The following is a 112212-nucleotide window of genomic DNA, read 5'->3' as shown; positions in this document are numbered from 1 at the left end:
GCATAGGCCCGCCCGCCGGGGTCGGCCGGTTTGTCGCTGTCGCCGTAGCCGCGCAGGTCGGGGCAGATCACCGTGTGGTCGGCGGCCAGGTCGGCCGCGACGTGCCGCCACATCAGGTGGGTCTGGGGGAAGCCGTGCAGCAGCACGACCGGGCTGCCCGAGCCGCCCACCGCGACGTTGAGCGCGACGCCGTCGGCGACGGTGACGCGCCGCTGGGCGAACGCGCTGATCTTCGATTCCATGGTTGTGCTCCTGCGGGTCCGTTCGACTCGTACACGGCGACTCTGCGGGCCGCCGATCAGCTCCCGGTCAGCGCCGGCTCAGCCGGGCCCGAGCGGGCGGCTAGGTTGTCCGGTGATGGTCGGTTTCCGCGTGCTGGGCCCGCTGGTGGCCGAGAACGAGCACGGCCCGGTCGGTCTCAAGGGCCTGCGGCATCGGGCCGTCCTGGCCCGGCTGCTGGTCGCCAGGGGCCGCGTGGTGCCGGTCACGTGGCTCATCGACGACCTCTGGGACGACCCGCCGGAGGGCGCCCTCGGCGCCGTGCAGACCTTCGTCGGCGAGCTGCGGAAAGTCCTCGAACCCCGGCGCCGGCCCCGTACACCCGCCCGGCTGCTGGTTACGACGCCGCCCGGCTACGCGTTGCGCGCCGAGCCGGAGGAGGTCGACGCGTGGCGCTTCGATGCGGCGGTGGCCACCGCCGCGGAGCTCCTCGGCGACGACGAGGCCGGGCGGGCCCTCGCGCTGCTGGACGAGGTGCTCGCACTGTGGCGGGGACCCGCGTACGCGGAGTTCGCCGAGCAGGACTGGGCGCGCGGTGAGGCGGCCCGGCTGACCGAGCTGCGCTCGCTGGCCGTGGAACGCCGTGCCGAAGCGGCGCTGGCACTGCGGCGGGCGGCCGAGGCAGTGCCTGACCTGCGGGCCCACGTCGCGGCGCATCCGCTGCGCGAGGACGGCTGGCGGCTGCTGGCACTGGCGCTCTATCGAACGCAGCGGCAGGGCGAGGCGATGACCACGCTGCGCCGCGCGCGCGAGATTCTGCGAACCGAGCTCGGGGTGGACCCCGGCGAGGGCCTGCGCAGGCTGGAGGTGGACATCCTCGCCCAGGCGCCCCACCTCACCGCGCACCCCGTCCGGCAGCCGCGGGCCCGTACGGAGGTTCCGGTGGACCGGCCCCTGCCGGTCGAGCGCCCGTTCGTCGGCCGTACCGGCGAGCTGGCCGAGCTCACCGAAGCCGCGGCGGCCGTCGCGTCGGCGGCCCGGCCGCGACTGGCCCTGCTGTCCGGAGCGGCCGGGGCGGGCAAGACCGCGCTGGCCGGTGCGCTGGCCGAACGTCTGCGAGCCACCGGCTGGACCACCGCGTGGGGTGCCTGCCCTGAGCTTCCCGGCGCGCCCGCGGACTGGCCGTGGACACAGCTGCGGGCGGGCCTCGCGGCGGCCGGGCACGAACAGGCGTTCCCGGACACGGAGCCCGGCGACGGCAAGGACGACGACTCGATCGCGGCGAGATTCCGCCGGCATCGGACGATCGGTTCCGGCCTGGCCACGGTCACCGGACAGGGCCCGGTCCTGCTCGTCCTCGACGACCTGCACTGGGCCGATGAGGACACGCTCGCACTGTTGACCTCGATGGCCGCCGATCCGGCCGCCGGAGCCGTGTTGATCGTCGGCACCTACCGGTCGACGGAGGTCTCCACCGGGCTGGCCGGGGCGCTGGGCCGGGCCGCCCGTGTGGAACCGGTCCGGATCCGCCTCGGGGGACTGACCGAGCCGCAGGTGGCGGAGATGGTCCGGGCAGGCGGCTACGGCGAGCCGACCGGCGCCGACATCCGGGCCATCCACGCGCGCAGTGCGGGGAACCCCTTCTTCGTGCGGGAGCTCACCCGGCTCTGGGGGGCCGGGGGTGGCGCGGCCCTGCACACCGTGCCGGCCGGTGTCCGGGACGTCATCCGGCATCGCCTGGCCGGGCTCACCGATACGGCGCGAACCCACCTGCGCCAGGCCGCGGTGCTCGGCGACGAGGTCGATCTCGATGTGCTGATCCGGCTCGCCGGGGACGAGGAGGAGGTCCTGGACTCCGTCGAGTCCGCAGTGCTCGCGGGCTTCCTGGTCGAGCCGGCCGCCGAGCGCTTGCGGTTCGCGCACGTGCTGGTGCGGGAGACGCTCTACGAGGACAGCACACGCGCCCGCCGTGCCCGGTGGCACGCCGCGGCCGCCGGGATCATCGAGGTGGTCCGGCCCGGTGACGTGGAGACGGTCGCCCACCACCTCCTTCGAGCGGGAGACCGGGCCACCGCTGCGCGAACGGCGCACTACGCGCGCGCCGCCGCCGAACGAGCGGAGCGCCGGTCCGCGCCGCACGAAGCCGCACGCCTGTGGCGGGAGACGATCGCCGCCCTGGATCGCTCGGGCACCGACGCCGAGGGCCGCCTGGATGCGCTCATGGGCATGGTCCGGGCACTGGCGGTGACCGGTGAGCTCGGGCGGGCGCGGCGGCACCGGGCCGAGGCGGTCACCGCCGCGGAGGCGCTCGGTGATCCGGTGCTGACCGCCAGGGTGATCGGCTCCTTCGACGTGCCCGCGATCTGGACGACCAACGACGACGAGGCCCTTTCCGCCCGCGTGGTGGCGGCGGCCGAACGCGCCCTGCCGCTGCTGCCCGCCGACCGCGAGGCCGAACGCGCACGGCTGCTGGCGACCATCGCGATGGAGCGGCGCGCCGACACCGGGCGGCGCGGTTACCTGGCGGCGCGGGAGGCCGAGATGATTGCCCGTCGGCTGGGGGACGCCGGGCTGCTGGCCTCCGCACTCAACGGCCGTTTCCTGCAGAGCTTCCACCGCGCCGGGCTCGCACCCCAACGGGCCCGCATCGGCGAGGAACTGCTCGGCCTGGCCGGCCACCACGGCCTGGTGACCTTCGAGGTGCTCGGGCACCTGATTCTCGTCCAGGCTCGCGCTGCGCTCGCCGACCTCGCAGCCGCCGACCGGCACGCCGCCGCGGCCGACCAGCTCGCCGAACGCCACGAACTCCCGCTCGTCGGCGTGTTCACCGAGTGGTACGCGGCGCTCCGGCTCGCGGTGGGCGGCCGGACGGACGAGGCGCGAACGGCCTACCGCGCGGCCGCCGACCGGCTGGCCGGCACCGGGATGACCGGCCTGGCCGAAGGGATCCTTCCGCTCGCGCTGCTCAGCCTCGACGCCCCTGGCGCCGCGTCCGGCGAGCAGGCGGGCGCCGACTGGGGGCCGCACGAGGGCTGGGCCCGCCCGCTGGTGCTGCTCGCGCAGGGCGAGCACGAACAGGCGCTCGCCGCCGCGCGCGCCATTCCCGACTCGCCGCGTGACCTGCTCTTCGAGGTCAGGACGTGCCTGCACGCGGTGTCGGCCGTCCAGGCCGGAGACCGGGAGACGATGCGACGCCTGCACGCTCGGCTGCTCCCGGCGGCGGGCGAACTCGCCGGGGCGGGAAGCGGCCTGCTCTCCGTCGGCCCCGCCGCGCACTACCTCGGCGACCTCGCCGCCGCGCTCGGGTGGCACGACGAAGCCGTGGAGCACTACCGGTGGGCAGAGGTGATCGCGGAGCGTGCGCGGGCACCGCACTGGGCCGCCGCGGCCCGCACGGCACTGCACCGGCTGAGCGAACCTTGTCCGGCCGAGGACTGGCTCTCCCGCGACATGCAAGTCCACAGCGGACAGTTCGGGCCGCTATCGGCACGGCACGCGCACCCGGCGGCGAACCCGCCGGGTGGGTGAGGGCGACCGGGCGGGTATGCCTGTTTCGACCCGGCGAGAGAGGCTAACCGTAACGATGATCGGGCACGGATTGACGGTAGGCGTCGAGGAGGAGTTCCTGCTCGTCCGGCAGGACGGGCGGCTCGCCCGGTTCGGTCCGGAGGTCGTGGGCGCAGCCGAGGAGCCGGATGGCGAGCTGCAGGAGGAGATCACCCGGAGCCAGGTCGAGCTGGCGACCCCCGTCTGCGCGAGCGGCGACCAGCTGCTCGCGCAGCTGAAGCAGCTCCGGTCGGAGCTCGCCGCCAAGGCCGCGGCCAGGGGGTTGCGGGTGCTGCCGAGCGGCACCCCGCTGCTCGCGGAAACCGAGTCGGCCGGCATCACCCCGCGTGCCCGTTACGAGCGGATAGCGGCCTTCTTCGGCGCGATCGCCAACGCCGCCACGAACTGCGGCGCTCACGTGCACGTGAGCATCCCCGACCGCGCCACCGGGATCGAGATCAGCAACCGGCTGCGGCCGTGGCTGCCGGTGCTGCTGGCGCTGACGGCGAACTCCCCTTACGTCGACGGCGTGGACAGCGGCTACAGCAGCTGGCGCTACGTGCGGTGGGCACTGTGGCCCTCGGCGGGGCCGCCGCCGATGTTCGAGTCGCTGGCGCACTACGAGGACAGCGTGGCGGCGATGTTGCGCGCCGGGGCGATGGTGGACCGGGGCATGGTCTACTGGGACATCCGGCCCTCGGACACGCAGCCCACGCTGGAGTTCCGCATCGGCGACGTCGCCGTCACGGCCGAGCAGTCCGCCCTGCTCGGGATCGGCGTGGCAGGGCTCGTCGCGCGGGCCATGGACGACATCGAGCGGGGAAGGCCCGCGTCGCCGTTGCGCCAGGAGGTCCTGCGGGCCTTCCTGTGGCGTGCGGCCAGGGACGGCCTGGCCGGGTGGTGCCCCAGCCCGCTGACCGGTGAGCTGATGCCGGGCCGGGACGTCCCGGGGCTGCTCGCCGAGAAGCTCCGCCCGGTGCTGCGGGGCCCGGATCTCGACCTCGCCAGGTTCGTGCTGCGCAAGCTGGCCGTCGAGGGCTGCGGCGCTCAGCGGCAGCGGGCCGCGTACGCGCGGAACAACAGGCTCACCGACGTCGTGGACGAGCTGGTGTGGCGGCCGGCCTGAGTCCCGCGTCCGCTCAGCAGTGGGCCAGGAAGTGTCCCAGTGTCCGCGCGCCGAAGCGAAGTCCCTCCACCGGCACCCGCTCGTCGACGCCGTGCGCCATCGCCGCGTAGGGAAAGCCCTTGGGCAGCCACAGCGGGTCGAACCCGTAGCACTCGATGCCCAGCGGCGTGAAGACCTTGGCATCGGTGCCACCGCCCATGCAGTAAGGGACCACCACGGCCTCCGGGTCCTCGGACCGCAGCGCCTGCGCCATGGCGGTGAACCACGGCGAGTCCAGTGAAGCCTGGACAGGCGCCTGCCTGGCCACGAACTGCCGCTCGATGTGGGGCCCGAGCAGGTCGTCGACCTCGGTCAGCAGGTCCGCCTCCGTGCCGGGCAGCACGCGCGTGTCGACGTGCGCGGTCGCCTCGCTGGGGATGACGTTGACCTTGTAACCCGCGTCGAGCATGGTCGGCGTGGTGCTGTTGCGAACGGTCGTCTCGGCCAGCTTGGCGGCGGGCCCCAGCCTGGCCAGCGTCCCGTCGACGTCGGAAAGGTCGACATCGACACCCAGCGCGTCGCCGGTGCGAGCGAGGAACGCCCGCACGATGGGGGACAGCGTGACCGGCCACTCCTGTGCGGCCAGCCGGTCCAGCGCGCCGATCAGCCGGACGACGGCGTTCTCGTCGTTGCGCCGGGAACCGTGACCGGCCCGGCCCCTGGCGGTCAGCTTCAGGTGCGCGGTTCCGCGCTCGGCCGTGCCCACCGGGTACAGCCGCACGTCGCGCCCCTCCACGTCCGGTGTGTGGAAGGTGTATCCGCCCGTCTCACCGATCGCCGCCGCGCAACCCTCGAACAGCCGGCGGTGCTCCCTCGTGAGCCACTGTGCGCCGAGCTCGCTGCGGTCCTCCTCGTCGGCGACGAACGCCAGCACCACATCGCGGCGGGGCCGGGTGCCGGTGGCGGCGAACCACCGCACCACCGACAGCGCCATCGCGCAGAAGCACTTCATGTCCACGGCACCCCGGCCCCAGAGCTGCCCGTCGCGCACCTCGCCCGCGAACGGCGGCACGGTCCAGTCCGCCGACTCCGCGGGCACCACGTCGAGATGCCCGTGCAGCAGCAGCGCCGGTAACGAGGAGTCGGTTCCCGGCAGCCGCGCGACGAGGTTCGCGCGTCCCGGCGCGGACTCGTAGATCGCCGGCTCGACGCCCGCTTCGCCGAGCACCTCGGCGGTGAACTCGGCCGCGGCCCGCTCGCCCTCCGCGTCGCCGTTACCCCGGTTGGTGGTGTCGAAGCGGAGCAGTCGCGCGCACAGCTCAACCACGTCGGCGTCGGCGGTACCCTTGCTTCGAACATCCATCGTCATCCACCGTAGGCGCCGCTTCCGACGTCGGCGAGTGAGCGCGGTCGCCCAGCATCCCGCGCCCTGCCGGTACCGCGCGCCCTACGTGCCCCCGCCCTGCAGGACGTGCGGCATACCGTCCCGCCCGGAGACGACCTTCCCGCGCCACGCGCCGGTCTCGCTGCCGCGGCGCTCGATGTACTCTTTGAACGCCGCGAGGCCGTCCTCGACGAACCTGTCGACCGAGTCCGGGGTTCCCTCCGGCACGACGGCCTCGACATCGATCCGGCAGCGCTCGTCGTCGGTCCGGTGGAACGTGACCGTGCCGCTGTGCTCCGGTCCCTGCGCCGAGCGCCACGAGATCCGCTCGTCCGGTACCTGGTCGGTGATGTCGATGTCGAACGTGTGCCGTCCCTCGACGTCGGCCCGCCCGTGCAACTGGGTGTCCGTGCGCTGGAGCAGCTTCTCGACACCGTCCACGAAACGTGGAAACGTCTCGAACTGGGTCCACTGGTTGTATGCGGTGCGCGCAGGCACGCGCACGTCGATCGAGTGCTGGATGATCATGATGGTGCTCCTCGACATGGTCATCCGGGGACTACCCGGTGAGCGCCGTCCCACACCGGTCGCACCGGGCGCGGGCGTCAGCTCCACCGGAACAGCCTGGCCGCGGCACCCCCGGCGAGCACGGTCGTCGCGGCGAGCGCGGCGAGTTGCCCGCCCGCGGGACCGGCCCCGGTCCAGCAGGCGCTGAGCACGTCCAGTCCCGCGCCGTACGGCAGATAGGCGCCGGCGGTGGCGAGCCAGTCCGGCAGGTTCTGCCTGCCCCCGAAGCCGCCACCCAGCGCGAAGAGCGCGAAGAACGCGACCAGGCCGATGGCCACGGAGGCGTTGGTGGTCGGCGAGACGGCCGCCACGAGCATGCCGATCGCGTACATGGCGGCCGCCATGAGCAGGAACACCCCGACGGCGCCGAGCAGCTGGCGGGGCGGTGAGACATCGAAGGCGAGCCGGGCCAGCCCCAGCGCCAGGGCCACGCCGAGCAGCGACTGGGCGAGGCTGACGAGCACCTGCGCCACGAGCACCATCACCGGGTGCGCCGGGGTGACCGAGAGCCTGCGCAGCACCCCGGTCGTGCGGTAGGCGGCGAGGAAGGACGGCATGTTCACCACGCCGATGAGCGCGACGACCATCGCGATGGTCAGCGGCACCACGTAGGCGTCCAGCGCGGGCAGGCCACCGAACTCCGGGATGCCCGCGCGGTCCGCGCCCAGCCCGTTCATCACCATGATGAGCATCGGCAGGCCCAGCGGGATGATCAACCCGGCCGTATCCCTCGCGACGAGCTTGCCCTCGGTCAGGGTGAGCAGCGCCCAGGCGCCCGGGCCGGGACGGACGGCGTGCCTGCGGTCGGTCATCGCTCGGCCTCCTCGTCGTTCCGTTCGGGCATGCGGCCGGTGATGGCGAGGAACGCATCGTCCAGAGTGGGCTGTTCGTGCCGGGTCCCGGTCGCGTCCACCCCTTGCCGCGCGAGCTCGGAGGTCACGGCGTGCAGGAGGTTCCCCGTGCCGCTCACCACCGTCTCGCCCCGCCGGGTCGTGACCTCGGTGACTTCGGTGAGCCGCGTCAGCGCCGCCCGGTCGTAGGGCTCGGTGGCGCGGAACCGCACCCGCTGCCCCGTTCCCGCCCTCGCGATCAGGCCGCCCGGCGTGTCCAGGGCCACCAGCCTGCCGTCGTCGACGATCGCGATCCGGTCGCAGAGCCGCTCCGCCTCGTCCATGAAGTGGGTGACCAGCAGCACCGTCACGCCGGAGTCGCGGATCTGCTCGATGAGGTCCCAGATGTTCCTCCGCGCCTGCGGGTCGAGACCGGTGGTGAGCTCGTCGAGCACCGCGATCCTCGGGTTTCCGACGAGGGCGAGCGCGATGGAGAGCCGCTGGGCCTGGCCGCCGGAGAGGCTGTCGAAAGCCGTCCGTCGCTTGGCGGTCAGGCCGAGATCGGTGAGCAGGCGTTCGGGATCGACGCCGTCGCGGTAGAAGGAGCGGTACAGCCGCAGTGCCTCGCCGACGCGGAGCTTGTCGGGCAGCATCCCGTGCTGTAGCTGCACCCCGAGCACCTGGCGCAGCTGCGCCCGGTCCCGTAGCGGGTCGAGGCCGAGCACCTCGACCCGGCCGGCGTCGGGTCTGCGAACACCCTCGATGCATTCGACGATGGTCGTCTTGCCCGCGCCGTTGGGTCCGATGAGGCCGAATATCTCACCTCGCTCGACGCCGAAGCCGACGTCGTCCACGGCGACGGTGTCGCCGTAGCGCTTGCGCAGGCCATCGACCTCGATCACGGCCATGGGCACCTCCGGTACGTGTTTCCTGGGGCACCGACGCTAGGAGCCGGACCCGTCGCCGTCGGGTGCCGGAGGTCATGATCGGTGCCCGTGACTTCCGGCACGGGCACGGCGGCGGCGAGCTTTGTAGTCTGGCCGGATGAGCGAGTCGCGGCTCGAGACGTGGGGTGCGGCGAGCCTGGTCGTGGTGTGCCTGCTGGTCGGGGCACCGGTGCTGGTGAGTGAGCTGACCGGTGGTGACCTGACCACCGGCCCCGGCTGGCTGTGGTCGGCCTGCTACGTCGGCTACCTCGTGCTGCTCGGGCTCATCTTCACCGACTCGGCGTTCGCCCGGCTGCATCCGGTGCGGCTGCTCGTCGCGCTCACGCTGTGCGGCGCGGGTGCCGTGCTGCTGGCTCCCCGTGCCGGATGGACGCCGATCCTGCTGGTGTTCGTCACCGCGTTCGCGGCCCACATCGCCTCCCGGCGCGTCACCCTCGTGCTGCTCGTCGCGAACAGCGGGCTGGTCGCGCTCGTCGCCACGATCAACGGCGGCGGGCCGGCCGACGCGGTACTGGGGGCGCTCATCTACGCGATGCTCCAGGCCTGTTCGGTGTGGGCGGTGTGGAGCCAGCTACGGGAGGCCGCCGCCAGCGAACGGCTCGCCGTTGCCAACACCGAGCTGAGGGCCGCGACGGCCCTGCTCGCGGAGTCGAGCCGCTCGACCGAACGGCTGCGCATCGCGCGCGAGCTGCACGATCTCGTCGGTCACCAGCTCACCGCGCTAGTGCTCGAGCTGGAGGTCGCCGCCCACCGCGAAGGGCGCGACGCCGCCGAGCACGTCTTGCGTGCCAGGGGGCTGGCCAAGGACCTGCTCGGCGATGTGCGGACCGCCGTCGGCGAGCTGCGCGCGCGGCCGCCCGAGCTGCGCGAGGCGTTGCGGGAGATCGTCGCGGACCTGCCGCGCCCCCGGGTGCACCTCACCGTCGACGAGGACGTCGAACCGGACGAGGCGTGCGCCGCCACGCTGATCCGTTGCACGCAGGAGGTCGTCACCAACGCCATCCGGCATGCGGAGGCGGAGAACCTCTGGATCCACGTCGGTCACTCCGGCAGTGGCGGGATCACGCTCAGCGCGCGCGACGACGGCCGGGGTGTGGTGCTGCTGCGGGCCGGGAACGGGCTGACCGGCGTGCGCGAACGGGTGGAACAGCTCGGCGGTGCGGTGTCCTTCGACGGCCGGTCCGGCTTCCGGCTCGACGCCACGGTGCCCGCACCATGATCCGCGTGTGCGTCGTCGACGACCAGACCATCGTCCGCCAGGGCATCCGCAGCCTGCTGGAACTGTCGTCCGAGGTGACGGTCGCCGGGGAGGCCGCCGACGGCGACGAGGCGCTGGCGATCCTCGCCACCGATCCACCCGATGTGCTGCTGCTCGACCTCCGGATGCCGGGCCGCGACGGCATCGCCACGCTCACCGCCATGCGGGCGCGCGGCGTCGAGCTGCCCACGCTGGTGCTGACCACCTTCGACGACGACGAGCTGGTGCTGCGTGCACTGCGCGCCGGCGCGCACGGATACCTCCTCAAGGACGTCACCCTCGACCAGCTCATCGGTGCCATCCGCACGCTCGCGGCCGGGGAAACGCTCGTGCAGCCGGCGCTCACCGAACGGCTCGTCCGCTCCGCCGGGCAGCTGCCGAGGCAGGAGGAGATCGACGACCTGCCGCCGCTGCAGCCGCTCACCCGGCGCGAGCAGGAGATCCTGCGGCTGCTCGCGGGCGGTTACGTCAACCGGGAGATCGCCTCGGCGCTGCACCTGGCCGAAGGCACGGTGAAGAACCACGTGTCCAGCCTGCTCACGAAGCTGGGTGTCCGGGACCGCACCAGAGCGGTGCTGCGCGCCCTGCAGCACGGGCTGCTCACCCCCGGCGGCGGGATGCCGGCCGATCGATGAGTTTCGGGTCGTGCGGAGGTCAAAACCTGCAGGACCGCCGGCGGACTGACGCGTTCGTACCCGAAGGAGACACATGGCAAAGCTCATCTACTCGATGATCACCTCGCTCGACGGCTACGCCGAGGCGGCGGAGGGGGACCTCGGCACCGGGGCCGACGACCAGGAGGTGCACACCTTCATCAACGACCTCTTCCGCCCCGTCGGCACGTACCTCTACGGCCGCCGGATCTACGAGACGATGGTCTACTGGGAGACCGCGCACACCGAGCCCGACCAGCCGCCGCACATCCTGCAGTACGCCCGCGACTGGCAGGCCGCGGAGAAGATCGTGTACTCCACGACGCTCGAGTCGGTGTCCAGCGCGAAGACCAGGATCGAGCGGACCTTCGACCCGGACGCGGTGCGCAAGCTCAAGGCCGAGGCTGATCACGACCTCACTGTCGACGGCCCGAACCTCGCGGCCCAGGCGATCGCGGCTGGCCTGGTGGACGAGTACCACCTGTTCATCACCACGAGCGTGGTCGGCGGCGGCAAGCGGTTCTTCCCCGACGGCGTGCGCCTCGATCTCGAGCTGGTCGAGGAGCGTGCCTTCGACAGCGGACTGATCTACGCGCGCTACCGGACCCGCTGACGCTGCCGGCGGCCGATCCTTGATGTGCTCACCGTCCGTGTCTGCCGCTTTCACCGGAAAGGTACCCGAACAGGCGTTCGGCTCTGCGTAGGGTGAGGGCTGCGCGTCGGCGTGAGGCGGAAGGCCGGTACAGGGCCGCGATGCGCCGGAACACCTCGAAGCGCACGCGCTCGGGGTCGGCCACGACCATCGGCAACGAACTGGCAAGCAGCCACCGACGGCTACCGTCACCAACGCCGTCCGTGTCAGTCGCGTGCCTCCAAAATGGTCATGAGCGGGTTCAGGACTGCGGACACTCGTTCATCGCACGCGGACGCGCCGGAGTCCCGCACGAGCCTGGATCGCGGCCGTGGCCGCGTCGAGCTCGCCCTCGTCGGCGAGCGTGACGTTGTCCTCGTAGGTGACGCCCGCGGGCACGGCGTCACTGCCCAACGGGTCGGCGTCCCAGAAGTTGCCCCGGTAGACGACGTGCTCCAGCGGCGGGCTGACCTGCAGGACGGCGGTGTTGTCCGCACGGGCGACCACGTTTCCCTCGACCGTCACCCACGAAGCCCCGTAGTCGGTGTAGAGGGCGAAGTTGTACGGCGTGCGCGTGTCCCTGATGACGTTGCCACTGACCACCGCGCCGTTCTCCTGCGAGTCGCCTTGCGGGCCGCCGACGTAGATGCCGCCACCGTCTGCCAGCACTCCCATGGTCGCGGTGGTGAGGTTGCGCAGGATGCGGGTGCCTTTTCCGGGACCCGCGATGATGCCGCAGTGCGGGACGTCGGAAACGTGGTTGCCGACGACGGCACAGTCCACTGTGTTCATGAGCGCGATGCCGGGGGAGCCGGAGTAGTCCAGGCCGATGCGCCGGATCAGGTTGTCCTCGATCAGTGCGTTGCCGCTGCCGGTGACCGAGGCGGCGGAGGCGGCGAGGGTGTCGAAGTCGCAGCCGCGCACCGTGAGGTCCGCGCCACCGGTCGCGCCGAGGCCCGTGGCACCCAGCCGGGTGAAGCGGCAGCCCTCGAACCGCGTGGCGGTGGTGCCGTCGAGGCTCACGCAGGCGGGGATCGTCTCCGACTCCGTCGGGACCGTCACCCACGCCTCTCCCTCCACCACGACCACCCGGTCGATGCCGCCGCCGTCGTAGTAGGCGTTCCCGTGGTAGTGCAGAAAGCCCCGGTCGCTGCTGGGGCGTAGCCAGGTGGCGTCGGCGAAGGTCAGTCCCCTGAACGAGACGTCGCGGGTGCCGGTGGCGCGCAGCAGCGTCTCCAGGGCGGGGGCCACCACCTGGGTGCGTGCCAGGTGCTCGCCGGGACGGGGGAGGTAGTGCAGGACGTGCCGGCCGGGGCGGGAGCGGTCCAGTGCGAACGTGCCGGGCTCGGTGAGGAAGGCCAGATCGTTCTCCACCCGCGTCGGCAGGTCGGGGCCCACCAGCACGTGGCCCTCCCAGGCGGAGTTGTAGAGGTCCACGGCCCGGGAGAAGGCGGGTTGCGACATGGTGACCGTGGCGGAGTCGCCGTCGCGGGCGACGGCCGCGACACCGCAGCGGGCCTCGGTCCAGGGATAGATGCCCCGGTAGACGAACTCGACCCCGGCCGGGTCCTGCCAGTCCAGCGGAGCCGAGCTATCCGTGACGTAACCGGTCCCGGTCCTGCTCGCGGTGCCGGGAAGTCCGTCGATACCGGCTCGTTCGGCCCTGCGACCGTCCACATAGAGCTGACGTGTTTCCAGGTCGCCGACCTCGGCCAGCCACCTGCCATCCCGCTCCTGCCAGCCGGTGATCACCCGGCCACCGCTGACGACGGCCTGCTCCTGGTCGCCGGTGCCGTATCCGTATGCCTGGTAGGTGATCCGGTGGCCGTCCCGGCCGGAGTCGTCCTCGGTGAGCTCGAGGGGCCCGGCGAGAACGTGCGTGCCCGTTCGCAGGTGCACCACGACCTCTCCGCTCGCCTCCCTTGCCGCGCGTTGTGCGCGGTGCAGCGTGCCGAACGGACGCTCCGGAGTGCCCGGGGCGGAGTCGTCCCCGGCCGGGGAGACGTGGAACTCGGTCATGATCGACCACCCTTCTTGTTTATGGCGTACACCGATATATACCATAAACAAGGAGGTGCATGATGAGGCGAAACCGGGCGGACGATCCCGATCACGGGGTCGAGTTGCTGTGGCGGGAACGCGATGACGGGTCGAGGCCGGCACTGACCCTCGACCGCATCGTGCGTGCCGCGGTCGAGGTGGCCGACGCCGAGGGGCTGGCGGGGCTGTCGATGCGCAAGGTCGCCGAGCGGCTCGGCTTCACCACCATGTCGCTCTACCGTCACGTGCCCGGTCGCGAGCACCTCGTCGACCTCATGCGCGACGCCGCGCTGGGGGAGCCGCCACCCGAGCCGGCGGCGAAGGGTGGATGGCGACCGCGGCTGGAGACGTGCGTGCGGCAGGGGTGGGAGGTGCGCAGACGGCATCCCTGGCTGGGAGAGATACGGGGCACACGCCACCTGCCGGGGCCCAACTCGGTGGCTCACTACGAGCGCATGCTGAGCATCGTCGCCGGCACCGGCCTCGCCCCCGCCGAGGTGATCGCGGCCATCGAACTGGTCGGTCGCTTCGTCGACGCCGAGGCGCAGGTCCTGGTGGAGGTCGCGCGGGCCGAGCGGAGCAGTGGCGTGAGCGAACAGGAGTGGTGGGGCGCCCGCGACTCGCTCTACGCGCGGCTCGGCTCCTATCCGACGATCACCTACCTCTGGGAGGCGGGGGGCTTCGACGAGCCGGAGGACCCGTTCGAGTTCGGCCTGGCGCGCGTGCTCGACGGCATCGAACTCCTCGTCCGGCGACGTGATGAGACGCGTGACGAAAGTCTGGCGTGTCAGCTGTGTGGCAACCCCGTCGAGCAGTCTGCGTCGGGACGGCCGCGCGCGTACTGCTCGCGCGCCTGCCAGCAGCGCGCATATCGGAAACGCAGGTCCGGGTGAGACCTTTCTCCGGGGGCCGGGAAGGTCAGTCCTGTCGTCCGGCCGGTACCGTGGACGGGCATGTGGGCCCATCGCGCCACAGTGAGTCGGCTGACCCGGCGGCGAGGTGCTCGGCGTACAGCGCGACCTTTCCCTTGATGACGTCCAAGGCCTCCTGCAGATCGGCCATCTGCCGCGTCACCTTCGCCTCGTGCCGCCGCAGGATCTCGAACCGCTCGGCCTCGGTGCCCTGGCCCTCTCGCGCGAGCTCCGCGTAGCGGCGGATGTCCGGCAGCGACATGCCGGACGAGCGCAGCTTCGCGCAGACCCGCAGCCAGCCCACCTCCTGCTCGGTGAACAACCGCCGTCCGGCGGAGTTGCGCCGCACCGCCTCCACGAACAACCCCTCCTGCTCGTAGAACCGGAGTGTGTGCGCCGAGAGGCCGGTCAGCTCGCTGACCTCGCCGATGCTCAATGTCGTCTCCTGTGTGGTTGCCATGACAGCGAGTCTACGAGTTTGACCTCGAGTCGGCTCTAACTCGTAGCTTCGTGCGGTGACAGCGATGGAAGGAAACGCAATGACCAGAACATGGTTCGTCACCGGCACGTCCTCGGGTTTCGGCCGGATCCTCACCGAGCGGCTACTGGAGCGAGGCGATCGCGTGGCCGCGACCCTGCGCAGGCCGGAGGTCCTCGACGGGCTACGCGCCGCCCACGGCGACCGGCTGTGGGTGGGACGGCTCGACGTCACCGATCCCGAGCAGGTTCGGCACGTGGTGGCCGAGGCGTTCGCGGCCCTCGGCACGATCGACGTCGTCGTGAACAACGCCGGGTACGCGGTGTTCGCCGCCGTCGAGGAGGCCACCGACGAGCAGATCCGGCAGGTGATCGATACGAACCTGTTCGGGTCGATCTCCGTGGTGCGCGCCGCGCTGCCGCACCTTCGGGAGCAGGGACACGGACGCATCCTGCAGATCTCGACCGCGGGCGGGCAGACCACGTATCCGAACTTCGCCTACTACCACGCGTCGAAATGGGGTGTCGAAGGGTTCTGCGAGACCGTGGCCCTTGAGATCGAACCGTTCGGTATAGGCATGACCATCGTCGAGCCCGGTGCGGCGCCGACCGGGTTCGGTGCCGCACTCGCGACCGCGCCGATCATGCCCGAATACGACGCGGGACCCGCGGGCGACACGCGCCGGGCCATCGCCGACGGCTCGTTTGAGCTGGTCAACGATCCGGAGAAGATCGCCCGCGCGATTGTCGACGTCGTCGACGCCGGGAAAGTGCCGCTGCGGTTGCCGCTCGGGCCCGACACGTACCGCGATGTGCGGGCGTCCCTCGTCGCACGTCTCGCAGAGCACGACGCGCATCGGGAGACCGCGCTGGCCGTGGCCCGCGACGATCTCGGGGTGCCCGCGGAAACGGCCTGACCTACGGCGCCCGAGCATAGGAGTAGCGCGGCCACCTTTCGCGGTGCCGTACGCGTCCTTCCGAGTCTACGGTGGACATCATGGACAGGGAGAAGCCGCTCGGCGAGTTTCTGCGGGCGCGCCGTGAGCTGGTGCGGCCGGAGGACGTGGGTATGCCGGCCGCCGGTCGGCGCCGGGTGCCGGGTCTGCGCCGGGAGGAGGTCGCGATGCTGGCGGGGGTCAGCACCGACTACTACGTGCGGTTGGAGCAGGGCCGGGAGCGGCATCCTTCGGTGCAGGTGGTCGACGCGCTGGCCAGGGCACTGGGATTGCCGGAGGAGGCGGTTTCCCACCTGCATCAGCTCGCACGTCCGGTGCCCGGCCGGCGCCGTCCGGTCTCACGACGCGAGCGGGTGAGCCCGAACCTGCTGCGGATGATGGACAGCTGGACGCGGACTCCGGCGGTGATTCTGGGGCGGCGCCTGAACGTCCTGGCGCACAACGCCCTTGGCGGGGCGCTGTTCGACGGCCACACCTACAGCAGGGACCTGGTCCGGTTGGTGTTCCTCGATCCGGACGCGCGGGACTTCTATCCGGACTGGGAGCGCGTCGCGGTCAACACCGTCGGTGGACTGCGGGCGGCGGCCGGGATCGACCACGACGATCCGCGGCTGGTCGAGACGGTGGGGGAGCTGTCGCTGAGGAGTGAGGCGTTCCGCCGGCTGTGGGCCCGTCACGACATCCGGCAGAAGACCCACGAGACCAAACGGTTCCGGCACCGCCAGGTCGGGGAGCTGACGCTGAGCTACGAGGCCTTGACGGTGAACAGCGCCCCCGGCCAGCAACTGGTCGTCTACCAGGCCGAGCCGGGAAGCCCGTCCGAGCAGGCACTGTCCCTGCTGGGCAGCCTCACCGCAGGCGGCTCGCACCGTTCCGAGGATCACAACAGCCTCTACGGGTAACTCCCGCCATCCCTTTTTCCTGCCGCCGGGCGCCGTTTCGCCGTGCGACTGCTCGACCGCGCCTCGAAGAGGCGTGTCTCGCATGACTGTCAACGCAGGGCCGACTCCGGAAGGAAACTGCATGGCTCCCAACGAGGGATCGAAGATCGTCCTGATCACCGGCGCGAGCAGCGGCATCGGGCAGGCCACCGCGCTGCGACTCGCCCGCGAGGGACACCACGTCGTCATCGGCGCGCGCCGCGAAGACCGCCTCGCCTCGGTCGCCGCGGCGATCAAGGACGCGGGCGGCAGCGTCGACACGCGCCGTCTCGACGTCACCGACCGCGAGGACGTCGCCAGTTTCGTCGACACCACCGTGCGGGAACACGGGCGGATCGACGTGATCGTCAACAATGCCGGCGTCATGCCTCTGTCCCGAATGGACTCACTGCTGGTCGAGGAGTGGAACCGGATGATCGACGTCAACGTCCGCGGCCTGCTGCACGGTATCGCCGCGGCGCTCGGGCACTTTCAACGCCAGGGCAGGGGGCATTTCGTCACCGTCGCGTCCGTCGGAGCTCACGAGGTGGTTCCGACCGCGGCGGTCTACTGCGCGACGAAGCACGCCGCGTGGGCGATCACCGAGGGCCTCCGCCTCGAGGTCGACCCGAGCATCCGGGTCACGACGATCTCCCCCGGAGTCGTCGAGTCGGAGCTCGCCGATTCCATCACCGAACCGGGCGCGAAGGAGATGATGCGGACCTACCGGGCGGCGGCTCTCCCGGCCGACACCATCGCCGAGGGCATCTCCTACGCGATCGGGCAGCCGGCCGGGGTCGACGTCAATGAACTCGTCCTCCGGCCGGCCGGGCAGCGATGACAACGGCGGTGACTTTCCCGTGGTCGCATGCCAGGATCGGTGTGCTGTTGTCGACGGCCGGGGAGGTCGAATGGTCCGCCGCGTCGCTGTCGTCGCCGTGCTGGCGCTGGTCGCCGTGCTGTTGCCCGGCACCGTTTCCGCCGCGACCCCGGTGAGGGTGTTGCAGCTCAACATCTGTCACAGCGGGGCGGCCGGCTGCTTCACCGGGGACGAGGTGATGGCCAGGGCCAGGTCGGTGATCGGGCAGGTGAAACCGCAGGTGCTGTCGGTCAACGAGGCCTGTTCGGGTGACGTGGAGCCACTGCGCCAGGCGATGGGTGCGGCGCGCACGAAGTTCGTTGCGGCGCAGCGGCCGGACGGTTCACCGGTGAAGTGCGCCAACGGGCAGGACTACGGCAACGCCATCATGGTGGCGGAGCCGCTCGCCGGAGGTGCGGGAGCCGGTGGCCGTTATCGCAGCCAGGACAGCGGCAACGAGAAGCGGGTGTGGGCGTGCCTGCCCGCCGGGCGGCTGAGCGCGTGCAGCACCCATCTGTCGGCCAGGGACGCCGGTGTCGCTTTCCGGCAGTGCACGGAGCTGATGAGCCGGGCCGTGGAGTATGCGGCGCGCGCGCCGGTGGTGGTGTCGGGCGACATGAACCTGCGCTACGGCGGCAGCCCGGATGTGCAGGACTGCAACCGCAGCGGGTTCTACCGCAAGGGCGACGACGCCGTGCAGCACGTCTTCGCCACGAAGAACCTCACGTTCGTGCGCGGCCAGAAGATCGACATGGCGGGCACAACCGACCACCCCGCCTGGCTGGTCACGGTCGACATGGCCTGACGTCTCGTCGCAGGCTTGCCGTGGAGCCGGCCGCCCATCCAGTCGACGAAGTCGGCATCGTCGGTGAACGTGGCCGCCCATGCGGTGCCGTCCCCGTTCGCCCATGCCTGGTCCCTTCCTCTTGAAGTGGGGTTACCCGGCCCGCGGCGTTGTCGGCTGCCACTTCTTTCCTTGCCATCGCCCGGAAGTCCGACGAAGTGGACGGCGGCGTGTTCGGTTTGGTCAGGTCGAATGGGACGTGATGCCTCGCACGAGGGTGTCGAGCGACTCGCGCAGCGCGGCACGGTCGTGTCCGCCGAGGTACGGCCGGGCCAGCGCGTCGTAGAGCAGTCCGTCCATGTGGGCGACCAGCATCCGGGCAGCCTGGTCGGAGTTGGTCAGCCCGGTGAGCCGGATGCCCTCGGCCGCACGATCGACGAACCGCCGGTTGGCCGCTTGCAGTTCCGGCAGCAGCTCCGCCCGCCGGGTGGCGTCCACGTAGAGCTCCATGCGTGCGCGAGTGCGAGACCGCGCAGGCCCCAGCCAGTAGACGAGCAGATCGGTCAGCATGTCGACGATCGCGGCCCGCTGTTCGGGAGTGTCCGTGCTCCAGCCTGTGTCGGGGACCGCCGTCACCACGGCTTCGTCGAGTTCGGCCAGCCGGTCCAGGACGGCCGCGAGCAACGCGAGCCGGGTTCGGAAGCAGCTGCTGGTGCTGCCCGGCGGCAGGCCCGCCCTCGCATCGACGGCACGATGCGTCAACCCGCGCAGACCGTCGGAAGCGATCACCTCGATCGCCGCGTCCGCCGCCCGTTGCTTGCGGTTCTGTCCGCTGCCGCCGTCGGCTGTCGGTGCCATGCAACCTCTCCCAGTCCGCTACAGATGTAGCGCAGGGTGGCAGCGCGGTCAAGCCCGGCACACGGGAGCTGGGGTTGGATGCACGGCCTGCCGTCCGGCCTCGCCCGGCGGCATGGGAGGCACTCGCCGAGCGGCGCGGTCACCGGGGTGGCCGCGCCGCTGCTGCCGGCTCAGGGTTTCCACTCACCGGCCACCTGGCGGGTGGCCACGTTGAGCCGGTTCCACACGTTCACCGCGGAGACCGCGATGAGGAGGGCGGCCAGCCCCTGCTCGTCGTAGTGCCGGCCGGCCTCGGCCCAGATCTCGTCGGACACCGCGTCCGGGCGGTCGGCGATCCGGGTGACCGCCTCGGTGAGCGCCAGCGCGGCCCGCTCCGCGTCCGTGAAGTAGGGTGCGTCCTGCCAGGCGGCCACCGCGAAGATCCGCTCGTCGGTCTCGCCCGCCTTCTTGAGGTCGGTCGAATGCATCTCCACGCACACACTGCAGCCGTTGATCTGGCTCGCCCGCAGGTGAACCATGGCCAACGTGGTGGCCGGCACGCCGAGCGTCTCCGCGGAGGTGCTGTAGGCGTGGAGGCCCTTCATCGCCGCGGGGACGAGAACGGCCGGGTTGGTCATCCGTGCCTGCATGAGCGGTCTCCCTGTCATATCGGTCGAATCCGGTTCGTCACCGCTATGACGGATGACGACGGAGGAACCTGACAGTGGATGAGCACGACTTCCTTGCCGAGCGGTTCGAGGCGCATCGCGATCACCTGCGTGCGGTGTCCTACCGGATGCTGGGTTCGCTGACCGAGGCGGATGACGCCGTGCAGGAGGCGTGGTTGCGGCTGGCCCGCTCCGACACCAGCGAGGTGGCGAACCTGGGCGGCTGGCTGACCACGGTGGTCAGCCGGGTCTGCCTGGACATGCTGCGCTCCCGCAGGTCCCGGCGCGAGGAGCCGCTCGACACCTACGTGCCGGACCCGGTCGTGGCGTCCGCGGACCCGGACCCGGCGGAGGAGGCGGTGCTCGCCGACTCGGTGGGGCTGGCGCTACTCGTCGTGCTGGAGGCCCTGAGCCCGGCCGAGCGGCTGGCGTTCGTGCTGCACGACATGTTCGGCGTGCCCTTCGATGAGATCGCCCCCATCGTCGGGCGCTCTCCGGCCGCCGCCACCCAGCTGGCCAGCCGGGCGCGTCGCCGGGTGCGCGGTGCCGCGCAGCCGGACGCCGACCTGCCCGCCCAGCGCGAGGTGATCGAGGCATTCATGACGGCGGCGCATGCCGGCGACTTCGACGCCCTGGTGGCCGTGCTCGACCCGGACGTCGTGCTCAGGGTGGATTCCGGCGGCGCGGGGCCGTCGAGGCTGCTGCGGGGCGCGGCGGCGGTGGCCGGCCAGGCGCTGCTGTTCTCCCGGGGCGGCTCGTTCGCCCGGCCCGTTGTCATCAACGGCGTGGCCGGGCTGGTCTCGATGCCAGGTGGGCGGGCGGTCACGGTGTTCGGCCCCACCGTCCGCGGAGGCAAGATCGTCGAGATCAACATCCTCGCCGACCCCGAGCGCATCGCCCGGCTCGACCTGTCCGGGCTCGCGTGAGGCCCTCGTCCCCGGCTGGTCCGCGTCGCCGTGGCCCTGACCGCCCTGACCGAGGCCGGCAAGGGGGGTACCATCCGCCACCTACGGTGTCGGGGTATCCGGCGGTGATTCGGCGGCTTCAGTGTCCTGCCGACACATTGCGCTGTTGTCACCGTCGCGCTGGGAGGGGACTTGAGCATCGAGTTTCTGATGACCACGTTGATCGTGGTCATCACGCCAGGCACTGGTGTGCTGTACACCATGGCCGCCGGGCTGTCGCGCGGCACGCGGGCGAGTTTCGTCGCCGCCGTCGGCTGCACGCTCGGCATCGTTCCGCATATGGCGGCGGCGATCACCGGTCTCGCGACCCTGTTGCGGGCGAGTCCGGTCGCGTTCCAGATCCTGAAGTACCTCGGCGTGCTGTACCTGCTGTATATGGCTTGGTCAGCGATCCGGGACAAGAACGCGCTCACCGTCGAGGGGGAGTCCGAGTCGCGTTCGGTGTCGAGGGTGATCCTCTCGGGGATACTGATCAACATTCTGAACCCGAAGCTGACCATCTTCTTCTTCGCGTTCCTGCCGCAGTTCATCGACAAGGCCGACTCGGGTGCGTTCCTGCGCATGGTCGCGCTCAGCGGTGTCTTCATGCTCGTGACGCTGGTCGTGTTCACGGGATACGGGCAGTTCGCCGTAATGATCCGTAAACACGTCATCACCCGGCCCAAGGTCCTGGCCTGGACCCGGCGGGTGTTCGGCGTCGCATTCGTCGGCCTGGCAGCGCGGCTCGCGTTCGAGTGACGCCCCCGCTCCGTTCGCACCGGCGAAGACGGCATCCCGAGCAGTGAGGAAAGCATGTACGTCGAGCATTCTTCCGAGATATGGGCCGAATTCCCCGAACTGGTGGCCTGCGCGCTGCTGGCCCACGGCGTCGACGCGTCCGCGTCCGTCGCGGACCGTGTCGCGCCCTACTACGACACCGCCGCGTCCAGGCTCAGGTCCGCTTCGGAGGGCGAGCTGCCGGAGATCCAAGCCTGGCGGAGGGCGTTCTCGCACATGGGCCTCAAGCCGACCCAGTACCGGTGCGCCGCCGAATCGCTACTGCGGCGATTCCGCAAGGAGCGGTCCCTGCCGAAGATCCATCCCGTGATCGACATCTGCAACGCGATCTCGATGTCGTTCGCGATACCGATCGCCGTGTTCGACGTCGCCGAGGTCGTCGAGCACATCGAGGTCAGGCACGCCAGGGGCGATGAGACCTACCTCGCGTTCTCCGGTGAGGTGGAGCACCCGGAACCGCGCGAGGTCGTCTTCGCCGACGCCTCGAACCAGGCGCACGCCCGCCGGTGGACCAACCGGCAGGCGCTGACCTCGGCGGTGCGGCCGAGCACACGCTCGGTGCTGGTCGTCGCCGAGGCAATGCACTCGTCGGCCCCATCGGACGTGCCCCGGCTGCTCAAGGCCGTCGATGACGAGCTGGCTGCCGTTGGGGGTGCCTGCGAGAAGTCCGCGGTGTTGAGCGCGTCATCGCCAAGGGTCGAGTTCTGAGAGGCTGTCCCCGAACCTGTTTTCGCTGGTCACCGGTCGTGAGTGAGGAGCCGCGTTCTAACTCGGCTGAACACTCACGAGAGGTGACCAGGCACAACGCCGCGCCTCCGTGGGTTCGGTTCACCGGCAGGTCAGGTCAGTCCCTGGGCCTGCGAGCCTGCTTCACCTCGCGGGCGATCGCCCAGGCGTCGGCAACGGGACCGACATGCCCGAGCTTGTCGGGGTTCAGCACCGAGCGGATCGTCTGGATCCGCCCGCCGAGCACGTCGAGCGTCAACGTGCCGACCACCTTGCCGTCCCGGTCGCGAAGGATCGCGCCCGGCTGGCCGTTCACCTCACGTGACTCCACTCTCGCGTCGATCCGGGAGAGCACGGGGAAGTTCGAGGCGAGCACGCGGGCCACGTTGTCGGGGCCGAACACGCTCCTGGCGAACGCGGGCGCCTTGCCTCCCCCATCGCCGACCATCTGGACGTCGGCGGCGAGCAACTCCCTCAGACCGTCGATGTTGCCATCGAGGAGCGCATCGAAGAACCGCGCCGCCAGCTCCTCCCGTTCCCGGCGGTCCGCCTCGAACCGAGGGCGTCCAACGTCCATGTGGCGTCGCGCCCGCGCCGCGAGCTGGCGGCACGCCGCCTCCGAACGTCCGACGGCGGCCGCGACCTCCGGAAAGCCGAACCCGAACACCTCCCGCAGCACGAAGACCGCCCGTTCGAGCGGGCTCAGCCGCTCGAGCAGCAACAGGGCCGCCATCGACACCGAGTCCGCCAGCTCCGCCGACCGCTCCGGGTCCTCGTAGGGGTCGGTGAGCAATGGCTCGGGGAACCATGGGCCGACGTACTCCTCCCGTCGCACGCGCGCCGAACGCAGCACGTCGATCGAGACCCGCGTGACCACGGCCGAGAGGAAGGCCTTGGTCGACGTGGGCTGTGTCGGGGAGGACCCGTAGCGCAGCCAGGTCTCCTGGACCGCGTCCTCCGCCTCGGCCACGCTGCCAAGGATGCGGTAGGCGATCGCGAAAAGGAGCGGCCGCAGCTCCTCGAACTCCTCGCCGCGGGTCATGCGAGCTCTGCCCGGAAACCCTGCCGCCACGACGGGTAGCGCGGCTCCCAGCCGAGCTCCCGCTTGGCCTTGGCGTTGGAGAAACCACGACCCTCGGTCAGCATGCCCACCACCATCTCGCCGGCCAGCAGCCGGGCCAGCCACGCGGGGACCCGCCGCGGCGGCTTGGCCCCGGCACACTCCGCGAGGTAGGGCAGCCACTCGCTGACCGGTGCCGGCTCGTCGTCGACGATGTTGAACACGCCCTTCGCCTTCTGCTCCACCGCGAGGACGGTAGCGCTCGCCGCGTCGTCGACATGTATCCACGAGAAATGGCCGGTGCCAGCCCCGACGAGCGGGAACAGTCTCTTCCGCACGAGGTTGACCTGATCGTCGTTGGCGCCCGGCCCGTAGAACCCGCCGTAGCGCAGGACAGCACCTCCTGCCCTGACCACCACGTCCTCGAGGTGGTTGATCGCCTTCGTCCCCTCCACCACCTCCAGCGGGTCGTCCTCGGTCTTGACCCATCCGCCCCTGCGAACTCCGTTCATGCTGGCGTGGCCCTGCGCGACGACGTGGGAGACACCGGTCGCCTCGGCCGCGGCCAGCAGATGGTCGATCCCCTCGCTGCGGAGGCGGTTGGTGGTGGCGAAGAAGCGGCCGGCATTCCTCAGGTTGGGCTTGCCGGCGTGCGCCACCGAAAGGGCCGTCATCTGGTTCACGATCGCGTCCGGCCGGGCCGCTGCCACCGCCTCGCCCACCGACGCCGCATCCAGCCCGTCCATCACGACGGCCTCGGCGCCCAACTGCTCCAGGAGCTCCAGTTTGCTCGCGCTCGTCGTCGTCGCCGTCACCTGATGACCGCGGGCCACCAGCTGCGGCACCAGACGACGCCCGAGGACTCCGCTCCCGCCTGCCACGAAAACTCGCATAACGTCACGCTCCCGATCCGGTACTTGCTCTCGCCACCAAGACGAGACAGCCCGGCGTCCTGTGACATGGAGGTTCTCCGCAAGGAGCAAGGTATTTGACAATCGTAGAAGTTCGACAGAGTCCCGACGGGAAATGCCTGGTCCTACTGCCCGCCGGTCGGTCTACTGAGTGGGACGGGTCGGCGGGAAGCAGGGCGTGATCGCAGGGATATGCCGGTTTCTGCCTGAGTCGGACGCGGGAGAGCCGTGGGATGTTGCGTCGCTACGTACTTGAACCTCAACTCACCGACGAGGCCAGGACATTCCTGTTGAACGCCGGTCCTCCGCCGTGGCGTCACCCTGCGCGCCGCAGCTGCTTCGAGATATACCTGAGTTGGCGATTCATCCGCGCGAACTTCCCGGCATCCGTGCTTGTCACCCTGATCACGGTGGTGAGCGCCTGGCACATCGCCGAGTCTTCGTGGCGAGAGCTGCCACTCGTCCTGACCGTGGCCGCGATCCACGGTTGGCTGTTCATTTACGTGCACGAACTACCGAACCAGGCTTTGGGGGCCGACGAGGACAGGATGAACAAGCCGCACCGTCCGATCCCGAGCGGTCGGTGCACGGTTGCAGGTGCACAACAACGCGCGATCGTCGTCGCCTGCCTGTTCGTGGTGTTCTCGGCTTTTATCGAGGTTCTGCACTGGGCTGCCCTTTGGCTGATCACCATCCTGCTGTACCACTTCGCCGGCGGCCACCGGTCGTGGCCGACCAAGACCCTCATGCCGATGATCGGGGCCGCGGCATTGATCGCCAGCGCATGGATCATCGGAGCGGGGCGTGTCGACTCGATCGGCTGGACGTGGATCGCCGCCAGCTTTCTCTACTGGGCCGGTGTTGGCACCCTTCAGGATCAACGAGACATCGCCGGGGACAAACTCCTTGGTCGGCGTACACTTCCCATGGTCATCGGGGACCGAGCCAACCGGATCGCCGGAGCGGCGTTCTTGACCGCACTTCCGGTCACACTCGTTGTCCCCTTGGGACTGTGGGCGCAACAGACTGCGGCGGTCGTCGCGGTTCAGGCGACATTCACCGCCATGTGCTGGGGTCTGGGAGCACGGCTGTTGTGGCGTCGCAGCAAGGCCGACAACGACCTCACCTACAAGCTCTACGCGGCGTCGTATTGTTTTCTCGCCGCAGGCCCTCTGCTCTTGTGATCGGAGGAAGGGGAGGTCCCGTCTCCAGTACCTGCGTCCGCGGGTGCCTGCGCACCGGTCGCGCGGGCCTTGAGCAGGTCCGTCACGTCGGCGAGGGCCATCTCGATGCGCCCGTGGACGCGGGGGTTGAGCAACGTGACGCCGTCGAAGTCCCCCGCGGACGCGAAGATCGCCACAGGCACGGTCAACGCCTGGAAGAAGGCGAAGAGCGGTCGCAGGGCATGTTCCAGGACGAGCGCATGGTGGTCCCCTCCGCCCGTCGCAGCCAGGAGGACGAGCTTGTTGGCGAGTGCATACTGGTCGATGAGATCGAAGAAGTGCTTGAACATACCGGGGTAGGAACCCCGGTACACCGGCGTCGCAGCGATCAGCAGGTCGGCGTTCTCGGCGAGCCGGAGCATGCCCTCGATCTCAGGCGTGACGTCGTCGCGTTCGGTGGCTCCGGTGAAGCCTTGGCCCAAGCGGTACACGTCGACCTGCGAAGCTTCGACGGGGAGCATCGTTCTCAAGGCGTCGAGGACGACCTCCACGAGGCCCATGGTCTTGGACTTTTGGCTCGGGCTGCCGTTGACCACGACCACGCGCAGTGCGGCGCCGGCCGTGTGTGCACCTCGTTCCGCATCGATGACGGTCGGAGCGCCGGTCATGCTGCCTCCCTCTGACGTGCGGCGACCTCGAGGCGAACGACGGGTGCCACCTCGGTTCCGAGCCGTTCGATCGCCTCCAGGTGCTCCTTCTGCGGCATCCCGCCGAAACCCGTCTGGATGATGGCCCGGTTGATGCCGTACAGCTCGTGGTAGGCGAGCAGCTTGTCGATGATCTCCTGCGAGCTGCCCACCAGGAGCCCGGATCCGGGCGACGCCTGTGCGTCGAAGGCTGCCCGCGGAAGACGGAGCCCCCGGCCCCGCTGGTGGTTGTTCTCCGCCATGCCCTTCGCGAAGTACGGATACATCACGTCCCTCGCCTGCCGGCTGGTACGGCCCACGTATCCGTGCGTGTTGATGCTGACCGGCAGGGCGTCCGCCTCGTGCCCCGCCTTCTGGGCGGCTGCGCGGTAAAGCTCGATGGTCTGCTCGTGGAAGGTCAACGGCCCCAGCAGGAGGGCCATCGCCATCGGCAGGCCGAGGCGCCCGGTGCTGATCGCGGACGCCGCCGATCCGCCGACCCCCACCCAGATGGGAATGGTGTCACCGTCGGCGCGCGGCGCGATGTCGGCGTCGACCAGCGGAGCACGGAAGCGTCCTGACCAGGTGAGCGGGTTCTGTTCGCGGATTCTGAGCAGCAGATCGAGCTTCTCCCGGAAGAGGTCGGCGTAGTCCTGCAGGTCGTAGCCGAACAACGGGAAGGACTCGGTGTAGGAGCCGCGGCCCGCGATTATCTCGGCCCGGCCGGACGAGAGCAGATCGATCGTCGCGAACTGCTCCCAGACGCGCACCGGATCCTCGGAGCCGAGTACGGTGACCGAACTCGTCAGGCGGATGCGCTCGGTCGCCTCGGCCGCGGCGGCCAGCAGGATCGCCGGCGCCGAACCGACGAAATCGGAACGGTGGTGTTCACCGACGCCGAACACGTCGAGGCCCGCCTCGTCGGCGATCTTCGCCTGCTCGATCGTCTCGCGCACGCGCTGCCGCGGTGACGGCGGTCGCCCGGTGGTGGGGTCCTCCGTCACCTCGCCGAAGGTCATGATCCCAATCTCGAAAGCCATCTCGGTATCCCTTCCTGTCGTCGGCGCCAGGCGAGCGCCTACGCCCCCTATCAAGTTATCTGCACAGGCAGATATTCCCCGGCATACTTCGAGGTGGCCGGGATACACTGCTGTCATGGCGACCGAAAAGCTGCGGGACCTGGAGGACGAGGCATGGAGGGGGTTCCTGGTCACTCACGACAGGCTGTGGCGTTCGCTGGAGGCGGGGCTCGCTCCGCTGAACGTGAGCATGGCCGAGTACAGCGTCATGGCTCTTCTCGGTGAGGCCGGGCCGAAGGGCATGAGGATGTCGGAACTCGCCGAGCGGCGCCTGATGTCCACCGGCGGCTTCACCCGCCTCGCCGACCGCCTGGAACGACGCGGGCTCATCGAACGGCGCCGGTCGCCTGTCGACGGCCGCAGTTTCGACGCGGTGTTGACAAGGGAAGGGCGGGCGCTGCTGCGTAAGGCGTGGCGCCGGCAGTACAGGGACCTGCGCGAGCTCGTCTTCGACCGGCTTGACGACGACGATCTCCGTCGGCTCGCCGACATCTGGGCCCGTCTCGACCCCGGCCGGCAGTAGGCAGGATCCAGGTGGTGACCAGGTGGACGCGCGCACAGCTGCACCGATGAGCAGCATGGTGAGCGCGAGGAACAGCGCGCGGTGGGCGAGCAGCCGGGCGCGGTCGCGGTCGCCGCGGAGGCGGTACCGGCCGCGCCGGAGGTTTGACGCGACGGATAACACCAACCGCCCTGAGGAGCCGCGAGGGTGATTCCGCGTGCTGGCTGGGCGCGACGCCGTCTGCGACGCAGGTGATGGTTGATTCCCGCAGTGCCGATGACGCCTGCGCCGGTTCGGGCATCATATGAGCCCATGAAGTACGTGTTCCTGATCTGTGACGACGAGAAGACGTCGTCGTCCATGGAGGAGATAAGGGCGGACCCGGCGTTCCAGGCGTACGACGCGGAGGTGGACCGGCGGGGAGGCAGCCTCGGCGGCGCGCGGCTGCGGCCGGTGGCGGCCGCGACGACAGTCCGCGTCCGGGACGGCGAGACGATGGTGTCCGACGGCCCGTTCGCGGAGACGAAGGACTTCGTCGGCGGCATCGACATTGTCGAGTGTGCCGATCTCGACGACGCGCTCGCGCTCGCGGCGCTGCACCCCTACGCGAGCCGGGGTTGTATCGAGGTCCGCCCCGTATGGGAGTGACCGCGCCGGAGACGGTTCGTGCCGCGGTCGACGCGGCGTACCGGGACGAGTGGGGCCAGGTGGTCGCCACGCTGATCGGGCTGACCGGGAACTGGGACCTGGCTGAGGACTGCGCGCAGGAGGCGTTCGCCGCCGCGCTGGCGACGTGGACGCGCGACGGCGTTCCGTCCCGTCCGGGTGCGTGGCTCACGACCGCGGCCCGTCACCGGGCGATCGACCAGCTGCGGCGGGACACGAAGGGCGCGGCGAAGGTGCGGCAGCTCGCTGTGCTGGAGCGGGTGCCAATCGAGCCCGCGTCGGAGGAGATTCCGGACGAGCGGCTGCGGCTGATCTTCACGTGCTGTCATCCCGCGCTGCCGTTCCAGGCCCGCGTCGCCCTCACGTTGCGCACGCTGGCGGGATTGAGCACGGGTGAGATCGCCAAGGCGTTCCTGACCGCCGAGCCGGCGATGGCGCAACGCCTGGCGCGTGCCAAGCGCAAGATCGTCGAGGCAGGGATCCCGTATCGGGTCCCACCCGCGGAGCTCCTGCCGCGGCGGCTGACCGCTGTCCTCGCGGTGCTGTACCTGATCTTCAACGAGGGCTACGACGAGCAGGACGGGCGCAGGGCGCTGGCCGCCGAGGGGATTCACCTCGCACGGACGCTCGCCCGGCTGATGCCCGGCGAGCCCGAGGTGCGCGGCCTGCTGGCGTTGATGTTGCTGCTGGAGGCCCGTCGCGCGAGTCGCACCGTCGACGGCGTCCTGGTCACCCTGGAGAACCAGGACCGGTCCCGGTGGGATCACGCGCTGATCGCCGAGGGTGTCGCGACACTCGACGAAGCGCTGGCCATGCGGCGCTTCGGGCCGTACCAGGTGCAGGCTGCGATAGCCGCCTGTCACACCACCGCCCCGGACGCGGAGGCTACCGACTGGCCCCAGATCGCCGCACTTTACGCCGAGCTCGCACGGCTGGCGCCGTCTCCCGTCGTGGACCTCAATCGCGCCGTGGCGATAGCGATGGCCGAGGGCGTCTCCGCGGGGCTCGCGCTTGTCGACGAGCTCGCCGAGTCCGGCCGACTCGACGGCTACTACCTCCTGCCCGCCACCCGGGCCGACCTCCTCCGCAGGGACGGCCGCCTCGCCGAGGCAGCCACGGCCTACGAGGAGGCGCTGGAACTGGCGCCGACCGACGCCGAGCGTCGTTACCTGAAGGCACGTCTTTGTAGCCTCTGACCAGCGTCTTCACGTCTGCCGTAGATCTTTCTCAGGTTTCTTCAGTGCCGATGTCGATCCTGGGCGTTCTCCTTCGTCGGTGGGCAAAAGCCGCCAACGGAGAGAAGTGAGAACCCATGTCGAACACCGAGTACCTGACCGCCACCATGACCGTCGACCGGACGCCGGAGGAGGTCTTCGAGGCCGTCACCAACGTGCGTGGGTGGTGGAGCGAGAACCTCATCGGCCATTCGGCCGCCCTGCACGATGAGTTCGTCTTCACCGACGACTGCGAATACGCCGGTGAGACCGCCCGAGCCAAGAAGGGCATCCGTTTCGCCCGGTTTCAGCTCACCGAGGTCGTGCCCGGCAGCCGGATGGTCTGGCACTGCGTGGACTCCCTGCTCACCTTCGTCGACGACCCCGACGAGTGGGCTGGCACCACCGTCGTCTTCGACGTCGGTGTCACGGACCAGGGCACGACGGTGCATTTCACCCATGAGGGCCTCACCTCGGCCGAATCCGCCTGCTTCGAAGCGTGCTCGGCCGGCTGGACCTTCTATATCACCAAGAGCCTGCCGCAGCTGATCACCACCGGCGTCGGCCAGCCCATGCCGAGCTACCACCGCTGATCCGCCGCGAGTCGAAGGGAAGCCCAGCCATGAACTTCGTGAACACCGTCGCGCGCCGGAAGGCGGCGCATACTCGCCAAGGGCTCGTCCTTGGCCTGGCATGCGCGGCGGCCCAGGCAATGGTGGGACCGTGCAATGGGTGATCGTTGCCTACGGCCTGGTCATCGGCGGATTCCTCCTCGTCGGCGGCCGGATGAGCGACCTGCTGGGACGACGCCGCATCTTTCTCGCCGGCCTCAGCCTGTTCACCACCGCTTCGCTCGTGGCGGGCCTGGCGCAGCACGGCGGCGTGCTGATCACCGCGCGCGGCCTTCAGGGGCTGGGCGGGGCACTCACCGCGCCGGCCGCACTGTCGTTGGTGGCCGCCACGTTCCACGAGGGGCGGGAACGCAACCGGGCCTTCGGTATCTTCGCAGCCGTCGGCGGAGCGGCCGGAACGGTGGGCGTCGTCGCGAGCGGTCTCATCCGTCTCCACATTGGCCTGGTTTGTCGCGGCAGGCGTGCTGATGGCCGCGTTCGTGTCGATCGAGAGGCGTTCACCCGCCCCGCTGGTGCTGCGGCTTAGTGCTTCTCGCGCATGGAGTGACCCGCGGTTTGCTCGGGGCAACTGCTGTGGTCAGCGCGGATCGCCCCGCGGTGACCGTTGTCCACAGTAGGCGGCAGCGATCGCCCCAACGTCGTCTTGGCACAGGCCTAGCTAGACCGGGGGCACAGAGCCGTCAGAGTGGGTTGAGGCGGGCCTTGAGCAGGCAGAACGCGTTGCCTTCGGGGTCGGCGAGGACGTTCCATTGCTCCTTGCCGGTCTGGCCGATGTCGGCCGGACGGGCCCCGAGCTTCAGGAGGCGTTTGAGTTCGGCGTCCTGATCGCGGTCGGTGGGGTTGACGTCGATGTGCAGCCGGGGCTTCCCCTGCTCCGGCTCGTCCCCGCTTCTGAGGATGATCGTCGGCTGCGGCCCGCCGAACCCTTCGCGCGGTCCGATCTCGATGGCGTAACCCTCCTGGCCCTCTTCGCGACCGAGCTCCACGAAGTCCAGGACCTCGCACCAGAACCGCGCCAGCATCTCGGGGTCGCGGCAATCAAGCACGAGCTCACTGATACGACATGCCATTAACGAAACCTACTTTCAGCGTGGGCTCTCCGCAGTCGGAACGGCTCGAGACCGTACCGGGCGAAGCGAGCAGGCGCGACGGGTTTCCGGGTCCTCGCCCTGCCTGGTCTAAGCGCAACGATATCGTCGAGGAATTGGCAGCCTAGGAAACGCGAACAGGACCACCACGGACGCAAGATTCGCACTCCCCCGCCATCCCGGAGACCTGCCCGTCCGGCGAGGACATCTCTTCCCTTCTGCGGTGCCTGTGGCGCTGCCCGGCCTTCCTCGAACCGCTGCGCGGGACCGGCGGCAGCCGCACGCCCGCGCTTGGCGGTTCGAGTGGATGAGGGCCGGATCAGCGGCGCCGCAGGCGCCGCCTTGGTTGCCGGATCGGTGAACTGCTCGCGCTCGACTGGCAGGCGGTCGACTTCGACGCGGGAACCATCCGGTTTCATGGGACCGTCATCCGGGTCACTGGCCAGGGCCTGTTCGTGCAGGATCACACCAAGAGCCGGGCGGGCATGCGCACCATCCGGCCGCCTGCGTGGGTGATGGACATCCTCAAGCGGCGGCACGCCAAGTCGGAGTCGCGGTGGGTCTTTCCCTCGGCGAGTGGCACGCTCCGAGACCTCGACAACACACGCGGCCGCTTCCGGCAGGTCGTGAATGGCACGGAGTTCGCGGGTCTGCATCCGCACGACTTCCGGCATTACGTGGCCGGGATGCTCGACGACGCCGGGCTGACCGCTCGCGAGATCGCCGACTACCTCGGTCACGAGCGCATCAGCACGACGCAGGAGGACTACATGGAACGCGGCGTAGTGGGGGAGGACGCGGGTCCGGCGCTGGGCGAGCGGCCGACGATCCAGCCGCTGAAAAGTGAGGGTTAAACGTGGAGAGGTTCGTCGTAGATCCCCTGGTCAAGCCCTGACCAGGGGGTTTGCGCCCCCGGCAGGATTCGAACCTGCGACACCCGCTTTAGGAGAGCGGTGCTCTATCCCCTGAGCTACGAGGGCAGATGGTACTGGGTGACACCATAGCTGGTGGCTCGTGCCTGGGTGATACCGACCTTGACTCCGGGCGGATTGCTCACTGTAATACCCCCACTACCGATGGGTAACAACCTGGAGTGGAGCGGTGATCCCGCTGCACCGGCTGCCGGAGGCTTCGTTGATCAAGGTGATGTTCGCCGATGATGAGGAAATGGTCCGTTCGGGCCTGCGCGCGATGATGTCCAGCGCGCCGGATATCGAGGTCGTCGGCGAAGCCAGCGACGGCAGATCGGCAGTGGAGGCGGCGAGACGCTTCCACCCCGACGTCGCACTGCTCGACATCAGGATGCGCGCCGCGGACGACGGGATCCGCGCGCTGCGGGCCATCCAGGCCCTGCCCGAACCACCGATCGTCGCCATGCTGACCACCTTCGACATCGACGAGTACGTGAGCCTCGCGCTGCGGTTCGGCGCCAACGGCTTCCTGCTGAAGGACATCGACCCCACCGCGCTGGTCCGCGCGATCCGCGACCTCGCGCGCGGCGGGGCCGTGCTCGACCCCGGCGTGGCCGCCCGCATGGTGCACGCGCACCGCGACGAGCAGCGTGCCGCCGCGCCCGCACGTAAGATGCTCTCCTCGCTGTCGGACCGGGAGCGCGAGGTGGTGGGTTTGATCGGCCAGGGCCTTTCCAACGCCGAGATCGGCGGCCGCCTGCACCTGTCCGAGGCCACAGTCAAGGGCTACGTCTCGGCGGTGCTGTCCAAGATCGGCGCCGCGAACCGGGTCCAGGCGGCGCTGCTCGCCTACCGCGGTGGATTGATCCACTGAACAGGCCCGGGAGGCGGAGGCAGGTGGCGCGCTGAGTGTTCATCGCCCTCGAGATCATCGGCCTGGTGGCCTTCGCGGCGTCCGGTTCGCTCGCGGCGGTCCGCGCGCGGCTGGACATCTTCGGCGTCGTGGTGCTCGGCCTCACCACGGCGCTCGGTGGCGGCATCATCCGTGACGTGCTGCTCGGCATCCAGCCGCCGACGACTCTGCGCACCTGGCCCTACCTTGCCGTGTGCGCCGCCACCGCGCTGCTCGTGTTCGCCTTCCACCCGCAGATCGCGCGGCTGCGGAGAGCGGTGCTGCTCGCCGACGCCGTCGGCCTCGGCGTGTTCGCCACCGCGGGCACGGCGATCGCGCTCGGTGCCGGCGCCCCCGTCTACACGGCGTGCCTGATCGGCATGACCACGGGCATCGGCGGCGGCGCCCTGCGCGACGTACTGCTCAGGGAGATACCGCTCGTCCTGCGCAAGGACATCTACGCGCTCGCCGCGCTCGTCGGCGCCGTGCTGGTCGGCGCCGGCGACGCGCTGCGGCTGCCGCCTGCGCCGGTGACGCTCGGCGCGGCGGCCGTCGTGGTGACGCTGCGCGTCGTGGCCCTGTGGCGGCGCTGGAACGCCCCGGTTCCCCGGGGCACCGCCGACAGATGAGCCCGGCTACATGCGCTGGGCGCCCGACTTGATGGCCTCCCGGATACGGGCGTAGGTGCCGCACCGGCAGATGTTGCGGATCTCGTCGATGTCGGCGTCACCGACCTCGTGCCCGGCCGCGCGGGCCTGCCGGACCTTCGCGACCGCGGCCATGATCTGTCCCGGCTGGCAGTAGCCGCACTGCGCCACGTCGCGCTCCAGCCACGCCTCCTGCATCGGGTGCAGGTCCGCGTCCACGGTGCCGGGCAACCCCTCGATGGTCGTGATCTCGTCGGTGGGCTCGACGTCGCCGACCCGCACCGAGCACGGGTTGAACGCCTTGCCGTTGATGTGGCAGGTACAGGCCTTGCAGACGTTGATGCCGCAGCCGTACTTGGGGCCGTTGATGCCGAGGACGTCGCGCAGCACCCAGAGCAGCCGCACGTCGTCCTCGATGTCCACGGTGACCTGCTTGCCGTTGACGATGAAGGTGTGTTGAGGCACGGGTGCTCCTTAGTAGGCGAACTTGAGGCCGTTGGTCGGCGACGGCGGGAGGGGCGGCACGGTGGGCTTCGGCGTGAAGCTCAGCGTGGCGTGGTTGATCGGGAAGCTGGTCGGCACGGTTCCGGTGGCGCGGGCGTAGGCGCAGGCCACGGCGGCCATCGACGACGGGACGCCGAACTCGCCCGCGCCACCCGGCTCACCGGTGGTCGGTGGCATCACGACGACCTTGGTCTCGAACGGCGCGTTCCAGTGCCGCGTGTAGAAGTAGTCGTCCCAGCTGCCTTCGAGCAGCGTCCCGTCCTTGAGGTGCAGGCTGGAGGTCAGCGTCTGCGCGATGCCGTCCATGATGCCGCCCTGCATCTGCGCCTCCAGCCCGCGCGGGTTGATCGGCAGGCCGGTGTCGACGGCCATGACGACCCTGGTCACCCGCGGCCCGGTGACCGCGTTGCGGATCTTGCGGTTGACCGTCTCCGGGCGGCAGTCGATCTCCACGAGCGTCGCGGTCGCGCCCTTGTACTCCTTGTGCACCGTGATGGCCTGCGCCGTGTTCGGCTCCATCGCCCGGCCCCACTCGCCGACCTCGGCGGCCTTGTCCAGCACCGCCCGCACCCGCTCGTCGTCGACGAACGCACGGCGGAACTCGTACGGGTCCTTGCCCATCTTCGCGGCGAGCTGGTCGACGATCAGCTCCTGCGCGGTCCGCACGTCCGGGTTGACCAGGTTGCGCACGCTGCTGGTCGGGAACGTGTCGTAGGTGTAGGTCTCGTTCAGCAGCTGGGTGACGACGCCGAAGTTGTACGGCACGTTGACGGTCAGCTCGAACACCGGGACCGAGAACCCGAGCTCGTTACCCTGGCCCAGCGGCGGCACCTTGCCCGCCAGCGCCGTGATGATCTCGCCGAAGCCCTGCGTGTAGTCGGTGGCGACGCTGGTGTGCCGCTGCTCGAAGGTGAGCACGTTGCCGCCCGCGTAGCTGGCGCGGATCCGCGACGTGCACATCGGGTGCATCCGGCCCTGCCTGCACTCGTCGGTGCGGTGCCACATCAGCTTCACCGGCTTGCCCATCTTCCGCGACGCCTCGGTGGCCTCGAGGACGACGTCGTTGAACATGCGCCTGCCGAACGCGCCGCCCGCCTGCTCGACGTGCACGGTCACCGCGCTCACCGGCAGCCCGAGCTGCTCGGCGACCTGCTGCTGGCACAGGATCGGCGACTGCAGCGGGGCCCAGATCTCGGCGCTGTCCGGTCGCACGTCCGCGACGGCGGTGTTCGGCTCCAGCGCGGCGTTGTTGCGGAAGTGGAAGGTGAACTCGCCCTCCACGACGCCGGTCAGCGGTCCCAGCTTGGGCACCGCGAGCGGAATCTCCGCCTTCTTGATCCGGTCGAGCACCGTCTCGTCCGACTCGCCGTCGACCGTGCCCGGGTTCCAGGACACCTCGAGCGCGTTCGCCGCGTCGATGCACTGGCCGAAGGTCTTCGCGCGCACGGCGACACCGGTGGCGATCGTGGCGACATCGGTGACCCCGGGCATCTCCCGCACCGCGTCCACGTTGGCTACCGAGCCCACCGTTCCCTTGATCGTCGGCGGGCGGCAGATCATCGTCGGCAGTGCGTCCGGAACGTCGAGATCCATGGCGAACTTCTTGCGCCCGGTCACCGCGTCGAGTGCGTCGATCCGGTTCCGCGGCGTCCCGATGATCTTGAACTGGGAGCGCGGCTTCAGCTCCGTCTCGACCTCCTTGGTCTCCTGGCTGGCGGCCAGCTCGGCCAGATCGCCGTAGCTCAGCTTCCGGCCGCCCGGCGCCTCGATGAAGCCCAGGTGCGGCGTCAGCCGCGTCACGGTCTCGTCGAGCTGGATCGCCGCGGCCCTGAGGAGCTGTTGCCGGGCGATCGCGGCGGCGACCCGGATTGGGTTGTACATCGAGATGGTGGTGTTCGATCCGGCCGTGAACTGGTTGAACACCAGTTCGGGACGCGCGTCCGCCAGCGTGACGTCGATCTTGTCGAGGGGGAGCTCCAGCTCCTCGGCGATGAGCATCGCGGCCATCGTGGTGATGCCCTGCCCGCTCTCCGCGCGGGGCATGTCGAAGGACGCCGTGCCGTCCTTGTTGAGCACCACCGCGATCAGGTTCGACGTCGGGGTCGCCGCGAGCGTCAGCAGGTCGTTGAGGTCGTAGACCTCGGACGGCTCGGGCGGAGAGGGAATCGCGGCCCCGGCCTCCCGGGGAGAGGTGAGCGACTGGCCCAACTGGGCCGCGGCGGCCAGGGTGGGCGCCGCGACCAGGTACCCGAGAAAGCGGCGGCGGCCCATGTCCGGGCGGTGGGAGTTCCCGGGCCGGGACAGGCCGGACCGAGGTGAACGACGCTGTTCCATCAAAACTGTCCTCTCAGGGCGGATCCGGACGGGGAGCGGCCCGGGCTTCGCGCACGACTCCCGCCGACGACCTTGCCCGGCGGGAGTGATTCACGCCCATATTGGTGCTGGTCAACCCCGATATCGAGGGCAGGACGCCCAGACATCGCGGTGGCGCGTTGTGCACAGTGCCACACTGCTCACTCGATCGGGCGGTGCTGACGAACCGGCCCGGCGGGCTCCGGATTCGGCTGCTACTTTCACCCGAATCTCTGTGCCCGGCACGGGTGGGTGCCGTTGGCGCGGTGCGTTAAGCACCGTCTCAGCCGAGCGCGTAACACTGTGCTCATGCGCATTCTCGTTGTCGACGACGATCGAGCCGTTCGCGAGTCCCTCCGGCGCTCGCTGGAGTTCAACGGCTACCAGGTCGAGCTGGCCAGCGACGGGGCGCAAGCGCTTGACATGGTCGTCGCCAACCGCCCGGACGCGATGGTGCTCGACGTGATGATGCCCCGGCTGGACGGGCTCGAGGTCGCCCGGCGGCTGCGCAGCACCGGCGACGACCTGCCGATCCTCGTCCTGACGGCCCGGGACACCGTCTCCGACCGCGTCTCGGGGCTCGACGCTGGCGCCGACGACTACCTGCCCAAACCGTTCGCGCTGGAGGAGCTCCTGGCCCGGCTGCGTGCGCTGCTGCGCCGGTCCAGCGCGGAGACGCAGGCCGCGGAGGGTTCCGAGGCGCTCCGCTTCGCGGATCTGACCCTGGACCCCGGCACCCGCGAGGTGTACCGGGGCGAGCGGTCGATCAGCCTCACCCGCACCGAGTTCGCGCTGCTGGAGCTGTTCATGAGCTACCCGAAGCACGTGCTCACCCGCGGCCGAATCCTGGAGGAGGTCTGGGGCTACGACTTCCCGACCTCCGGTAACGCGCTCGAGGTCTACGTCGGCTACCTGCGTCGCAAGACCGAGTCCGACGGCGAGCCCCGGCTGATCCACACGGTGCGCGGCGTCGGCTACGTGCTGCGGGAGACGCCGCCGTGACGTGGACGCAGGAGCGGGGCGAGGCCGGTACCGGCCGCCGCCCGGCCGCCGACGGCAGGCGGTTCTCCCTGCGTACGAGGCTCATGTTGCTCGCGGCCATGTGCGTGGCCGGCGCGGTCGCCCTCGTGTCGCTCGGCGCGTACCTGACCGTGCGCGGGAACCTCTACCAGCAGGTCGACGACAGCCTCACCGAGCGCGCCACGGCGGCGGTGCGGAGCCTGCCGGTGCAGAACCGGCTACGGCAGATCCCGGCCGCCGTCCTGGTGAGCAGCGACATCCAGATCGGGGTGCTGACCGCCGACGGCGACCTCATCTACCCGCAGGACGGCACCCCGCCGCCGACCGGGCCCGAGGAGCTCGCCGTGGCGAACGGCACGGCCGACTCGCGGCTGCGTACCGATCAGGCGACCGACACCCGGGTGATCGCACTCCGGTCGGGCAACGGCGAGGCACTGGTACTCGCGCAATCGCTTGCGCCGACGAAACGGACCCTCACCGAGCTGTCGCTGGTGCTCTTCCTGTTCGGCGGCGCAGGCATCGTCGTCGCGGCCGCGGCGGGCACCGCGGTCGCCCGGACGGGGCTGCGCCCGGTCGAGCGACTGACGTCGGCCACCGAACGGGTCGCTCGCACCGGCGACCTGCGCCCGATCCCGGTCAGCGGGGACGACGAGCTGGCGCGGCTCACGCACAGCTTCAACACGATGCTCGGCACGGTCGCCGAGTCGCAGGAGCGGCAGCGCAGGCTCGTCGCCGACGCCGGGCACGAGCTGCGGACGCCGTTGACGTCGCTGCGCACCAACCTGGAACTGCTGCTCGCGGCGAGCAGGCAGGGAGCGCCCGAGCTCACGGAACTGGATCGCGCGGAGATCGAGACCGACATCCGCGGGCAGCTCGACGAGCTGACCCAGCTGATCGGCGACCTGGTGGAGCTGGCGCGGGAGGACGAGCCGCGCACCGAGGCCGAGCGAATCGACCTGGTGGAGGTGGTCGAGCGGGCCCTCGACCGCGCACGCCGCCGTGCCGGTGAGATCCGCTTCGACGCCGAACTGGAGCCGTGGACGCTCACCGGAGACCCCGGCACACTCGAACGGGCCGTGTTGAACCTGCTCGACAACGCGGTGAAGTTCTCGCCGCCGGGGTCGGCGGTGCAGGTGCGCCTGCGCCCGCTCGGCGACGGGACCGCGGTGGTCGAGGTGGGGGACTCGGGGCCGGGGATCGCGCCCGAGGACCTGCCGAACGTCTTCGACCGCTTCTACCGCTCGTCGGAGGCCCGCACGCTGCCCGGATCGGGGCTGGGGCTGGCGATCGTCAAGCAGGCCGCCGAGCGGCACGGCGGCGCCGTCTACGCGGGCCGGGCACCCGAGGGCGGGGCACTGATGACGATCCGGCTCCCCGGTGTCCCCGGGTGAGCACGGGAGCGGTGGAGGTTGCCCGATGTTGATGTTTGGTCATGTAGGATTTTGTGTAGTGAGGTGTGGTTCAAGGACGGAGTGAGCGAGTGCTGGCGCGGCAGCGGCAAGCGGTGATCCTGGAGGAAGCGCGCCGCACCGGGGCGGTACGGGTCAGTGATCTGGTCGGCCGCCTCGGCGTCTCCGACATGACCGTCCGGCGCGACCTCGATGTCCTGGCCGAGCGTGGTCTCGTCGAGAAGGTCTACGGCGGCGCCACGTCGACGACCGACCGGAGCACCGACGAGCCGGGCTTCGAGGCCAAGTCCGTGCGCCAGCGCGTGCAGAAGGAGGCCATCGCCACGCTCGCGGCCGGGCTGATCCGTCCCGGCACCGCGATCGGCCTCTCCGCGGGTACGACCACCTGGACCCTCGCCCGTGCCCTCGACGGCGTCCCCGGCCTGACCGTCGTCACCAACTCGATCCAGGTCGCGGACGTCCTGCGTGGCTCCGGCAGGCCCGACCGCACCGTCATCCTCACCGGCGGCGTCCGTACGCCGTCCGACGCGCTCGTCGGCCCTGTCGCCGTGCAGAGCCTGCGCAGCCTGCACCTCGACGTCGTGTTCCTCGGGGTGCACGGCATGGCCGAGGGGCGCGGCTTCACCACCCCGAACCTCGCCGAGAGCGAGACCGACCGCGCCCTGGTCGAGGCCGGGCGCAGGCTCGTCGTCCTCGCCGACCACACGAAGTGGGCCACGGTCGGCATCTCGACGATCGCCGGCCTGGACGAGGCCGGAGTCGTCGTCAGTGACGACGGCCTGCCCCCGGACGCGCGCCGGGTCCTGACCGAACACGTGGGAGAGTTGATGATCGCCGCAGTCGAGCAGCCTGCCGGAGACGAGACGTGAGGAAGACCGTCCGGCACCTGGCCGACGACCGCGAGATCGTCTACTTCGACGAGGACCCGCACGCGCCCCCGCGCGACGCCGCCGACACCCGCGACCTGCCCGCCGTCGCCGCCGCCTCGGAGATCCGCCGCGATCCGCTGACCGGCGAGTGGGTCGCGATGGCCGCGCACCGGCAGACCCGCACCTACAAACCGCCCGCCGACCTGTGCCCGCTGTGCCCGAGCCGGCCCGGCAAACCGAGCGAGGTACCCGAGGCCGACTACGACGTCGTGGTGTTCGAGAACCGGTTCCCCTCCTTCGCGCAGGCGGTGACCGGCGCGCAGTGCTCGGTGGATGGCGCCGGCCTCGTGCCCGTCGCGCCAGGTCAGGGCCGCAGCGAGGTCGTGTGCTTCACCAGCGACCACGGACGTTCGTTCGCCGAACTGACCCCGGAGCGGGTCCGGACGGTCATGGAGGTCTGGGGCGACCGCACCGCCGAACTGGCCGCACTGCCCGGCGTGGAGCAGGTGTTCCCGTTCGAGAACCGCGGCGAGGAGATCGGGGTCACGCTCCACCATCCGCACGGCCAGATCTACGCCTACCCGTTCGTCACGCCGAAGACCGAGCGGATGCTGGAGACCGCCCGTGCCTACCGCGCCGAGCACGGCAGGCACGTGCTCGGCGATGTGCTCGCGGCCGAGCACGCCGCGGGCACCCGGGTCGTGGCCCGCGGCGAGCACTGGACGGCGTTCGTCCCGCCCGCCGCCCGCTGGCCGGTGCACGTGCAGGTGGTGCCCCACCGGCAGGTCGGTGACCTCGCCGAGCTCGGTCCGGCCGAGCGAGCCGACTTCGCCGAGGTCTACCTGCGGGTCCTGCGCCGCTGCGACGCCCTCTACGACCGGCCGCTGCCCTACGTCGCCGCCTGGCACCAGGCGCCCGTCCGCCGCGACCGCGATCTCGCCTGGCTGCATCTCGAACTCTTCTCCGTGCTGCGCGCCAAGGACAAACTGAAGTACCTTGCCGGTTCCGAGTCGGGCATGGCGGTGTGGGTCAACGACGTCACTCCGGAGCAGATCGCGCAGCGACTGCGGTCGGCGGTGTGAGCGGCGGTCCGCGCGGGAACTCATGCTGACAGCACAGGTTCGGCTCAGCCGGCTCTCAGGACCGAGGCGCATGGTGAGGACATGACCGACAACGACCCCTCTGCTCAGGACCAGCCCGGGGCGCGCGAGCAAGGCGGCTGGCCCGCTCAGGACGAGCCGGGCACACCGGCCACCCCAAGCCCGTGGTCGGCGCAGGGCCACGAGTACCCCGGCCACCATCAGCAGCCGGGCACCGGCGGTAATCCGTTCGCGTCGTCGACGCCGGGGACGCACGGCAACCCCTACGGCACGGCGACGTATCCCGCGATGCCACCGCCCGCACAGCAGCAGGAGCAGCAGGGCCGGCGCAGGAGCTCGGCCCGGCTGATCGCCGGCGTCGCCGTGCTCGCGCTGCTTGTCGGCGGCGGAGCCGGCGGGCTCGGTGGCTACCTCGCCGCGGGCAACGCGGGCACCGGCTCGTCCGTCAACGCGCTGGATCAGCAGCGGCCTGCGGAGCAGACGGGCAACGTGCCCGACGGAAGCGTCGAGGCCGTTGCCCAGAAGCTCATGCCGAGCGTCGTGCAGCTCCAGGTTCAGGGCGGTCGCGGTACCGGCGAGGGCTCCGGCTTCGTGCTCAGCAGCGACGGCTACATCCTCACCAACAACCACGTCGTGGAGTCCGCGGCGAGCGGGGGACGGATCACCGCGGTGTTCCAGGACGGGAACGAGGCGACCGCGGAGGTCGTCGGCCGCGACCCGACGACCGACATCGCCGTGGTCAAGGCCAACGGGGTGGACGGCCTGACGCCGGTGGAGCTGGGCCGCTCCGACGATCTCAACGTCGGCCAGTCGGTGGTCGCCATCGGCTCGCCGTTCGAGCTCGCCGGCACGGTGACCTCCGGCATCGTGAGCTCGCTGCATCGCCCCGTCAGCGCGGGCGGCCAGGGCGACCAGACCACGGTGATGGACGCGATCCAGACCGATGCCGCGATAAACCCGGGCAACTCCGGCGGCCCGCTGGCCAACATGTCGGGTCAGGTCATCGGCATCAACTCGGCGATCTACAGCCCACAGGGCGCCGGCATGCCAGGGCAGTCGAGCGGCGGCAACGTCGGTATCGGCTTCGCCATCCCGATCGACCAGGCTCGCCGGACCGCCGACCAGATCATCGAGACCGGCACGGCGACACAGACCTACATCGGCGCCGCCGTCACCGACAGCCCCTCGGGTGGTGCGCTGATCCGGGAGGTCGAGCCGGGCAGTCCCGCGGAGAAGGCCGGGATCAAGGCGGGCGACGTGATCACGAAGATGGGCGACCGGCAGATCGACGACGCGAACACTCTCGTCGCGGCCATCCGGACCCGGGCGCCAGGCGAGAAGGTCACCTTCACCCTGTCGAACAACCGCACGATCGAGGCCACCCTCGGTGGCCAGCCCGTGAACTAGGAACTCCCGACACGGACGCTCGGCCGCTGGCGCGGCCGAGACCAACGAGGCCACGCGCGACCGGGCTCGCATGCCGGTCGCGCGTGGCCGTGTGCCCGCAGGGCGCGCGCCGTGATCGCAGGTCACCGCTCGTGAGTGGCTACGCGAGTTCTAACTCGGCCGAACACTCACGAGAGGTGACCACTCGCCGCCGTCGCCGCCCGCAGCGCGGTGGCGAACCGGCCGCGCGGCGCCGTCTCGGCCACCAGCTCGGCGTCCGCCATGGTGTCCACATCGGATAGTTGTGGCGCCGTGGCGGTGCGAAGTCCCATCGCTTCAAGGGCGTGCCGCGTCAGCGAACCGGTGTCGGGCCGGGACATCGGCACCCCGGTCAGCGCGAGTGCGTGCCGCGGATCCCGCAACCCGAGCACCCACCAGCCGCCGTCCGTCGCGGGACCGAGAACGGCATCGGCGCCGCCCGGCCGGAGCAGGCGGGCGACGGTGCCCAGCCGCCCGGGCGTCACCTGCGGGGTGTCCATGCCGATCTGCACCACGGCCAGGCCGGGCAGCGCGGCGGCCGTGTCGGCGTGCGCGTTCGCGAGCCGTGCCCCGAAGCCGTCACCACGCTGGGCCAGCATCGTGCACCGCCGTAGCGTGCGGGCGATCTCATCGCTCCTGGACGCGGCCCCGAGGTCACCGGTGAGCGCCACCACGGGAACGGCTCCCGGTGCGGCGAGAACGGTGTCGAGCGTGTCGAGTAGTGCCGCTGCCGCCAGCTCGGCCGCCTGGAGGGGGGTCGCGGGCGGGCAGAGCCGGGTCTTCACCAGACCTGGCACCGGTGCCTTCGCCACCACGAGCGCGCCGTAGGCGTCCGTCATGCGCGCCAGATCCGCGCCATGTCCCTGGCCGCCCGCGCGGTGCCGCGCACGGAGCCGGACACCTTGGACTTCGTGCCGTTCGCGCGCGGCCGGTACGTGACGTCGAACTCGCGCACCCGCCAGCCCGCGCGCCCCACCTTGATCAGCAGCTCCAGCGGGTAGCCGAACCCCCGGTCCGCCACTCCCAGCGCCAGCAGCTCCGCCCGGCGCACGGCACGCATGGGCGCGATGTCGTGCACGGCCAGGCCACGGCCGCGCAGCAACGACGACAGCAGCACGTTGCCCGCCCGCGCGTGCCACGGCCAGGCGCCCCGCGCGGCGGGCACCCGGCGCCCGACGGCGAGCTGCACGCCGCCGTCGACGGCCGCCACCAGGGCAGGCAGCTCGCGCGGGTCGAGCGAGCCGTCCGCGTCCAGGAAGCAGACGATCTCCGAACGGGCCGCCTCCAGCCCGGAGTGCACGGCGGCGCCGTAGCCGCGGCGCGGCTCCGGCACGACTGTCGCACCCAGCCCGGCGGCGATCTCCGGCGAGCCGTCGGTGGAGCCGTTGTCCACGACGATCGCGCGAAAGCCCCGCGGCAGCGCGCCGAGCACGCCGGGCAGGGCGCCCGCCTCGTCGAGGCACGGCAGGATCACGTCGACCGGTTCGGCAGTCACCAGTTCAGGCTAGGTCCGTCGTGGACAGTCCGAAACTCGATCACGCTTACGAAACTCTGACGGACTCCGGTCTGGTGCTGACCGGGGACGGGTGGCGGGCTATCGTGCGGCGGTGGCCGAGTCCCGAGTCGCAGACGCGCCTGCCCGGAAGTCCCCCGGCGTGCGCGGCGATCTGGTGGCCGTGGGGCTCGCGCTGCTGCTCGTCGGGGTCGCGTTCGCGGTCGGCTGCTACCTGAACCGCCCCGGCAGCGGCGTGACGCTCTGGGCGAAGGCGGCGCCGCTCTACGGCGGCTGGCGGCCGCGCACCGGCCCGGGCACCGTGTTCGCCGTCCTGCTGGCGGCCGGGATCGTGCTGTGGGGACCGGCTCTCGCGAGCAGGCTGCCGTGGCGAAGCCTGCTGCCGCTCGGATACCTGGCGTCACTGGCGTGGATGTTCGCGCTCGCCATGATCGACGGCTGGCGGGGCGGGTTCGCCGGGCGCCTCGCCACACCGCACGAGTACCTGCACGAGGTTTCGCGCATCACGAGCGTGCCCGAGATGCTGCGGGAGTTCGCCGACCGGATCGTCGCCCATCCCGAGGCGTGGACCACCCACGTGGCCGGCCACCCGCCGGGAGCGACGCTCGTCTTCGTCTGGCTCGACCGGCTCGGGCTCTCCGGCGGCACCTGGGCGGCCGTGGTCTGCGTGCTGGCGGGCGCCCTGATCGCGGTGGCCGTTCCGGTCACCCTGTGGGCGCTCGACCGTGCCGACGCGGCCAGGGCGAGCTGGCCTTTTGTCGTGCTCTTTCCCGGGGCGGTGTGGATGGCGGTGTCGGCCGACGGCATGTTCGCCGGGGTCACCGCCACCGGTGTCGCGCTGCTTGCGTGCGCCGTGCGCTGGTTCGGCGCGGGCCGTCGTCGCGCCGTCGTGGCCGCGTTGGGCGCGGGCGTGATCCTCGGTTTCGGCGTGTTCCTGTCCTACGGGCTGCTGTTGCTCGGCACCGTGGCGCTCGCCGTGGTGCTGCTCGGGCGTGGTGGCCGGGCGTTCGGTCTCGCGGCGCTCGGCGCGCTGGCCGTGGTCGCGGTGTTCGCGCTGGCCGGGTTCTGGTGGCTGAACGGCTACCACAACGTGGTCGAGCGCTACTACGAGGGCGTCGGCGGGCGACGGCCCTACTGGTACTGGGTGTGGGCCAACCTCGCGTGCCTGGTGCTGGCGGCGGGACCGGCCGTGGTGGCGGGGGTGCGCAGGCTGCGCGGCTGGGGGCCGGTGGTCGCGCTCACCGCCGCCGCGCTGCTCGCGGTCGTCGTCGCGGATCTCTCGGGATTGTCGAAGGCCGAGGTGGAGCGCATCTGGCTACCGTTCGCGGTGTGGCTGTTGCCCGCCACGGCCCTGCTGCCGCCGGGTTCGCGGCGATGGTGGCTCGCCGGGCAGGCGGTGACCGCGCTGGCGGTGAACCATCTGGTGCTGACGATCTGGTGAGGGACGCATGACTGGCAGGACGGGCGAGAACGGCGAAGGGGCTGCCGGCGGTACGCAGTCGGGCAGGGTGCTCGTGGTCGACGACGACGAGACGGTCCGGGACGTGGTGCGCCGCTACCTGGAGGTCGCCGGTTTCACGGTCGAGGTCGCGGGCGACGGCACGGAAGGGCTGAGCCGGTTCGCCGCGTCCCGCCCCGACCTCGTGGTGCTCGACGTGATGATGCCGGGCCTCGACGGGCTCGAGGTGTGCAGGCGGATGCGAGAGACGGGCGAGGTGCCGGTGGTCATGCTGACGGCACTGGGCGAGGAGGAGAACCGGATCGCGGGGCTCCAACTCGGCGCGGACGACTACGTCACCAAGCCGTTCAGCCCGCGCGAGCTCGCGCTGCGGGTGGCTTCGGTGCTGCGCCGCGCGCGGATGCCGCGCCACGACCCCCCGGAGGCCCAGCTCGTCGACGGTGACCTGCGGCTGCAACCGGATGCCCGGAACGCGCGGCTGCGGGATGTCGAGCTGCCGCTGACGGCGCGGGAGTTCGATCTGCTCGCGTTCTTCCTGACCCACCCCGGCACCGCGTTCTCGCGGGCCGACCTGCTGGAGAAGGTGTGGGGCTGGGACTTCGGCGACCAGTCCACCGTGACCGTCCACGTGCGGCGGCTGCGGGAGAAGATCGAAAGGGATCCGGCCACCCCGGCGAGGGTGGTCACGGTGTGGGGCGTCGGCTACCGCTACGACCCGGTGCGGCGATGATCGAGTCGGGTGAGTCCCTTGCCGACATGCTGCTGCATGCCTGGCACATCCTGCCGGTGGCGCTGGCGTTCGCGATGCCGGTGGCGGTGCTCGGCGGGCTGCTCCTGTACTGGCTCCGGCGGGGCTCGCTGGCCAGCACGCTGACGGTGCTGGTACTCATCCCGGTCGCGGCGACGCTGACCGGCGTGCTGGGCGTCAGCGGTTTCATGTTCAACCCGACGCTGACGACGATCCTGCTGGTGTGCCTGCTCGTCGCGCTGGTCACCGTGCCGGCGGCGGTCGTGCTGGGCAGGGCGATCGCGCGGCGGAGCGTGTGGGAGCGGGAGGCGAGGGAACGGGAACGCGCGGCGGAGAAGTCGCGGCGCGAGCTGGTGGCCTGGATCAGCCACGACCTCCGCAGCCCGCTCTCCGGTATCCGGGCGATGGCGGAGGCGCTGGCCGACGGGGTGGTGGCCGAACCCGACGAGGCCGCCGCGTACGCGCAGCGGATCAACGCCGAGGCGGAGCGGCTCTCCGTCATGGTCGACGACCTCTTCGAGCTGTCCCGGATCACCGCGGGCGCCCTGCGGCTCCAGCTCACCGCGGTGCCGCTGCGGGACGTGGTCAGCGACGCACTCGCAGCGCAGACGCCGGTCGCGGAGCGGAAGCGGGTCCGGGTGCACTCCAGCGCGCAGGCGTGGCCGGTGGTGGCGGGCAGCGACCCCGAGCTGGCACGGGTGGTGCGCAACCTCGTGTCGAACGCGATCCGGCACACCCCGCCGGACGGGACGGTGGCCGTGGAGATCGGCGTGGACGGGCGGGACGCGCTGCTTGCGGTCGACGACGGGTGCGGAGGCATCCCGGAGGAGGAGATCGGGCGGCTGTTCGACGTGGCCTACCGCGGCACCCAGGCGCGCACGCCGGAGCCGGCGGGCGGCACGGCCGGTGGCGGCCTCGGCCTGGCCATCGCGAAGGGGCTGGTGGAGGCGCACCGCGGCCGGATCGGGGTCCGCAACCACGGCGACGGTTGCCGTTTCGAGGTCCGGTTGCCCCTCGCCGCCACCTGACCCGGGCGGCTCAGGACCCGGGGGCGACCGGCGCGCGCAGCGGCGCGGTGGCGAAGGCGGCGATGCCCTCGGCGAAGCCGGTTCGCGCGGTGAACCCGAGCAGCCGCTCGGCACGCGCCGGATCGGCGACCACGTGCCGGACGTCGGCGGGCCGCGCGCCGCCCACCACTCGCGGCGCCGGGCCGCCGCAGGCGCGGGCGAGTTCCCCGGCCAGCTCGCCGACCGTGTGCGGCTGGCCCGAGCAGACGTTGACCGGGGTCAGCTCGCCCGCCGTGCCGTCCGCGCGCAGGGCCAGCAGGTTCGCCCGCGCCACGTCGCTGACGTGCACGAAGTCGCGGCGCTGCCGGCCGTCCTCGAGCACGGTCGGCGCCTCGCCGCGGTAGAGGGCCGAGCGGAACAGCGATGCCACCCCGGCGTACGGCGTGTTCTGCGGCATCCGCGGTCCGTAGACGTTGTGGTACCGCAGCGCCCACACGGTGCCTCCCGTCTGCCTCGCCCACGCGCCCGCGAGGTGCTCCTGTGCGAGCTTGGTCGCGGCGTAGGTGCTGCGCGGCACCAGCGGGGCGTCCTCGGGCACCAGCAGCGGCCGAAGCGGGGTCCCGCAGTGCGGGCAGCCCGGTTCGAACCGGGCTGCCTCGACGTCCGACCGGTCGCGCGGGGCAGGTGGCACGATCCCGTGCCGGTCGCACGAGTACCTGCCCTCGCCGTAGACGACCATCGACGATGCCAGCACCAGCCTGCCGACTCCGGCCTTGTGCATCTCGGCGAGCAGCACGGCCGTGCCGTAGTCGTTGTGCAGCGCGTACGATGGCGCGTCGGACGGATCGATCCCGTGCCCGACCACCGCGGCCTGGTGACACACGGCGTCCACACCGGTCAGCAGCTCGCCGAGCAGGGCGGCGTCGGTGACCGTGCCCCGCACGAACCGGTGCGGGCCCATGTAGTCCGGTGGTTCCTGGGAGCCGTGTGCGGTCGGCAGCAGCTCGTCCAGCAGCACAGGTTCGCAGCCGGACTCGGTCAGCACGTCGGCGATGTGGGAGCCGATGAAGCCGGCTCCGCCGGTAACGAGAACACGCACGTCGGCGACGCTAGGCCCCCGGCGCCGTGCGCGCAGCGCCTTCGGCGGACACGTAAGCGTTCGGTCACATCTCCCTTCGCTCACCCGCCCGCGGCCGACCTACTACGGTGGGGCACATGGAACGGAGTGCACAGCGGCTCGGCCGCGCCCTCGTGGTGATCGTCGACGACCGCGCGGCTCATGGTGAAACCGAGGACAACGCCGGTCCCCTGGTGACGGAGCTGCTGGAAGAGGCCGGGTTCATCGTGGACGGTACGGTCGTCGTCCACGCCGACACGGTCGCCATCCGCAATGCGCTCAACACGGCGGTGATCGGTGGTGTCGACCTTGTGATCACCGTCGGGGCGACGGGCGTCTCGCCACGCGACGTCACCCCGGACGCCACCGCCGGCGTGCTCGACCGGCCGATCCCCGGCATCAGCGAAGCCATCCGTTCGTCCGGCCTCGCCGCCGGTGCGGTCGACGCGGGGATCTCCCGCGGCCTCGTCGGCGTCTCCGGCAGCACACTCGTGGTCAACCTCGCCGGGTCCCGCGGCGCCGTCCGCGACGGCATGGCGACACTGTCCGCCCTGGTACCGCACGTCATCGACGAGCTCTCCGGCCTCGACGAGGCCTGAGGGCCCACCCCATGTCCGACGACGACCACGGAAGGGTTCCCCGAGAAACCAGCCGATCGACCAGGCGGGAGATCGACGAGGTTTTCGGGGAGACCCTGCCCGAGACCACCTCGGACGAGCGCGAGCCGCGCTCCGATCGTTCCAGCGCGGACGACTGGTTCCTGGAGAACCGGCCGCCGCACCACGATCGCTAGGCTGTGTTTGTCAGCGTTTGTCAGCGTTTGTCAGCGTTTGTCAGCGTTTGTCAGTGCGCTTGCGGATGGGCGTCGACGGACCGTCACGAGGTCGCACGGCCTGCCTTGCCGGGCAACGTGCACGGCACGCGGACACCGGCGCGCGGCGCGCGGACACGGGCTCACTCCTTGACGCGTTGCTCCCGCAGCAGGTCCCTGATCTCGGCGAGCAGTTCGACGTCGGTCGGTTCGGCCGGGCCGGACTCCTCGCCGCGCCTGCGCCTCTCCTGCACCTTGCGCAGCGGCAGTACGAACAGGAAGTAGACGACGGCCGCGATGAGCAGGAAGTTGATCACCGCGCTGATCACGTTACCGATGTCGACAAAGGTGGCCTCGTTGTCCCCGAGGATCCGGAAGCCGAGACCGTTGGCGGCGTCCGAGCCGCCGAGCGCGTTGATCAACGGCTGGATCAGGCTGTCGGTGAACGCCGTCACGATCACCGTGAACGCCGTACCGATGACCACCGCGACGGCGAGGTCGATGACGTTGCCGCGCATCAGGAAATCCTTGAAGCCCTTGAGCACGCGCACTCCCTTCCATAAAGGACCCGGCCTTGTGAGTGCCTGCGTGAGTCAGAACGCGGCTCGGCACCCACGACTAGCGGAGGGTAACGGTCACCGGCCGGCCGAGCGTGGCGGCCGCCAGCTGCGCCGCGACATCGGTGGGAGTGGCGAGCAGTACCAGCGGGCCGTCGTCGGCGTGGTCGGGCCCGTCGCGCGCCGGGCTTGCCGGGCCGATCACGGTCAGCACGGTCGCCATGCTGGCCAGCACCTCGTCTCCGGCGTCTCCGGTGTCCCTCGTGTGATCCGTCCCCAGGGTGACGACGTCGACCCGGGCGCCGGGACGGAGCAGTCCGGCGATGCCGGAGTCGGCGAGCCGGACGGGCACGGTCGTGGTGCCCGGTGGTGTGGAGCGGGAGCCGAGCAGCCGGACGTCGGTGATCGGCTCGCCCTCCCTGGCTGCGCCGGCGAGCACGCGCCCGTCGACGGCATCCGGCGCGCCGAGCGCACCGGCGGGGCGCATGGATTCGGGTACGTGCACCAACCGCACGTCAGCGGGCCGGAGAGTAGTGCCGAGCGGCAGGTCCCGGGCGGAGACCAGCATCTTCGCGGCGGGCTCACCGCCGGCCGTGGCAGGCTGCGCGGCGAGGGCCGCGGCGACGAGGAACAGCGCCGCGGCGAGCGCGCGACGGATCAGCGTGACCGGGCGTCCGCGCAGTGGCGGTGGGAGCCGTTCGTACCATCGGCGGCTCCGTGGCGTGTCGTCCATCGCCAACCCCCATCGTCTGCGGCGAGGGCGGGCGTTCCGCCGCTCGGTACAGCCGACGTTATGGGGGCCCGCCACGCAGGCGGAACCGCCGGGTCACGCCCCTGTGGACAACTGGGGTGCTGTGGACAACTTGGTCCGCTACGAGGCCGCGGACGCCGTTTTCGTCGTACCCGAGGAGGAGGATGACGAGCTCGTGCCCGTGCTGCCGGAGCCGCCGGAGGCGGAGCTCGAACCGGAGTCCGCCTTGCCCGAGCCGGAGCTTTCCGGCTTCGCGCTGTCGGCGCTCTTGCTCTCCCCGGAGCCGTTCGAACCGTTCGAGTCGTTCGAGCCGTTCGCCTTCGCCGAGGACTTCGCCTCGGAGCGGGCGTCGTTGCGGTAGAAACCGCTGCCCTTGAAGATCACGCCCACCGACCCGTACAACTTGCGCAGAGCTCCAGAGCACTGCGGGCAGTCGGTCAGGCTCGCTTCGGAGAAAGACTGGACCGCCTCGAACTGGTGGTCGCACTCCTTGCAGGCGTACTGATAGGTCGGCACAGGCGCTCCTTCTGGCATTGGCACTCAATCCCTGAGAGTGCTAACCCAATTCTGCGGGATGACATTCCCCGAGCGCAATCGAGGTGCGTCTCACATCCGGCCCGGGTACGGCAGCCGCAGAACGCCCCTGCCCGGGGTGAGCACCGCCGTCATCCTGACGTCGTGCGGTTCGGCCGGCAGCCGCTCGACGAACTCGGTGTCACGGATCACGGCGATCAGGTCGGCCGAGGGCGAGGCGAACCGCAACGACCGGTCGTAGTAGCCGGCACCACGGCCGAGCCGGACGCCCTGGTGGTCGACGGCGAGCGCCGGCAGCAGCACGAGGTCGGCCTCGCCGACCCCGGCGGCGCCCAGCCGCGGTCCGCTGGGTTCCAGCACACCGCGATATCGGCCCTGGACCAGGGCCGACGTGTCCGTGTACTCGGCCCAGTCAAGCGGCTCCCGCCGCGGCGGCACGATCGGCAGCAACACCCGCGTGCCCCGGTCGCGGAGCACGTCGAGCAGGGCGATCGAGCCCGGTTCCGGGCCGAACGGGACATAGCAGCAGACGGTGCCGGCCGCCAGGCCGGCCACGGCTTCGGTGAGTGCCTTGGCCTCGGTGACCTGCTGCTGGGCCGGGATGGCGGTGCGCTCCGCGGTCAGCCGCGCGCGCCACTCCGCCTTGCCGGGGTCGTCATTGTCGGTCTCACGCACGACCCCAGGCTAGGCTTTGCGCCCATGACGGGCGCCGCGAGTCACAAGACGTTCCGAACCGCCATCGTGCCTGCCGCAGGCCTCGGCACGAGATTCCTGCCGACCACGAAGGCCGTACCGAAGGAGCTGTTGCCGGTCGTGGACACCCCCGGTATCGAGCTCGTCGCCGACGAGGCGGCCCAGGCGGGCGCCAGCCGCATGATCGTGGTCACCTCACCGGGCAAGGAGTCCGTGGTCAGCTACTTCCAGCGCCAGCCGGAGCTGGAGGCGACCCTCGAACGCAAGGGCAAGACCGCGCTGTTGGAGAAGGTTCGCCGGGCACCCGGCCTGCTCGACGTCGAGGTGGCGATCCAGGAGGAGGCGCTCGGCCTCGGCCACGCGGTCGCGCAGGCCGAACCGAACCTGACCGACGACGACTCCGCGGTCGCGGTGCTGCTGCCGGACGATCTCGTGCTGCCGGTCGGCGTGCTCAGCCGGATGGCCGACGTGCGGGCGCGCCAGGGCGGCAGTGTGCTGTGCGCCTTCGACATCCCGAAGGAACAGATTTCACCCTATGGTGTGTTCGACGTCTCCGAGACGGATGAGCAGGACGTCAAGCGGGTTCATGGCATGGTGGAGAAGCCCGCCCCCGAGGACGCGCCGTCGACGTTCGCCGCGGCCGGCAGGTACCTGCTGGACCGGGCCGTCTTCGACGCGTTGCGCCGGATCACCCCCGGCTCGGGCGGCGAGCTGCAGCTGACGGACGCGGTGGCGCTCCTCATCAAGGAGGGTCACCCGGTGCACATCGTGGTCCACCGGGGCGGCAGGCACGACCTCGGCAACCCCGGCGGCTTCCTGCGGGCGGCCGTGGACTTCGCGCTCGAAGACCCGGACTACGGGCCGGCACTGCGCAGCTGGCTGGCCGAACGAATCGAGACCGACCGCTCATGACAGAACCCGAGCCGACCACCACCCTGCCAGCGGGCGCCGGCGAACCGGCCGCCGAGTTCCGGTCGGTCGAGGCGCAGCTCGCGCTGGCGCTCGACGCCGCCGTGCGGCCGCGCCCGGTGCGGGTCGCCATCTCGGAGGCGCAGGGCCTGCTCTGCGCCGAGGAGGTCGTCGCCGAGCACGCGCTGCCCGGATTCGACCAGGCGGCGGTGGACGGCTATGCGGTTCGCAGCGTCGACGTGCGCGCCGCGAGCCAGGAACCGGTCGAGCTTCCCGTGGTCGGGGAGATCCCGGCCGGCTCACGGCAGCCGCGCAGGCTCCAGCCGGGTCAGGCGGTCCGGGTGGCGACCGGCGCGCCGCTGCCCACGCTGGCCGACGCCGTGGTGCCGACCGCGTTCACCGACGGGCACCAGGCCAAGGTCGCCGTGCACCGGGCCGTCCCGTCCGCCGGTTACGTGCGGCGCACCGGGGAGGACGTCCAGATCGGTGACGTCGCCGTGCGCAAGGGCGACACCATCGGTTCCGCGCAGGTCGGCCTCCTCGCCGCGGTCGGAAGGGCCAAGGTGCTGGTCTACCCGCGGCCCCGGGTGTCGATCGTGTCCGTCGGCGACGAGCTGGTGGACATCGACCGCACCCCGTCCGTCGGCCAGGTCTACGACGTCAACTCCTACGCGCTCGCCGCGGCCGCCCGGGACGCCGGTGCCGAGGTGAGCAGGGTCGGGATCGTGCCTACGGATCCCAAGCGACTGCGGGAGACGGTCGAGGGGCGGCTGCTCATGTCCGAGGTCGTCGTCGTCGCGGGCGGCGCGGGTGGCACCACGGGCGAGGAGGTGCACGCGGCGCTGGCCGACCTCGGCCGCATCGAGATGGCCCGGGTCGCGATGCACCCCGGCTCGGTGCAGGGCTTCGGCAGGCTGGGCCCCGACTCGGTGCCGACGTTTCTCATCCCGGGCAACCCGATGAGCGCGCTCGTGGTGTTCGAGGTCCTGATCCGGCCGCTGATCAGGGCAGCCCGCGGCACCCGCAACCCGCACCGCCGGATGGTGGACGCGCGGCTGCTCTCGCCGGTCACCTCCACCGCGGGCCGGCGTGGTTTCCTGCGCGGGCAGCTGCTGCGTGACGAGAGCAACGGGGAGTACCTGGTGCAGCCACTGGGAACGTCGGGCGCTCACCTGCTCGCCTCGCTGGCCGAGGCGAACTGCCTGATCAACGTCGACGACGAGCTCACCGAGGTTTCGGCGGGGGAGCAGGTCAAGGTGACGTTCCTGGCCCAGCGCGCCTAGCGGCCGATGTCCACACCGGTGTATGGGGCGCCGCACGGCCCCGAATCCCGGCATCCGGGCTGGCCCGCACGACTCGGTCCCCTCGAGGTTCCGGCCGGGACGGTGGCACTGCGCCCCATCCGGCTGCGCGACGCGGGCGAGTGGAGCCGGATCCGGCTGCGCGACCGGGCCTATCTCGAGAAGTGGGAACCGACCGCCGTCGGTCCGTGGCCCGAGCGCAACGCGCTGTGGTCGTGGCCGCCGCAGTGGGCGTCGCTGCGGTCGCTGGCGCGGCGCGGCCAGTGCCTGCCCTTCGCGATCACGGTCGACGGCGCCTTCGCCGGTCAGATCACGGTCGGCAATGTGATCCGGGCTTCGCTGCGCTCGGCGTGGGTCGGTTACTGGGTGTCGTCGGCGCTGGCCGGCGGAGGGTTGGCCACTGCGGCGGTGGCGCTGCTGACCGACCACGCGTTCTCGGCGGCCGGGCTGCACCGGCTCGAGGCGACCGTGCGGCCGGAGAACGGGGCCAGCCTGCGCGTGCTGAGCAAGGCCGGCTACCGGCAGGAGGGGCTGTTCCTGCGCTATCTCGATGTCGCCGGGGACTGGCGTGACCACCTGTGTTTCGCGGTCACCGCGGAGGAGACCGGAGATGGGTTCGCCCAGCGGCTGGTCGACTCCGGGCTGGCCACGCGGCCCTGACCCCTGTCGGCAGTTCGTGACTTTTTCACCGGATCCAGTGACCACTTTCCCCGGTTCACCCGGCGTGCCTCCCGTTCTTCTGTTACTCCTGTGACTAGCGTGACGATGGTCAGAGTGGGAAGCGGGAGTGCGGTGGTCGGGTTGAGCACCGAGGCTGGTTTCCAGCGGGGCTCGACTCGCGCGATTCCACTAGGACACAGCAATGGGTCGGGGGAGGTGACGGGAGATGCCAAGCTCGTTGATCATCGTCGCGCTTGCGGCGGCGTGGCTTGTCGTTCTCGTTCCCATGATCGCGCGCAAGCGCCAGGAAATCGCGCAGACCAACGACTCCGCGTTGGCTGCCCGGGTCGTGCGGAGCGGGAGCCCACGCAACGAGTGGCGGAAGGAGTTCGCCATGTCCGAGAACTCGAAGCGGGGCGGCGAGATGTCTGCCGATGACGAGGACTTGATCGAGGACGAGGACTTCGAGGACTACGACGAGGATCTTGACGACGAGGTCGACGACCCCGAGCCCGCTCCGGCCCGCGCCACGGCCGCCGAGGAGTCGGCGAGGGAGGACCGGAGCGGCCGCCAGTACCGGCCGGGTCGCGGCGGGTTCGACCCCGAGGCCGCCGAGATCGCCGCCCGGGCGAAGTACGTCCACCGGCAGCGGGTCGTGCTCGCACTGCTGCTGGTCGCGGTGGTCACCGGCGTGCTCGCCGGTTTCGTCTGGTCCATGTTCTGGGGCGCCCACGGTGTCGCCGACGCCGTGCTGGTCGGTTACCTCGTGTACCTGCGCAAACAGGTGCGCATCGAGGAGGAGATCCGCCAGCGCCGGCTCGCCAGGCACAACGAGGCCGTTCGCCGCGCGCCCGCCCGGGAACGGTCCCCGCTCGAGGACATCGAGGTCGTGCCCACCGAGCGCCGGGAGATGGTGGGCTCCGAGCGCAGGCCGGTGCCGACGTCGCGAGTGCGCAGGCAGGCCGTCGTCGTGGACCTGGACGACGAGGATCCCGCCTTCCACGAGCTCGACGAGCCCGGCCAGCTGCCGTACCGGCGGGCCGTCGGAGAGTAGACCCCCTCGCTCGATGGGCATGGCTCGGTTGCTATGCTCATCGAGCTTCCATCAGGGGCTGTAGCGCAGTTGGTAGCGCGTCTCGTTCGCATCGAGAAGGTCAGGGGTTCGATTCCCCTCAGCTCCACGCAGATCAGAGGCCCTTTTCCGGTAGCCGGGAGAGGGTCTTTTGCGTGAGTACAGCAGCAAAGTACAGCAGTAGGCCTCATGCCGAGACCCCGCAGTTGGTGCGGACGTGGTGCCAGACGACGATGTCCACGACGCGAAGGTCCGAGAGGGGCCGGTCGTCCGGTGTGCGCCGGCCTTTCGTCCATTCGGCGATCAGGGAGCCGTTAGCGATCATGTCGGCATGGAGTGCTGTGTAGAAGCGGGGCGGGTCTCTGCGAATGCCGTAGAAGTCTTGAACGAGTGAGTCATACACCGGCACCAGACTCGGGCGAAGGCGGTGCAACACCTTGGAGACGGTCACGGCCGTCCATCAAGGATCGCCTCGGTGCGTTGGTTCGCGTCGCGGACCAAGCGGAACGGCTGAGCATCGATCGATGTGATCGCGCAAAACGACGCGTTGTCGTCAGTAGCGTCGAGTACGTGCTGCATGCTGTCGCGAAGCGCCGTGTACGCGCTCGAGCCCTGCCGGAACAGCGGAACGACATCGCCGTGGCCGAGGCGCAAGCTGAGCAAGTTCGCGGCGAATACGTCAAGCGGTGTGAGACCGCCTGAGAAATTGTACAGCTGGTCATATGTTCGGAAGGCGTATGACCCGGCTGGGTCGGTGTAGGCGTCCAGGTGCGAATCCGCACATCTGGCGAGTGAGGCGATCGTGGCCACCAGGCCCTCCCTAGGTCGTTCCTTCAGAACGTTCGGACCCTGAACACGGTGTACTGCCTTGCGCATGAAGACTATCGCCGAGTCGTTTCAGCACGGCCCGGGTCCGGCTCGAGGAGGCTTGGGCGTAGACCTCCATGGTCAACGCGAACTGGGCGTGGCGCAGGATGCGCATGACCTGCCGGGGGTGGACGTCCAGGTCCACCAGGGGGGTGGCGCAGGTGCGTCGGCCGTCGTGCACGGTGATCTTGGGCACAGCGGCCTTGCGGATGCGGGTATCCCACGAGCGGTTGAAGTTGCGCGGTTCGACGGGTGTGCCGTACTGGGTGGTGAACACCAGGCCATCGCCCTGCCACACCTGCCCGGCTTTCTGGATGTCCGCGTCCTGTTGTTTTCCTCCGGGCCTGCAGCGCGGCCGTGCACACGTCGATCAGCGGAAGCGTGTCCTCGGAGGCATCCGTCTTCGTCTGGCGATGCAACAGCTCGCGCCGAACACGTTGGAGCTGCAGGCCGACAGTCAGCTCCCCCGCGTCGAGGTTCACGTCGTCCCACATCAAGCCGAGCACTTCGCCCTTGCGCAGTCCGAGCACCAGGATCAGGACGTAGGCCGCATACAGCGGGTCGCTGTCGGCCTTGGCGGACTCGAGGAACTTGCGGGCCTCGTCGCTGGTCCAAGCCTTGCCTTTGCGTTTGCGGGTGGACGGCAGGGTGACGTGGGCGGCGACGTTGCGGGTGATCAGTTCGTCGGTGATGGCCTGGTTCAGCGCACGGCGCAGGCAGGCGCGGATGTCACCGATCATGCGGGCGGACGGGGTGTCCTCGCAGCAGTGGCCGATCGCGCAACAGCGGCGCTTCTCCGGCGGGCGGCGGGTGTCCTTGCCCTGGGCGCAGCACTGACAGACGTGCGGCAGCTTGTTCAGCCACGTCTGGACGTCCTGCACCTGAAGCCGGTCCAGCCGTCGTTCCCCGATCCAGGGGTTGATGTAGAGGCGGACGAACAACTCGTAGTTGACGTAGGTCAGCGGGGCACGGTTGGGTTTGATGACCTCGTCCAGCCAGTACGCGAGGTACTCACGCAGGCGCGGGACCTTGGTGGCTACCGGGCCCTGCTTGGCCCGATGGTGCAGCTTGATCCACTTCTCGTGGACGATCTCGCGGGTCGGGCCGTAGACGTACTTGCGTTTGCGTTTGCCGGTCGGGGTCCGGACCCAGACGTAGCCTGCGTATCCGTTGCGGTACGGGAAGATCGAGCCTTCGCCGTTAGAGCGCGAGCGGCCACTCATCTTCGGCCTCTTTCGCTCGGCGCTCGATGAATTCGTCGACCCATTGCGGCAGGATCCGGCGGCTGCGGCCGACCTTCACCGAGCGGATCTCACCTTCGATGATGAGCATCCGGGTCTTGGACACGCCGAAACCGAGCATCTGGGCGACCTCGGCGACGGTGTGCCACTTGGGTTGGTGGACTCGTTCCTGCATTCGTGCTGCTCCTTTCCGGGGGACGGTCTCCTTCTGTTAGGCGGCATGACGTTCGAGCTTGCGGGTTGCGGCGTACTCGCGCGCTTTGGCGGCGGAGGTGGCGGCGAGTTCAGCGTCGCCGAGCGTGAGCCAGCCGATGCCGGCGTAGGTGAGGTCACCGACGATGAGGGTGGTGTCCTCGTCGAGGTGCTCGGCGGTGCGGTGACCACCGTTGCGGAGGATTTGCTGACTGCGCTGGTAGACGCGGCGGATGGTCTTGCGGGTGGGTCCGTAGCGGCCGGACTTGGTGGTGAAGTGGCCGCCGAAGCCGAGCATGTGTGCCCAGCGGCGGAGTTTGCCGTAGGTGTGCTGCCACTGCTGGCGGGCGATGGCTTCGTCAGTGGTGCCCGGTGGGTACCAATAGGCCCGGTCGTCATCGGGAGTACCGGGGTCGTGCGGGTTGGCGCCGAGGTCCCAGCAGGTGGCGATGAGCGTTCCGGTGTGGGTCTGGTAGTCGGCGTAGCGGCCGATGGTCTCGCTGGTCAGCCGCCGGGAGAGGTGACCAGTCGTTTCGGTCGATTTGGTCGCGTACTTGGCGACGTATCCGGCGACCATCTCTTCGGTGATGTCGATCCCACCGACGCGGGTCAACGGCCGGTTGACGAGTTGCTGGCCCCAGGTGATGAGCCAACCGTCCGGTCTGGCGGGGATGTCGTCGGTGCCGGGGTGAGGCGGTGTGCGGTAGGCGGTGGCGCGGGCGGCATCGAGAATGAACTGGTCGAGATCGGCGGACGTGATGTTGGGTGGCGGCGGGAGGATGGCGTCCGGGTCGGTGGGGTCTCGCCGATCGAGGCGGATGATGGCGTGGAAGTGGACGATGCCGCGGTGTTGGTATTCGGCGACTTTGCCGTAGCTGACATCGAGGGTAGCGCCGTGGTGCTTGCCGAGGCGGGCGACAAGCCGTCGCAGGGTGATGGTGGTGCGGCGCCAGAGTTCGCTGGCGAAGGCGTTCCAGACGGCGTGGGCGGGGTAGTCGTAGCACTCGGGACACAGCGGTTTACCGAGACACGATGCGTTCTCGTGATGCCGCTGGGAGCACCAGGTGGGTTTGCCGTGCGGGCACAGGGTCATGGCACGGCGGATGCGGCACGGTTTGATGCGTCCGGACTTCTTCTCAACCGCGCGGGTGTGTACGGGTCCGAACGAGGGTGCGGTGAAGGTGGCGAAGACGGCGGGGTGGCTGGCAACCGTCTCGGGGGTGCCTTTGCCGCCGAGAAGTCCGGCTTTGATCAGGTGATAGGTGTCGGCGCGGTACAGCTCGGCACAGGACGGGCAGACGTCGGCGCGGCGGTTGCCGCAGGGGACGTAGAGCACGCCGTCGGGCATGGTCGCGGTGGTGCGGGTAGCGAGGATGTCGCCGGTGTCCGGATTGATGGTGTGCAGCCGCCCAGTTAGACGGACGGGCTGGGTGCAGCCCGCGGCGGTGCCGATGTGCTGGAGCCACTGCGCATGGTCGCGGTCCGCAGCACGCTCGAGGGTGGCGCTGCGGGCATCGAGCAGTGACGTGGTGGCGGTCATCGACGGGTCGGACTCCAGCGCAGGGTCTCGTCGGGCAGGTCGTCGGCGGTCGGGTACAGCTCGACCCAGGTGGTGCCGAAGTACCGCAGGGCGGCGGCGAGCTGGCGAGTGAGGTTGAGCGCGGCGGTGCGGTCGAGGCGGACCTCGGCGGGCCAGCGGGTGGCCGGTGGTGCCGGGAAGGCCGTGAGGTGCACGAGCTGATCCGGCACAAACATGCTGACGCCGATCGCGGTGGCGCCCGGTTGCTGCTCAGGACGCATCGTGGTCACCACTGCAGGGTGGGGAAACGACCGTGGAAAAACTCGCGGGCGACCTGCTCAGCGCGAGCGCGTATCGTCGCGATCTCCTCGGGGCTACGACGGGCGAGCCAGCCGGTGAGATCGCCGTTGAAGACGACCTCGGCGTGAATGGCGTCCAGCGGGCTGACGCCGTCGGCGTAGAAGTTGTCCCCGAAGGTAGCCAGGTAGGAGCCGAGGGCGTCCACAACCTGGTGGGCCGTCAGCGAGTAGCCGGGACCCCACAGGAAGATTGGCGCACCACGAGCGTCCACGGTGGCCTCGTCGGTGTGATCGAGTGTCGTGGTCATGAGCTGGGTTCTCCTTTCTGTGACATGGTTTTCGGCTCAGGTGAAGATGGTGGTGAGAAAGGAGCCGACGGCGTTGCCTGCATCGGAGAGCCAACCTCCGATATGGGCGGTGGTGTCGGCGGCTTGGCGCGGCTGATTGACGATGAACAACAGCAGTAAGATGAGCACGAACGCGCCGAGCAGTCGGGCTCCGATTCGTTTGGAATGCATGGGTTTCTCCCTTCCTGGGACGGTCGGTGTCGGCCGTCACCCCCACCACCAGGCGCGGGTTCTCGGTCTGGTGGTGAGAGTCGCGGTCGAACCCGTTCGTCGGTGGGTTCGTGGCGAGGTCAGGCCGCGGCGAGCAGTTCGTAGGCGGTCTGCTTCTTGGCCCCGAGGGCTTGACTGGTCAGCACGCGGTGCGCGCGGGCGTCCGGTGTCTTGGCGGGCGCATAGTGGTCGAGGTACTCGGTGATGGCCTGCAAGCCTGCCCAGCGGGTGCCACGGATCGCGCTGTTGGTGTCGGTGTCGGCGAAGAGCTGGTGCAGGGTGCTGGTGCGGCGCTGGCGGTTGCGCTCGGCGCGCTTGCCTTCATCGTCGGGGTCGTAGGGCCAGAGCTGGTCCACGATGCCGTTGAACTGCGCATCCGTGAGGGTTTCCTGGATCAGGTGCTCGGCGGCGGTCTCGAAGGCGTCGCAGTACTGCCAGACGATGCCGAGCGCGGTGCGGACTTCGCTGATCTTGGTGCGGGCGGATTTGGTGTGCCGGATGCTGTAGCTGGCGCGGGCACTGTGCAGGGCCATGCGCTGGGTGTTGGCGCAGACGATGCGCACGGGGGTGACGATGACGCGCCAGGCGGTGGTGCCGTCGTGGCTGGACATCGCGGCGAGGTAGAGCTCGATGTCGTCGGTTCCGGCGATGGTGACGTGCTTGGGGAGTTTCATCGTGACGAAGGTCTCGCGGCCGCCGCGCAGGGATCCGGCGGTTTCGAAGTGGGCGCCGCCTTCGTCGACGAGCAGGTTGAGTAGTTCGCAGTGTTCTTCGTTCTGCACGACGGTGTAGTCCTTGCCGACCACGGCCAGGACTTCCGGCTTGCTGGTCTTGGGGTGGGTACGGACGGTCGCGTAGTGGTCGGGCACCTCCAGGGTGGTGACGCCGTCCGAGGTGACTTCGGCGGCGGTGAGGGGAAGTAGGCGGACGTTCCAGCCACCGAGGTAGGCGGTGGTCATGACGTCTTCGGCGGTAAGGCAGTCACGGGTGACCGTGCCGAGTTGGTGCCAGGCATCCTGACGCGCGGTAACGAAGGCGGTGGTGCCGTCCTCGAAGGTCTCGAGGTCGTGTGCCATGGCTGGTTTCCTTTCTGTGTAGGGGTTTCTGTGTTGACGGCTCAGGTGTGCGGCCGTCACCCCCACCACCAGGCCACGACTCTCGGGGCTGGTGGTGAGAGTCGCGGTCGAGCAACTGGTGAACAGGCAGGGGCTAGGGCCTGATCCAGAGTTCTGCCCAGCCGGGCACGGGCGGCCGTGGGCCGCACCGGATGAGATAAGTGCCGAGACGGTCGGCGAGTTCTTGCTCCGTGCGAGGTAGCTCGAGGTAGGTGCTGGCGAACAGGTCGCGCCAGATGTCGCTGGGGTCAGTGATCGCGCCGGTGGAGGCGAAGCTGTAACCGAAGCTGGCTTGGCCACCGTGGTAGAGGGCGGCGATGGTGCGAGCGGCGGCGTCGCTGATCTCCTCGCCAAGCGGCAGTGTGGCCAGGTAGTGGTAGAGCGCGTCGAGATCGCCTGAGTGGCGCGTGTCAGTCATCGCGGACCTCCTGCTCGTAGGTGCGAATGCCATCGGCGTAGCCGGAGAGGTATTCCGCGGCCATGTCACAGGCGAGCGCGCGGTACTCGGCAGCCGTGGTTTCGACGACGTCTCCAGCGAGCAGGTAGTCGAGAAGCTGGAGGGGTGTGCGTCCGGTGAGGATGGTGTCGTCGCCAGATTCGGGCCAGCCGTAGGCGGTGCAGAAACTCGCGTGGCTCCAGCCGTGGTTCTCACCGAGGGCGTTGGCCTGTTTCAGCAGATCAAGCTTGTCCATGATCAGGCTCCTTTGCGATCCATGGGGTTTCGTCGGTCTTGAGTCCGATGCGGCCGATGTGGGCCCAGGCGGTGTTGAGGTGCCGCTCGGCGGTGTCCAGGGATGCGTCGAGGTCGCGCAATGCGGAGTCCGCGTGTCCAAGGGACTCTCGTGGGTTGAGCCCGGCTGAGCCGTAGTGGTCGCCGGGGTCGAACGCCAGGAGATCGGGAAAGGTGTCCAGGAAATCGCGGATGTTGCCCAACAGTGCAACCAGACCGCCGAGAAACGGATACAGATCCGGGACGATAATCGTCTTATTGCGGCGATGAGCGAACAGACGTTGCTGGGCTTGATAGACCGCATCACAGGCACGGTCGAGCTTGCGTGCGGGATAGTCGTCGGTCATATCGGCCTCCGTTGTGTGTCGGATTGACGGGCGAGGCATTCGTCCGTCACCCCCATCACCAGGCGGAGAAATGCGTGAATCTTGGGCCTGGTGGTGAGAGTCGCGGGCGAAAGCCGCAAGGAGGGTCAGAACAGTGCGTGTTGGCTGCGGCATGACTGGCACAACCGGTTGCCGTCAAGATCCCCAGAGAAGCGGGTGCGGCAGTGGATGCAGAGGCGGTCGTGGTGTTCCCGGCAGTCGCGGCACCAGATGATGCCGGTGTAGTCGTCCGGGTAGTAGGTCTTGCAGTCCGGGTACCTTCGGATACCGGGCATGTGGGACTTGCGCCCGATGCGGAGTTGGTGGATGGCCCAGGTGAGGTACTCGTCGGTGAACCGGGCGATCATGGTGACTTCCCGGTCTTCTCGCGGTGGATCGGCCGGTTGAGGTCGATCAGCACCAGGGCCGTGAGACCGCCGCCGATGAGGAGTACCAGCAGGGCGATGGTGGTCATGATCGTGTTCACGATGGGGAAGATCGCCGAGAGGAAGCCGAGGAGGCAGAACACGGCGATTCCGAGAACAGCAGGTCGCATGGTGGTCACGTCCTTTCAGCAGGGTTCGGTGCGGATGCCGCCGCGAGGGCCGAAGAACGCTCGGCGGTCCGGGTAGAAGTCACCGCCGCATTGGCGGGGGATCGCTCAAGAAGACCTGGATTTCCGCCGCGTGGTCGGCCAGGTGGGCAACATGTTCGATACGGCCGTCGGCGAAGGCGTGATCGCACAACCAATGCCCGTTGGAGTTGTAGCGTTCGCGCAGCGCGTCAGTGACGGCCCGCAGGTTGGGGAAGACTTCGAGGTCTTTCTCCGGATCGGGCGGGCTGCAGGAATTGCCGCCGTAGAACAGTCCGTAGACGGTCATGGGCGCACTCCTCCTGTACTGCGAATAGCGGTTGATCTATTCGTGCGTTCGGAAAATGGGATTCAGGGGTGCCGCGAATTCACGCGGAACGGCGCAGGTCGCGGGTGAAGGCGACGATGGCGCGGATGTCGGAGTCGCTGAGGTAGGCGGCTTTGAATCGTTGCGGGATGCCGCCTTCGGCGAGCAGCCAGCCGACACCGGCTGCGGTAGGGTCGATGGTCTTGGCGGAGTAGCCCTCGGTGGCCCATCCGACGGACAGGATGATGTCGGAGCTGGAATCGGTGGTGCAGCGGAACGCGACCCGGTAGCCGAAGAGGTCCCGCAGGCTGGTGGGGATGATGTCGGCGCTGGGCCGCTGGGTGGCGGCGATGGTGATGATCCCGGCGGCGCGTCCACGGGCGACGATGTCGCGTAACAGGCGCACGAAGTCTTCGCGCTGGTCCTTGCTGCCGTAGGTGGCCGAGAACAGGGCGAGTTCGTCGATGACGAACAGGATGGCGTCGAGGCCGTCGTCACGAGTGATCTTGCGGCGGCCCGCCTGGCGGAGCATGGCGTAGCGGATGTCCAGCTCGTGCTGGAGTTCGTGCAGCTTGTCCAGGGCCAGGTCCATGTCGTTGCCGACGAAGACGTCCGCGACCGGATGCCAGGGGTCGAGTTCGACCTGTTTGCCGTCGAAGAGCCACAAGCGGCAGTCCGCGGAGAGGGCTCCGTGGGCGACGATGGTGTTCACCAGCGAGGACTTGCCCGAGCCGGGCTCGCCTCCGGCGATGAGGTTCTTGTAGGCCACAGTGACACGCACGGGTTGGCCGTACTCGTCGACGCCGAAGTGCATCGGGTCGTAGATCGACAGTCCCGCTACGGGGACTGTGGGGGCGGTCCTGCCACGGGAAGGGGTACCGCCGTGGTTGTGCTGGTTAGTCGAGATCGACATAGTCACTCACGTCCATTCCGCCGAACCCCTCCACGACCGGTGGAGGTACGGCACCGTTGCTGTTGGGTTTCTTGGCGCGCTCCGAGCGAGGCGTCCCGTTGCTACTGGCACGGCTCGGCTGCGGTGTGCTGACCTCGACGTCTTCACGTCGGGGCAGGGGCACCGTGTTGGCGTCGTCGGGTTGGGCCGGGTGGACGTGGTCGAGCACGTCCGGGGCCAGCTGGGCCGACTCCAAGGGGTCTCGGCGCACGATGTGCACGACCAGCGAGGCGGCACGCTTGCGGCTGGGTTCGATGCGGCACTCTCGTGCCCAGCAGGACACAGCGAGCTTGTCCGCCACCCGTTCGATGTCGTTGACCGACAGGCCGGCGGGCAGCCATACTCGGATGCGCTCCCCGACTGAGGTCGGCCGTGACCAGATCAGATACGGCAGGGTGCCGTCGTAGGTCATCGTCCAAGTACTGCGAAAGCATGCGCGTGCGCGATGCCGCGAGAAGACACACCAATAGCGGCGGGTCACATACCGGCGAGCCGGTTTGACCACCAGCACCAGCAGCACGATCCCGATGAGGATCGTCCACAGGCCCCAGGTGGGCAGCTTGGCAGACAGCCACCAGTAGATGAGGCCCACACAGAGGGCAAGGCAGAGTTCCACGCGAGCGCGGATGATGCGACCGACCACCGTGCCGATCCAGGTGCGCTGTGGGCGCATGATGAATTCGAACGCGCCGGTCCGTGCGGACTGGCGAACTCGCCCACCGCGGCGGAAAGTACTGGATTTAGCCATGACTCACCTCCACGTGAGTAAGCAAATGAATTGATGTGGGCACAGGGCCGGTTTCACTCGGTATCGAGATCACATGTCCGGCCCTGTGGCCACCAACTTCTGTGCAAGGGGTTAGCGATCTGTCAGGATCGCTCCGGTGAACTGGAGGCCGTCGACCGTGACGGTCTTCAGTTCACTGCCGGTTTCGGAGAACACGGCCGCTGCGAAACACACTTGGTACCAGGACATCAGCACCGTGTAGTCACGGCACAAACCCGAGTACTGGTCCCACAAATGGGCGCGCTCCTCGTCGGTCGTGGACTCTGTTACCCACTGGGCAACGCGATCCACAAGCTTTCCCAAGTTCGTCACCGCAACGAAGTAGCGATCACTTGTTGCGTAAAGATCATCAGTTGACATACCTGGAGCGCTCAGTTCGATACCAGACATGATTCTCCGATCACGTGCCGGAATGAAGGGTGTGCAAGTGATCAGGACTCAGCCTTGCCAGACCGCGACGAGTTCCCAGTCGGAACCGGGACCACAGCACGAGCGCGGAACGCGACCTTCGGCTTTCCACTGCCGTCAATCCACGGCATGGCCTGCAGACGCTCGATCGTCACCGACTGCCGCTGCGTCAACTGAGGCGGGTTGTCCGTCGCCACCGTGACCAGCACAGTCTCCGATCCGTCCGTTGTCCAGGCAACGAGCTGCACGGCATGCAGAGGCAGATTCGTACCACCCTGCTTATCCCGCCGCTGGTTCCCATCCTTGTCCAGGCGAGGCTCAAACGACCTCGCCACCTGAAACTTCACACCCGTGGTGTCGATCATCAGATCCATAACTACGGTCCTCCCAAATAAGAGGTGTTGTCGATTCACTTCGCGACCGAATTTTTCGGTACGCAAGACAAGGTTGACGGGGCCGCAACAACTGAAAAAGAGACGCCAGGTAACTAGGGGTAACTCGATTCGAGTTACGTCTGGACGGATGAAAAGAGGAGTGGGAAAATGGTCCGCCCACCGTGTACCGATCGGCGCAGGGAGGAGCCATCGTGGTGCACCCGATGAAGGAGGCGCGCAACCTCAGAGGTTGGTCTGTCACGCAGCTACAGATGCGCCTTTACGCTGAAGCTTCGAAGACCGGGCTGAAGCTGCCGGACAAGACCAGTCTGCGGGTGATGATCTCGAAGTGGGAGAACGGACACCGGCAGCCAGACTCGATGTACCGGTCACTTCTGGAATCGATCTACGGACTCCCTGCGCCAGCTCTCGGCTTCGAAACCGACGAAGGGTATGCGACCGACCCAGCAGAGGGCGCGCTCCAGACGCTGGCTCGGCGAGCAGGTTCACGTGCATTGGAGCAGCCTGCGTTCCAGCAATACTTCACCGATCAGCTCGCTCAGCACGTCGTGGCAGACAACCTGCTCGGCCCCAGCTTCGTGGTGGGTACCGCGGAAGCCCAGGCTTCCGATTTGACGCGGCTCATCAACCGGTCGGGTGAGCGCGCGCCGCTTGAAGTGTTCAGACTGGCAGCGCGGTTCAACGAGTTCACGGGATGGCTGCTGCAGGACAGCACACAGCTGAAAGATGCGCTTGACTGGACGAATAAGGCAGTTGACCTGGCGAAGGTCTCAAACGATCTGGCGGTATCCGCCTACTGCCTGATGCGCAAGAGCGCAATCTTGGAAGATCTCGGTCGAGGACGAGAGGCACTGGCGGTAGCTACCGAGTCCGTCGAGCTGGCGCAGCGGGTCGCTCCCGAACTGCTCCCTGTCTGCTACAAGCAGCAAGCATTGGCTACAGCCGCGTGCGCGAAGGCGAGGGACGCCGAGCTGCTACTCGAGATAGCTCTCGACACGGCGGAGAAGCAGGCTCCATCGAGCCTGGGCGAGTACTGCACGCCAGCGTACGTGGAAATGGAAGCCGCACGGTGCTGGATCAGTCTCGGCCGCCCTGAGAAGGCTGTGGACGCATGCCAGACCGCGCTGAACCACTGGCCCACGGAGCTGGTGCGAGACCAGTCGCTCTGTGCAGCTCACCTCATGCTTGCGCTGACTCAGACCATGAGATCGACGAAGCGTGTCCCGTGACCCAGAACGTCGTATCGTTGATCGAGGACGCCCCGTCCGCCCGGGCCATCCAGACCGCCAGGCAAGCAGCCAAGCTGTTGGCTCCATACCGGCAGTCGAAGCAAGTGCGGGCGGCGCTCCAAGAGATCACTCAAGTGGCGTAGAGAGGGCCGGGCATTGCTGATCACCACCGCGAGCTCCCACGATGTGCGGGACCAAGGTTCCGACATTGCTGTCCTACCTATTGGCAGCTTCGAGCAACACGGTGATCATCTCCCGCTCGCGACCGACACCCTGATCGCATGCTCGATCGCTCGACGAATCGCGAACGTCTACAGCCTCTTCCTGCTACCGCCGATCACCATCAGCTGCTCTCACGAGCATGCTGACTTCGCAGGCCCCGTCAGCATCAGCGCGACCACCGTGCACCGTGTCATCGGCGACATCCAGGAATCACTGAATCGTTCCAGTGTGGCGAAGCTCGTCCTGATCAACGCACACGGCGGCAACTACGTCCTCAGCAACGTTGTGCAGGAGTCGAACGCGCATGGTCAGCGCATGGTCCTGTACCCCTCATCCACCGAGTGGGAGCAAGCGCGACGTACGGCCGGCCTGACGACGAACGTCCACGAGGACATGCACGCTGGTGAAGCAGAGACCTCAATCTTGCTAGCTGAGCAGCCTGACCTGGTAGCACCAAGTTACGGCGAGGCCGACTGGACTGCTGACGACCGCCGACACCTCCTGAGCGAAGGTGTCATGGCGTACTCGAAATCCGGTGTGATCGGGCGGCCATCACTAGCCACCGCAGACAAAGGCAAGAGGCTGCTCGACGCCTTCGCCGCTCAGTTCAAGCCTTACCTTGGTCTTGTCTAGGCTTTGGTGGTGGCCAACTAAGCGGATACTCACAATGGTTTGTCTCGGCAACTCCCCTGCCAAGTCACAGCGGTCGGATCTTGCACACCACGCAGCTCACTGGCACCAGGCTGGTACCGACAACAAGCTCTGACCCAGACGCAAGCCGTGTACGTATCGTAACCAAGACGGCGATAACGATTCAGACACGGCTCGTAACGAAGATCCGAAGCCGTACGACCGCGCAAGGAGCGATCGTATCGACGCAGACTGTGACATATGGTGGCCTCTGAGTCCTGGGTTGAGACGTGCCTATGGGGGTAGATTGCGTGCCAGCTGACAAGCGAATTCACGAACTCGCTGCTGCGGTGCCGAACTTCGGTTACCTCCTCGTGCATGACCCTTTGTTAGTCATGTATGGGGCAATGGCCGAGCAACTCGTGTTCGACGATCCGAACACGTCCATGGTGAAGTGTCGCCAGTTTGGCGAAGCGCTCACAGCGCAAGCCTTCTCTCAATTCGGTATACCGGGTATGCCAGACAAGCAGCACCAACGTCTGAAAATCCTTAGCGACCAAGGCTTCGTGAACCAGCGAGTCCGCTGGTGGTTCGATGAGGTCCGCCGGATCGGTAACAAGGCCAACCACGAGGGTTTCGCCGCGCAACGGGAAGCGCTCCTGCTCCTGCGTGCTTCCTACGAACTCGGCGCCTGGTTTCACCGTACCGTCGCCGACCAGCCCGACGTGCCCGCCTTCATTCCTCCGCAACCTCGCAAAGAGGCTACGCCGACCTCCACCGCTGATGCCGAGGCTCTGGGCGAACTACACAGTCTGCTCGAAGCGCAGCGCGCCGAACTGGTCGAGATGCGTCTGAAGCTGGACGAGCATCACGAGCTCCAAGCTGCGGAGGAGGCCGCGCGACGACAGGCAGTCGAAGAAATCCAGCAGACTATGCAGGCGCAGGCCGGCATGGCGGAACTGATCAAGAATCTCACCAATCAGGTCGATGATCTCCAGCGCCGCCTCACGGACAAGGCCGAGCACACCACGGCAATCGACCCAGCCACCCGAGACGAGTACGTCGAACGCGCCCAATCCGCTTCCCGGCGCCCACTCAACGAGGCGCAGACCCGTCGGCTCATTGACCGGATGCTCGCTCACGCGGGCTGGACGGTGCAGGACATCAGCGACACTAATGTCCACGCCTCTCAGGGCGTCGCCGTTCGTGAGGTCCCCACGGCGAAGGGCCGCGCCGACTACTTTCTCTACGTCGACGCCAAACTCGTCGGTGTACTGGAAGCCAAACGCGAGGGCATCAGTCTCGGGGCGGTCGATCAGCAAACCGCGCGGTACGCCGCGAACCTCGATGCGGGGCAACGGCTAGCGGCATGGCGGACTCCCTTGCCATTTCGCTATGAGTCGACAGGTGTGGAGACCAGGTTCACCAACACTCTGGATCCGATCGTGCGGCCGCGCCGGGTGTTCTCCTTCCACCAGCCATCCACGATCGCGCGGTGGATGCGGGATGCGGACACCAACGAGGCTGTTCCGACCTACCGTCACCGGTTGCGTCACATGCCGCCTCTGAACGAGGAAGGTCTCCGTGACGCACAAGTCGAGGCGATCAAGGGGTTGGATGTATCGCTTTGCGCCGACCGCCCACGTTCACTGATCCAGATGGCTACGGGCGCGGGCAAGACCTACACCATGGTCACCGAGACATACCGGCTGCTACGGCACGCGAACGCACGACGTGTGCTGTTCCTCGTCGACCGCAACAACCTAGGCCGCCAAGCACAGAGCGCGTTCGACAACTACCGCACGCCCGACGACGGAACCCCGTTTTCTGAACTATACAACGTGCAGCGCCTGCGAAGCGACGTCGTACTCGGCTCCACACACGTGGTGATCAGCACCGTGCAGCGGCTCTACGCCATGCTCAGCGGGCAGCCGCTGCCTGACGTCGACGAACCGGACGACTCCGAGCCCGACGGCCCAGTCGAAGTGCAGTACAACCCAAGCGTGCCGCCGGAGACGTTCGACCTAGTAATCGTGGACGAGTGTCACCGTTCCATCTATGGCAAGTGGCGTGGGGTGTTGGAGTACTTTGACGCGCATCTGATCGGACTGACGGCGACACCCGTGCAGCAAACGTTCGGGTTTTTCCACGAGAACCTCGTCAGCCAGTACACCTACCGCCAGGCCGTTGCCGACGGCGTCAACGTCGACTACGACATCATGCGTATCCGTACCGAGGTCGGTGAACACGGCGGTTCGATCCCCGCGAACGTGCCCGTGCGCATCGTCGACCTGCACACCAAGAAGATTCGGTACGAGCCGCTGGACACCACGCTGGATTACAACGCCGACGCCATCGGGCGCACGGTGATAAATCCCAGCCAGATCCGCAAGGTTATCCAGCAGTTCCACGACGACTGGCCGCAGTACTTCCCGAAGCGCACCCACGTGCCTAAGACATTGATCTTCGCGAAGACTGACCAACACGCCGACGACGTCGTGCAGATCGTGCGCGAGATCTTCACTGGGGACAACAAGTTCTGCGCCAAAGTCACCTACCGCGCCGACAACCCCGAACAGTTGATCTCTGACTTCCGCAACGATCCGGCTTTCCGGGTCGCCGTCACCGTCGACATGATCGCCACCGGCACCGACGTCAAACCCCTGGAGTGCGTGATCTTTCTCCGCGGCGTGTCCAGCGCAACCTACTTCGAACAAATGAAGGGCCGCGGCGCACGCACCATTGACGCCGACGAGTTCCAGAGGGTCACCCCAGACGCTCGCGCCAAGGAGAAATTCCTGCTTGTCGATCCGATCGGTGTCGCAGACTCACCGCTCGTGGACGCCAAACCATTGCAACCCGCGAGCCAACGGCAAGTCAACCTGGAGAAGCTGCTGACCAAGGCCGCCAGCCAGAGCATCAACACCGAGGAAGCGGCTGCACTTGCGTCACGTCTAGGCAGGCTGAATCGCGACATCACCCCCGTTGAACAGGAAGAGCTCACTGACCTTGCGGGCGGCCAACCACTACAACAGATCGTCCAGGAGATAGAACGCGCCACCGACGAGGATGCCCAGGAGCAGGCGTTCCAGTCCGGTGGAGAAGAGGCCCAACGCACCCTGGTGCTCAACGCTGTCAGGACCCTTGCTGAACGTCCTGAGCTGCGCAAACGCATCATCGAAATACGCCGCAAGTATGACCTGCACTACGACGAGCACACTATTGACACGACCATTTCGGTGGAGGCCCGCCGTATGGATGAGGACACCGCGCGGCACACAGTAGAGGACTGGCGACAGTACATGGCTGACCATGCTGACGAGATCGCCGTATTCCGCGTCGCCTTCAGCGATCCACGTCGGGACCCGGCCGAGTTGTACAAAATGCTCAAGCGACTCGCCACGAGGATCGAGGCGCCGCCGCACCGCTGGACGCCGGAACGGTTGTGGCACGCCTACGAGAACCTGGGGATCGCCAAGGGCAACGGCCGCCGGAAGGACATCCCTCACCTCATGGCCATCCTCCGGTTCGAACTCGGACTCGACCAAGAACTTCACCCGCCCCTGTCCAAGGTCGAGGAGAACCTCGCCAACTGGATCGCTCGGCAGGAGCAGGCCGGTGCGCGGTTCACCGTCGATCAACGGTGGTGGCTAGAGAAGATCGCCGCAACCATCGCCAACCGCCTGTCGGTCAGCCATGAGGATCTGGACACGGTACCGTTCACCGAGCGCGGCGGCGTCGACGGCTTCATCCGACACTTCGGCGACGACCGCGCCGAACACCTACTGGCCGACCTGAACAGGAACCTTCCCGCATGAGCGACCTACCACCCGGCTGGGAATGGACAACGCTGGGAGAAATCGGCGAATGGTTCGGCGGTGGAACACCCTCGAAGAGTAAACCAGAATTTTGGACAGATGGGACCATCCCTTGGCTCTCGCCAAAGGATATGGGTAGCGAGAAACTCGGCAGGACGCGCGATCATATAACCTCGGAAGCAGTCGATAGATCTGCGGTCCGGTTGGTGCCGGACGATTCCGTAGCGGTCGTCGTGCGTTCCGGGATTCTAGAACACAAGCTCCCAGTGGCGCAGGTCCCGTTTGCGACCACTTTGAATCAAGATATGCGCTCGGTTGTTACGTATCCTGGTGTCGAATCTGCGTGGATCGCGTACTATCTACGAAGCGCGGAGCAGGAAATTCTCAGCGAATGCAGCAAGCGCGGAACGACGGTTGCCTCGATAGATACTTCGAAGCTCATGGGATTCCGAGTACCGCTACCGTCAACCGCGGAGCAACGACGCATCGTCGCCAGTCTCGAAGACCACCTGTCCCGCCTCGATGCAGGCAAGCAGATCCTTGACAAGGCCAAAGTAAGAACGAAGAGGCTGGACCGAAGTATAGTTTCATCGGCACTTCAAGGCGAGCTCGCTGAACCGAGTGCCGCGGATACTCCACTGCCCACGTACCTCAATTCCATCGCAGAATACCGGCAAATTCGCGCAAGGGGCGAGCCTGCCAAAGCGACGGGGACAATCGAGGTCTCGGTGCCGAGTTGGTGGGCGGCGGTCTCTTTGGCCACACTTTCACGGCGGATACAGTATGGCACGTCCGCAAAAGCGACAGTAAATGACGATGGCGCCTCAATCCCCGTAATCCGAATGGGGAATATTCAGGGCGGAGCGATCACAAACGAGTCCATGAAGTACCTCCCTGCTAGCCATCCGGATATCTCGAAGCTGCTCCTCCAAGATGGCGATATTCTATTCAATCGGACAAATAGTTTTGATCTGGTTGGCAAATCTGCCGTTTACCGAGATTCGCATGGTCCCGCCGTGTTCGCTTCGTATATCATTCGCTGCCAACTGGTTCCCGCGGTGAATCCTGATTGGATCTCGCTCGTTATTAACAGTATATTCGGGCGTCGATATATCGAGGCGGTCGCTAGTCAGCAAGTCGGCCAAGCGAACGTCAACGGTACGAAGTTGGCAGCAATGCCAATTCCATTGCCTCCACCGGAAGAACAAGATCGGATCATGTATGCAGTCAGGCAACTAGCTGACAGTGCTGAGCGTGGCTTGATTTCGATAGAAAGTGCACGTAAGGCGGCCGAGGACGTCCGCCGGTCGCTACTTGCGGAGGCTTTTGCTGGGAAGCTTGTGCCTCAGGATCCCAGCGATGAGCCCGCATCCGTGTTGTTAGAGCGTATCCGTAACGAACGTGCGGCGACACTGAAGACCAAGCGAGGTCGGCATAAAAAACAGGAGACGACGTGACGATACCAAAGACAGCTGCCGAAGTGAAGCAACTCGTTGACAAGCTCTGGAGCTACTGCCACGTGCTGCGACACGACGGCGTGTCGACCATCGACTACGTCGATCAGCTAACGTTGCTGCTGTTTCTAAAGATGGCTGACGAACGAGCCAGTCGGAAAGCATTCGGCGGCGGCAAGCAGATCATTCCGAAGAAGCTCGGCTGGCAAACACTCTTGGACACCGACGCTGAGGAGCTGCGGCACACCTACGAGGATATCCTCGAACAACTCGGCAAGAAGCCGGACACCGCTCTCGGACTCATCTACCACAGCGCCGAGAACAAGATCCGCAACGCGGCGACCTTAAAACGGCTAATCACGGACCTAATCGACACTGTGAACTGGTCCGGCACGGGCGTGGACATTAAGGGTGACGCGTACGAGGCGCTGTTGGAGAAAGGCGCGGAGGACATCAAGTCGGGCGCAGGCCAGTACTTCACGCCGCGTGCGCTAATCGAGGTCGTGGTCAAATGCATGCAGCCACGTCCGGACGATACAATCGTGGACCCGGCCTGTGGTACCGGCGGCTTCCTGCTCGCTGCTCACGACTACATCGTGCGTGAGTACGGCGAGCACCTCACTACGGAAGAAGCCCACGCCCTGCGCGCCGGTGGCATCTCCGGCATAGAACTCGTGCACGGGACCGCCCGCCTGGCGCAGATGAACCTGCTGCTGCACGGTATCGGCGACCCAGGCGAGAAGGCGCTGATCGATGTCCGCGACGCGCTGGCCCGGCCGCCGAGCGCGCAGGAGCGCCCGAGCCTCGTGCTGGCGAATCCGCCGTTCGGCCGCAAGTCCGGATTCACCACGGTCGATGGGTTCGGCAAGACCACCCGCGAGGACGTCAGCTACGACCGGTCAGACTTCTGGGTAAGGACGAGCAACAAGCAGCTCAACTTCGTTCAGCACATCGCGAAGCTGCTCATGATCGAGGGTCGCGCGGCGGTCGTCGTGCCGGACAACGTGCTCTTCGAAGGTGGCGCGGGCGAGACGCTGCGCCGACGACTGCTCGCCGAGTGCGACGTGCACACGCTCTTGCGGCTGCCGACCGGCATCTTCTACGCGGGTGGCGTGAAGGCGAACGTGCTGTTCTTCGATGCCAAGCGTGCCCGCCCCGAGAAGCCATGGACGAATAAGCTGTGGGTGTACGACTTCCGTACCGGCGAGCATTTCACGTTGCGGCAGAACAAGCTCCAGGCCCAGCACCTCGCCGAGTTCGTGCGATGCTACAACCCTGACGATCGGCATAACCGCACCGAGACCGAGCGCTTCAAGTCGTTCACCTACGACGAGTTGGTCTCCCGCGACAAAGCGAATCTCGACATAACCTGGATTCGCGACTCGGAGCTCGACAACGGCGACAATCTCCAACCGCCGGACGTGATCGCCCAGGAGATCGTGGACGACCTGCAGACGGCACTCACCGAATTCGCGGCAGTAGCCGAAGCCCTCCAACTAGCCAAAGCCGAACGCGGCGGCACAGATACCGACATCTAACGATGGGCCCCAGATAGCGACTACGGGCCGACTGACGAGCCCAGGGCGAGCAAAGCCGGCCCCGATTGAGCGAGGTGGACAACGTTGACCCCCAGATTGCCGACGCAAGTGCAGCACGTTGCTGACTACTTGCACAGCAGATTCGACGATCTGGTAGACATGACCGATGCCGCCCGAAAATCACCAGAGGACCGCGAGCACATATTCCTATCCCGGGCCCTGACCGCTATGACCTTGCAAGACCTCACAGGGTGCGATGCTGACGAAGCCGCAGCTGGTGTCATTGACGCGGACGCTGACAACGGGATCGACGGTATCGCCGTCGACCTGGGGCAACGCAAGTTGTGGCTGGTACAGGCGAAGTGGAGCGATAAAGGCCGCGCCGGACTTGGCCAGAACCCAGTTGGATCCATCAGCCGTGGCGTGAAACTCATTCAGGACTCAGAATTCAATGAGTTCAATGACCGGTTCCAAAAGCATGCCTCTGCGGTCGAAGAGGTCATGTCCACGCCCGGCGTGAAAATAGTGATGGTATTCGCCTTGCTCGGCAAGCCGCCATTGGCTGACGCGGTCAATCGTGACCTTGGTCGTATCCTGAATGAACTGAACGATCTTGAACCTATCGCTGAGCATAGGCACTACTGGTTCAGCGACTTCTACCAGATCGTCCGCGATGGCAGTTCGTCGGCGCGAGCCGATCTCACGGTTAGCTTGCAGGACTATGGTCACATTGACGAGCCATACCGAGCCTACTATGGCGTAGTTCCGGTCGCCGACGTGGCGAACTGGTACGCGGATTCCGGAGATCGGCTTTTCGACCAAAACATTCGCCGATCGCTCGGACTAACGGAGGTCAACAACCAACTGCGATCTACCCTCCAGGAAACACCGAGCCACTTCTGGTACTTTAACAACGGTATTACCGTACTGTGCGAATCATTACAGAAGCTTCCCCAGGGTTCCACCCGAAAGATCGGCACGTTCATCGCAACAGGCGCCAACGTGGTCAATGGCGCGCAGACAGTGAAGTCGATCTACGAGACGGCAAGCTCCAACGGAGACAGCCTTGATGAGGGCTACGTCTGGGTTCGGCTCATCTCCTTGGAGAATTGTCCTCCAGGCTTCGCCGACGATGTAACAACAGCCACGAATACTCAAAACCAGGTCGTGGCACGCGATTTTGTCGCACTTGATGGCCGTCAGCGAGAACTCCGCACTGATTTTGCGCTATCCCTGAACAAGACATATGTAATTCAACGGGGTGAAGATGCGCCGTCGGAGGAGTCGGGTTGCACGGTGGAAGAAGCGACCCGCGCCTTGGCTTGCGCACAGGACGATCCCTCATTTGCGGCACGTGCCAGAGCCAGCGGCCCCGTGTTGTGGGAACGAGGGCCGAAAGGAACTTATGAATCGATATTCGCGCGGAAGCCAGGGGCTCTTCGCGTGTGGCGTTGCATCCAAATGTTTCGTGCCGTGCAAGCAGGGCTACAGATGGAGAAGGACGAGCGGGAAGGACGGGCAGCGAAGGTCGCTGAATGTGCTGACGCACTAGCGGCTCATATCGTGCTCCATCGAGTCGGCCTGGAGAACGTGGACGACCCGACCCGTAATTGGGATGCGGAGCTTGAGCAGGCCTCCTCGCTCACGTCCATCGTGCTGGATTGGCTCACGTACTACGTCGACGAACTTTACGGCACGACCAGTTTCGTCCCCGCCACGTTCCGGGACGAGTCGCGCTGCACGGAATTGGCCCGTTCGGTGTCTGCCGCGCTCGATTCGGGTGGTCCAATCCCCGAACTTCCAGCCGCATACCGGCCGTCTCCTGCGCAGGCGCGCGGGCGGCGAGCGGTCAGGGCCGTTATCGTCCTCGTCAACGCAGGACATATCGCAGACGGGACGGTGCTCAATTTTCAGCCACAAGGAATCCCAGAGAAACAGGCGCTCGAAGCTTGGCTCGCTGGCGATCCGCAACGTGGCCGTGCTACGTGGGTAAACAACCGGGCAAAACCGTTACTCTGGGCGGCTGACGGCAAACGGTACTCTCCGAGCGGTTTGGTCAATGAAATGCTCCGTCAGGCAGGGCATAAGGGAAAACCGGTCCAGGGTACAAGCCGGTGGTTTATCGCGGACCAAGGCTCACTCGTCGACATAGCCAACCGCCTCCGGGAAGACGAAGAGTGATCGAACCAGGGGACCATAGTCAGCGTGATCGAGTAAGTTGGTGATGACTTTCTATACGTCTTCAAGCCGCTCCCGCAGGTCGCGAGCGGACGCGCGCCGCGCAGGCACGAGCACCGACCCCTCCGCTGCGCTCCGGGGCCGGGCTCTCTCACGGCCTGCGGCGACCGCGCCGAACCATGTGGGAGCGGAGCGAACGCCGAAAGATCATCTTCGGTTGTCAAGCTACGTGCCGGTAGCCATCCCCGCTCGCCGCGATTGTCTTGCGGGCCCAACTGGCGTCAACCCCGCTTCGCGCCCGATCGCGCCGGTGGTCACCTCGAGCTGTCACCCTCGTCTCGATGCAGTCGGTCGCCTAGCGCGATCGGGGTCCCGGGTTGACACCAGCCGGGCCCGCCAAGGAGCGGCTGAGGACAGCAGGGATGGCGATCCCTGGTTGACTTCACTCGCACGGGTGGTGATTACGTCGTCGCGTACCGGCCGACGACCGTTGGCCCCGTCAGGCGCGTGGGCTCGGCGTCTTCTCGAGAGGCTTATTCTCCGCCTGCAGCGCCGCATTGAGCAGGGCAGTTGCCACCTTGACTGCTTCGTCGGGGTACAGCTCCGTTTCATGCTCAGCCCCTCCGTTCGTCAGTCTTAGCGCGATCGGCACGTTGGCGTCGGGGTCCCCAGGCCCCACAGCGGTGGTCCTTACGGCGATGTATCCGATCTCGTCGTTGCTCACGACGATGCCGTCCGTGGGTCCTTCAGCGCTAGCAACTTCGGTCATGACACCTCTTCCGTCGGTAGATCTGGGCCACCCTCCTGGGACAGTCGGCGATGATCATACTGCGGCCGACCGACAACGAAGATGGCTCATGATCAACGTTCGTACGAGCTCCATGCGCTGCGCTGTAGAGCCGAAGTCGGTACAGCACGAAAGTACAGCAGCCGGGGTGCTGGAGCGGGCATCCAGCGACCCCATGCAGACGTCTGAACTCGTGAAACACACATGTGTAATTTGCTGGCCGCCAGTTCGCATCGAGAAGGTCAGGGGTTCGATTTCCCTCAGCTCCACATTAGGGTTCTTATTGGCACCCGTACCCGTGTGGATGCCCCTTGAGTAGGAGGGCGACGCCGCCGCTCCGACGGTCTGCGACGAGGCCGAGCAGCAGCAGGACCGAGGCGTTTCCCATCGCGGCCTGCGCCATCAGCGACAACGCTCCGAGGAACTGGAGTGTCGTCGTCGCGCGACCGATGTTGCGGCGGTCCGACACATCGGCCAGCGATCCGCCCAGCAGACCGAACACGATCACGGGGACCGCCGTGGCGATACCGATCGCTCCGGTCCAGACGGGCTGCCGGTCAGCTCCCACGTCTGCTGCAGGACCGCGACGTTGGCGATCTGCTGGCCGAACGTTCCCAGCGACGTGCGATCCAGAGATCGCGGAAGGGGCGGGTGCGCAGAGGTCGCGCGTCGAAGACGCCGGTTCGCCGCGTCACGCCTCTGCCCGCGCGCTGGAATCCGACGGTGGGCCTGTCAACGGTCCTGTGTGCGCCGCTTGATCAGCGGATAGACGTAACGAGGCCGGACGCGGGTAGGCCGCGGGCCTGGTAGACCTCCTCGATCTCGGCCTCCATGGCCGCGAGCAGTCGCCGTAAGGGCTGCAGCCGGTCCCCGGACCGAGTCGGATCCCGGATTTCCCGCAGCGCTAATATAAAAGCACTGTCAGGATTTGCGGTGCCGTGCACGCCACTACGCCAGGCAGTGCTCGTACGCGTACGCGATGGCACTCGCGATCGGCGGCTACCGGGGAGCGATGACGCGCAGCCCCACCGAGCGGGCCGCTTCGCACTGGCGAAGGTCGTAGGCCACCATCGCCTCCGCGTCCACCCGCACCGCGACGGCGACGTGCAGGGCGTCGGGGCGACGCAGGTTCCTGCCCGGGAGCAGGCTGGCCTCGGCGAAGAGGGCTCGGTCGGTCCCGAACAAGCCGAACCGATCGAGCATCTCGGTCACTGCCGTCAACGAGCAGCCTGGCCGTCGTCGACGTCTCGACGTAGACGGTCACCGCTCTACCCGGAGATCGTCGATCGCCTCCTGTACGGGCGCGGTGATTCGTGCACGCGTCAAGGTTGCGAACCCTCCACGGGTCCTTGCGGATCGCAGCGGCAGCGAGTGGGCACGCTGTGCAGGCGGACCGAGAATCGCGACCACTTCACCGTGATTGGTGATCTCGACCGTGTTCCCCTCCCGCACCTCGCGCAGCACCCTGCTGCTGTTGAGTGCCACCTCGCCCGGACCGGCGAGCGGCCGAGCACGGCGCCGGTGCGAGGTCGTCCGCACGGCACCCGCCAGCGCACGACCTCGGTGGGGCCGTCCGGCGGACGTGACCTCCCGGTGCGCGCCCTGCCCGCGGGGCTCCGTGGCCCCTCCTCACCGATCGCCGACGTGGCCTCCACAACGGTGTGCGCGTCAGTGCGTTTCGACGATCTCGGTCACCCGCCTCGTACTGCGATGAAGTCCATGGCGTATGTGGTGGCGAACAGGTGGGTGCCGTGGCTCGGCACGCACCGTGCGGGACTGTTGCGAGCGAGCCAGGTGCCGCGGAAGGGCAGATCGAGCACAACATGGTCGCGTGTGGACATACCTCTGGTCTCCCCCGTCGTTGACGACCACGGAGCCCAGCGGTACTCGCGCCTCGTGCGGCAACCACGCCTGTGGCACCCTTCATCTTCGGAGGGGGCCGCGCAGTCTGCACCCAGAGCGGAGCTATGTTGACGGAGCTGGCCGCCGAGGAACGGGAGAGCGACATGGAGCGCGCGCAGTCCGGCGCAGGTTCGCCGACGCGAAAGCGGCCACCCGACCGCAAACAACTCATCATCACCGTCGCCAGCGAGCTGTTCGCCGCCCGTGGATATCATCACGTCAACATGGGCGAGATCGCCGGCATGGTCGGTATCACCCCGGGAGCCCTCTACCGCCATTTCCAGAACAAGCAAGCATTGCTCGCCCAGTGCACGTTGGACGCTTTCGCAGGGTTCGAAAGCGCATTCGACAGTGCCATGCCTCACGGCCTCGATGCGACGCTCGGGGCCATGGCCGCGCGCGAGCTCGATCGACGTGGGGCCGGCGTGCTCTGGCTACGCGAGATCCGGCATGCCTCACCAGAGGTACGGCAAGAACTGCGGGACCGTCTGGTGGCCGGCGCGCACCGGTTTCGCGACCTGCTACAGCGACACCGTCCGGAACTTTCGGAAGAACACGCCGATCTGCTCTCCTGGTCGGCCATATCAGCATTGTCCAGCCCCTCTTTCCACAAGACCTCACTGTCTTCCCGACGGTTTCAGGACCTGCTCGTGGCGTGGACGAAGGCGGCCTGTGCTGTCACGCTGCCCGAGCCGGAAGCGACCCGAAGCGCCGGGCGGCGACCGGCGCCTGCCGGGCTGCTGCGTCGATCGCGACGAGACGCCCTGCTCAGAGCCGCCATCCGGCTGTTCGCCCAGCGCGGCTACCAGGCCGTCAGTATGGAGGACATCGGTGCCGCAGCGGATATCAGTGGCGCGAGTGTCTACAACCACTTCGAAAGCAAGAACGACCTGCTGGTCACAGCGCTGACCAAGGGGGCCCACGCGCTGGAGTTCGGCATGGAGGGCGCACTGCGCGGCGCCGAGAGCGAGGACGGCGCTTTGCGACGGGTGCTGGGCTCGTATGTGGACGTGTCGCTGGCGGATCCGGACATGATGGCACTGGTCCGCATCGAAACCGGGAACCTCACCCAGGAGCAACAAGACCGGCTCCGGTTGATCCAGCACGACTACCTCGCCGAATGGCTCCATCTGATCACGAACACCCGCCCGCTGACCGAGGCCGAGGCGAGGGCGCTCGTCCACGCGGTACTGACGATCATCAACAACGCTGTCAGCACGCCTCACCTGCGCCGACGCCCGACGTTGCGGGAGGACCTGTGCGCCATCGGGCAAGCTGTGCTTGATTCGTCCACGGACCAGCGACTCGCGACCACATCCACATCAGCTGCCACTAAGTGAATCTATGTTCGCCTCCAATGGCGTGAGCTGACGCATCGGTACGACCTCCTGCGACGCCCCGGGTCCGCGCGACTCACAGCCGTCAGACCGGCGCACACGTCCGGCGCATGTCCCAGTTTGACGCACCCCGGGGCTGCCGTTAAAGTAAATCGCCACCAGCCACCCCGCTGGTCCAGCGGCGCACGCGATCGCGTTCCTCGCCGCGACGCGCGACACCACAGCCTCGTCAGGCAGGAGCGAGCATGAGCACAACGGTGCGCTCACCTCGGCAAGCAGCACGGCTGCTGCGCCCGTTGGGAAACCTGCTCGCCTTCGCCGCGGAGACTTTCCGGCAGATGTTCCGCCGGCCTTTCCAATGGCGGGAGCTCTTCGACCAGGCGTGGTTCGTGACGCGGGTATCCATCCTGCCGGCGTGCCTCATCACGATCCCATTCGGTGCCGTTCTCTCGTTGCAGATCGGGACCCTGTTCCAGCAGCTCGGTGCCCAATCGTTCACCGGCGCGGTGGCGGTGCTGGGAATCGTGCAGCAGGCGGCGCCGGTCGCTACGGTCACGGTGATCGCGGGTGCCGCGGGAACCGCGGTGGCCGCCGACCTCGGCTCCCGAAAGATCCGCGAGGAACTCGACGCGGTCGCGGTGCTGGGCATTTCCCCCATCCAGCGCCTGGTGGTGCCGAGGGTACTGGCGATGGCATTCGTCGCCACGCTGCTCAACGGGGTCGCGACTGCGGTGGGGGTACTGGGCGGCTACATCTTCAACGTCCTGGTACAGGGCGGCTCACCTGGTGCCTACGTACAGTCCTTCACCGCATTGGCACAGCTTCCCGACATCTACATCGGCGAGATCAAGGCATTTCTGTTCGGAATTCTGGCCGGAATCGTGGCCGCCTACCAGGGAATGAATGCCAAAGGCGGGCCGCAAGGCGTCGGCGACGCGGTGAACCAGTCGGTCGTCATTTCTTTCGTGATGCTGTTCATCGTCAACACCATCATCACCGGTATCTACTACGAGATCGTGCCACCGAAGGGCCTGTAATGCACAGAGGGTTGATCGGCACGGTGCGAAGCGCTCCGGTGCGAGCGGCACGTGGTGCCTACACCGGACTTTCGTCGCTCGGCGAGCAAGTCGCCTTCTACGGCTACTGCCTCGCGGGTACCCCGCGCGTACTGCGGCGATATCGACGCGAGGTCATCAGGTTGCTCGCCGAGGTGAGCCTCGGCCGGGGAGCGCTGGTGCTGGTCGCGGGCACACTCGGGATCATCGTTTTCGAAACACTCGCCGTCGGCGGGGTGGTCGGGATGGTCGGTTACCAAGGCCTTCGCCAGCTCGGGATCCAGCCCTACATCGGTTTCCTGTCCGCCTACTTCAACACCCGCGAGGTCGCACCGCTGGTGGCGGCGAACGCGCTGATCGCCACCGTGGGGGCCGGCTTCACCGCTCAGCTCGGCGCCATGAGGATCAGCGACGAGGTCGACGCTCTCGAGACGATGGCGATACCTTCGGTTCCCTACCTCATCACCACCCGCATCATCGCCTCGTTCATCGCCGTGATTCCGCTGTACCTGGTCGGGCTGATGGGTACCTACCTGGCCACCGAGGCGGTTTCACTGCACTACTACGGCCTGACCAGCGGAACCTACGACCACTACTTCAACCTGTTCCTGCCTCCGATCGACATCTTGTACTCGTTCGGAAAGGTGCTCATCTTCTCGGTGATGCTCACCCTCATCTGCTGCTACTACGGGTTCACGGCGAAGGGCGGTCCCGCCGGAGTGGGTGTCGCGGTCGGTCGCGCGGTACGGCTGGCACTGGTCGCGGTGGTCGTCACCGACTTCTTCCTCAGCCTCGCCCTGTGGGGCTCGAACGTGACTGTCCGAATCGCGGGATAGCGGAGCCAGGACAATGCGAACCGTCATACGCAGGCACACGATGCCAGTCCTGGGACTCGTCTACATCCTGGTCCTGGCGCTGCTCGTACTGCTCTGTGTCCAGATCTACCGCAAGGCGATGCCCTGGCAGGACGCGGTCGACGTCACGCTCACCACTCCGAACGCAGGGCTGCAACTCAACCCGCTTTCCGACGTCAAGTTGCAGGGCGTCCGGGTTGGTGAGGTGCGCGAGGTGACCTCCGACGGTGTCGACGCCGTGGTCCACCTGGCACTCGATCCGGACCGGGTGGAGCTGATCCCGGAGAACGTCGATGCGGCGATCCTCCCGAAGACCTTGTTCGGCGAGAAGTTCGTCGAGCTACGGCCGCGCGAGCACTCGTCGACAGAGCGGATCTCCGAGGGAGACGTCCTCCGGCAGTCCACCACGTCTGTGGAGCTGAGCGCGCTCTTCTCCCACCTCGTCTCCGTGCTCGACGTTCTCGAGCCCGAGCAACTGTCCCTGACGCTGAACTCGCTCGCTGACGCACTGGCGGGCCGCGGCGTGAAACTCGGCGAGACCATCGACCTCCTCAACAGCTTCCTCGGACGTTTCAACCCACACCTGGACACCCTCACCCATGACATCCGCCAGTTCGCCTCCACCGCGGATATCTACGCGGACAATGCACCGCAGCTACTCCGCACTCTCGCCAACGGTGTCGACATCACCCGCGACCTCCTGGTTCCGAAGGAGAAGGACTTCGCCGCCTTCCTCGATACGGCTTTCCGAACCGCCCGTAAAGCGACTGACGTGTTGCGCACCAATGCCGAAGGCCTGGTCACGCTTGCCGGGAAGGCGCGCCCGGTCGCTGCCCTGCTCGATGAGTACTCCAGCGAGTTCCCCTGCGTCATCCATTCCCTGAACGTGACCAACGCAGCGATCGACAAGACGCTGGCTCAGGGACCGTACGTGAACCTCAGCGTCGAGGTGATCACGCAGCGGGCGCCGTACACCTATCCGGAGGACCTGCCCCAGCACCCGGGTTCGGATGCCAACAACGCCAACCTCCCGGGCCCGATCGACTCCTGGAGTCCGCACTGTCCGGTGATCCCGGAGCGGATGGCGGGCCTCGCGGACGTCCCACCGCTCTCCCAACGGGAGCCGCGGAAGAACGTCCTGGAGGGCCGGCCGAAACAGCCTGAGCCCGGCGCCACGTCGGGCCTTACCCCGCGGCAGGGGTTGGCCCGGGCGCTCGCCGCGCAACTGCTGGGGATGCCGGCCGAACAGGTTCCGGGTACCGCGACGTTGCTCTTGGACCCCCTGCTGTCGGACGGAAAGGTAAGGGTGCGTTGATGTATCGGCGGCGCCTCCCTTCTTCAGCGATCAAGATGGCGGTCTTCACCGCTGTCACGGTGGTGCTGATCGGTCTCCTGGGCACGCTCATCGGCAACGTCGGGTTCGACGCGCGGAAGACCTACGCTGCCGTGTTCGATGATGCGACCGGCGTACACGAGGGCGATCGGGTGCGCCTGTCCGGAGTGGACGTCGGAGCCGTCTCGGGCCTGCGCCTGACTCACGATGGCGAGCGGCAGCGCGCTGTCGTGGAGTTCAACGTCAACGAGAAGGTCCCGGTGTACCGCAACGCGCAGCTGCATCTGCGGTATGAGAACCTCGTCGGGCAGCGATACCTCGCCATCGTCGAAGAACCCGGCAGCGGTGAGCCGATGCCCGAGGGCGGAACCTTTCCCGCTACGCAGACCGTTCCCGCGTTGAACCTCACGGTCCTGTTCAACGGATTTCAGCCATTGTTCCGCGCACTCGACCCGAAGCAGGTCAACGAGCTGTCGCACCAGATCGTTCAGACGTTGCAAGGGCAGGGCGGAACGCTGCGCAACCTTCTTGCCAACACGGCCGAGCTGACCCGGAACCTCGCCAACAAGGATGTGGTGATCGGCCGGGTCGTGGGGAACCTCAACGCCGTGCTCGGTGAGGTGGATCAGCGGCAGGGCAAGTTGACCGAACTGATCGACGGATTCCGCACCCTGATGAGGGGCCTGGCCGAGGACCGGGACACCATCGACGGCAGCCTGACCGGGTTGGCGTCGCTTCTCGGCAGCACGACCGGGCTCCTCGCCGATGTCCGTGATCCGTTGCGGGCCGACATCGCTTCGATGAACGAGTTCGCCGGCCAACTCGCCGACACTCGCCATGTGCTCGACGACAAGCTCAAAAACCTTCCGCGCAAACTGAACACGATCAACCGCGCCGGCTCCTACGGGTCGTGGTTCAACTTCTATGTGTGCGGCTTGCAGTTGAACGTGCACCTCGCCGGGCGCGACCTGCCGCTCAGCACGCCGAACGTGATGACCAACGAACGAGACACCGTCTGTGCCGGGGGAAGCCGATGAGTTCTAAGTCGTTCACAGAACGTGACCCCGCGACCATCGGACTCGTCGGTGGGACGGTGATCGTGCTGGTACTCGTTGCTGCGTTCAACTTCCAGCGACTACCCATCGTGGGCGCAGGTCCGGAGTACTCAGCGGCATTCGCGGACGCCAGCGGACTGGAGGTCGGTGAGGACGTACGGATCGCGGGCATCAAGGTCGGCTCGGTCTCCGGGATCGATCTCGAGAACGGCCAGGTCGTCGTCCGGTTCCGAGTGAAGCACGCGACGTTCGGCGAGGAGACCAGGGCTTCGATCGAGATCAAGACCTTACTCGGTCAGCACTACGTCAACCTGATTCCCGACGGTCCCGGCCAGACCGAACCCGGTTCGCGGATCCCACGCGAACGCACCGAGACCCCGGTGAACATCGTTCCAGCCGTTCAGCGGTTGACGGAGACCGTGCAGCAGATCGACACGAAGCAGGTGTCCGAGGCCTTCGACGTGTTGTCCAAAGCGCTGGAGGGCACGGCGCCCGAGATCCGGCACACACTCGACGGCCTGTCCCGGCTGAGCATGACGGTCGCGTCCCGGGACGAGCAGGTCCAGAACCTGCTCGAGAAGACCAGCAACGTCACGGGCGTGCTCGCGTCCCGCAACCGCCAGCTCAGCCAACTGTTCGGCGACACCAACGTGGTGCTCGACATGCTGAACGATCGTAAGGAGACGATCCGGCAGATCGTCGCGGGCGTCGGCGAGTTGTCGCAACAGCTCACGGGTCTCGTCCGCGACAACGAGGGTCAGTTGCGACCAGCGCTCAGCAAGCTCCGGTCCGTCGTCGACGTCTTGCGGCGAAACAACGCTCAGCTCGATGCGCTGATCGGGCAGGTGACCCTCTATGGTCGCCAGTTCACCAATGTCGGAGGCACCGGGCACTGGTTCGACGCGACGGTGAAGGTGCCCCGAGGGTTCGCCTTGTGCAGCACGGGCCCGAACACCCCACTGCTGGAGGTATTGGAGCCCGTGCTGTCCCGGGCCAACGAGGCGGTCAATGGCAGCTCGTCGCCGTGCCTGCCGCTCGGTCCAGCGACCAGCACCGCTCCGGAAAGCCAGGCGAACCAGGATCAGACGCGGGGAGGCGGCAAGTGATCCGGCTCCTGACCCGCCGAGCGACTCTCGTCGTCCTGGTCGTTCTCGCCCTCACGGCTGGTGCGTTCGCCGTCACGCAGCGGCAGCCCCGAGAGCTGACGCTCACGGCGGAGTTTCGGAACACGACCAGCCTCTATCAAGGGGCGGACGTCAAGATCCTCGGCGTCAGCGTCGGCAAGATCACCAAGATCGAGGTGCGGGGCACGAGCGTCCACGTCGAGATGACCTACGATGCGGAACACCCGTTGCCTGCCAACGTGCACGCGGCGGTGATCCCACCATCGATCGTCGGCGATCGATTCGTGCAGCTCGCTCCTGCCTACACCGGCGGACCGCAGCTGCCGGACAATGCCAGCCTCGGTCTGGACCGCACCGAGGTTCCGATCGAGCTCGACGAGGTCTACCGCAACCTGAGCAAGCTCGCCGAGGCGCTCGGTCCTGAAGGCGCCAACTCCGACGGTGCGCTGTCTCGGCTGATCACAGCGGTGGCTCGCAACATGGAGGGCAACGGCGGCGCGATGAACGCGACGATTCGCAATCTGGCCGATGCCGTCGGGACTTTGTCGGACAGCCGGCAGGACATCTCCGCAACGGTGTCCAATCTCAGCGACTTCACCACGATGCTGGCGGGCAACGACGAAGAGGTACGTGCCCTCGTCAGCAACCTGGCCAAGGTCTCCACCCAACTCGGGACCCAACGCGACGACATCGCGACAGCCACCCGAGACCTCTCCGAGGCGCTGCAGCTGGTGTCTGGTTTCGTTGCCCGCAATCGCGAGCTGGTGAAGGACAACGTCAATGGTCTGACCGAAGTCACCGGAACGCTTTCCAGGCGCAGCGATGATCTCGCCGAGCTGATCGACATTGCCCCGCTCGGGCTGACGAACATGATGAACATCTACGTTCCGGAGAACTGGGACCTCTCCGATCCCGGCGCGGTACCGCCGCAGAACCGGGCCGGCTCACTAGCGCTGCGCGCGCCGTTGTTCAACGACCTGACCGTCCAGTTGGGCCATACGATGACCGCGATCTGCGGATCGCTACCGCACGAGGCGCAGAAGCAGGTGGCGGCCCTGTGTAGCAGCCTGCAACGCGCCGGCGGCGACCTCGCCGCCGTGCTGACACGCTTGATCGACCCGGCGTTGGGCGGCGGCCTCACTCCGTCGCAGCCGGCGAGGACATTGCCCGAACTCCTGACAGGAGGACGATGACGATGAAGCGGCGACAAGCAGGTCTCTTCGGTACGCTTCTGCTCGTCGTCGTGACGGCCACCGGCTGCGGTTACCGTGGGCCGCTGAGCCTGCCACTACCGGGGGCGATCGACGGCGAAGACACTTACCGGGTGACTGTCACGTTCGACGACGCGACGAACCTGGTGCCCAAGCAGACCTGCCGGGCCAACGACACCGTCGTCGGGAGCGTCGAGTCCGTCACCCTCGACCAGAACCTGGACGCGCGCGTGGTCTGCGCTGTGAAGGACTCGGTGACGCTGCCTGCGAACTCCGTCGGCACGCTCGCCGAAACCAGCCTGCTGGGCGAGCGCTATGTCGCCATCGGCCCCGCACCAGGAGAGGAACCTCAGGGAAAGCTGGCGCCCGCAAGCGCGGTACCGGTCGGCCGAATGCAGGCCAGTCCGAGCACGGAGCAGGTTCTCGGCGCACTGTCCGCCGTCCTCAACGGCGGGAGTATCGGGCGTATCCATCAGATCACCCGCGAACTGAACAACGCGCTGGATGGCCGTACCGCCGACATCCCGCGACTGCTGGGCGAGCTCAACCAGCTCACCGGAACGCTGAACCGCCATCGTGGCGACATCACTCACGCCTTGGACTCGCTGGACAACCTCAGCACGAAGCTCGCCGACCAGCGCGACACGATCGGCGCCACACTCGACACGATCCCCGCGGGAATCAACGTCCTCAACCGACAACGGCCGAAACTCACCGCGACGTTGCTGCAGCTCGACCGGCTCTCGTCCGTCGCTGAGCCGCTCATCGACCGCAGCAAGGAGAACGTCGTCGCCGACCTCGAACATCTACGGCCCGTGCTGGCAGAACTGTCCAAGAACGGCAGGGAGATCGCGGGCGCGCTGGAGATCGCCGTGTCATACCCGTTCCCGAAGAACACTCAGAGTGTGATCGAGGGCGATTACGGAGGTTTGTTCGGCCGGATCAACATCGATGCCGACACCATCAACGAGCTGCTGCGCCAGGAACTGTCCGCACTCGCCCGGCGGCAGGAGGTGCGGACGGATAGTCCTGGTAGCGCGCCGGCACCCGCACCCGCACTCGCACCCGCACCGAGGTTGCCGGATGTACTCGACGACCTGATCGGGGCTGCGCCGTCGTTGGTCGGTGAGGCCGGCGACGGCGCACTGCCCCTCGACCTCGGGCAGCTCCTTCTCGGGGGTCCGTCGTGATCGGCAAGCGCAGCCGCATCCAGCTCGCCGTCTTCTTCGTGGTGGCGCTCGTCTCCGTGACCTACGGCGCGTTCCGGTTCGCCGACGTGGGTGAGGTCTTCCAGCCGCCGTATACGGTGCAAGCTCAGTTCGCCCACGATGGCGGCATCTACCCGCAGGCGGCGGTGGAGCTGCTCGGCACCAAAGTGGGTTCGGTCTCCGGGCTTCGTCCCGGCCCCGGGGCCGGCACCACGGCCGCCCTGACCATCGACCACGGAGTCCGCATTCCCCGAGACGTGGTCGTGATCGTCCGTAGCAAGTCGGCAATCGGTGAACAGTTCGTTCAACTTGTCCCGAAGTCTGCGGGTGGACCACCGCTACCGGACGGTGGCGTGATTCCGGTCGAGCGGACCCGCACGCCGCCACGGGTTGAGGAGCTGTTGCACAACCTCGACTCCCTGGCAACCTCCGTGCCCAAGGACGACCTGGCCACGAGTCTCCGCGAGCTGGCCGACGCAGCGGGTGGCCTCGGCCCGACCTTGCAGCAGCTGCTCGACGACTCGAACAAGCTGACCAGGACCGCCCTGACGAGCATGGACGATATCACCCAGCTGATCGACAGTGCCAGGGTAGTGCTGGACACACAAGTCGGCGCGAAAGACCAGATCGGAACGTTCAGCCAGCAGCTGGCCAGCCTCACAGACCGGCTACGCGAGCTCGATCCTACGTTCGCCGCCGTCTTCGCGCGGGGCATTCGTGCCGGGACCGAGGTCACGAACTTGCTGCAGGACAACCAGAAGGCGCTTCCGGTGCTGCTGAACAATTTGCTGTCGGTCGCGGACGTTGCGGACCAGCGCATACCCGCCCTGCGCAAGTCCTTGGTGGTCTTGCCCTGGGTGGTGCAGCAGACCGTCAGTGCAATCAGGTACTGCGACGACTACGACCCGGAAACCGGAAAGCCCGTGGCCAACAGCTGCCAGTACGACGGGCAAGGCCGTCCGGTCTGGTCGGCACATCTTGCCCTGCAGCTGGTCGAGCCGCCCGGCTATCCACCCTACTTCCCGTGTATCCGGGGGTACGAGGGCACCGAGAGGCACCTGCCCAACGGCGCGCCGCTCGATGGTCAGGGACCACGCCAGTCGCCCGACTCGCCGGCCAATCACGACGCCCACTGTGCCGCGCCACCGAGCGATCCGAGCACGCCGAGCGTGCGCGGCGCGCAGAACGCGCAGCGGCCACCGGCTCAACACACCGGATCCTCCGCACCGGCCAGCCGGATCGCCCTTTACAACCCGAACAGCGGGATACTGGTCGCCCCCGACGGCCGCAGTTTCGAGCTCAGTGGCATGGCTGGTTCCCCGCCGCCCACCGGTGAGAACGCACTCGGCTGGCTGCTCACCGAACCGCTCTCGTAGGAGGCAGAGATGACCGACAACTCCGGGCCGGCGGACGACGGCAAGGACGAGGCTGAGGCCCAACCGGCGGTGCCGGCCAGGACCCGCCGGCGCCGCCGGGACCTGCTGCGCAAACACTGGTTCGTGCCCGCCGCGCTCAGCGTGGTCCTGGCCGGCCTGCTTACCGCCTCTCTCCTGCTGTGGTTGGACGACCGGCAAAGCCTCGATGACGGTGCGGTGGCGACTGCTCAGCAGCAGGCGACGAACTTCTTCAGCCTGGACCACAAGCGACCCGATGCCGGTATCGACCGGGTACTGAGCCTCGCCACGGACCCGTTCAAGACCGAGTACAGCAAGAAGCGGGACACCATCAAGAAGTCGCTGACCGAGAAGAAGCTCTCTGTTTCCGCCACAGTGCCAGACAACGGTGCCGCCATCGAGTACCTGCATGGCGACAAGGCACAGGTGCTGGTCGCGGTCGATACCCGGACGACGGCCGGCGACGGCGACCAGGCCGAGAGCAACCGATATCGAGCCAGAATCGAACTCGTCCGCGTCGGCGAGAAATGGTTGGTCTCCGGAGTCAAACAGGTCGGATGAGGAACTCGAGTATGGCTACCCAGAAGCAACTGCGAACCAAGCGCCGCCTCCCGAAGGTCGCGGGCACGACGCGAGCCTCCGGCCGGCACCCGGCGGAGGAGGAAGAGGGCCTGGCACCGGCACCCGCCGCCCACACACCGTCGCCGCCCCCGCGCCCTTCGCCGCGGCCGTCCCCCTCCACGGAGGATCGGGAGACGCCGTCGGCGCGGTCGAACGATGTCCCGGCGGAGAAGCCTGCTGACGAGCCGGCTGATGCACGGGCAACTCGATCGCGGTGGCCTCGCCGGGTGCTGATCGGAACGCTCGCGCTGCTGGTCGTCGCGGCGGGAGCACTGACGACCCATCTGGCGATGCAGCCGGAGCCCGCGAACATTCGGCCGGTGGTCGATCCCGAGGGAAAGTACACGGCGGGTTCCATTCCCGACTCCGAGGGATCGGCGGCGGTCGCCGCGGCCGTCCGAGCTCTCCCCACAGTGCTGTCCTACGACTACCGATCGGTGGACCAGGGACTGAAACAGGCGAAGTCGCTGATGACCAAGGAGTTCGCCGGCGAGTTCGGCAAGACGTTCGACGCGACGGCTCGGCCGATGGCGACGGAGCAGAAGGCGGTCACCAGAACGCTGGTGCGCGGTGCGGGCCTGGTCGATGTCACCGATTCCGGCAGTGCGAGATGCTTGCTCTATATCGATCAGGTTCTGGTTTCCAGCGAGACCATGAAAGACCAGGAAAGCCCGGCCAAGGTCAGCCAGAACCGTGTCGTCGTGGACCTGCGACAGGACGGCAAAGAATGGAAAGTCGACGCGATCACGCCTTTGTGATCAACTTTCACGGAACCTGAAGGTAGGAGAGGCTACACATGGGCCGGAACAGCGGGAAAGCTTTGGCATCGGGTTGCGTCGTCGCCGTCACCGGCGGAGCGCGAGGTATCGGCTACAGCACCGCACTGGCTTTCGCCCGCGCGGGTGCGGCAGTGGCGATCGGTGACCTCGCTGCCGAACCGACCGAGCAGGCCGCCGCCGAGATCGCGCAGCGAGCCGGGCAGGGTGGAACCGGCCGGGTGATCGGGTTACCGCTCGACGTCGCCGACGCCGACTCGTTCGCGAAGTTTCTCGACCGTACGGAGAACGAGCTCGGCCCGTTACGCATACTGGTCAACAACGCGGGGATCATGCCGACCGGATTCTTTCTCGATGAGGACGAACGCATGACCGAAAGGGTCATCGGCGTGAACCTCCGCGGGGTGATTCGCGGCTCACGGCTCGCGGCCGATCGGTTCGTCAGCCGCGGGGAGGGACATGTCATCAACATCGCGTCCCTTGCCGGAGCCTTCCCGTTCCCTGGCGTCGCAACCTACTGCGCGGCGAAACACGCAGTTGTCGGCTTCACCCAGGCGCTACATCGCGAACTCGAGGGCAGCGGGGTTGATGTGAGTATCGTGCTGCCCAGCTTGGTACGCACGGAACTCTCCGTCGGGGCCAACGTTCCCAAGTGGATCGCCAAGGTGTCAACGGTATACCCTGAAGATGTAGCCGGGGCCGTGGTCGAGACAGCACGCACGGGGCGTCCGCTGACGACGGTGCCGCGGCGAGTCGCCGCGATGCTCACGATCATGTCGATACTGCCGTACCGCGCCAGGCGCGTTCTCGAGGCGCGGACCGGTGCGGAACGCGTCTTCGCCCAGCCGGACGTTGCTGCCCGCGAGCGTTACCTGCGACAGCTGAATGACGCCATCTGATCGGTTGGCCCGACACTCGTGAGTGAAGAAGGTCGCTCTGACGGCATTCTTTCACTCACGGGCGTTGCCCGGGGCCGGAAACCCCTAGCCGGACGGGGAGTTCGTCGAGGCCCCGCAGGGTGCTGTTCGGTTTCCACACGGGCTTGCCGGTGATCTCGATTCGCCCGGCCCGGCCGACCAGTTCCCGAAGCACCGCTTGCCCTTCCATCCTCGCCAGCTGTGCCCCCAGGCACATGTGCACCCCGTAGCCGAACGACACGTGGCTGGTGGGGTTGCGCTCCACGACAAAGCTGTCGGGATCGGTGAACTGACGAGGGTCCCGGTTGGCCGCCGCGAACAGGAGCAGTACCCGCCCACCGCGCGGGATCGTGGCGGATTCCACCTCGTAGTCTTGCAGCGCGGTGCGGTAGAAGCCTTGAATCGGTGTCCCGAATCGAAGCTGTTCCTCTACCGCCGACGGGATCAGGTCCGGTCGTTCCCTGAGCAGTTCGTACTGGTCCGGGTTGACGGCAAGGCTGTGGACCAGGCCGCCGATCAGGTTGGTGGTCGTCTCGTGACCGGCCAGCAACAACAGGATCGCGAACCAGAACAACTCGTCCGGATCGATGTCGCCGCCTTCAGCGGCGTCGACGAGGCGGCCCAGTACTGTGCCGGATTCCAGCAGGCGGCCCGCGGCCATCCGCTCGTGGAAGTACGAGTGCAGCCGCAGGAGGCCGGCGAGTACGTTGCCGGACTTCTTCAGCGCGGCGGGTCGCAACTCGATGTCGGTTGCCTGGACGGCCTTGTCGGACCAGAGCCGGAACCGGGCGTAGTCTTCCGGAGGTATTCCGAGGATATGGGCGATGACCCTGATCGGGAGCGGAACCGCCAGCTGCTTTACGGCGTCACCACCGCGGGCGGCCGCCAACTCACCGACCAGCTCAGCGGCTAGCTCGTCGATGACGGGTTGCCAGGACTCCAGCGCTCGACGCGTGAACGCCGGAATCGCGAGTTGCCGCATCCTGGTGTGTTCGGGACGGTCCCTGGTGAGCATCATCGGCAACGAGAACCGGCTGCGAGCGACCCCCTCGGCGGAGGACAGCACCCGGTCCGACTTCGCCGCCTCGCGGACGTGCTGGTGATGACTGAGAATCCAGAGGTGGCGGCGGGGGTTGTAGTGGACGGGCCCGCCCCGTAGCAACTCGCGGTAGCTGGGGTACGGATCGTCGAGCACCGCCGGATCCATCTGGTGGAACGCCGTGGGCGTGACACCGGCCGGCAGGTGATCTCGCCGATACCGGGCTCCGAGCGCCGCGCTCGCCTCGTCCACCGCCGTCCCGGCAGCGACCTTCGCGACCACTCCAGCGATGTCGAGCTTTCCCATACTCCGCATAGCCGCCTCCCTGACGCAGCAGAATGACCCTGGTGGAACGAAGGCGCCGCCTATTGGTACAGCACCGCGATGGCGTCCGCGTACTTCGCGTGAATTGCTTTGCGCCTGAGCTTCATAGTCGGCGTCAGCAGCGTGCCGCCCGGTTCCCAGGTTTCGGGCAGAATGGTGAACTTCTTGATCTGCTCGACCCGTGCGAGGCGCTCGTTCGCCGAGCGAACTCCATCCGCTACCGCGGCGCGGACGCCGGGATGGGTCGCGAGGTCGCTCAGTGCCGTGCTCGGGATGCCGTGTTCGGTCGCGAAGTCATCGACCGCCTCGGGGTCGAGCGTCACGAGCGCGACGACGTACGGGAGCCGGTCACCGACGGCCACCGCGGAGCCAACCAGTGGGCAGGCCGTCTTCAACGCGTTCTCGATGTTGGCGGGCGACATGTTCTTGCCCGCATCGTTGACGATCAGCTCCTTCTTGCGATCGACCACGCGCACATACCCGTCGTCGTCGATGGAACCGATATCGCCGGTGTGTAGCCAGCCGTCCGGATCGATCGTCTCGGAGGTCCTGATCGGGTCGTTTCGGTAGCCCTTCATCACGATCGGCCCGCGCACCAGGAGCTCACCGTCGTCCGCGACGCGTACCTCGACCCCGGCCAACGGCTTACCCACCGTACCGACCCGAATCGAATGCGGCCGGTCCACAGTCGCCACCGCGCAGAGCTCGGACATTCCCCAGGCCTCACACACGGGTATGCCGAGCCCGAGCATGAACTCGTGTACCGCCGGGTCGATCGGCGCCGCCCCGGACGCGGCGAACCGCACCTGGTTCAGCCCGAGCTTCGCTCGTATCGTCGAGAGTACGACGCGGTCGGCGATGCGATGCCGCAGGCGTAGTGCAGGCGACGCCGCACCGCCCGCCCGGTACATCTTCACCCCGGTTCGGATGGCCCACCTGGGAAGCGCCCGCTTGACGGGATTCGTCTCCGCGGCCAGCGCCTGCTCGAGCTTCGCCTTGATCTTGTACCAGGTCTGCGGCACGCCGATGAAGATCGTCGGGTTGACCTCGGTGAGTGCCTTGATGGCCTCTTTGGGCTCACTCAGCGTGGTGATCTGGATCCCAGTGAGCAGGTTCGCCCAATGGCAGGCCCAGCGATTGGCCGCATGCGCGTCGGGCAGGTAGGAGACCACGCGGTCATCAGGTCCCATATCGAACACCTGGAGAGCGCCGAAGACGTTGGCCAGCAGGCTGGCGTGCGTGATCTCCACGCCTTTCGGCGGCCCGGTCGTGCCCGAGGTGTAGATCAGGGTCAGCACGTCGTCGGGAGACACCGCGCGCCAAGCTCGGTCGAAATCGAAATCCGGCTCCAGATCGTTCTCCACCGCTCGCAGAGACAGCGTTCCCGGTACTGATTCTTCGACGCAGACGACGTACTCGACGCACGTACCCTCCGCGGCGGCCAGCACGTGGTCCGCGAACTGCCGCTCGCAGACCACCACCCTGCTGCTCGCATTCCGAAGAAGGTGCCGGATCGTCTCCGGTGGGTTCGTGTTGTAGATCGAGAACGGGATCGCCCCGAGATGCAACGCGGCGGTGTCGACGAGATGGAACTCGGGACGGTTGGTGAGCATGAGTGCGACCGTGTCACCGTGCCGGACACCGAGCTTGGTAAGGCCGGCGGTGAGCCGACGGACCTTCTCGGCGTACTGGCGCCATGTGATGGTCACGCCGTCGCCGGGGGTGCGCAGCGCGACAGCATCGGGGGCGATCTGCCAGGTGTCCTGAAACGCTTCGCATAGCGTGCGGTACTCGTTCACACACTTCTCCTGAGGGTTATCAACGATCGTGAGTGTTCCGGGTGGTTAGAACGACATTCGCCACTCATGAGCGTTGAACTCCGGGCTCATCGTGCCAGCAGCCCTTTCGCGATGTGGGTGACCTGTATCTCGTTGCTCCCCGCATAGATCATCAGGGACTTGGCGTCGCGAGCCAGTTGCTCGACCCGGTACTCCGCCATGTAGCCGTTTCCACCGAAGAGTTGTACGGCTTCCATCGCGACCTCGGTCGCCACTTCCGAGGAATACAGCTTCATCGCCGACGCCTCCGTCAGCGTGGGTATCCTGCCCGCGCGCAGCGTGCCGATCAACCGGAAGACCATGTTCTCCACGTTCATCCTGGCGATCTCCATCCGCGCGAGCTTCAGCTGGATCAGCTGGAACTGGCCGATCGGCTGGTTCCACAACGTGCGGTTGGCCGCGTAGTCCAGACACAACCGCTGACACTCGTTGATGATTCCAAGGGCCATCGCGGCGACGCCCATCCGTTCGAAGGCGAAACTGGACCGAACGCTGTCCTTGCTGTCACGGGATCGGTCGCTCTCGGCTTCACCCAGCAGCCGATCCGGCTCGAGTCGCACGTTGTCGAAGAACAGCTCCCCGGTCGGCGAGGAATGCATCCCCATCTTCCGGAGCGGTTTGGACTGGGTCAGCCCTGGCATCCCCGAATCCAGGACGAACGTGAGGACCTTGCGGTCCCGCAGCGGTGTTCCATCGCCCTCGTCCAGCTTCGCGTACACCACGATCGTGTCGGCATACGGGCCATTGGTGATGAACGTCTTATGCCCACTGAGGACATAAGCGGCGCCTTCGCGCCGAACGCTCGTCTTCATGCCGCCGAACGCGTCCGATCCCGACTCCGGCTCGGTGATGGCCCAGGCCCCGACGTGCTCGAACGTCGCGAGACCCGGTAGCCACCGCTCCTGCTGTGCCGGCGTGCCGCGGGAAAGGATGGTCTGCGCGGCGAGGCCCAGACTGACCCCGACTGCGGCGACGATGCCGAGGCTCACGCCGGCGAGCTCACTCACGGCGATCAGGGCCAGGGACTCCTGACCTGTCAGCTTGGTCGACGCACCATCCTCGGCCGTACCGGCCTGCTGTCCAGAGCGTCGGCGTGCCAGCAACGTTTCGACGGCCTCGCCGGCCATCGCGTCGATGCCGAACGCCTCGAGGAACCTGCGAATGACGGCGTAGGGCGGAACGCCACCCTCCAGCTCGGCCAAATGCGGCTTGATTTCCTTCTCGATGAACCGGCGGACGGAATCCCTGAAAAGGAGCTCGGTCTCGGACCACTCGATCATGTGCTCCTACCCTTGCAGGTGCGCCGCGATGTCGTCGATCAGCCACGGGCCTTCCGACTCGATCGTGCGGACGTCGTGCCACCCGGCGAGCTCGGAGATCGCGCCGCCCTGCACCGCGTACACCTTGCCGGTAAGCGGGCACTTCTCCGTCGCCAGGTAGGCGACGAGCGGTGAGATGTTGGCCGGTGAGAACGCATCGAACTCGCCCTCGCCGACCTCCTGCGCGAAGATCGCTCCCATCCCGGGGGTAGCCAGCGTGAGCCGGGTGCGGGCGATCGGGGCGATCGCGTTGACGCGAACGCCGTAACGTTCCAGCTCCTCGGCGGCGACGAGAGTCAGCGCCGCGATGCCCGCCTTCGCCGCTCCGTAGTTCGCCTGACCGGCGTTGGGCAGCGTCGTGCCCGACGCCGAGATGGTGTTCACCACTGCCGCGTTCGGCTGGTGCCCGGCTTTGGCTTGCTTCCTCCAGTACGCCGCGGCGTGGCGCAGGACGGCGAAGTGCCCCTTCAAATGGACGTCGAGCACGGAATCCCACTGCGCCTCCTCGAGACCGGCGATGAACCCGTCTCGAAGGATTCCCGCGTTGTTCACGACGATGTCGAGACGGCCGAACTCGGACACCGCCTGCTCGACGAGTGCCCGCGCCCCCTCCCAGTCGGAGACGTTGTCGGTGTTGGCGACGGCTCGCCCTCCAGCGGACGTGATCTGGTCGACCACCTCCTGCGCCGGTCCGCTGTCCGCACCGTCACCGTCGTTGCCCGCGCCCAGGTCGTTGACGACGACGCTCGCCCCCTCACGGGCGAACAGCAGTGCGTGCTCACGGCCGACGCCGCGGCCGGCGCCGGTGATGACTGCCACACGTTCTTGCAGCGCTCCCATGGTTTCCCTTCAGTCGCGGATCTCCGCCAACCCGTCCTTGATGACCACCGTGTCCCCCACGGTCGTCTCGTACACGTAGCTGGTGACGCCCTGGTTGTTCGCGGCACGCCAGAACTGGGTGGTGATGTCCTGGCCTGGCAACACGGGTTTCGCGAAGCGGACGGCCAGCCGCTGCAGCCGCTCGGCATCGGAGTCGGCCAGCTCGACGAGCGCGGCCCACGCGGTGAACGCCATAGTGCACAGTCCGTGCGCGATGATCCCGGGCAGACCGGCGTCGCGCGCGACGCCGTCGTCGAGGTGGATCGGCATCGGATCGTCCGCCGCCTCGGAGTAGCGATACGTCTGGTCGGTGTCGATGTGCTGGGTCAGCTTGGTCACCGGTGGCTGCTCACGTACCGAGTGCTCGAACGCGTGGGCCGGGGCCAGCTCGCCGACGCGCTCGCCCGCGTCGAAGCCGCGGACGAAGAACGTGACGAACTGTTCGTTCACGAGCTCGCCATTGGCCTCGTCGCGGCATTCCAGGTAGACATTCGCCCTGGTGCCCTTGGGGGACCCGGCGTAGCCGAGCATGGCCCCGCGAGCGGCAAGCACGTCCCCGGGCCGGATCGGCCGATGGAACCGGAAGTCCTGCTCGCCGTGCACCACCTTGCCAAGCAGCGGGAGTGGGACGACCTCCAGCGCCGGCTCCATCAAGGACTGGAAGACGGGGACCACGGCGAACACCGGGTTGGCGATGTCTCCCGCCTGATGCCGCTCGATGGGATCGTTCGTTGCCTGCGCGTACGCGGTGAGCTTCTCCCGCGTCACCGTGAACCGGGTGGTGTCGGTCCAGACGTTCAGGCCCTCTGCGGCGAAACTCAACTCGTCGGTTCCCATGTCAGGCGACCAGGGTCCGGAGGTTCCCGAGCGACTCGTCGAGGTTCTTCTGTGCGTCCTTCTCCACCGCCTTGCCGAGCGCCCCGACGATCATGGATCCGGTGAACGTCGCGTCGATGCTCGCGACGGATCCACTCTCCGTCGGTGCTACGGACATGACGAACGTGCTCTTGACACCTGCCATCCCGGTACCGGAGATCACCAACTTCGCTGGTGCGTCGAGCTCCTCGACGTTCCAGGTGATGGTGTTGGGCATGCCGAGCATCGTGACGACTTCGGCGACCTGCGAACCCTGCGCGAGATGCTCGGGCACCTCACCCTTCCACTTCGTGTGGATGGTGAACCAGTTCGGCCAGCCGGCCGGGTTGACGAGCTCGCCCCACACCTTCTCGGGTGCGGCGGGTACCTCGATCCGGGCTGCTACCTGACCCATGTACTTCTCCTTACTGACTTGTCCGTGCTTTCCGTGGCCGCCGGTCAGCGGTCGCCACGCTGGTAGGCGGTGACGACAGCGGCACCACCGAGCCCGATGTTGTGCTGTAGCGCCGCGCGCAGGCCTCCGACCTGGCGTGGTCCCGCCGTTCCGCGCAACTGCCACACCAGTTCGGAACACTGCGCGAGTCCGGTGGCGCCGAGCGGGTGGCCCTTGGAGATCAGCCCTCCCGAAGGATTCACGACCCAGCGCCCGCCGTAGGTGGTGTCCTGGTTGTCGATCAGCTTGGCCGCCTCGCCCTCACCACAGAGGCCGAGAGCTTCGTAGAGCAGCAGCTCGTTCGCCGAGAAGCAGTCGTGCAACTCGATCACCCCGAAGTCCTCGGGGCCCAGATCGCACTGCTCGTACACCGATCGCGCGGCCCGGACGTTCATGTCGTAGCCGATGAGGTTCTTCGCCGTACCGTCGAACGTGCTCTCGAAATCGGTCACCATGCACTGCCCGACTATCTCGACGGCCTGGCCGGCGAGACCGTGCGCGTCGACGAACGACTCGCTCGCGAGGATCGCGGCACCGGAGCCGTCCGATGTGGGGGAACACTGCAGCTTGGTGAGCGGGTCGTAGATCATCCTGGAGGCGAGGATGTCCTCGAGTGTGAACTCTTCCTGGAACTGCGCGTACGGGTTGTTCACCGAGTGGCGGTGGTTCTTCTCCCCGATCTTGGCGAAGTGCTCCGCCGTGGACCCGTGCAGCCGCATGTGTTCGCGGCCGGCTGCCCCGAACAGCCACGGCGCGGGCGGGAACCGCACTTCGGATATCTCCGCCATCGCCTGCATGTGCTGGGCCATCGGTTGCTCGCGGTCCTCGTAGGTGACGCCGAGCGACCCAGGCTGCATCTTCTCGAACCCCAGCGCGAGGGCACAGTCACTTCGCCCGCCGCGGATCGCCTCCGCCGCGAGGTAGAGCGCCGTCGACCCGGTGGAGCAGTTGTTGTTGACGTTGACGACCGGGATGCCAGTCATGCCCAGCTCGTAGACCGCGCGTTGCCCTGAGGTGGACTCACCGTAGACATAACCGACGAAAGCCTGCTGGATCTGCTCGTAGCCGATCCCGGCATCGGCCAGTGCGAGCCCGCCGGACTCCTTGGCCATCGCCGGGTAGTCCCAGCCTTCACTCCGCCCGGGCTTCTCGAACCTCGTCATCCCGACGCCCACCACGTAGACCTTGTTCGTCACCGTCCGCACTCCTTACACTCGCAACTAACATACCATCTTGAATGTATCTTTTGAAGCGCCGAGGAGGAACCCTTGTTCGATGAGCTGTCCGGCCTGGCCGCGGCCGCGCAGACCGGTTCCGGCGGTGAGTTCGAGATACTCGCACCGTTCACTGGGCGGGCGTTGGCATCGATCCCCCAGTGGCGTGGGGCCGAGGTTGAACGCGCCGCCGAGCGTGCCCGCCGCTCGCAACCGGCGTGGGCGCAGGCCGGTGTGGAGCAGCGGTGTTCAGTGCTGAGCCGCTTCGTCCACCTGTTGCGGTCCCACCGAGACCAGCTCCTCGACGTACTCCAGTACGAGACGGGCAAGGCCCGCATCGACGCCCTGTTCGAGCTGGGAGAGGCTGTACTCGGCGCCGGCTACCACCTGCGGAGCGCGCCCGGCCTGCTCGCGCCACGCAAGCATCGCGGGGCGCTCCCCCTGCTGACGAAAGTGCGGCAGTTGCCGCAGGCCAAAGGCACGGTCGCGGTGATCGTGCCCTGGAACTTTCCGGTAGCGCTGGCTGTGATCGACGCCGTGCCCGCCCTGCTCGCGGGCAACGCCGTACTGCTCAAGCCGGACAACCAGACGGCGTTGTCGGCTTTGCTGCTGCAGCGGCTGACCGCGGAGGCCGGGCTCCCGCCCGGGTTGTTCCAGGTGGTGCTGGGTGAACCAGCCCAGGTCGGAGACCCGTTACTCGACGCCGCCGACTACGTGGCGTTCACCGGATCGACCGCCAGCGGGCGTCGCATCGCCGCCAGCGCTGGCCAGCGGCTGATCGGTTGCTCGCTCGAACTCGGCGGGAAGAACCCGATGATCGTGCTCGCCGATGCGGACCTCGGCCGGGCAGCGCGCGCGGTGCGGCGCGGTAGCTTCGCCAACGCAGGTCAGCTGTGCATGACGGCCGAGCGGCTCTACGTACACAACTCCGTGTACGACGAGTTCGTGGATCGAGTCGTCGACCAGGTAAGCGCCATCCGGCTCGGGGCGACCTTCGGTTTCACGGCCGACATGGGGTCGCTCACCACCCCTGCGGCGCTTGCCCGCACCGGTGACGTGCTCGCGGAAGCATGTGCCGCGGGGGCCACGGTGCTCGCCGGCGGCGGGGCGAGACCCGACCTTGGGCCGCTGTTCCATGAGCCCACGGTCGTCGCCGATGTGCCGCTGAACGCCCGCCTGCACCGCGAGGAGGTGTTCGGACCCGTCGTGGCGATTCACCCGTTCGAGGACATCGACGAGGCGGTGACCCTCGCCAACGACAGTGAGTACGGCCTCACGGCCAGCGTGTGGACTCGCGACCGCAGACTCGGCGAGCAGGTCGCGGCACGTATCCGTTCCGGCGGGGTGGGAGTGAATGACTGTTACACCGCCGCGTTCGGCGCGCACTCCGCGCCGATGGGTGGCATGAAGGCTTCGGGCATCGGACGCCGGCACGGACCGGACGGGCTCCTGCGCTACACGGAGTCCCAGACGGTTGCTGTGCAGTACGGTGCGGGCATCGACGAGAGACTCGGCCTGCCGAGGACCTGGCACGCCAGGGTGGTCGGGGCCGGGCTCGATGTGCTGGCTCGCTCACGTCATGGGCGGTGAGACCTGCTCGCCGCGGCGCAGCGCCTCCGCGAGCAACCGCAGATGCTGGCGGGCCCTTTGCCAGCGCTGTTCGATGTGCTCGTCGCCGGGTTCGTGCGGGACCGCGAGGATGCCCCGCATCACCTCCATGGCCGTGTAAGCCCAGTGCCGGAACTGCGGATGGTCGGCCAGCGGCGGGAAGAGCACCTTGCTGAACTCGGTCAGGGTGCCGGCGATGAGCGGCTCCACCTGCAGGACCTGCTGACGTAGTTCAGGATCGGCCCGTGCGGCGACCCACAGCTCGAGCGTTGCCGTGAACACCGGCCCCTGATGCAGCTCCCACAACAGATCCAAGCCCTCACCCACCACGTCGTCCGAGGTGCGCAGGTCCTCCAGCCGACCGTAAACGGCGTCCGCCCGCTTGAGCGCGAGATGCCGGATGGCCGCGGTCACCAGGTCGGCCTTGGTGGGAAAGTGATGCACTTGAGCGCCACGCGTCACCCCCGCACGCTCCGCCACACGCGATGTGGTGGTGCCCGCATACCCGTAGGTCACCAGGCAATCGACCGTGGCGTCGAGCAGCCGCGTTCGCATCGCCGCGCTACGTTCCCCCTGGGTAAGCCTGCGCGCGCTCACCTGGCCGACTATAGCAACCTGCATGCAGGCCGGTATTGAACGGTCGGTGGCGCGGTCGTGGGCTACGACGATCGCGTGGCCGGCACATGCGTGCCCTTGTACGCCTTCGGGGTGAGGCCGGTCCAGCGTTTGAAAGCGCGGTGGAACGCGCTGGGAGCGGAGAAGCCGAGCCGCTCGGCGACGGTTTCGGCGGTCTCTCCCCGCAGCAGCCCGGCGACAGCCCGTTCTCGGTGAATCTCGTCCCGGATCCGGGAGGTGGAGGTACCGAGCTTGGCCAGCCTCCGCCGGAGCGTCGGCGGGCTGATCGCGAGACGGGCGGCGACCTCGGCCGAGGTAGGCAACGTCGCGGCCTGGTGATTCAGCAGCACCTGCCGCACCTGATCGGCGGTTGTCGTCCCATAGCCGCTCCGGCTGAGCAGGGTGAACGGGAACCCCTTCAGTAGCGGCAGCAGCGTGTGCTCGTCCTGCACGATCGGCATCCACAGCACCGCGGTGTCGAAGGTGATGGCGGCTGCCGAGGCGTCGAAGACGGCGGGACATCCGAAGATCTGCTCGTAGACGGCATGGTGCGGCGGCCGCGGATACGGCAGGTGTACCGACCGGAGGCGCACGGGCCGGCCCGTCAACCAGCCGGCCAGCCGGTGCCAGACCACGATGCACGCCTCGGTCAACAGATGATCCGGATCGTCGAACCCCCGGCCGACGAACTCGAGCTGGGCGGCGGAGGCGCCGACGGTCAGGTTCAGCCGTGGCCCGGTGTCGAAGAGCGCGTAGAACCGCGAAGCGCGCTGGATCATGCCCGCCAGATCCGGCGAGTGGACGGCGAGCGAACACACCGTCGCGAAGGTCCCGAGTGGCCTCGGAGCCACCGCGAGTCCGAGCAGCTCGTCGTCGAGGCTGCGCAACACGGCGGCGACCAGGTCCGCGAGCTCACGAGGGCTGAGCCGCGCCTGGTCGTCGGCCAGCGCCGCGTGCGTGATCCCGGCACGGGTCAGGACTGCTTCTGGAGCGAGGTTCGCGCGCCGAACACCGCGCATCGCGGCGCGAGCATAGTGGACCGGAATCGTGCGGGAAGCCACGCGGTTACTTCAGCGCGGGTCGCCCGGCCTGTCAAGCTGGCGCAACGGTCCATGAGTGTTCCGGGTCGTTAGAACGGCCCTCCTCGCTCACGAGGGCGCTGAGCGTTTCGGTCGAGGAATTCGAGCGGTTCAGTCGTTCCGGTGCCGGAAGGATCGCTCTAGTATTCGAACGCCGCGGGCATTCCCGAGCCCTGACACGTGTGAGGATGGTTGGCATTGGGCGCCGAGGTCGTCGTTGAGGGGCTGACAAAATCTTTCGGTCGACAAACGATCTGGCGCGATGTCACGCTCACGCTTCCGCCTGGCGAAGTGTCCGTTCTGCTCGGCCCTTCGGGCACCGGCAAATCGGTTTTCCTGAAGTCGATCATCGGTTTGCTCAAGCCGGAACGAGGCTCGTGTGTGATCAACGGCGTGAACATCTGCTCCTGCTCGGAACGTGAGCTCTACCGGGCTCGCAAGCTCTTCGGAGTGCTGTTTCAGGACGGTGCATTGTTCGGCTCCATGACCCTCTACGACAACGTCGCCTTCCCCCTGCGGGAGCACACCAGGAAGTCCGAAACCGAGATCCGGCGGACCGTACTCGAGAAGATCGAACTGGTCGGGTTGCTCGGCGCTGAATACAAGCTGCCCGGTGAGGTGTCGGGTGGGATGCGCAAGCGTGCGGGGCTGGCACGCGCACTGGTGCTGCAACCCGAGATCATTCTTTGTGACGAACCGGACTCCGGGCTGGATCCCGTGCGCACGTCCTACCTGTCGCAGCTGCTGATCGACCTCAACGCCCAGATCGACGCCACGATCCTGATCGTCACCCACAACATCAACGTCGCCCGCACCGTGCCGGACAACCTGGGCATGCTGTTTCGCCGGGAGCTGGTCCTCTTCGGACCCCGCGAGCTGCTGTTGACGAGCGACGAACCCGCTGTCAAGCAGTTCCTGAGCGGCCACCGGGTCGGTCCGATCGGCATGTCCGAGGAGAAGGACGCGGCCACGATCGACAAGGAACGCACGGAGAGCGCTGCCTGGACGAATGGCGGCTCGGCCGACGACCTGACCCAGCGCCTCGTGCCGCAGATGCAGCCATCCCCTGGCCTGCCACCGCGCCGCGGTGCGAAGCGCCGTACGGAACGGGTCATGGGCATGCTGCATACCCTTCCCCCGAAGGCTCAGCGGGGCATCCGAGAGTCATTGGCGATACAGGACAGCGGTGCTGCGACGCCGACCTGAGTGCACTCAGTCCTGACGTCGCGGTGTCGTGAGTGTTCCGGACGGTTGGGACGGCCCGCGTCACTCACGAGATCCGGGCTAGGGTCCGGAGCGCGCGTATATGCTACGACGCCGTGTTCGTCAGTGCGGCGAGGACGAACTGACCGAGTTCAGCGAATTGTTGCCGGAGCGACCAGCTTACGACGTGCGTCGTGTTGTCGATCGGCTTCTTGATGCTCCTCCCGTCGAGCTACAACCAGGATGGGCGCGCAACGTGGTCGCCGATATCGGCCGACTGGGTGGTGGCACGGTCGGTGTGGTGGCCAGCAACCCGCTTCATCGAGGAGATTGCCTGGATAGCCGCTCTGCGGAGAAGGCGGCCCGGTTCGTTCGCATGTGTGACGGTTTCGGCATCCCCTGGGGGTGCTGGTCGATGTGCCCGGATACCTTCCCAGGCAGAGATCTCGGTGATGGGTGCGATGGCTGCCGTGCGGCTGCTTCACCGGAAAAGACTGGCGGCCGCCACTGATACCGACCGTGCGGTGAGCGGCCGGGGCTGAGTGGCAGGAAGCACGCGGAACTGGTGGCGACCAAGCGGCGCATCCGGCAGCTGTTCTGGCGACTGCTCGAGGTCGGCCACTCGCGGTTGGTGTGGCGCTCCAGACCGGCCTACTGCTCGATTTGATCGGTGCCGAGTCGCCGAGCGCGTCGGTCCCGCTTGTCCGTGTCTGCCGGGCTGTCCGTCTGCCTGGGTTTTCTTCCGGTCGAGTCCGTTGCGACCACCGCGCGATCACCGGGCGCTAGGGGCCCACGGGCTCCCGCCGCAGCGCGACCGTTGCGGTCGCTGCCGCGAGCAGCCAGACGACGGGTCCGGACAGCCCGCCGACCGGGTCGACGTGGCGGGGAACGACGAGCACCACGACGAACGCCACGTCGATGACGCCCAGCACGGTGAGGTTCAGCCAGTAACCGAGCCGGCTGTTGACGCGGTTCATCGCGATGGCGATCGCGATGGCCAGGGCCCCCAGCACCGTCGCGCAGACGAAGAACATCAGACTCTCGGCTGCCAACTCGTCGTCCGGTATGCCGCCCGAGAGCCCGTCGACCGCCATCGAGATACCGAGGCCCAGATGGAGCAACCCCCACAACACGTACAACGCAGCCGCTGCCGGCGCCCATCGTCGATGCTGCATATAATTCACGGCGTGTACTTTACACCTCGGAAACTAATGTGATGGGCGCTACCGAGTCGGCGATCACCGACGTGCTGCACGCTGTACGTGAGCTGCATTCCGCCACAGAGGCCCTGTTCGACGCGGTCGCCGAGCGCTACGGGATCAACCGCAACGACCTGCGCTGCCTGGAGATCATCGAGCGAGACGGGCCATTGGGCCCCGGCCGGCTCGGCGGGCTGAGTGGCTTCAGCCCTGCTGCGGTGACCAAGATCCTGGACCGCCTCGAGGCGGCTGGGTACGTGGTTCGCCGTCCGAGCCTGACGGACCGGCGTGCCCAGGTGGTCGAGGTCGCCGCCGGCCACAACGAGTGGAGGCGAGCCGTCTGGCAGCCGGTCGTGACGGAGGCGAGCGCGGTACTCGGCTCGCTACCCGACGCCGAACTACGTGGGCTGGCGGCGACGCTGCAGCGGCTTGCCGAGGTGAACCGTGGCCAGGCGGAGGGCTTGTCGGAGTCCACCTAGCCAGCGGGTCAACCGCCGACCACCCCGCCGTCCTCCCTGGTGACGACGATGGTGGCGGATCGGGGACGGCCGGTGGTGCTGTGGTCGGGCCAGCTGGAGCCCGCGCGCGGGTCCTCCGGGGTGCCCGAGTCGCCGGGGTGCTGGATGTTGACGAAGAGCGACCGGCGGTCCGGGGTGGAGGTGATGCCGGTGATCTCGCAGCGCGGCGGGCCGACCAGGAACCTGCGGATGTCGCCCCTGCGGGTGTCGGCCGCCAGCATCTGGTTGTTCTGCTCGGCGCCGTCGATCTTCGGCTGGGCGCCGTCGGTCTGGATCCACAGCCGTCCGTCCGCGTCGAACCACAGACCGTCCGGTGAGCCGAACGCCTGATCCGGAGGCACGGTGGCACCGCTGGCCTGGTCTCCGGCGAGCAGGAAGACATCCCAGTCGAACGTCTCCGCGCTCGGGTTCCTGCCCTCGTCGATCTTCATGATGTGCCCGAAACGGTTCTCCAGCCGCGGGTTGGCCGCGTTCACCGACTCGGTCCGGGCAGTGTTGTTCGTGCAGGTGAAGAACACCGCTCCGGTGCGGGGCTGCACGGTGCACCACTCCGGCCGGTCCATCGGCGTCGCCCCCACCGCGTCGGCCGCGAGGCGCGTGCGGATCAGCACCTCGGCCTGGTCCGCGAAACCATTCGCCTCGGTCAGGCCCGGTTCGCCGTGCACAAGGGGCAGCCACCTGCCCGAGCCGTCCTCCTCGAACCTGGCGACGTACAGCGTGCCCTCGTCGAGCGGACTCCGCCCGCGCCTGAGTGCCTTGCTGATCGGCTCCGCGCCCACGAATTTGTAGAAGTAGTCGAACTGGGTGTCGTCGCCCATGTAGACGACGGCTTCACCGCGCCTGCCGCGCACCACGACGGCGTTCTCGTGCTCCATCCGTCCCAGCGCCGTCCGCTTCTTCGGCGTCGACGTCGGATCGAAGGGATCGAGCTCGACCACCCAGCCGAACCGGTTGTACTCGTTCGGTTCCACCCGCATGTCGAACCGCTCCTCCGTGCCGTACCACGGGTAGGGGCTCTCCGAGCCGATGCCGTAGCGCTCCTCCACCGAACCGGCCCGCGGCGGCTGCTCGCCGAAGTAGAAGTACTTGTTGATCGTCTCCTCGCACGTCAGGTACGTGTCCCACGGCGTAGGCCCGCTGGCGCAGTTGTTCAGCGTGCCCAGCACCCCTACTCCGCCGGGGTCCGCGCCGGTTCGCATCAGTGGATGTCCCGCCGCCGGGCCGGTGATCTCGGTCGGCGTCGTCATGGTCACCCGGCGGGCGAACCTCGACTCGACCAGCCGCCATCGGCCCTTGCGATCCTGCTCGACCTCGATGACCGAGACGCCGTGCGCGGCCATCGACTTGGCGGTCTTCTCCGGCGACCAGGTGGCCAGGCCATCGGTGTGCAGTAGCTGCTCGGTCGTGGCCTCGTGATTCACACAGAGCAGACCGGAGCGGCGGCCCTTCAGCGGGAAGAACCACATGCCGTCGTGGTGGTCGCCCGCCTGCAGCGCCTGCTCCGCCGCACTGTTACCGGCATCCTCGGCGAACGCGGGCCCGGAAGGCACGATCGGGTGCCCCCACGGAAAGAGAACCTGGTACCGGTACCCCGGCGGCAACACGACCTCGTCGGCAACGCTGGGCGCGATCGCCGGGAACCCGAGCAGCCGCCTTCCCGCGCCGCGGCTCACATTCTCCGCCGTGCCCGCACTGGCCGTCGCGGCCGGTCCGGCGGCACCGAAGAAGGCCGCCGTGGCGGTGGCGAGACCACCCGCCATCGCTGTCCTGCGGGACAGCCGCCGCTCGGCGAGTTCGGAGATCGACGGCGAATCAGGCACGTCAGAATGCACGAGAGGACTCCAGCCTGTGGTGCGCGGACCGCGCGGGGTCGGCGCGGCCGGTGTGCGGGCAACGCTAGGGAGCCGAGGTGGCCGGATCACCACACGAACGTGAACGCGGGCGGAAGTGTGGTGGGGTCCGGCTTCGGTATCGACTCATCGCCCGTCGCGAGTACTCTCGGGAGCGCTGACGTATCCGAACGCGCGGAGAGGAGCGAACCCGATGAGCGATCCCGTTTACGTCTCCCGGGTTCTCGTCGAGCGGGAGAGCGGACCGCTGCGTTATGCGACGCTTCCGGCCGAGGAGCAGCGGATCCCGTTCGGTGTGCACAGTGAGGTGGCCGAGCATTACGGCCTGCGCGAGGGCCAGTACGAGCCGCACGCCACCACCCTCGACTACGTCGTCGCCGCGGCCGCTGGTTGACTGGCCGGCACGCTCGGAGGTGCTCTCGAAGCACGGGGCATCTCCGCCGGAGGCGGTCGTCTCCGGGCCGACGCACAGGGTGAGGTCGAACTCGAGGGCAACACGCTCGTGCTCAAACGCGTTCACGTGACCTACCGGTTCTCCCCCGACGAAGGGACGGATCGCGCGAAAGTCGAGCGGGTGCACGGATTCCATGCCGAGCACTGTCCGGTCGCACGCAGTATCGGGGGCAGCGTCGAGATCACAACCGGGATCGAATACGTGTAGCCGTTCCTGCCGGGCTGCGGACAGCCGTGCCTGCTGGTGGAGTGGAGTCGCAGTAGGTTCATCCGACGGCAGGCGGGGGAGTGGCCGGTGGCAGTGGAGAAGCGGGATCGCGACGAGGTGTTCGTCGAGTACACCAAAAGTATCTGCCCGGTGTGCAAGGTCGTGGTCGATGCGCAGGTCAACATTCGCGATGACAAGGTGTTCCTGCGTAAGCGCTGTCGCGAGCACGGGCGGTTCGAGGCGCTCGTGTACGGCGACGCGCAGGCGTATCTCGACTCGGCGCGCTTCAACAAGCCGGGCACGATTCCGCTGGCGTTCCAGACCGAGGTCAGGGACGGCTGCCCGTCGGACTGCGGGCTGTGTCCGGAGCACAAGCAGCATGCCTGCCTCGGGATCATCGAGGTGAACACGAACTGCAACCTGGACTGCCCGATCTGCTTCGCCGACTCCGGGCACCAGCCCGACGGCTACGCGATCACCACCGAGCAGTGCGCGCGGATGCTCGACGTCTTCGTGGAGTCGGAGGGCGAGCCCGAGGTCGTGATGTTCTCCGGCGGGGAACCCACGATCCACAAGCACATCCTGGAGTTCATCGACATGGCCCAGGAGCGGCCGATCCGCAACGTCAACCTCAACACCAACGGTATCCGGCTGGCGACGGACCGGCGGTTCGTGGCGGCGCTGGCCGAGCGCAACGGCCGGGGCGGGAAGTCGATCAACATCTACCTGCAGTTCGACGGGTTCGACGAACGCACCCACCGCGAGATCCGGGGTAAGGACCTGCGGGAGCGCAAGCGGCAGGCGCTGGACAACTGTGCCGAGGCGGGGCTGACCGTGACGCTGGTCGCGGCGGTGGAGCGAGGGCTGAACGAGCACGAGCTCGGCGACATCGTCGAGTTCGGGCTGGCGCATCCGGCGGTGCGGTCGGTGTCGTTCCAGCCGGTGACGCATTCGGGGCGGCACGTGGAGTTCGACCCGCTGACCCGGCTGACGAACTCCGACATGCTGGAGCTGATCGCTGCCCAGCGTCCGGACTGGTTGCGCACGGAGGACTTCTTCCCGGTGCCGTGCTGCTTCCCGACGTGCCGCTCGATCACCTACCTGCTCACCGAGGGCAGCCCGGGAGAAGCTGACTTCGGCGTCGTTCCCATTCCGCGGCTGCTGCGGGTGGAGGACTACCTGGACTACGTGTCGAACCGGGTGGTGCCCGACTACGCGGTGCGGGAGGCGCTGGACAAGCTGTGGAGCGCCTCGGCGTTCATGGGTACCGCCACCACCGAGGAGCAGCTGCGCGCGACAGCGGAGGCGCTGGACTGCGCCGACGCGTGCGGGGTGAACCTGCCCGGCGCGCTCGCCGAGCTGACCGACCGGGCGTTCATGATCGTGGTGCAGGACTTCCAGGACCCGTACACGCTCAACGTGAAGCAGTTGATGAAGTGCTGCGTGGAGGAGATCACCCCGGACGGGCGGCTGATCCCCTTCTGCGCCTACAACTCGGTCGGCTACCGCGAGCAGGTACGCGCGCAGATGTCCGGTGTGCCGGTCGCCGGTGTGGTGCCGAACGCCACCGAACTCCAGCCGCTCGTGGTCGACTCGCCCTACGGGTCGAAGATCAACGGTAACCGCAACGGCCACCGGTCGCCGATCGCGCCGGATGCCACCAACGTCGGCCGCAAGGCGGTGCAGGAATGACCGGTACCCCGGCGGAGATCAAGGCTTGCTGCGCCGCGTCCTACGGCAGCGACGCGGTCGCGCTGCTGCTGGGCGAGTCCTATCACCCCGGCGGGCTGTCCCTGACCCGGCGGCTTGCCGAGCGGCTACGGCTGCGCAGCGGGCACCGGGTGGTCGATGTCGCTGCCGGGCCAGGAGCGACCGCCCGGCTGCTGGCCGCCGACTACGACGTCACCGTCGACGGCGTCGACCTCGGTGAGGAAGGCATCGCCCGGGCTCGCGCGGCGACCGAGCAGGCCGGGCTTGCGGCGCAGGTCCGGTTCCATCTCGGTGACGCCGAGCGGATCCCGCTACCGGATGGCGGCTTCGACGCCGTGGTGTGCGAGTGCGCGTTCTGCACTTTCCCCGACAAGGCCATGGCCGCGGCCGAGTTCGCCCGGGTGCTGCGGCCGGGCGGCCGGGTCGGGATCACCGACGTCACCATCGCCGGGCACGGATTGCCGCAGGAGCTGACCACGCTGACCGCCTGGGTGGCCTGTATAGCCGACGCCCGCCCCCTCGACGAGTACGTGGCACTGCTGGAAGCGGCCGGGCTGCGCGCGGTGCACACCGAGCATCACGACGAAGCGCTCATCCGCATGATCGACGAGATCGAGGCCAGGCTGCGGCTGCTGCGCATGACCGCACCCCGCCGGCTCGCCGACGCGGGCGTGGACGTCGACGCCGTGCTGCGGCACACCACCCTGGCCAGGGAAGCGGTGACCGACGGCGTACTCGGCTACGCACTCCTCATCGCCGAGAAACAGCTCGTGAGTGCGTACACGAGTTAGAACTCGGCTACGCACTCACGAGAGGTGACCACGATGACGCTCGACTGGCCGGCCTGCGGGAGGGGCGCTGGCGGCCGTGGGCGTGGGGCCGGTTCCTGCTCAGGGCGACGGAGCGGTCGATCCGGCAGGCGGCCGAGCGTCCCCGCGCGCTGGCCGAGACCACAGCGCTGCACGGCGCCTTCGCCCTGTTCGGCCTGCGAACCCGCCGCCGCTGGACGTTGGCGAGCTGGCTGCTGTCGGTCACCCATCCCGGGATGCTCGAACAACACCGCTCGCTCGGCTGGGCCAACGTCGTCACCCTGACCCGGGCCAACCTGCCCGGCCTCACCGGCACCCGGTGGTCACCGGTACTCGTTCTCGGCGGGGATCTGGCCGACGGGCGGCTCGCGCGCAGGCTCGGCACGCGATCCCCGTTCGGCGCCGCCGCCGACTCACTGGCGGATGCCGCGTTCTGGATCCGGTTCGCCCACCGGCACGAGCAGAGCCGGTGGGTCCGCGCCGCCGCTCTGCTGGCCTGGGCGCTACCCGTCGCCACGGTCAGCTCGGCCAGTGTCGGGCGCGGCCGGATGGTCGATGCTCCCCGCCCGGCGCTGCTCCGGCCCGCGGCGGCGATGCAGGCGATCCTGACCGTCAGGGCGATCCGGCGCGCTGCGGGCCCTTCTGCGCCCCCTGGAAGCCGATCGCGGCCTCGGGTAGAGGGCGCCCATTGTGGACACAGCAGTGCTCAGGGTCGTAGGCGTCGCAGCCGCAGCACCGTGCCGAGGG

General features: G+C 68.0%; 119 protein-coding genes, 2 tRNA genes and 2 pseudogenes (1 of these 123 only partly in view). 65 read left to right on the top strand and 58 right to left on the bottom strand.

Features of this window, described 5'->3' with window-relative positions; translation table 11 throughout:
- Positions 1–242, bottom strand: partial view of an alpha/beta fold hydrolase gene (locus JAP66_RS09465; RefSeq protein WP_199431266.1) — the 5' end (the start) only. 637 nt of this gene lie to the left of the window's left edge; the window shows 242 of its 879 coding nt (coding positions 1–242); its start codon is at positions 240–242; the stop codon falls past the left edge of the window.
- A 115-nt stretch (positions 243–357) separates the two neighbouring features.
- Here JAP66_RS09465 and JAP66_RS09460 point away from each other — a divergent pair, with 115 nt between their 5' ends.
- Both JAP66_RS09460 and JAP66_RS09455 read left to right on the top strand, forming a co-directional pair.
- Entirely contained in the window at positions 358–3747 is a 3390-nt protein-coding gene (locus JAP66_RS09460; protein WP_199431605.1) for an ATP-binding protein, read from the top strand.
- 70 nt (positions 3748–3817) lie between these two features.
- A complete protein-coding gene (locus JAP66_RS09455) occupies positions 3818–4891 on the top strand; it encodes a carboxylate-amine ligase (RefSeq protein WP_235998901.1) in 1074 nt (357 codons plus the stop codon).
- Positions 4892–4904: 13 nt separating this feature from the next.
- Here JAP66_RS09455 and JAP66_RS09450 read toward each other — a convergent pair whose 3' ends face one another.
- The 4 genes from JAP66_RS09450 to JAP66_RS09435 all read right to left on the bottom strand — a co-directional run bounded on the left by JAP66_RS09450 (position 4905) and on the right by JAP66_RS09435 (position 8559).
- Positions 4905–6233, bottom strand: a complete 1329-nt coding sequence (locus JAP66_RS09450; RefSeq protein WP_199431264.1) for a M20/M25/M40 family metallo-hydrolase — start codon at positions 6231–6233, stop codon at positions 4905–4907.
- Between the two features lie 84 nt (positions 6234–6317).
- Positions 6318–6782 carry an SRPBCC family protein gene (locus JAP66_RS09445; protein ID WP_199431263.1) on the bottom strand — a complete coding sequence of 155 codons (465 nt, stop codon included), beginning with the start codon at positions 6780–6782 and terminating at the stop codon, positions 6318–6320.
- Positions 6783–6859: 77 nt separating this feature from the next.
- Positions 6860–7633: an ABC transporter permease gene (locus JAP66_RS09440; protein WP_199431262.1), complete on the bottom strand. Its 774-nt coding sequence runs from the start codon at positions 7631–7633 to the stop codon at positions 6860–6862.
- Positions 7630–8559: an ABC transporter ATP-binding protein gene (locus JAP66_RS09435; protein WP_199431261.1), complete on the bottom strand. Its 930-nt coding sequence runs from the start codon at positions 8557–8559 to the stop codon at positions 7630–7632. Before JAP66_RS09435 ends, JAP66_RS09440 begins: the two co-directional genes overlap by 4 nt.
- Before the next feature lie 136 nt (positions 8560–8695).
- On the opposite strand from JAP66_RS09435, the gene JAP66_RS09430 reads away from it, so the two are divergent.
- From JAP66_RS09430 to JAP66_RS09420, 3 genes are all read left to right on the top strand, one after another.
- On the top strand, positions 8696–9817 hold the full coding sequence (locus JAP66_RS09430) for a sensor histidine kinase (RefSeq protein WP_199431260.1): 1122 nt from the start codon (positions 8696–8698) through the stop codon (positions 9815–9817).
- Complete coding sequence (locus JAP66_RS09425) at positions 9814–10491, top strand: response regulator (RefSeq protein ID WP_199431259.1); 678 nt, start codon at positions 9814–9816, stop codon at positions 10489–10491. Before JAP66_RS09430 ends, JAP66_RS09425 begins: the two co-directional genes overlap by 4 nt.
- Positions 10492–10564: 73 nt before the next feature.
- Positions 10565–11122 carry a dihydrofolate reductase family protein gene (locus JAP66_RS09420; protein WP_199431258.1) on the top strand — a complete coding sequence of 186 codons (558 nt, stop codon included), beginning with the start codon at positions 10565–10567 and terminating at the stop codon, positions 11120–11122.
- A gap of 300 nt (positions 11123–11422) precedes the next feature.
- Here JAP66_RS09420 and JAP66_RS09415 read toward each other — a convergent pair whose 3' ends face one another.
- Positions 11423–13159 carry a right-handed parallel beta-helix repeat-containing protein gene (locus JAP66_RS09415; protein ID WP_199431257.1) on the bottom strand — a complete coding sequence of 579 codons (1737 nt, stop codon included), beginning with the start codon at positions 13157–13159 and terminating at the stop codon, positions 11423–11425.
- Between the two features lie 59 nt (positions 13160–13218).
- Here JAP66_RS09415 and JAP66_RS09410 point away from each other — a divergent pair, with 59 nt between their 5' ends.
- Positions 13219–14073, top strand: coding sequence for a TetR/AcrR family transcriptional regulator (locus JAP66_RS09410; protein ID WP_235998900.1), 855 nt, complete (start codon positions 13219–13221; stop codon positions 14071–14073).
- 25 nt (positions 14074–14098) lie between these two features.
- Here JAP66_RS09410 and JAP66_RS09405 read toward each other — a convergent pair whose 3' ends face one another.
- Positions 14099–14551 (bottom strand): MerR family transcriptional regulator, encoded by a 453-nt coding sequence (locus JAP66_RS09405; protein ID WP_199431256.1) that lies wholly within the window; start codon positions 14549–14551, stop codon positions 14099–14101.
- Between the two features lie 79 nt (positions 14552–14630).
- On the opposite strand from JAP66_RS09405, the gene JAP66_RS09400 reads away from it, so the two are divergent.
- The 4 genes from JAP66_RS09400 to JAP66_RS09385 all read left to right on the top strand — a co-directional run bounded on the left by JAP66_RS09400 (position 14631) and on the right by JAP66_RS09385 (position 18108).
- Positions 14631–15485 (top strand): SDR family oxidoreductase, encoded by an 855-nt coding sequence (locus JAP66_RS09400; RefSeq protein WP_199431255.1) that lies wholly within the window; start codon positions 14631–14633, stop codon positions 15483–15485.
- Positions 15486–15565: 80 nt separating this feature from the next.
- Positions 15566–16426, top strand: a complete 861-nt coding sequence (locus JAP66_RS09395; RefSeq protein ID WP_199431254.1) for a helix-turn-helix transcriptional regulator — start codon at positions 15566–15568, stop codon at positions 16424–16426.
- Between the two features lie 121 nt (positions 16427–16547).
- Positions 16548–17285, top strand: a complete 738-nt coding sequence (locus JAP66_RS09390; RefSeq protein ID WP_199431253.1) for an SDR family oxidoreductase — start codon at positions 16548–16550, stop codon at positions 17283–17285.
- Between the two features lie 70 nt (positions 17286–17355).
- Entirely contained in the window at positions 17356–18108 is a 753-nt protein-coding gene (locus tag JAP66_RS09385) for an endonuclease/exonuclease/phosphatase family protein (RefSeq protein WP_199431252.1), read from the top strand.
- 222 nt (positions 18109–18330) lie between these two features.
- Here the strand turns inward: JAP66_RS09385 and JAP66_RS09380 are convergent, their stop codons facing one another.
- Entirely contained in the window at positions 18331–18945 is a 615-nt protein-coding gene (locus JAP66_RS09380) for a TetR/AcrR family transcriptional regulator (protein WP_199431251.1), read from the bottom strand.
- A gap of 170 nt (positions 18946–19115) precedes the next feature.
- On the bottom strand, positions 19116–19574 hold the full coding sequence (locus tag JAP66_RS09375) for a carboxymuconolactone decarboxylase family protein (RefSeq protein ID WP_199431250.1): 459 nt from the start codon (positions 19572–19574) through the stop codon (positions 19116–19118).
- Positions 19575–19648: 74 nt separating this feature from the next.
- Between JAP66_RS09375 and JAP66_RS09370 the strand changes: the two genes are divergently transcribed.
- The 3 genes from JAP66_RS09370 to JAP66_RS09360 all read left to right on the top strand — a co-directional run bounded on the left by JAP66_RS09370 (position 19649) and on the right by JAP66_RS09360 (position 22042).
- Positions 19649–20518 carry a sigma-70 family RNA polymerase sigma factor gene (locus JAP66_RS09370; RefSeq protein WP_199431249.1) on the top strand — a complete coding sequence of 290 codons (870 nt, stop codon included), beginning with the start codon at positions 19649–19651 and terminating at the stop codon, positions 20516–20518.
- Between the two features lie 171 nt (positions 20519–20689).
- Positions 20690–21295, top strand: a complete 606-nt coding sequence (locus JAP66_RS09365; RefSeq protein ID WP_235998899.1) for a LysE family translocator — start codon at positions 20690–20692, stop codon at positions 21293–21295.
- Positions 21296–21349: 54 nt separating this feature from the next.
- Positions 21350–22042 (top strand): B3/B4 domain-containing protein, encoded by a 693-nt coding sequence (locus tag JAP66_RS09360; RefSeq protein WP_199431248.1) that lies wholly within the window; start codon positions 21350–21352, stop codon positions 22040–22042.
- A gap of 136 nt (positions 22043–22178) precedes the next feature.
- Here JAP66_RS09360 and JAP66_RS09355 read toward each other — a convergent pair whose 3' ends face one another.
- Both JAP66_RS09355 and JAP66_RS09350 read right to left on the bottom strand, forming a co-directional pair.
- A complete protein-coding gene (locus tag JAP66_RS09355; RefSeq protein WP_199431247.1) occupies positions 22179–23102 on the bottom strand; it encodes an RNA polymerase sigma-70 factor in 924 nt (307 codons plus the stop codon).
- Complete coding sequence (locus JAP66_RS09350) at positions 23099–24013, bottom strand: NAD-dependent epimerase/dehydratase family protein (protein WP_199431246.1); 915 nt, start codon at positions 24011–24013, stop codon at positions 23099–23101. The genes JAP66_RS09355 and JAP66_RS09350 overlap by 4 nt, the downstream gene beginning before the upstream one ends.
- Positions 24014–24264: 251 nt before the next feature.
- Between JAP66_RS09350 and JAP66_RS09345 the strand changes: the two genes are divergently transcribed.
- Complete coding sequence (locus JAP66_RS09345; RefSeq protein WP_199431245.1) at positions 24265–25215, top strand: UbiA family prenyltransferase; 951 nt, start codon at positions 24265–24267, stop codon at positions 25213–25215.
- Here JAP66_RS09345 and JAP66_RS09340 read toward each other — a convergent pair.
- Together JAP66_RS09340 and JAP66_RS09335 are read right to left on the bottom strand one after the other, a co-directional pair.
- Positions 25167–25862, bottom strand: a complete 696-nt coding sequence (locus JAP66_RS09340) for an NAD(P)H-dependent oxidoreductase (protein WP_199431244.1) — start codon at positions 25860–25862, stop codon at positions 25167–25169. The genes JAP66_RS09345 and JAP66_RS09340 overlap by 49 nt on opposite strands.
- Positions 25859–26920 carry an LLM class flavin-dependent oxidoreductase gene (locus JAP66_RS09335; RefSeq protein ID WP_199431243.1) on the bottom strand — a complete coding sequence of 354 codons (1062 nt, stop codon included), beginning with the start codon at positions 26918–26920 and terminating at the stop codon, positions 25859–25861. The genes JAP66_RS09340 and JAP66_RS09335 overlap by 4 nt, the downstream gene beginning before the upstream one ends.
- Positions 26921–27035: 115 nt before the next feature.
- On the opposite strand from JAP66_RS09335, the gene JAP66_RS09330 reads away from it, so the two are divergent.
- The 5 genes from JAP66_RS09330 to JAP66_RS09310 all read left to right on the top strand — a co-directional run bounded on the left by JAP66_RS09330 (position 27036) and on the right by JAP66_RS09310 (position 30499).
- Positions 27036–27482, top strand: coding sequence for a MarR family winged helix-turn-helix transcriptional regulator (locus tag JAP66_RS09330; protein ID WP_199431242.1), 447 nt, complete (start codon positions 27036–27038; stop codon positions 27480–27482).
- 291 nt (positions 27483–27773) lie between these two features.
- Positions 27774–28109 (top strand): YciI family protein, encoded by a 336-nt coding sequence (locus tag JAP66_RS09325; protein WP_199431241.1) that lies wholly within the window; start codon positions 27774–27776, stop codon positions 28107–28109.
- Entirely contained in the window at positions 28100–29323 is a 1224-nt protein-coding gene (locus JAP66_RS09320; RefSeq protein WP_199431240.1) for an RNA polymerase sigma factor, read from the top strand. Before JAP66_RS09325 ends, JAP66_RS09320 begins: the two co-directional genes overlap by 10 nt.
- A 116-nt stretch (positions 29324–29439) precedes the next feature.
- Positions 29440–29934, top strand: coding sequence for an SRPBCC family protein (locus JAP66_RS09315; protein WP_199431239.1), 495 nt, complete (start codon positions 29440–29442; stop codon positions 29932–29934).
- Between the two features lie 130 nt (positions 29935–30064).
- Positions 30065–30499, top strand: a complete 435-nt coding sequence (locus JAP66_RS09310) for an MFS transporter (protein ID WP_199431238.1) — start codon at positions 30065–30067, stop codon at positions 30497–30499.
- Positions 30500–30653: 154 nt separating this feature from the next.
- Here JAP66_RS09310 and JAP66_RS09305 read toward each other — a convergent pair whose 3' ends face one another.
- Positions 30654–31043 (bottom strand): VOC family protein, encoded by a 390-nt coding sequence (locus JAP66_RS09305; protein ID WP_199431237.1) that lies wholly within the window; start codon positions 31041–31043, stop codon positions 30654–30656.
- A gap of 371 nt (positions 31044–31414) precedes the next feature.
- On the opposite strand from JAP66_RS09305, the gene JAP66_RS09300 reads away from it, so the two are divergent.
- On the top strand, positions 31415–31915 hold the full coding sequence (locus JAP66_RS09300; protein WP_199431602.1) for a site-specific integrase: 501 nt from the start codon (positions 31415–31417) through the stop codon (positions 31913–31915).
- Between the two features lie 53 nt (positions 31916–31968).
- Here the strand turns inward: JAP66_RS09300 and JAP66_RS09295 are convergent.
- Positions 31969–32041 (bottom strand) — tRNA-Arg (locus tag JAP66_RS09295).
- A 154-nt stretch (positions 32042–32195) separates the two neighbouring features.
- Here JAP66_RS09295 and JAP66_RS09290 point away from each other — a divergent pair.
- Together JAP66_RS09290 and JAP66_RS09285 are read left to right on the top strand one after the other, a co-directional pair.
- On the top strand, positions 32196–32846 hold the full coding sequence (locus tag JAP66_RS09290; RefSeq protein ID WP_199431601.1) for a response regulator: 651 nt from the start codon (positions 32196–32198) through the stop codon (positions 32844–32846).
- A 35-nt stretch (positions 32847–32881) separates the two neighbouring features.
- On the top strand, positions 32882–33493 hold the full coding sequence (locus JAP66_RS09285; RefSeq protein ID WP_199431236.1) for a trimeric intracellular cation channel family protein: 612 nt from the start codon (positions 32882–32884) through the stop codon (positions 33491–33493).
- Between the two features lie 6 nt (positions 33494–33499).
- On the opposite strand, the gene JAP66_RS09280 is transcribed toward JAP66_RS09285, so the two are convergent.
- Together JAP66_RS09280 and JAP66_RS09275 are read right to left on the bottom strand one after the other, a co-directional pair.
- Positions 33500–33976, bottom strand: coding sequence for a (2Fe-2S)-binding protein (locus tag JAP66_RS09280; RefSeq protein ID WP_199431235.1), 477 nt, complete (start codon positions 33974–33976; stop codon positions 33500–33502).
- 9 nt (positions 33977–33985) lie between these two features.
- The gene (locus JAP66_RS09275) at positions 33986–36349 is read right to left on the bottom strand and encodes a molybdopterin cofactor-binding domain-containing protein (RefSeq protein ID WP_199431234.1); all 2364 of its coding nucleotides are present in this window, start codon (positions 36347–36349) and stop codon (positions 33986–33988) included.
- A gap of 327 nt (positions 36350–36676) precedes the next feature.
- On the opposite strand from JAP66_RS09275, the gene JAP66_RS09270 reads away from it, so the two are divergent.
- The 5 genes from JAP66_RS09270 (at position 36677) to JAP66_RS09250 (ending at position 42172) form a co-directional block, all read left to right on the top strand.
- Entirely contained in the window at positions 36677–37369 is a 693-nt protein-coding gene (locus JAP66_RS09270; protein WP_210769935.1) for a response regulator transcription factor, read from the top strand.
- Between the two features lie 83 nt (positions 37370–37452).
- The gene (locus JAP66_RS09265) at positions 37453–38778 is read left to right on the top strand and encodes a sensor histidine kinase (RefSeq protein ID WP_199431600.1); all 1326 of its coding nucleotides are present in this window, start codon (positions 37453–37455) and stop codon (positions 38776–38778) included.
- 89 nt (positions 38779–38867) lie between these two features.
- Complete coding sequence (locus JAP66_RS09260) at positions 38868–39665, top strand: DeoR/GlpR family DNA-binding transcription regulator (protein WP_199431232.1); 798 nt, start codon at positions 38868–38870, stop codon at positions 39663–39665.
- On the top strand, positions 39662–40747 hold the full coding sequence (gene galT / locus JAP66_RS09255) for a galactose-1-phosphate uridylyltransferase (protein WP_199431231.1): 1086 nt from the start codon (positions 39662–39664) through the stop codon (positions 40745–40747). The genes JAP66_RS09260 and galT overlap by 4 nt, the downstream gene beginning before the upstream one ends.
- A gap of 81 nt (positions 40748–40828) precedes the next feature.
- Positions 40829–42172 (top strand): S1C family serine protease, encoded by a 1344-nt coding sequence (locus JAP66_RS09250; RefSeq protein ID WP_199431230.1) that lies wholly within the window; start codon positions 40829–40831, stop codon positions 42170–42172.
- Between the two features lie 167 nt (positions 42173–42339).
- Here JAP66_RS09250 and JAP66_RS09245 read toward each other — a convergent pair whose 3' ends face one another.
- The gene (locus tag JAP66_RS09245) at positions 42340–43029 is read right to left on the bottom strand and encodes a TIGR04282 family arsenosugar biosynthesis glycosyltransferase (RefSeq protein WP_199431229.1); all 690 of its coding nucleotides are present in this window, start codon (positions 43027–43029) and stop codon (positions 42340–42342) included.
- On the bottom strand, positions 43026–43685 hold the full coding sequence (locus tag JAP66_RS09240) for a glycosyltransferase family 2 protein (protein ID WP_199431228.1): 660 nt from the start codon (positions 43683–43685) through the stop codon (positions 43026–43028). The genes JAP66_RS09245 and JAP66_RS09240 overlap by 4 nt, the downstream gene beginning before the upstream one ends.
- Positions 43686–43797: 112 nt before the next feature.
- On the opposite strand from JAP66_RS09240, the gene JAP66_RS09235 reads away from it, so the two are divergent.
- The 3 genes from JAP66_RS09235 to JAP66_RS09225 are packed head-to-tail and all read left to right on the top strand — an operon-like array spanning position 43798 to position 46938.
- The gene (locus JAP66_RS09235; RefSeq protein ID WP_199431227.1) at positions 43798–45144 is read left to right on the top strand and encodes a hypothetical protein; all 1347 of its coding nucleotides are present in this window, start codon (positions 43798–43800) and stop codon (positions 45142–45144) included.
- 7 nt (positions 45145–45151) lie between these two features.
- Positions 45152–45892 (top strand): response regulator transcription factor, encoded by a 741-nt coding sequence (locus JAP66_RS09230; RefSeq protein WP_199431226.1) that lies wholly within the window; start codon positions 45152–45154, stop codon positions 45890–45892.
- A complete protein-coding gene (locus JAP66_RS09225) occupies positions 45889–46938 on the top strand; it encodes a sensor histidine kinase (RefSeq protein WP_199431225.1) in 1050 nt (349 codons plus the stop codon). The genes JAP66_RS09230 and JAP66_RS09225 overlap by 4 nt, the downstream gene beginning before the upstream one ends.
- A gap of 10 nt (positions 46939–46948) precedes the next feature.
- On the opposite strand, the gene JAP66_RS09220 is transcribed toward JAP66_RS09225, so the two are convergent.
- On the bottom strand, positions 46949–48016 hold the full coding sequence (locus tag JAP66_RS09220) for an NAD-dependent epimerase/dehydratase family protein (RefSeq protein ID WP_199431224.1): 1068 nt from the start codon (positions 48014–48016) through the stop codon (positions 46949–46951).
- A gap of 116 nt (positions 48017–48132) precedes the next feature.
- Here JAP66_RS09220 and JAP66_RS09215 point away from each other — a divergent pair, with 116 nt between their 5' ends.
- Both JAP66_RS09215 and JAP66_RS09210 read left to right on the top strand, forming a co-directional pair.
- Positions 48133–48633 (top strand): MogA/MoaB family molybdenum cofactor biosynthesis protein, encoded by a 501-nt coding sequence (locus JAP66_RS09215; RefSeq protein WP_199431223.1) that lies wholly within the window; start codon positions 48133–48135, stop codon positions 48631–48633.
- 11 nt (positions 48634–48644) lie between these two features.
- On the top strand, positions 48645–48827 hold the full coding sequence (locus tag JAP66_RS09210) for a hypothetical protein (protein ID WP_199431222.1): 183 nt from the start codon (positions 48645–48647) through the stop codon (positions 48825–48827).
- Between the two features lie 161 nt (positions 48828–48988).
- On the opposite strand, the gene mscL is transcribed toward JAP66_RS09210, so the two are convergent.
- Together mscL and cpaB are read right to left on the bottom strand one after the other, a co-directional pair.
- Positions 48989–49390, bottom strand: coding sequence for a large-conductance mechanosensitive channel protein MscL (gene mscL, locus JAP66_RS09205; protein WP_199431221.1), 402 nt, complete (start codon positions 49388–49390; stop codon positions 48989–48991).
- Between the two features lie 73 nt (positions 49391–49463).
- The gene (gene cpaB, locus JAP66_RS09200; protein ID WP_199431220.1) at positions 49464–50135 is read right to left on the bottom strand and encodes a Flp pilus assembly protein CpaB; all 672 of its coding nucleotides are present in this window, start codon (positions 50133–50135) and stop codon (positions 49464–49466) included.
- Between the two features lie 121 nt (positions 50136–50256).
- Between cpaB and JAP66_RS33180 the strand changes: the two genes are divergently transcribed.
- Positions 50257–50514 carry a hypothetical protein gene (locus tag JAP66_RS33180; RefSeq protein ID WP_372448957.1) on the top strand — a complete coding sequence of 86 codons (258 nt, stop codon included), beginning with the start codon at positions 50257–50259 and terminating at the stop codon, positions 50512–50514.
- Positions 50515–50528: 14 nt separating this feature from the next.
- Here JAP66_RS33180 and JAP66_RS33175 read toward each other — a convergent pair.
- A pseudogene (locus tag JAP66_RS33175) lies at positions 50529–50687 on the bottom strand (FmdB family zinc ribbon protein); the annotation flags it as partial.
- A 72-nt stretch (positions 50688–50759) separates the two neighbouring features.
- Positions 50760–51362 (bottom strand): 5-formyltetrahydrofolate cyclo-ligase, encoded by a 603-nt coding sequence (locus JAP66_RS09190; RefSeq protein ID WP_199431218.1) that lies wholly within the window; start codon positions 51360–51362, stop codon positions 50760–50762.
- 24 nt (positions 51363–51386) lie between these two features.
- Here JAP66_RS09190 and JAP66_RS09185 point away from each other — a divergent pair, with 24 nt between their 5' ends.
- From JAP66_RS09185 to JAP66_RS09165, 5 genes are all read left to right on the top strand, one after another.
- The gene (locus JAP66_RS09185) at positions 51387–52292 is read left to right on the top strand and encodes a UTP--glucose-1-phosphate uridylyltransferase (RefSeq protein ID WP_199431217.1); all 906 of its coding nucleotides are present in this window, start codon (positions 51387–51389) and stop codon (positions 52290–52292) included.
- Complete coding sequence (gene glp / locus JAP66_RS09180) at positions 52289–53572, top strand: molybdotransferase-like divisome protein Glp (protein WP_199431216.1); 1284 nt, start codon at positions 52289–52291, stop codon at positions 53570–53572. The genes JAP66_RS09185 and glp overlap by 4 nt, the downstream gene beginning before the upstream one ends.
- 6 nt (positions 53573–53578) lie before the next feature.
- Positions 53579–54250 (top strand): GNAT family N-acetyltransferase, encoded by a 672-nt coding sequence (locus JAP66_RS09175; RefSeq protein WP_199431215.1) that lies wholly within the window; start codon positions 53579–53581, stop codon positions 54248–54250.
- 226 nt (positions 54251–54476) lie between these two features.
- Entirely contained in the window at positions 54477–55304 is an 828-nt protein-coding gene (sepX, locus tag JAP66_RS09170) for a divisome protein SepX/GlpR (protein ID WP_199431214.1), read from the top strand.
- Between the two features lie 54 nt (positions 55305–55358).
- Positions 55359–55431, top strand: a tRNA-Ala gene (locus JAP66_RS09165).
- Between the two features lie 78 nt (positions 55432–55509).
- Here JAP66_RS09165 and JAP66_RS09160 read toward each other — a convergent pair.
- The 20 genes and pseudogenes from JAP66_RS09160 to JAP66_RS09070 all read right to left on the bottom strand — a co-directional run bounded on the left by JAP66_RS09160 (position 55510) and on the right by JAP66_RS09070 (position 65627).
- Positions 55510–55773: a DUF6308 family protein gene (locus JAP66_RS09160; protein WP_199431213.1), complete on the bottom strand. Its 264-nt coding sequence runs from the start codon at positions 55771–55773 to the stop codon at positions 55510–55512.
- On the bottom strand, positions 55770–56132 hold the full coding sequence (locus tag JAP66_RS09155) for a hypothetical protein (RefSeq protein ID WP_199431212.1): 363 nt from the start codon (positions 56130–56132) through the stop codon (positions 55770–55772). The genes JAP66_RS09160 and JAP66_RS09155 overlap by 4 nt, the downstream gene beginning before the upstream one ends.
- Positions 56133–56142: 10 nt before the next feature.
- Positions 56143–56466 (bottom strand): site-specific integrase, encoded by a 324-nt coding sequence (locus JAP66_RS33170; RefSeq protein WP_372448955.1) that lies wholly within the window; start codon positions 56464–56466, stop codon positions 56143–56145.
- A 631-nt stretch (positions 56467–57097) separates the two neighbouring features.
- Positions 57098–57412, bottom strand: a pseudogene (locus JAP66_RS33165) (site-specific integrase); the annotation flags it as partial.
- Complete coding sequence (locus JAP66_RS09145) at positions 57390–57605, bottom strand: excisionase family DNA-binding protein (protein ID WP_199431210.1); 216 nt, start codon at positions 57603–57605, stop codon at positions 57390–57392. The gene JAP66_RS09145 and the pseudogene JAP66_RS33165, both read right to left, overlap by 23 nt.
- Positions 57606–57641: 36 nt before the next feature.
- Complete coding sequence (locus JAP66_RS09140) at positions 57642–59162, bottom strand: replication initiator (protein ID WP_235998897.1); 1521 nt, start codon at positions 59160–59162, stop codon at positions 57642–57644.
- A complete protein-coding gene (locus tag JAP66_RS09135; protein WP_199431209.1) occupies positions 59159–59431 on the bottom strand; it encodes a hypothetical protein in 273 nt (90 codons plus the stop codon). Before JAP66_RS09135 ends, JAP66_RS09140 begins: the two co-directional genes overlap by 4 nt.
- Entirely contained in the window at positions 59428–59748 is a 321-nt protein-coding gene (locus tag JAP66_RS09130; RefSeq protein ID WP_199431208.1) for a hypothetical protein, read from the bottom strand. The genes JAP66_RS09135 and JAP66_RS09130 overlap by 4 nt, the downstream gene beginning before the upstream one ends.
- A 36-nt stretch (positions 59749–59784) precedes the next feature.
- A complete protein-coding gene (locus JAP66_RS09125; protein WP_199431207.1) occupies positions 59785–59958 on the bottom strand; it encodes a hypothetical protein in 174 nt (57 codons plus the stop codon).
- Between the two features lie 119 nt (positions 59959–60077).
- Complete coding sequence (locus JAP66_RS09120) at positions 60078–61073, bottom strand: DUF932 domain-containing protein (RefSeq protein ID WP_199431206.1); 996 nt, start codon at positions 61071–61073, stop codon at positions 60078–60080.
- Between the two features lie 133 nt (positions 61074–61206).
- Positions 61207–61530: a hypothetical protein gene (locus tag JAP66_RS09115; RefSeq protein ID WP_199431205.1), complete on the bottom strand. Its 324-nt coding sequence runs from the start codon at positions 61528–61530 to the stop codon at positions 61207–61209.
- The gene (locus tag JAP66_RS09110) at positions 61523–61804 is read right to left on the bottom strand and encodes a hypothetical protein (protein ID WP_199431204.1); all 282 of its coding nucleotides are present in this window, start codon (positions 61802–61804) and stop codon (positions 61523–61525) included. Before JAP66_RS09110 ends, JAP66_RS09115 begins: the two co-directional genes overlap by 8 nt.
- The gene (locus JAP66_RS09105) at positions 61791–62189 is read right to left on the bottom strand and encodes a hypothetical protein (RefSeq protein WP_199431203.1); all 399 of its coding nucleotides are present in this window, start codon (positions 62187–62189) and stop codon (positions 61791–61793) included. Before JAP66_RS09105 ends, JAP66_RS09110 begins: the two co-directional genes overlap by 14 nt.
- A gap of 125 nt (positions 62190–62314) precedes the next feature.
- Entirely contained in the window at positions 62315–62575 is a 261-nt protein-coding gene (locus tag JAP66_RS09100; protein WP_199431202.1) for a hypothetical protein, read from the bottom strand.
- Positions 62572–62763 carry a hypothetical protein gene (locus JAP66_RS09095; RefSeq protein WP_199431201.1) on the bottom strand — a complete coding sequence of 64 codons (192 nt, stop codon included), beginning with the start codon at positions 62761–62763 and terminating at the stop codon, positions 62572–62574. The genes JAP66_RS09100 and JAP66_RS09095 overlap by 4 nt, the downstream gene beginning before the upstream one ends.
- Positions 62764–62842: 79 nt before the next feature.
- Positions 62843–63088 carry a hypothetical protein gene (locus tag JAP66_RS09090; RefSeq protein WP_199431200.1) on the bottom strand — a complete coding sequence of 82 codons (246 nt, stop codon included), beginning with the start codon at positions 63086–63088 and terminating at the stop codon, positions 62843–62845.
- 79 nt (positions 63089–63167) lie between these two features.
- Positions 63168–64019 (bottom strand): FtsK/SpoIIIE domain-containing protein, encoded by an 852-nt coding sequence (locus tag JAP66_RS09085; protein WP_199431199.1) that lies wholly within the window; start codon positions 64017–64019, stop codon positions 63168–63170.
- Positions 64003–64806, bottom strand: a complete 804-nt coding sequence (locus JAP66_RS09080; RefSeq protein WP_199431198.1) for a hypothetical protein — start codon at positions 64804–64806, stop codon at positions 64003–64005. The genes JAP66_RS09085 and JAP66_RS09080 overlap by 17 nt, the downstream gene beginning before the upstream one ends.
- Before the next feature lie 111 nt (positions 64807–64917).
- The gene (locus tag JAP66_RS09075) at positions 64918–65235 is read right to left on the bottom strand and encodes a hypothetical protein (RefSeq protein ID WP_199431197.1); all 318 of its coding nucleotides are present in this window, start codon (positions 65233–65235) and stop codon (positions 64918–64920) included.
- 41 nt (positions 65236–65276) lie between these two features.
- Complete coding sequence (locus tag JAP66_RS09070; RefSeq protein WP_199431196.1) at positions 65277–65627, bottom strand: hypothetical protein; 351 nt, start codon at positions 65625–65627, stop codon at positions 65277–65279.
- A gap of 212 nt (positions 65628–65839) precedes the next feature.
- Between JAP66_RS09070 and JAP66_RS09065 the strand changes: the two genes are divergently transcribed.
- The 6 genes from JAP66_RS09065 (at position 65840) to JAP66_RS09040 (ending at position 76720) form a co-directional block, all read left to right on the top strand.
- Positions 65840–66877, top strand: coding sequence for an NsdA family TPR-like regulatory protein (locus JAP66_RS09065; RefSeq protein ID WP_199431195.1), 1038 nt, complete (start codon positions 65840–65842; stop codon positions 66875–66877).
- 159 nt (positions 66878–67036) lie between these two features.
- The gene (locus JAP66_RS09060) at positions 67037–67732 is read left to right on the top strand and encodes a creatininase family protein (protein ID WP_199431598.1); all 696 of its coding nucleotides are present in this window, start codon (positions 67037–67039) and stop codon (positions 67730–67732) included.
- Between the two features lie 308 nt (positions 67733–68040).
- Positions 68041–71547, top strand: a complete 3507-nt coding sequence (locus JAP66_RS09055; RefSeq protein ID WP_199431194.1) for a DEAD/DEAH box helicase family protein — start codon at positions 68041–68043, stop codon at positions 71545–71547.
- Entirely contained in the window at positions 71544–73004 is a 1461-nt protein-coding gene (locus JAP66_RS09050) for a restriction endonuclease subunit S (protein WP_199431193.1), read from the top strand. Before JAP66_RS09055 ends, JAP66_RS09050 begins: the two co-directional genes overlap by 4 nt.
- Positions 73001–74539, top strand: coding sequence for a class I SAM-dependent DNA methyltransferase (locus tag JAP66_RS09045; RefSeq protein ID WP_199431192.1), 1539 nt, complete (start codon positions 73001–73003; stop codon positions 74537–74539). Before JAP66_RS09050 ends, JAP66_RS09045 begins: the two co-directional genes overlap by 4 nt.
- Before the next feature lie 159 nt (positions 74540–74698).
- The gene (locus tag JAP66_RS09040; protein ID WP_199431191.1) at positions 74699–76720 is read left to right on the top strand and encodes an AIPR family protein; all 2022 of its coding nucleotides are present in this window, start codon (positions 74699–74701) and stop codon (positions 76718–76720) included.
- A gap of 496 nt (positions 76721–77216) precedes the next feature.
- On the opposite strand, the gene JAP66_RS09035 is transcribed toward JAP66_RS09040, so the two are convergent.
- The 3 genes from JAP66_RS09035 to JAP66_RS09025 form a co-directional block, all read right to left on the bottom strand.
- The gene (locus tag JAP66_RS09035; RefSeq protein ID WP_199431190.1) at positions 77217–77486 is read right to left on the bottom strand and encodes a hypothetical protein; all 270 of its coding nucleotides are present in this window, start codon (positions 77484–77486) and stop codon (positions 77217–77219) included.
- A 298-nt stretch (positions 77487–77784) separates the two neighbouring features.
- Positions 77785–78072 (bottom strand): MFS transporter, encoded by a 288-nt coding sequence (locus JAP66_RS09030; protein WP_307849501.1) that lies wholly within the window; start codon positions 78070–78072, stop codon positions 77785–77787.
- A 431-nt stretch (positions 78073–78503) separates the two neighbouring features.
- Positions 78504–78725, bottom strand: a complete 222-nt coding sequence (locus tag JAP66_RS09025) for a PIN domain-containing protein (protein WP_199431188.1) — start codon at positions 78723–78725, stop codon at positions 78504–78506.
- A 749-nt stretch (positions 78726–79474) separates the two neighbouring features.
- On the opposite strand from JAP66_RS09025, the gene JAP66_RS09020 reads away from it, so the two are divergent.
- The 12 genes from JAP66_RS09020 (at position 79475) to JAP66_RS08965 (ending at position 92273) form a co-directional block, all read left to right on the top strand.
- The gene (locus JAP66_RS09020) at positions 79475–80746 is read left to right on the top strand and encodes a TetR/AcrR family transcriptional regulator (RefSeq protein WP_199431187.1); all 1272 of its coding nucleotides are present in this window, start codon (positions 79475–79477) and stop codon (positions 80744–80746) included.
- 242 nt (positions 80747–80988) lie between these two features.
- Positions 80989–81780 (top strand): MlaE family ABC transporter permease, encoded by a 792-nt coding sequence (locus JAP66_RS09015; RefSeq protein ID WP_199431186.1) that lies wholly within the window; start codon positions 80989–80991, stop codon positions 81778–81780.
- Positions 81780–82634, top strand: coding sequence for an MlaE family ABC transporter permease (locus JAP66_RS09010; protein WP_199431185.1), 855 nt, complete (start codon positions 81780–81782; stop codon positions 82632–82634). Before JAP66_RS09015 ends, JAP66_RS09010 begins: the two co-directional genes overlap by 1 nt.
- 40 nt (positions 82635–82674) lie before the next feature.
- Positions 82675–83967 (top strand): MCE family protein, encoded by a 1293-nt coding sequence (locus JAP66_RS09005; RefSeq protein WP_199431184.1) that lies wholly within the window; start codon positions 82675–82677, stop codon positions 83965–83967.
- Positions 83967–85022, top strand: a complete 1056-nt coding sequence (locus tag JAP66_RS09000) for an MCE family protein (protein WP_199431183.1) — start codon at positions 83967–83969, stop codon at positions 85020–85022. Before JAP66_RS09005 ends, JAP66_RS09000 begins: the two co-directional genes overlap by 1 nt.
- The gene (locus JAP66_RS08995) at positions 85019–86146 is read left to right on the top strand and encodes an MCE family protein (protein WP_199431182.1); all 1128 of its coding nucleotides are present in this window, start codon (positions 85019–85021) and stop codon (positions 86144–86146) included. Before JAP66_RS09000 ends, JAP66_RS08995 begins: the two co-directional genes overlap by 4 nt.
- On the top strand, positions 86143–87357 hold the full coding sequence (locus JAP66_RS08990) for an MCE family protein (RefSeq protein ID WP_199431181.1): 1215 nt from the start codon (positions 86143–86145) through the stop codon (positions 87355–87357). The genes JAP66_RS08995 and JAP66_RS08990 overlap by 4 nt, the downstream gene beginning before the upstream one ends.
- 2 nt (positions 87358–87359) lie before the next feature.
- A complete protein-coding gene (locus JAP66_RS08985; protein WP_199431180.1) occupies positions 87360–88565 on the top strand; it encodes an MCE family protein in 1206 nt (401 codons plus the stop codon).
- Positions 88562–89959 carry an MCE family protein gene (locus JAP66_RS08980; protein ID WP_199431179.1) on the top strand — a complete coding sequence of 466 codons (1398 nt, stop codon included), beginning with the start codon at positions 88562–88564 and terminating at the stop codon, positions 89957–89959. The genes JAP66_RS08985 and JAP66_RS08980 overlap by 4 nt, the downstream gene beginning before the upstream one ends.
- Positions 89960–89968: 9 nt before the next feature.
- Positions 89969–90538: an Rv1363c family protein gene (locus tag JAP66_RS08975; protein WP_199431178.1), complete on the top strand. Its 570-nt coding sequence runs from the start codon at positions 89969–89971 to the stop codon at positions 90536–90538.
- A gap of 287 nt (positions 90539–90825) precedes the next feature.
- Positions 90826–91356 carry a hypothetical protein gene (locus tag JAP66_RS08970; RefSeq protein ID WP_199431177.1) on the top strand — a complete coding sequence of 177 codons (531 nt, stop codon included), beginning with the start codon at positions 90826–90828 and terminating at the stop codon, positions 91354–91356.
- Between the two features lie 38 nt (positions 91357–91394).
- Positions 91395–92273: an SDR family oxidoreductase gene (locus JAP66_RS08965; protein WP_199431176.1), complete on the top strand. Its 879-nt coding sequence runs from the start codon at positions 91395–91397 to the stop codon at positions 92271–92273.
- Between the two features lie 55 nt (positions 92274–92328).
- Here the strand turns inward: JAP66_RS08965 and JAP66_RS08960 are convergent, their stop codons facing one another.
- From JAP66_RS08960 to JAP66_RS08930, 7 genes are all read right to left on the bottom strand, one after another.
- Positions 92329–93645 carry a cytochrome P450 gene (locus tag JAP66_RS08960; RefSeq protein WP_199431175.1) on the bottom strand — a complete coding sequence of 439 codons (1317 nt, stop codon included), beginning with the start codon at positions 93643–93645 and terminating at the stop codon, positions 92329–92331.
- A 50-nt stretch (positions 93646–93695) separates the two neighbouring features.
- On the bottom strand, positions 93696–95363 hold the full coding sequence (locus tag JAP66_RS08955) for an AMP-dependent synthetase/ligase (protein ID WP_307849523.1): 1668 nt from the start codon (positions 95361–95363) through the stop codon (positions 93696–93698).
- A gap of 176 nt (positions 95364–95539) precedes the next feature.
- Complete coding sequence (locus JAP66_RS08950) at positions 95540–96772, bottom strand: acyl-CoA dehydrogenase family protein (protein ID WP_199431173.1); 1233 nt, start codon at positions 96770–96772, stop codon at positions 95540–95542.
- Between the two features lie 6 nt (positions 96773–96778).
- The gene (locus JAP66_RS08945; RefSeq protein ID WP_199431172.1) at positions 96779–97651 is read right to left on the bottom strand and encodes an SDR family oxidoreductase; all 873 of its coding nucleotides are present in this window, start codon (positions 97649–97651) and stop codon (positions 96779–96781) included.
- 9 nt (positions 97652–97660) lie between these two features.
- Positions 97661–98527 (bottom strand): MaoC/PaaZ C-terminal domain-containing protein, encoded by an 867-nt coding sequence (locus tag JAP66_RS08940; RefSeq protein WP_199431171.1) that lies wholly within the window; start codon positions 98525–98527, stop codon positions 97661–97663.
- Between the two features lies 1 nt (position 98528).
- Positions 98529–98960: a type II toxin-antitoxin system Rv0910 family toxin gene (locus JAP66_RS08935; protein ID WP_199431170.1), complete on the bottom strand. Its 432-nt coding sequence runs from the start codon at positions 98958–98960 to the stop codon at positions 98529–98531.
- 44 nt (positions 98961–99004) lie between these two features.
- Positions 99005–100195 (bottom strand): lipid-transfer protein, encoded by a 1191-nt coding sequence (locus JAP66_RS08930; protein ID WP_199431169.1) that lies wholly within the window; start codon positions 100193–100195, stop codon positions 99005–99007.
- A 72-nt stretch (positions 100196–100267) separates the two neighbouring features.
- Here JAP66_RS08930 and JAP66_RS08925 point away from each other — a divergent pair, with 72 nt between their 5' ends.
- Positions 100268–101803 carry a succinic semialdehyde dehydrogenase gene (locus JAP66_RS08925; protein ID WP_199431168.1) on the top strand — a complete coding sequence of 512 codons (1536 nt, stop codon included), beginning with the start codon at positions 100268–100270 and terminating at the stop codon, positions 101801–101803.
- On the opposite strand, the gene JAP66_RS08920 is transcribed toward JAP66_RS08925, so the two are convergent.
- Positions 101786–102418, bottom strand: coding sequence for a TetR/AcrR family transcriptional regulator (locus JAP66_RS08920; RefSeq protein ID WP_307849499.1), 633 nt, complete (start codon positions 102416–102418; stop codon positions 101786–101788). The genes JAP66_RS08925 and JAP66_RS08920 overlap by 18 nt on opposite strands.
- A 62-nt stretch (positions 102419–102480) precedes the next feature.
- Positions 102481–103455 (bottom strand): AraC family transcriptional regulator, encoded by a 975-nt coding sequence (locus JAP66_RS08915; RefSeq protein WP_199431167.1) that lies wholly within the window; start codon positions 103453–103455, stop codon positions 102481–102483.
- A 258-nt stretch (positions 103456–103713) separates the two neighbouring features.
- On the opposite strand from JAP66_RS08915, the gene JAP66_RS08910 reads away from it, so the two are divergent.
- Together JAP66_RS08910 and JAP66_RS08905 are read left to right on the top strand one after the other, a co-directional pair.
- Entirely contained in the window at positions 103714–104721 is a 1008-nt protein-coding gene (locus tag JAP66_RS08910; protein ID WP_199431166.1) for an ABC transporter ATP-binding protein, read from the top strand.
- A 100-nt stretch (positions 104722–104821) separates the two neighbouring features.
- The gene (locus tag JAP66_RS08905) at positions 104822–105229 is read left to right on the top strand and encodes a carboxyl transferase domain-containing protein (protein WP_268963223.1); all 408 of its coding nucleotides are present in this window, start codon (positions 104822–104824) and stop codon (positions 105227–105229) included.
- A 271-nt stretch (positions 105230–105500) separates the two neighbouring features.
- Here the strand turns inward: JAP66_RS08905 and JAP66_RS08900 are convergent, their stop codons facing one another.
- A complete protein-coding gene (locus JAP66_RS08900; protein ID WP_199431165.1) occupies positions 105501–105902 on the bottom strand; it encodes a hypothetical protein in 402 nt (133 codons plus the stop codon).
- Between the two features lie 32 nt (positions 105903–105934).
- On the opposite strand from JAP66_RS08900, the gene JAP66_RS32685 reads away from it, so the two are divergent.
- Positions 105935–106396: a MarR family winged helix-turn-helix transcriptional regulator gene (locus tag JAP66_RS32685; RefSeq protein WP_199431164.1), complete on the top strand. Its 462-nt coding sequence runs from the start codon at positions 105935–105937 to the stop codon at positions 106394–106396.
- A gap of 8 nt (positions 106397–106404) precedes the next feature.
- Here the strand turns inward: JAP66_RS32685 and JAP66_RS08890 are convergent, their stop codons facing one another.
- The gene (locus tag JAP66_RS08890) at positions 106405–108255 is read right to left on the bottom strand and encodes a PhoX family protein (protein ID WP_199431163.1); all 1851 of its coding nucleotides are present in this window, start codon (positions 108253–108255) and stop codon (positions 106405–106407) included.
- A 223-nt stretch (positions 108256–108478) separates the two neighbouring features.
- On the opposite strand from JAP66_RS08890, the gene JAP66_RS08885 reads away from it, so the two are divergent.
- From JAP66_RS08885 to JAP66_RS08865, 5 genes are all read left to right on the top strand, one after another.
- Positions 108479–108679, top strand: a complete 201-nt coding sequence (locus JAP66_RS08885; RefSeq protein WP_199431162.1) for a hypothetical protein — start codon at positions 108479–108481, stop codon at positions 108677–108679.
- Complete coding sequence (locus tag JAP66_RS33160; RefSeq protein WP_199431596.1) at positions 108680–108946, top strand: OsmC family protein; 267 nt, start codon at positions 108680–108682, stop codon at positions 108944–108946.
- An 87-nt stretch (positions 108947–109033) separates the two neighbouring features.
- Positions 109034–110638 (top strand): radical SAM protein, encoded by a 1605-nt coding sequence (locus tag JAP66_RS08875; RefSeq protein ID WP_199431161.1) that lies wholly within the window; start codon positions 109034–109036, stop codon positions 110636–110638.
- Positions 110635–111447 carry a class I SAM-dependent methyltransferase gene (locus JAP66_RS08870; protein ID WP_199431160.1) on the top strand — a complete coding sequence of 271 codons (813 nt, stop codon included), beginning with the start codon at positions 110635–110637 and terminating at the stop codon, positions 111445–111447. The genes JAP66_RS08875 and JAP66_RS08870 overlap by 4 nt, the downstream gene beginning before the upstream one ends.
- A 254-nt stretch (positions 111448–111701) precedes the next feature.
- A partial coding sequence (locus JAP66_RS08865; RefSeq protein ID WP_199431159.1) for a CDP-alcohol phosphatidyltransferase family protein occupies positions 111702–112212 on the top strand: 511 nt, incomplete at its 3' end.

The sequence above is a fragment of the Qaidamihabitans albus genome, assembly GCF_016464705.1.
GTDB lineage: Bacteria > Actinomycetota > Actinomycetes > Mycobacteriales > Pseudonocardiaceae > Qaidamihabitans > Qaidamihabitans albus.
The sequence above is the reverse complement of the archived record's forward strand: the minus strand, read 5'-3'. Positions and strand labels throughout refer to the sequence as shown.

Excerpts from the sequence above, each read along its gene's own strand:
- JAP66_RS09460 (WP_199431605.1), top strand. The coding sequence starts at position 358 with ATGGTCGGTTTCCGCGTGCTGGGCCCGCTGGTGGCCGAGAACGAGCAC.
- JAP66_RS09450 (WP_199431264.1), bottom strand. The coding sequence starts at position 6,233 with ATGGATGTTCGAAGCAAGGGTACCGCCGACGCCGACGTGGTTGAGCTG.
- JAP66_RS09445 (WP_199431263.1), bottom strand. The coding sequence starts at position 6,782 with ATGATCATCCAGCACTCGATCGACGTGCGCGTGCCTGCGCGCACCGCA.
- JAP66_RS09440 (WP_199431262.1), bottom strand. The coding sequence starts at position 7,633 with ATGACCGACCGCAGGCACGCCGTCCGTCCCGGCCCGGGCGCCTGGGCG.
- JAP66_RS09435 (WP_199431261.1), bottom strand. The coding sequence starts at position 8,559 with ATGGCCGTGATCGAGGTCGATGGCCTGCGCAAGCGCTACGGCGACACC.
- JAP66_RS09430 (WP_199431260.1), top strand. The coding sequence starts at position 8,696 with ATGAGCGAGTCGCGGCTCGAGACGTGGGGTGCGGCGAGCCTGGTCGTG.
- JAP66_RS09425 (WP_199431259.1), top strand. The coding sequence starts at position 9,814 with ATGATCCGCGTGTGCGTCGTCGACGACCAGACCATCGTCCGCCAGGGC.
- JAP66_RS09420 (WP_199431258.1), top strand. The coding sequence starts at position 10,565 with ATGGCAAAGCTCATCTACTCGATGATCACCTCGCTCGACGGCTACGCC.
- JAP66_RS09415 (WP_199431257.1), bottom strand. The coding sequence starts at position 13,159 with ATGACCGAGTTCCACGTCTCCCCGGCCGGGGACGACTCCGCCCCGGGC.
- JAP66_RS09410 (WP_235998900.1), top strand. The coding sequence starts at position 13,219 with ATGATGAGGCGAAACCGGGCGGACGATCCCGATCACGGGGTCGAGTTG.
- JAP66_RS09405 (WP_199431256.1), bottom strand. The coding sequence starts at position 14,551 with ATGGCAACCACACAGGAGACGACATTGAGCATCGGCGAGGTCAGCGAG.
- JAP66_RS09400 (WP_199431255.1), top strand. The coding sequence starts at position 14,631 with ATGACCAGAACATGGTTCGTCACCGGCACGTCCTCGGGTTTCGGCCGG.
- JAP66_RS09395 (WP_199431254.1), top strand. The coding sequence starts at position 15,566 with ATGGACAGGGAGAAGCCGCTCGGCGAGTTTCTGCGGGCGCGCCGTGAG.
- JAP66_RS09390 (WP_199431253.1), top strand. The coding sequence starts at position 16,548 with ATGGCTCCCAACGAGGGATCGAAGATCGTCCTGATCACCGGCGCGAGC.
- JAP66_RS09385 (WP_199431252.1), top strand. The coding sequence starts at position 17,356 with ATGGTCCGCCGCGTCGCTGTCGTCGCCGTGCTGGCGCTGGTCGCCGTG.
- JAP66_RS09380 (WP_199431251.1), bottom strand. The coding sequence starts at position 18,945 with ATGGCACCGACAGCCGACGGCGGCAGCGGACAGAACCGCAAGCAACGG.
- JAP66_RS09375 (WP_199431250.1), bottom strand. The coding sequence starts at position 19,574 with ATGCAGGCACGGATGACCAACCCGGCCGTTCTCGTCCCCGCGGCGATG.
- JAP66_RS09360 (WP_199431248.1), top strand. The coding sequence starts at position 21,350 with ATGTACGTCGAGCATTCTTCCGAGATATGGGCCGAATTCCCCGAACTG.
- JAP66_RS09355 (WP_199431247.1), bottom strand. The coding sequence starts at position 23,102 with ATGACCCGCGGCGAGGAGTTCGAGGAGCTGCGGCCGCTCCTTTTCGCG.
- JAP66_RS09350 (WP_199431246.1), bottom strand. The coding sequence starts at position 24,013 with ATGCGAGTTTTCGTGGCAGGCGGGAGCGGAGTCCTCGGGCGTCGTCTG.
- JAP66_RS09345 (WP_199431245.1), top strand. The coding sequence starts at position 24,265 with ATGTTGCGTCGCTACGTACTTGAACCTCAACTCACCGACGAGGCCAGG.
- JAP66_RS09340 (WP_199431244.1), bottom strand. The coding sequence starts at position 25,862 with ATGACCGGCGCTCCGACCGTCATCGATGCGGAACGAGGTGCACACACG.
- JAP66_RS09335 (WP_199431243.1), bottom strand. The coding sequence starts at position 26,920 with ATGGCTTTCGAGATTGGGATCATGACCTTCGGCGAGGTGACGGAGGAC.
- JAP66_RS09330 (WP_199431242.1), top strand. The coding sequence starts at position 27,036 with ATGGCGACCGAAAAGCTGCGGGACCTGGAGGACGAGGCATGGAGGGGG.
- JAP66_RS09325 (WP_199431241.1), top strand. The coding sequence starts at position 27,774 with ATGAAGTACGTGTTCCTGATCTGTGACGACGAGAAGACGTCGTCGTCC.
- JAP66_RS09320 (WP_199431240.1), top strand. The coding sequence starts at position 28,100 with ATGGGAGTGACCGCGCCGGAGACGGTTCGTGCCGCGGTCGACGCGGCG.
- JAP66_RS09315 (WP_199431239.1), top strand. The coding sequence starts at position 29,440 with ATGTCGAACACCGAGTACCTGACCGCCACCATGACCGTCGACCGGACG.
- JAP66_RS09305 (WP_199431237.1), bottom strand. The coding sequence starts at position 31,043 with ATGGCATGTCGTATCAGTGAGCTCGTGCTTGATTGCCGCGACCCCGAG.
- JAP66_RS09275 (WP_199431234.1), bottom strand. The coding sequence starts at position 36,349 with ATGGAACAGCGTCGTTCACCTCGGTCCGGCCTGTCCCGGCCCGGGAAC.
- JAP66_RS09270 (WP_210769935.1), top strand. The coding sequence starts at position 36,677 with ATGCGCATTCTCGTTGTCGACGACGATCGAGCCGTTCGCGAGTCCCTC.
- JAP66_RS09265 (WP_199431600.1), top strand. The coding sequence starts at position 37,453 with ATGTTGCTCGCGGCCATGTGCGTGGCCGGCGCGGTCGCCCTCGTGTCG.
- JAP66_RS09250 (WP_199431230.1), top strand. The coding sequence starts at position 40,829 with ATGACCGACAACGACCCCTCTGCTCAGGACCAGCCCGGGGCGCGCGAG.
- JAP66_RS09245 (WP_199431229.1), bottom strand. The coding sequence starts at position 43,029 with ATGACGGACGCCTACGGCGCGCTCGTGGTGGCGAAGGCACCGGTGCCA.
- JAP66_RS09230 (WP_199431226.1), top strand. The coding sequence starts at position 45,152 with ATGACTGGCAGGACGGGCGAGAACGGCGAAGGGGCTGCCGGCGGTACG.
- JAP66_RS09225 (WP_199431225.1), top strand. The coding sequence starts at position 45,889 with ATGATCGAGTCGGGTGAGTCCCTTGCCGACATGCTGCTGCATGCCTGG.
- JAP66_RS09215 (WP_199431223.1), top strand. The coding sequence starts at position 48,133 with ATGGAACGGAGTGCACAGCGGCTCGGCCGCGCCCTCGTGGTGATCGTC.
- JAP66_RS09210 (WP_199431222.1), top strand. The coding sequence starts at position 48,645 with ATGTCCGACGACGACCACGGAAGGGTTCCCCGAGAAACCAGCCGATCG.
- cpaB (WP_199431220.1), bottom strand. The coding sequence starts at position 50,135 with ATGGACGACACGCCACGGAGCCGCCGATGGTACGAACGGCTCCCACCG.
- JAP66_RS09185 (WP_199431217.1), top strand. The coding sequence starts at position 51,387 with ATGACGGGCGCCGCGAGTCACAAGACGTTCCGAACCGCCATCGTGCCT.
- glp (WP_199431216.1), top strand. The coding sequence starts at position 52,289 with ATGACAGAACCCGAGCCGACCACCACCCTGCCAGCGGGCGCCGGCGAA.
- JAP66_RS09175 (WP_199431215.1), top strand. The coding sequence starts at position 53,579 with ATGTCCACACCGGTGTATGGGGCGCCGCACGGCCCCGAATCCCGGCAT.
- sepX (WP_199431214.1), top strand. The coding sequence starts at position 54,477 with ATGCCAAGCTCGTTGATCATCGTCGCGCTTGCGGCGGCGTGGCTTGTC.
- JAP66_RS09145 (WP_199431210.1), bottom strand. The coding sequence starts at position 57,605 with ATGCAGGAACGAGTCCACCAACCCAAGTGGCACACCGTCGCCGAGGTC.
- JAP66_RS09140 (WP_235998897.1), bottom strand. The coding sequence starts at position 59,162 with ATGACCGCCACCACGTCACTGCTCGATGCCCGCAGCGCCACCCTCGAG.
- JAP66_RS09130 (WP_199431208.1), bottom strand. The coding sequence starts at position 59,748 with ATGACCACGACACTCGATCACACCGACGAGGCCACCGTGGACGCTCGT.
- JAP66_RS09125 (WP_199431207.1), bottom strand. The coding sequence starts at position 59,958 with ATGCATTCCAAACGAATCGGAGCCCGACTGCTCGGCGCGTTCGTGCTC.
- JAP66_RS09120 (WP_199431206.1), bottom strand. The coding sequence starts at position 61,073 with ATGGCACACGACCTCGAGACCTTCGAGGACGGCACCACCGCCTTCGTT.
- JAP66_RS09115 (WP_199431205.1), bottom strand. The coding sequence starts at position 61,530 with ATGACTGACACGCGCCACTCAGGCGATCTCGACGCGCTCTACCACTAC.
- JAP66_RS09110 (WP_199431204.1), bottom strand. The coding sequence starts at position 61,804 with ATGGACAAGCTTGATCTGCTGAAACAGGCCAACGCCCTCGGTGAGAAC.
- JAP66_RS09105 (WP_199431203.1), bottom strand. The coding sequence starts at position 62,189 with ATGACCGACGACTATCCCGCACGCAAGCTCGACCGTGCCTGTGATGCG.
- JAP66_RS09100 (WP_199431202.1), bottom strand. The coding sequence starts at position 62,575 with ATGATCGCCCGGTTCACCGACGAGTACCTCACCTGGGCCATCCACCAA.
- JAP66_RS09095 (WP_199431201.1), bottom strand. The coding sequence starts at position 62,763 with ATGCGACCTGCTGTTCTCGGAATCGCCGTGTTCTGCCTCCTCGGCTTC.
- JAP66_RS09090 (WP_199431200.1), bottom strand. The coding sequence starts at position 63,088 with ATGACCGTCTACGGACTGTTCTACGGCGGCAATTCCTGCAGCCCGCCC.
- JAP66_RS09085 (WP_199431199.1), bottom strand. The coding sequence starts at position 64,019 with ATGTCGATCTCGACTAACCAGCACAACCACGGCGGTACCCCTTCCCGT.
- JAP66_RS09080 (WP_199431198.1), bottom strand. The coding sequence starts at position 64,806 with ATGGCTAAATCCAGTACTTTCCGCCGCGGTGGGCGAGTTCGCCAGTCC.
- JAP66_RS09075 (WP_199431197.1), bottom strand. The coding sequence starts at position 65,235 with ATGTCTGGTATCGAACTGAGCGCTCCAGGTATGTCAACTGATGATCTT.
- JAP66_RS09070 (WP_199431196.1), bottom strand. The coding sequence starts at position 65,627 with ATGGATCTGATGATCGACACCACGGGTGTGAAGTTTCAGGTGGCGAGG.
- JAP66_RS09050 (WP_199431193.1), top strand. The coding sequence starts at position 71,544 with ATGAGCGACCTACCACCCGGCTGGGAATGGACAACGCTGGGAGAAATC.
- JAP66_RS09040 (WP_199431191.1), top strand. The coding sequence starts at position 74,699 with ATGACCGATGCCGCCCGAAAATCACCAGAGGACCGCGAGCACATATTC.
- JAP66_RS09035 (WP_199431190.1), bottom strand. The coding sequence starts at position 77,486 with ATGACCGAAGTTGCTAGCGCTGAAGGACCCACGGACGGCATCGTCGTG.
- JAP66_RS09015 (WP_199431186.1), top strand. The coding sequence starts at position 80,989 with ATGAGCACAACGGTGCGCTCACCTCGGCAAGCAGCACGGCTGCTGCGC.
- JAP66_RS09010 (WP_199431185.1), top strand. The coding sequence starts at position 81,780 with ATGCACAGAGGGTTGATCGGCACGGTGCGAAGCGCTCCGGTGCGAGCG.
- JAP66_RS09005 (WP_199431184.1), top strand. The coding sequence starts at position 82,675 with ATGCCAGTCCTGGGACTCGTCTACATCCTGGTCCTGGCGCTGCTCGTA.
- JAP66_RS09000 (WP_199431183.1), top strand. The coding sequence starts at position 83,967 with ATGTATCGGCGGCGCCTCCCTTCTTCAGCGATCAAGATGGCGGTCTTC.
- JAP66_RS08995 (WP_199431182.1), top strand. The coding sequence starts at position 85,019 with ATGAGTTCTAAGTCGTTCACAGAACGTGACCCCGCGACCATCGGACTC.
- JAP66_RS08985 (WP_199431180.1), top strand. The coding sequence starts at position 87,360 with ATGAAGCGGCGACAAGCAGGTCTCTTCGGTACGCTTCTGCTCGTCGTC.
- JAP66_RS08975 (WP_199431178.1), top strand. The coding sequence starts at position 89,969 with ATGACCGACAACTCCGGGCCGGCGGACGACGGCAAGGACGAGGCTGAG.
- JAP66_RS08965 (WP_199431176.1), top strand. The coding sequence starts at position 91,395 with ATGGGCCGGAACAGCGGGAAAGCTTTGGCATCGGGTTGCGTCGTCGCC.
- JAP66_RS08960 (WP_199431175.1), bottom strand. The coding sequence starts at position 93,645 with ATGCGGAGTATGGGAAAGCTCGACATCGCTGGAGTGGTCGCGAAGGTC.
- JAP66_RS08950 (WP_199431173.1), bottom strand. The coding sequence starts at position 96,772 with ATGATCGAGTGGTCCGAGACCGAGCTCCTTTTCAGGGATTCCGTCCGC.
- JAP66_RS08945 (WP_199431172.1), bottom strand. The coding sequence starts at position 97,651 with ATGGGAGCGCTGCAAGAACGTGTGGCAGTCATCACCGGCGCCGGCCGC.
- JAP66_RS08940 (WP_199431171.1), bottom strand. The coding sequence starts at position 98,527 with ATGGGAACCGACGAGTTGAGTTTCGCCGCAGAGGGCCTGAACGTCTGG.
- JAP66_RS08935 (WP_199431170.1), bottom strand. The coding sequence starts at position 98,960 with ATGGGTCAGGTAGCAGCCCGGATCGAGGTACCCGCCGCACCCGAGAAG.
- JAP66_RS08915 (WP_199431167.1), bottom strand. The coding sequence starts at position 103,455 with ATGCGCGGTGTTCGGCGCGCGAACCTCGCTCCAGAAGCAGTCCTGACC.
- JAP66_RS08905 (WP_268963223.1), top strand. The coding sequence starts at position 104,822 with ATGCTACGACGCCGTGTTCGTCAGTGCGGCGAGGACGAACTGACCGAG.
- JAP66_RS32685 (WP_199431164.1), top strand. The coding sequence starts at position 105,935 with ATGGGCGCTACCGAGTCGGCGATCACCGACGTGCTGCACGCTGTACGT.
- JAP66_RS08885 (WP_199431162.1), top strand. The coding sequence starts at position 108,479 with ATGAGCGATCCCGTTTACGTCTCCCGGGTTCTCGTCGAGCGGGAGAGC.
- JAP66_RS08870 (WP_199431160.1), top strand. The coding sequence starts at position 110,635 with ATGACCGGTACCCCGGCGGAGATCAAGGCTTGCTGCGCCGCGTCCTAC.